The 113118-nt window shown below is 70.3% G+C and carries 110 protein-coding genes and 1 tRNA gene (2 of these 111 cut by a window edge); 28 read left to right on the plus strand and 83 right to left on the minus strand.

Going from position 1 to position 113118, the window contains the following annotated elements:
- A protein-coding gene (locus RWH44_RS06010) for a glycosyltransferase (RefSeq protein ID WP_316003862.1) crosses the window boundary here: on the minus strand, window positions 1-493 show its start. Its footprint begins 920 nt before the window's first position; the window shows 493 of its 1413 coding nt (coding positions 1-493); it begins with the start codon at window positions 491-493; its stop codon lies off the left edge, out of view.
- A 4-nt stretch (window positions 494-497) separates the two neighbouring features.
- Window positions 498-1739 (minus strand): glycosyltransferase, encoded by a 1242-nt coding sequence (locus RWH44_RS06015; protein ID WP_437127268.1) that lies wholly within the window; start codon window positions 1737-1739, stop codon window positions 498-500.
- Window positions 1740-2050: 311 nt separating this feature from the next.
- Between RWH44_RS06015 and RWH44_RS06020 the strand changes: the two genes are divergently transcribed.
- Both RWH44_RS06020 and RWH44_RS06025 read left to right on the plus strand, forming a co-directional pair.
- On the plus strand, window positions 2051-3211 hold the full coding sequence (locus tag RWH44_RS06020; RefSeq protein WP_316003863.1) for an AAA family ATPase: 1161 nt from the start codon (window positions 2051-2053) through the stop codon (window positions 3209-3211).
- Window positions 3211-3795, plus strand: coding sequence for a hypothetical protein (locus RWH44_RS06025; protein ID WP_316003864.1), 585 nt, complete (start codon window positions 3211-3213; stop codon window positions 3793-3795). The genes RWH44_RS06020 and RWH44_RS06025 overlap by 1 nt, the downstream gene beginning before the upstream one ends.
- 125 nt (window positions 3796-3920) lie before the next feature.
- Here the strand turns inward: RWH44_RS06025 and RWH44_RS06030 are convergent, their stop codons facing one another.
- Both RWH44_RS06030 and RWH44_RS06035 read right to left on the minus strand, forming a co-directional pair.
- Complete coding sequence (locus tag RWH44_RS06030; RefSeq protein WP_316003865.1) at window positions 3921-6065, minus strand: ABC transporter ATP-binding protein; 2145 nt, start codon at window positions 6063-6065, stop codon at window positions 3921-3923.
- Window positions 6062-7789: an ABC transporter ATP-binding protein gene (locus tag RWH44_RS06035; RefSeq protein ID WP_316004267.1), complete on the minus strand. Its 1728-nt coding sequence runs from the start codon at window positions 7787-7789 to the stop codon at window positions 6062-6064. The genes RWH44_RS06030 and RWH44_RS06035 overlap by 4 nt, the downstream gene beginning before the upstream one ends.
- A 161-nt stretch (window positions 7790-7950) precedes the next feature.
- Between RWH44_RS06035 and RWH44_RS06040 the strand changes: the two genes are divergently transcribed.
- The gene (locus RWH44_RS06040; protein WP_316003866.1) at window positions 7951-8544 is read left to right on the plus strand and encodes a hypothetical protein; all 594 of its coding nucleotides are present in this window, start codon (window positions 7951-7953) and stop codon (window positions 8542-8544) included.
- 6 nt (window positions 8545-8550) lie between these two features.
- On the opposite strand, the gene RWH44_RS06045 is transcribed toward RWH44_RS06040, so the two are convergent.
- From RWH44_RS06045 to RWH44_RS06065, 5 genes are all read right to left on the minus strand, one after another.
- On the minus strand, window positions 8551-8988 hold the full coding sequence (locus RWH44_RS06045; RefSeq protein ID WP_298876592.1) for a heat shock protein transcriptional repressor HspR: 438 nt from the start codon (window positions 8986-8988) through the stop codon (window positions 8551-8553).
- A 91-nt stretch (window positions 8989-9079) separates the two neighbouring features.
- On the minus strand, window positions 9080-10069 hold the full coding sequence (locus RWH44_RS06050; RefSeq protein WP_316003867.1) for a DnaJ C-terminal domain-containing protein: 990 nt from the start codon (window positions 10067-10069) through the stop codon (window positions 9080-9082).
- An 11-nt stretch (window positions 10070-10080) separates the two neighbouring features.
- A complete protein-coding gene (locus RWH44_RS06055; protein ID WP_298876596.1) occupies window positions 10081-10695 on the minus strand; it encodes a nucleotide exchange factor GrpE in 615 nt (204 codons plus the stop codon).
- 11 nt (window positions 10696-10706) lie between these two features.
- A complete protein-coding gene (gene dnaK, locus RWH44_RS06060; RefSeq protein WP_316003868.1) occupies window positions 10707-12581 on the minus strand; it encodes a molecular chaperone DnaK in 1875 nt (624 codons plus the stop codon).
- A 521-nt stretch (window positions 12582-13102) separates the two neighbouring features.
- Window positions 13103-14857: a DEAD/DEAH box helicase gene (locus RWH44_RS06065; protein ID WP_316003869.1), complete on the minus strand. Its 1755-nt coding sequence runs from the start codon at window positions 14855-14857 to the stop codon at window positions 13103-13105.
- Between the two features lie 126 nt (window positions 14858-14983).
- On the opposite strand from RWH44_RS06065, the gene RWH44_RS06070 reads away from it, so the two are divergent.
- Complete coding sequence (locus RWH44_RS06070; RefSeq protein WP_316004268.1) at window positions 14984-16354, plus strand: MFS transporter; 1371 nt, start codon at window positions 14984-14986, stop codon at window positions 16352-16354.
- Between the two features lie 350 nt (window positions 16355-16704).
- On the opposite strand, the gene RWH44_RS06075 is transcribed toward RWH44_RS06070, so the two are convergent.
- Entirely contained in the window at window positions 16705-17220 is a 516-nt protein-coding gene (locus RWH44_RS06075; protein WP_316003870.1) for a MarR family winged helix-turn-helix transcriptional regulator, read from the minus strand.
- 107 nt (window positions 17221-17327) lie between these two features.
- Between RWH44_RS06075 and RWH44_RS06080 the strand changes: the two genes are divergently transcribed.
- Window positions 17328-18221, plus strand: coding sequence for a MarR family winged helix-turn-helix transcriptional regulator (locus RWH44_RS06080; protein ID WP_316003871.1), 894 nt, complete (start codon window positions 17328-17330; stop codon window positions 18219-18221).
- A gap of 166 nt (window positions 18222-18387) precedes the next feature.
- Here RWH44_RS06080 and dcd read toward each other — a convergent pair whose 3' ends face one another.
- The gene (dcd, locus tag RWH44_RS06085; RefSeq protein WP_316003872.1) at window positions 18388-18993 is read right to left on the minus strand and encodes a dCTP deaminase; all 606 of its coding nucleotides are present in this window, start codon (window positions 18991-18993) and stop codon (window positions 18388-18390) included.
- 200 nt (window positions 18994-19193) lie between these two features.
- Between dcd and RWH44_RS06090 the strand changes: the two genes are divergently transcribed.
- A tRNA-Gly gene (locus RWH44_RS06090) sits at window positions 19194-19264 on the plus strand.
- Window positions 19265-19549: 285 nt separating this feature from the next.
- The gene (locus tag RWH44_RS06095; RefSeq protein ID WP_316003873.1) at window positions 19550-20293 is read left to right on the plus strand and encodes a hypothetical protein; all 744 of its coding nucleotides are present in this window, start codon (window positions 19550-19552) and stop codon (window positions 20291-20293) included.
- A 19-nt stretch (window positions 20294-20312) separates the two neighbouring features.
- Here the strand turns inward: RWH44_RS06095 and RWH44_RS06100 are convergent, their stop codons facing one another.
- From RWH44_RS06100 to RWH44_RS06110, 3 genes are all read right to left on the minus strand, one after another.
- On the minus strand, window positions 20313-20849 hold the full coding sequence (locus tag RWH44_RS06100; protein WP_316003874.1) for a cysteine hydrolase family protein: 537 nt from the start codon (window positions 20847-20849) through the stop codon (window positions 20313-20315).
- A gap of 86 nt (window positions 20850-20935) precedes the next feature.
- Window positions 20936-21697 (minus strand): SDR family NAD(P)-dependent oxidoreductase, encoded by a 762-nt coding sequence (locus RWH44_RS06105; RefSeq protein ID WP_316003875.1) that lies wholly within the window; start codon window positions 21695-21697, stop codon window positions 20936-20938.
- A 237-nt stretch (window positions 21698-21934) separates the two neighbouring features.
- On the minus strand, window positions 21935-22267 hold the full coding sequence (locus RWH44_RS06110; RefSeq protein WP_298876622.1) for a hypothetical protein: 333 nt from the start codon (window positions 22265-22267) through the stop codon (window positions 21935-21937).
- Window positions 22268-22420: 153 nt separating this feature from the next.
- Here RWH44_RS06110 and RWH44_RS06115 point away from each other — a divergent pair, with 153 nt between their 5' ends.
- Together RWH44_RS06115 and RWH44_RS06120 are read left to right on the plus strand one after the other, a co-directional pair.
- A complete protein-coding gene (locus tag RWH44_RS06115) occupies window positions 22421-22990 on the plus strand; it encodes a YdeI/OmpD-associated family protein (protein ID WP_316003876.1) in 570 nt (189 codons plus the stop codon).
- Between the two features lie 38 nt (window positions 22991-23028).
- A complete protein-coding gene (locus RWH44_RS06120; protein WP_316003877.1) occupies window positions 23029-23733 on the plus strand; it encodes an SGNH/GDSL hydrolase family protein in 705 nt (234 codons plus the stop codon).
- A 105-nt stretch (window positions 23734-23838) separates the two neighbouring features.
- On the opposite strand, the gene RWH44_RS06125 is transcribed toward RWH44_RS06120, so the two are convergent.
- Together RWH44_RS06125 and RWH44_RS06130 are read right to left on the minus strand one after the other, a co-directional pair.
- Complete coding sequence (locus RWH44_RS06125) at window positions 23839-24276, minus strand: BLUF domain-containing protein (RefSeq protein ID WP_316003878.1); 438 nt, start codon at window positions 24274-24276, stop codon at window positions 23839-23841.
- Window positions 24273-24554 (minus strand): hypothetical protein, encoded by a 282-nt coding sequence (locus RWH44_RS06130; protein ID WP_298876634.1) that lies wholly within the window; start codon window positions 24552-24554, stop codon window positions 24273-24275. Before RWH44_RS06130 ends, RWH44_RS06125 begins: the two co-directional genes overlap by 4 nt.
- Window positions 24555-24846: 292 nt before the next feature.
- Between RWH44_RS06130 and RWH44_RS06135 the strand changes: the two genes are divergently transcribed.
- Window positions 24847-25560 carry a TetR family transcriptional regulator gene (locus RWH44_RS06135; protein ID WP_298876635.1) on the plus strand — a complete coding sequence of 238 codons (714 nt, stop codon included), beginning with the start codon at window positions 24847-24849 and terminating at the stop codon, window positions 25558-25560.
- 21 nt (window positions 25561-25581) lie between these two features.
- Here RWH44_RS06135 and RWH44_RS06140 read toward each other — a convergent pair whose 3' ends face one another.
- The 12 genes from RWH44_RS06140 to RWH44_RS06195 all read right to left on the minus strand — a co-directional run bounded on the left by RWH44_RS06140 (window position 25582) and on the right by RWH44_RS06195 (window position 38293).
- Entirely contained in the window at window positions 25582-25971 is a 390-nt protein-coding gene (locus RWH44_RS06140; RefSeq protein WP_316003879.1) for an ester cyclase, read from the minus strand.
- Window positions 25972-26067: 96 nt separating this feature from the next.
- Window positions 26068-27651, minus strand: a complete 1584-nt coding sequence (locus tag RWH44_RS06145) for a GMC oxidoreductase (RefSeq protein ID WP_316003880.1) — start codon at window positions 27649-27651, stop codon at window positions 26068-26070.
- 20 nt (window positions 27652-27671) lie between these two features.
- A complete protein-coding gene (locus RWH44_RS06150; RefSeq protein ID WP_316003881.1) occupies window positions 27672-29165 on the minus strand; it encodes an MFS transporter in 1494 nt (497 codons plus the stop codon).
- Window positions 29166-29294: 129 nt separating this feature from the next.
- Window positions 29295-30047, minus strand: coding sequence for an SDR family NAD(P)-dependent oxidoreductase (locus tag RWH44_RS06155; RefSeq protein WP_316003882.1), 753 nt, complete (start codon window positions 30045-30047; stop codon window positions 29295-29297).
- Entirely contained in the window at window positions 30044-31015 is a 972-nt protein-coding gene (locus tag RWH44_RS06160) for a fumarylacetoacetate hydrolase family protein (protein WP_316003883.1), read from the minus strand. The genes RWH44_RS06155 and RWH44_RS06160 overlap by 4 nt, the downstream gene beginning before the upstream one ends.
- Entirely contained in the window at window positions 31012-32037 is a 1026-nt protein-coding gene (locus tag RWH44_RS06165; RefSeq protein ID WP_316003884.1) for an amidohydrolase family protein, read from the minus strand. Before RWH44_RS06165 ends, RWH44_RS06160 begins: the two co-directional genes overlap by 4 nt.
- Window positions 32034-33167, minus strand: a complete 1134-nt coding sequence (locus tag RWH44_RS06170; RefSeq protein ID WP_316003885.1) for an FAD-dependent monooxygenase — start codon at window positions 33165-33167, stop codon at window positions 32034-32036. Before RWH44_RS06170 ends, RWH44_RS06165 begins: the two co-directional genes overlap by 4 nt.
- 31 nt (window positions 33168-33198) lie before the next feature.
- Window positions 33199-34134: a cyclase family protein gene (locus RWH44_RS06175; protein WP_316004269.1), complete on the minus strand. Its 936-nt coding sequence runs from the start codon at window positions 34132-34134 to the stop codon at window positions 33199-33201.
- A gap of 131 nt (window positions 34135-34265) precedes the next feature.
- Entirely contained in the window at window positions 34266-35225 is a 960-nt protein-coding gene (locus RWH44_RS06180) for a fumarylacetoacetate hydrolase family protein (protein ID WP_316003886.1), read from the minus strand.
- Between the two features lie 34 nt (window positions 35226-35259).
- Window positions 35260-36276, minus strand: a complete 1017-nt coding sequence (locus RWH44_RS06185) for a VOC family protein (protein WP_316003887.1) — start codon at window positions 36274-36276, stop codon at window positions 35260-35262.
- A 245-nt stretch (window positions 36277-36521) separates the two neighbouring features.
- Complete coding sequence (locus RWH44_RS06190) at window positions 36522-37208, minus strand: hypothetical protein (RefSeq protein WP_316003888.1); 687 nt, start codon at window positions 37206-37208, stop codon at window positions 36522-36524.
- Window positions 37209-37246: 38 nt separating this feature from the next.
- On the minus strand, window positions 37247-38293 hold the full coding sequence (locus RWH44_RS06195) for a Gfo/Idh/MocA family protein (RefSeq protein WP_316003889.1): 1047 nt from the start codon (window positions 38291-38293) through the stop codon (window positions 37247-37249).
- A 110-nt stretch (window positions 38294-38403) separates the two neighbouring features.
- On the opposite strand from RWH44_RS06195, the gene RWH44_RS06200 reads away from it, so the two are divergent.
- From RWH44_RS06200 to RWH44_RS06220, 5 genes are all read left to right on the plus strand, one after another.
- A complete protein-coding gene (locus tag RWH44_RS06200; protein ID WP_316003890.1) occupies window positions 38404-39672 on the plus strand; it encodes an ROK family protein in 1269 nt (422 codons plus the stop codon).
- 84 nt (window positions 39673-39756) lie between these two features.
- Window positions 39757-40170, plus strand: a complete 414-nt coding sequence (locus RWH44_RS06205; protein ID WP_316003891.1) for a hypothetical protein — start codon at window positions 39757-39759, stop codon at window positions 40168-40170.
- Window positions 40167-41177: a restriction endonuclease subunit R gene (locus tag RWH44_RS06210; protein WP_316003892.1), complete on the plus strand. Its 1011-nt coding sequence runs from the start codon at window positions 40167-40169 to the stop codon at window positions 41175-41177. Before RWH44_RS06205 ends, RWH44_RS06210 begins: the two co-directional genes overlap by 4 nt.
- Complete coding sequence (locus RWH44_RS06215) at window positions 41174-42136, plus strand: sugar phosphate isomerase/epimerase family protein (RefSeq protein WP_316003893.1); 963 nt, start codon at window positions 41174-41176, stop codon at window positions 42134-42136. Before RWH44_RS06210 ends, RWH44_RS06215 begins: the two co-directional genes overlap by 4 nt.
- Window positions 42133-43122 (plus strand): sugar phosphate isomerase/epimerase family protein, encoded by a 990-nt coding sequence (locus tag RWH44_RS06220; protein WP_316003894.1) that lies wholly within the window; start codon window positions 42133-42135, stop codon window positions 43120-43122. Before RWH44_RS06215 ends, RWH44_RS06220 begins: the two co-directional genes overlap by 4 nt.
- 167 nt (window positions 43123-43289) lie before the next feature.
- Here RWH44_RS06220 and RWH44_RS06225 read toward each other — a convergent pair whose 3' ends face one another.
- From RWH44_RS06225 to RWH44_RS06290, 14 genes are all read right to left on the minus strand, one after another.
- Entirely contained in the window at window positions 43290-44276 is a 987-nt protein-coding gene (locus RWH44_RS06225; protein WP_316003895.1) for a Gfo/Idh/MocA family protein, read from the minus strand.
- 218 nt (window positions 44277-44494) lie between these two features.
- Window positions 44495-45367, minus strand: coding sequence for a ThuA domain-containing protein (locus tag RWH44_RS06230; RefSeq protein WP_316003896.1), 873 nt, complete (start codon window positions 45365-45367; stop codon window positions 44495-44497).
- 3 nt (window positions 45368-45370) lie between these two features.
- Window positions 45371-46375, minus strand: coding sequence for a sugar phosphate isomerase/epimerase family protein (locus tag RWH44_RS06235; protein ID WP_316003897.1), 1005 nt, complete (start codon window positions 46373-46375; stop codon window positions 45371-45373).
- Between the two features lie 14 nt (window positions 46376-46389).
- Window positions 46390-47574, minus strand: coding sequence for a Gfo/Idh/MocA family protein (locus tag RWH44_RS06240; protein WP_316003898.1), 1185 nt, complete (start codon window positions 47572-47574; stop codon window positions 46390-46392).
- Window positions 47571-47987, minus strand: coding sequence for a C-glycoside deglycosidase beta subunit domain-containing protein (locus RWH44_RS06245; RefSeq protein ID WP_316003899.1), 417 nt, complete (start codon window positions 47985-47987; stop codon window positions 47571-47573). Before RWH44_RS06245 ends, RWH44_RS06240 begins: the two co-directional genes overlap by 4 nt.
- Before the next feature lie 8 nt (window positions 47988-47995).
- Window positions 47996-48778 (minus strand): nuclear transport factor 2 family protein, encoded by a 783-nt coding sequence (locus tag RWH44_RS06250; RefSeq protein WP_316003900.1) that lies wholly within the window; start codon window positions 48776-48778, stop codon window positions 47996-47998.
- Window positions 48779-48804: 26 nt separating this feature from the next.
- Complete coding sequence (locus RWH44_RS06255) at window positions 48805-49845, minus strand: sugar phosphate isomerase/epimerase family protein (RefSeq protein WP_316003901.1); 1041 nt, start codon at window positions 49843-49845, stop codon at window positions 48805-48807.
- A gap of 128 nt (window positions 49846-49973) precedes the next feature.
- Window positions 49974-51077 carry a sugar phosphate isomerase/epimerase family protein gene (locus RWH44_RS06260; RefSeq protein ID WP_316003902.1) on the minus strand — a complete coding sequence of 368 codons (1104 nt, stop codon included), beginning with the start codon at window positions 51075-51077 and terminating at the stop codon, window positions 49974-49976.
- The gene (locus RWH44_RS06265; protein WP_316003903.1) at window positions 51074-51481 is read right to left on the minus strand and encodes a C-glycoside deglycosidase beta subunit domain-containing protein; all 408 of its coding nucleotides are present in this window, start codon (window positions 51479-51481) and stop codon (window positions 51074-51076) included. Before RWH44_RS06265 ends, RWH44_RS06260 begins: the two co-directional genes overlap by 4 nt.
- A gap of 88 nt (window positions 51482-51569) precedes the next feature.
- A complete protein-coding gene (carA, locus tag RWH44_RS06270) occupies window positions 51570-53117 on the minus strand; it encodes a c-glycoside 3-oxidase CarA (RefSeq protein WP_316003904.1) in 1548 nt (515 codons plus the stop codon).
- Window positions 53114-53908 carry a TIM barrel protein gene (locus RWH44_RS06275; protein WP_316003905.1) on the minus strand — a complete coding sequence of 265 codons (795 nt, stop codon included), beginning with the start codon at window positions 53906-53908 and terminating at the stop codon, window positions 53114-53116. Before RWH44_RS06275 ends, carA begins: the two co-directional genes overlap by 4 nt.
- Window positions 53909-54023: 115 nt before the next feature.
- A complete protein-coding gene (locus RWH44_RS06280) occupies window positions 54024-54860 on the minus strand; it encodes a carbohydrate ABC transporter permease (protein ID WP_316003906.1) in 837 nt (278 codons plus the stop codon).
- A 1-nt stretch (window position 54861) separates the two neighbouring features.
- On the minus strand, window positions 54862-55836 hold the full coding sequence (locus RWH44_RS06285) for a carbohydrate ABC transporter permease (protein WP_316003907.1): 975 nt from the start codon (window positions 55834-55836) through the stop codon (window positions 54862-54864).
- Window positions 55837-55906: 70 nt separating this feature from the next.
- Window positions 55907-57196 (minus strand): ABC transporter substrate-binding protein, encoded by a 1290-nt coding sequence (locus tag RWH44_RS06290; protein WP_316003908.1) that lies wholly within the window; start codon window positions 57194-57196, stop codon window positions 55907-55909.
- A 224-nt stretch (window positions 57197-57420) separates the two neighbouring features.
- On the opposite strand from RWH44_RS06290, the gene RWH44_RS06295 reads away from it, so the two are divergent.
- From RWH44_RS06295 to RWH44_RS06310, 4 genes are all read left to right on the plus strand, one after another.
- Entirely contained in the window at window positions 57421-58359 is a 939-nt protein-coding gene (locus RWH44_RS06295; RefSeq protein WP_316004270.1) for a LysR family transcriptional regulator, read from the plus strand.
- A 203-nt stretch (window positions 58360-58562) separates the two neighbouring features.
- Complete coding sequence (locus tag RWH44_RS06300) at window positions 58563-59726, plus strand: FAD-dependent monooxygenase (protein WP_316003909.1); 1164 nt, start codon at window positions 58563-58565, stop codon at window positions 59724-59726.
- A 17-nt stretch (window positions 59727-59743) separates the two neighbouring features.
- On the plus strand, window positions 59744-61183 hold the full coding sequence (locus tag RWH44_RS06305) for a GH39 family glycosyl hydrolase (protein ID WP_316003910.1): 1440 nt from the start codon (window positions 59744-59746) through the stop codon (window positions 61181-61183).
- A gap of 49 nt (window positions 61184-61232) precedes the next feature.
- A complete protein-coding gene (locus RWH44_RS06310; protein WP_316003911.1) occupies window positions 61233-61865 on the plus strand; it encodes a TetR/AcrR family transcriptional regulator in 633 nt (210 codons plus the stop codon).
- Here the strand turns inward: RWH44_RS06310 and RWH44_RS06315 are convergent.
- From RWH44_RS06315 to pcaH, 9 genes are all read right to left on the minus strand, one after another.
- Window positions 61841-62782: an alpha/beta hydrolase gene (locus tag RWH44_RS06315; protein WP_316003912.1), complete on the minus strand. Its 942-nt coding sequence runs from the start codon at window positions 62780-62782 to the stop codon at window positions 61841-61843. The genes RWH44_RS06310 and RWH44_RS06315 overlap by 25 nt on opposite strands.
- Window positions 62779-64257, minus strand: coding sequence for a C-glycoside deglycosidase beta subunit domain-containing protein (locus tag RWH44_RS06320; RefSeq protein ID WP_316003913.1), 1479 nt, complete (start codon window positions 64255-64257; stop codon window positions 62779-62781). Before RWH44_RS06320 ends, RWH44_RS06315 begins: the two co-directional genes overlap by 4 nt.
- Window positions 64258-64267: 10 nt before the next feature.
- The gene (locus tag RWH44_RS06325; RefSeq protein WP_316003914.1) at window positions 64268-65470 is read right to left on the minus strand and encodes a GDSL-type esterase/lipase family protein; all 1203 of its coding nucleotides are present in this window, start codon (window positions 65468-65470) and stop codon (window positions 64268-64270) included.
- A complete protein-coding gene (locus RWH44_RS06330) occupies window positions 65467-66768 on the minus strand; it encodes a C-glycoside deglycosidase beta subunit domain-containing protein (protein ID WP_316003915.1) in 1302 nt (433 codons plus the stop codon). Before RWH44_RS06330 ends, RWH44_RS06325 begins: the two co-directional genes overlap by 4 nt.
- Window positions 66769-66914: 146 nt before the next feature.
- Window positions 66915-67295 carry a 4-carboxymuconolactone decarboxylase gene (gene pcaC / locus RWH44_RS06335; RefSeq protein ID WP_316003916.1) on the minus strand — a complete coding sequence of 127 codons (381 nt, stop codon included), beginning with the start codon at window positions 67293-67295 and terminating at the stop codon, window positions 66915-66917.
- Window positions 67295-68068: an alpha/beta fold hydrolase gene (locus tag RWH44_RS06340; RefSeq protein WP_316003917.1), complete on the minus strand. Its 774-nt coding sequence runs from the start codon at window positions 68066-68068 to the stop codon at window positions 67295-67297. The genes pcaC and RWH44_RS06340 overlap by 1 nt, the downstream gene beginning before the upstream one ends.
- Window positions 68065-69435 carry a lyase family protein gene (locus RWH44_RS06345; RefSeq protein WP_316003918.1) on the minus strand — a complete coding sequence of 457 codons (1371 nt, stop codon included), beginning with the start codon at window positions 69433-69435 and terminating at the stop codon, window positions 68065-68067. Before RWH44_RS06345 ends, RWH44_RS06340 begins: the two co-directional genes overlap by 4 nt.
- Window positions 69425-69982: a protocatechuate 3,4-dioxygenase subunit alpha gene (pcaG, locus tag RWH44_RS06350; protein WP_316003919.1), complete on the minus strand. Its 558-nt coding sequence runs from the start codon at window positions 69980-69982 to the stop codon at window positions 69425-69427. Before pcaG ends, RWH44_RS06345 begins: the two co-directional genes overlap by 11 nt.
- Window positions 69979-70791 (minus strand): protocatechuate 3,4-dioxygenase subunit beta, encoded by an 813-nt coding sequence (pcaH, locus tag RWH44_RS06355; RefSeq protein ID WP_316003920.1) that lies wholly within the window; start codon window positions 70789-70791, stop codon window positions 69979-69981. Before pcaH ends, pcaG begins: the two co-directional genes overlap by 4 nt.
- Window positions 70792-70865: 74 nt before the next feature.
- Here pcaH and RWH44_RS06360 point away from each other — a divergent pair, with 74 nt between their 5' ends.
- The gene (locus tag RWH44_RS06360; protein ID WP_316003921.1) at window positions 70866-71633 is read left to right on the plus strand and encodes an IclR family transcriptional regulator; all 768 of its coding nucleotides are present in this window, start codon (window positions 70866-70868) and stop codon (window positions 71631-71633) included.
- A gap of 170 nt (window positions 71634-71803) precedes the next feature.
- Window positions 71804-72985, plus strand: coding sequence for a 4-hydroxybenzoate 3-monooxygenase (locus RWH44_RS06365; protein ID WP_316003922.1), 1182 nt, complete (start codon window positions 71804-71806; stop codon window positions 72983-72985).
- A gap of 71 nt (window positions 72986-73056) precedes the next feature.
- Here RWH44_RS06365 and RWH44_RS06370 read toward each other — a convergent pair whose 3' ends face one another.
- The 5 genes from RWH44_RS06370 to RWH44_RS06390 all read right to left on the minus strand — a co-directional run bounded on the left by RWH44_RS06370 (window position 73057) and on the right by RWH44_RS06390 (window position 78356).
- Window positions 73057-74565, minus strand: a complete 1509-nt coding sequence (locus tag RWH44_RS06370) for an amino acid permease (RefSeq protein WP_316003923.1) — start codon at window positions 74563-74565, stop codon at window positions 73057-73059.
- Window positions 74566-74648: 83 nt separating this feature from the next.
- A complete protein-coding gene (corA, locus tag RWH44_RS06375; protein ID WP_298876749.1) occupies window positions 74649-75647 on the minus strand; it encodes a magnesium/cobalt transporter CorA in 999 nt (332 codons plus the stop codon).
- Between the two features lie 113 nt (window positions 75648-75760).
- On the minus strand, window positions 75761-76090 hold the full coding sequence (locus RWH44_RS06380; RefSeq protein WP_316003924.1) for a DUF3140 domain-containing protein: 330 nt from the start codon (window positions 76088-76090) through the stop codon (window positions 75761-75763).
- Window positions 76091-76168: 78 nt separating this feature from the next.
- Complete coding sequence (locus RWH44_RS06385; RefSeq protein WP_316003925.1) at window positions 76169-77077, minus strand: EamA family transporter; 909 nt, start codon at window positions 77075-77077, stop codon at window positions 76169-76171.
- Between the two features lie 7 nt (window positions 77078-77084).
- Complete coding sequence (locus RWH44_RS06390; protein ID WP_316003926.1) at window positions 77085-78356, minus strand: serine hydrolase domain-containing protein; 1272 nt, start codon at window positions 78354-78356, stop codon at window positions 77085-77087.
- A gap of 188 nt (window positions 78357-78544) precedes the next feature.
- Between RWH44_RS06390 and RWH44_RS06395 the strand changes: the two genes are divergently transcribed.
- A complete protein-coding gene (locus RWH44_RS06395) occupies window positions 78545-79198 on the plus strand; it encodes a biliverdin-producing heme oxygenase (protein WP_316003927.1) in 654 nt (217 codons plus the stop codon).
- Window positions 79199-79234: 36 nt separating this feature from the next.
- On the opposite strand, the gene RWH44_RS06400 is transcribed toward RWH44_RS06395, so the two are convergent.
- Window positions 79235-80614, minus strand: coding sequence for an ATP-dependent DNA helicase (locus RWH44_RS06400; protein WP_298876807.1), 1380 nt, complete (start codon window positions 80612-80614; stop codon window positions 79235-79237).
- Window positions 80615-80623: 9 nt separating this feature from the next.
- A complete protein-coding gene (locus tag RWH44_RS06405; protein WP_316003928.1) occupies window positions 80624-81163 on the minus strand; it encodes a MerR family transcriptional regulator in 540 nt (179 codons plus the stop codon).
- Between the two features lie 6 nt (window positions 81164-81169).
- On the opposite strand from RWH44_RS06405, the gene RWH44_RS06410 reads away from it, so the two are divergent.
- Entirely contained in the window at window positions 81170-82048 is an 879-nt protein-coding gene (locus RWH44_RS06410) for an NAD(P)/FAD-dependent oxidoreductase (RefSeq protein ID WP_316003929.1), read from the plus strand.
- A gap of 42 nt (window positions 82049-82090) precedes the next feature.
- Window positions 82091-83170: a hypothetical protein gene (locus RWH44_RS06415; RefSeq protein WP_316003930.1), complete on the plus strand. Its 1080-nt coding sequence runs from the start codon at window positions 82091-82093 to the stop codon at window positions 83168-83170.
- 6 nt (window positions 83171-83176) lie between these two features.
- Here RWH44_RS06415 and RWH44_RS06420 read toward each other — a convergent pair whose 3' ends face one another.
- Together RWH44_RS06420 and RWH44_RS06425 are read right to left on the minus strand one after the other, a co-directional pair.
- Window positions 83177-85162: a bifunctional copper resistance protein CopD/cytochrome c oxidase assembly protein gene (locus RWH44_RS06420; RefSeq protein ID WP_316003931.1), complete on the minus strand. Its 1986-nt coding sequence runs from the start codon at window positions 85160-85162 to the stop codon at window positions 83177-83179.
- Between the two features lie 77 nt (window positions 85163-85239).
- Entirely contained in the window at window positions 85240-85527 is a 288-nt protein-coding gene (locus RWH44_RS06425) for an HU family DNA-binding protein (RefSeq protein WP_013584778.1), read from the minus strand.
- A gap of 414 nt (window positions 85528-85941) precedes the next feature.
- Between RWH44_RS06425 and RWH44_RS06430 the strand changes: the two genes are divergently transcribed.
- Window positions 85942-87279: a hypothetical protein gene (locus tag RWH44_RS06430; protein ID WP_316003932.1), complete on the plus strand. Its 1338-nt coding sequence runs from the start codon at window positions 85942-85944 to the stop codon at window positions 87277-87279.
- Window positions 87276-88754: a helix-turn-helix transcriptional regulator gene (locus tag RWH44_RS06435; protein WP_316003933.1), complete on the plus strand. Its 1479-nt coding sequence runs from the start codon at window positions 87276-87278 to the stop codon at window positions 88752-88754. The genes RWH44_RS06430 and RWH44_RS06435 overlap by 4 nt, the downstream gene beginning before the upstream one ends.
- Window positions 88755-88826: 72 nt before the next feature.
- Here the strand turns inward: RWH44_RS06435 and rpsN are convergent, their stop codons facing one another.
- From rpsN to RWH44_RS06535, 20 genes are all read right to left on the minus strand, one after another.
- Window positions 88827-89132, minus strand: a complete 306-nt coding sequence (rpsN, locus tag RWH44_RS06440; RefSeq protein WP_022878196.1) for a 30S ribosomal protein S14 — start codon at window positions 89130-89132, stop codon at window positions 88827-88829.
- A 4-nt stretch (window positions 89133-89136) separates the two neighbouring features.
- A complete protein-coding gene (gene rpmG, locus RWH44_RS06445; RefSeq protein WP_013584775.1) occupies window positions 89137-89307 on the minus strand; it encodes a 50S ribosomal protein L33 in 171 nt (56 codons plus the stop codon).
- Window positions 89307-89543, minus strand: coding sequence for a 50S ribosomal protein L28 (gene rpmB / locus RWH44_RS06450; RefSeq protein ID WP_055832508.1), 237 nt, complete (start codon window positions 89541-89543; stop codon window positions 89307-89309). The genes rpmG and rpmB overlap by 1 nt, the downstream gene beginning before the upstream one ends.
- A 259-nt stretch (window positions 89544-89802) precedes the next feature.
- Window positions 89803-90483 (minus strand): DNA-3-methyladenine glycosylase, encoded by a 681-nt coding sequence (locus RWH44_RS06455; protein WP_316003934.1) that lies wholly within the window; start codon window positions 90481-90483, stop codon window positions 89803-89805.
- The gene (locus RWH44_RS06460; protein ID WP_316003935.1) at window positions 90480-91904 is read right to left on the minus strand and encodes a hypothetical protein; all 1425 of its coding nucleotides are present in this window, start codon (window positions 91902-91904) and stop codon (window positions 90480-90482) included. Before RWH44_RS06460 ends, RWH44_RS06455 begins: the two co-directional genes overlap by 4 nt.
- Window positions 91894-92751 (minus strand): TIGR03943 family putative permease subunit, encoded by an 858-nt coding sequence (locus RWH44_RS06465; protein WP_298876834.1) that lies wholly within the window; start codon window positions 92749-92751, stop codon window positions 91894-91896. The genes RWH44_RS06460 and RWH44_RS06465 overlap by 11 nt, the downstream gene beginning before the upstream one ends.
- A complete protein-coding gene (locus RWH44_RS06470; protein WP_298876836.1) occupies window positions 92744-93793 on the minus strand; it encodes a permease in 1050 nt (349 codons plus the stop codon). The genes RWH44_RS06465 and RWH44_RS06470 overlap by 8 nt, the downstream gene beginning before the upstream one ends.
- Window positions 93774-94187, minus strand: coding sequence for a Fur family transcriptional regulator (locus tag RWH44_RS06475; RefSeq protein WP_298876838.1), 414 nt, complete (start codon window positions 94185-94187; stop codon window positions 93774-93776). The genes RWH44_RS06470 and RWH44_RS06475 overlap by 20 nt, the downstream gene beginning before the upstream one ends.
- A 41-nt stretch (window positions 94188-94228) precedes the next feature.
- The gene (locus RWH44_RS06480; RefSeq protein WP_316003936.1) at window positions 94229-95089 is read right to left on the minus strand and encodes a metal ABC transporter permease; all 861 of its coding nucleotides are present in this window, start codon (window positions 95087-95089) and stop codon (window positions 94229-94231) included.
- Complete coding sequence (locus tag RWH44_RS06485; RefSeq protein ID WP_298876844.1) at window positions 95086-95901, minus strand: metal ABC transporter ATP-binding protein; 816 nt, start codon at window positions 95899-95901, stop codon at window positions 95086-95088. The genes RWH44_RS06480 and RWH44_RS06485 overlap by 4 nt, the downstream gene beginning before the upstream one ends.
- Window positions 95898-96899, minus strand: coding sequence for a metal ABC transporter solute-binding protein, Zn/Mn family (locus RWH44_RS06490; protein ID WP_316003937.1), 1002 nt, complete (start codon window positions 96897-96899; stop codon window positions 95898-95900). Before RWH44_RS06490 ends, RWH44_RS06485 begins: the two co-directional genes overlap by 4 nt.
- A 165-nt stretch (window positions 96900-97064) precedes the next feature.
- Window positions 97065-97484, minus strand: a complete 420-nt coding sequence (locus RWH44_RS06495) for a DoxX family protein (RefSeq protein ID WP_298876851.1) — start codon at window positions 97482-97484, stop codon at window positions 97065-97067.
- A 113-nt stretch (window positions 97485-97597) separates the two neighbouring features.
- Entirely contained in the window at window positions 97598-98257 is a 660-nt protein-coding gene (locus RWH44_RS06500; RefSeq protein ID WP_298876854.1) for a methionine ABC transporter permease, read from the minus strand.
- On the minus strand, window positions 98254-99279 hold the full coding sequence (locus RWH44_RS06505) for a methionine ABC transporter ATP-binding protein (RefSeq protein WP_316003938.1): 1026 nt from the start codon (window positions 99277-99279) through the stop codon (window positions 98254-98256). Before RWH44_RS06505 ends, RWH44_RS06500 begins: the two co-directional genes overlap by 4 nt.
- The gene (locus RWH44_RS06510) at window positions 99276-100178 is read right to left on the minus strand and encodes a MetQ/NlpA family ABC transporter substrate-binding protein (protein ID WP_316003939.1); all 903 of its coding nucleotides are present in this window, start codon (window positions 100176-100178) and stop codon (window positions 99276-99278) included. The genes RWH44_RS06505 and RWH44_RS06510 overlap by 4 nt, the downstream gene beginning before the upstream one ends.
- A gap of 178 nt (window positions 100179-100356) precedes the next feature.
- Entirely contained in the window at window positions 100357-102732 is a 2376-nt protein-coding gene (locus RWH44_RS06515) for a GH39 family glycosyl hydrolase (RefSeq protein ID WP_316003940.1), read from the minus strand.
- Between the two features lie 91 nt (window positions 102733-102823).
- On the minus strand, window positions 102824-105076 hold the full coding sequence (locus RWH44_RS06520; RefSeq protein WP_316003941.1) for an alpha-L-rhamnosidase: 2253 nt from the start codon (window positions 105074-105076) through the stop codon (window positions 102824-102826).
- 2 nt (window positions 105077-105078) lie between these two features.
- Window positions 105079-105918, minus strand: a complete 840-nt coding sequence (locus RWH44_RS06525) for a carbohydrate ABC transporter permease (RefSeq protein WP_298876872.1) — start codon at window positions 105916-105918, stop codon at window positions 105079-105081.
- Window positions 105915-106856 carry a carbohydrate ABC transporter permease gene (locus RWH44_RS06530; protein ID WP_316003942.1) on the minus strand — a complete coding sequence of 314 codons (942 nt, stop codon included), beginning with the start codon at window positions 106854-106856 and terminating at the stop codon, window positions 105915-105917. The genes RWH44_RS06525 and RWH44_RS06530 overlap by 4 nt, the downstream gene beginning before the upstream one ends.
- A 111-nt stretch (window positions 106857-106967) precedes the next feature.
- Entirely contained in the window at window positions 106968-108290 is a 1323-nt protein-coding gene (locus tag RWH44_RS06535) for an ABC transporter substrate-binding protein (protein WP_316003943.1), read from the minus strand.
- A gap of 175 nt (window positions 108291-108465) precedes the next feature.
- On the opposite strand from RWH44_RS06535, the gene RWH44_RS06540 reads away from it, so the two are divergent.
- The gene (locus tag RWH44_RS06540; RefSeq protein ID WP_298876880.1) at window positions 108466-109521 is read left to right on the plus strand and encodes a LacI family DNA-binding transcriptional regulator; all 1056 of its coding nucleotides are present in this window, start codon (window positions 108466-108468) and stop codon (window positions 109519-109521) included.
- A gap of 60 nt (window positions 109522-109581) precedes the next feature.
- Window positions 109582-111024: an MFS transporter gene (locus RWH44_RS06545; RefSeq protein WP_298876884.1), complete on the plus strand. Its 1443-nt coding sequence runs from the start codon at window positions 109582-109584 to the stop codon at window positions 111022-111024.
- A gap of 3 nt (window positions 111025-111027) precedes the next feature.
- On the opposite strand, the gene RWH44_RS06550 is transcribed toward RWH44_RS06545, so the two are convergent.
- The 3 genes from RWH44_RS06550 to RWH44_RS06560 form a co-directional block, all read right to left on the minus strand.
- Window positions 111028-111225, minus strand: a complete 198-nt coding sequence (locus RWH44_RS06550; protein WP_316003944.1) for a hypothetical protein — start codon at window positions 111223-111225, stop codon at window positions 111028-111030.
- 24 nt (window positions 111226-111249) lie between these two features.
- Window positions 111250-112596 carry a dihydrolipoamide acetyltransferase family protein gene (locus RWH44_RS06555; RefSeq protein WP_316003945.1) on the minus strand — a complete coding sequence of 449 codons (1347 nt, stop codon included), beginning with the start codon at window positions 112594-112596 and terminating at the stop codon, window positions 111250-111252.
- Window positions 112597-112663: 67 nt separating this feature from the next.
- Window positions 112664-113118 carry the 3' portion of an alpha-ketoacid dehydrogenase subunit beta gene (locus RWH44_RS06560; RefSeq protein ID WP_316003946.1) on the minus strand. 523 nt of this gene lie beyond the right edge of the window, so 455 of the gene's 978 nt are visible here — the last part of the coding sequence; the start codon falls outside the window, past its right edge; it ends in the stop codon at window positions 112664-112666.

Here is a 113118-nt window from a genome sequence, read left to right on the forward strand (position 1 = left end):
ACGGACCCCCGCCATGACGGGCGGCGCGCCGCGCCGCCGGGGAGGGCAGCGCACGGCGAGCCCACGCGTTCAGCACGCGCAGCACGAGCGACGGGAACGGCGCCGTCGCCTCGATCCCGACGTCGACGCGGTTGTGCATTGTGTGCACCACCGGCAGCCCGTGCCGCGCGGCGAAACGGTGACCGATGAACGCGCCCCAGAAATCGGCCTGCACGTGCACGACGTCGGCCGGCAGTCGCGCGCCCATCTCGGCATCCAGGAATCGGTCGGTCCGCGCACCGGGCCACGTGAGCGCGTACTCACGGTCGGGCGTGATCGCGATCGACGGCAGGTCGAGGTAGGCCGGATCGTCGGATGCCGGACGGTGCAGGCGCGGAGCGACGACCGTGACGACGTGGCCGGCGCGCTCGAGGAACCGCTTCTGCAGCCGCATCGACACCTGCGCGCCGCCGAGCGACTCGAGGTGCTGATCGGCGAACATCACCACGTGCACGCGGTCACTCCGGCAGCGGGCGACCGCGATACAGCGCTTCGAAGGTGTCGAGGGTGCGGGTGATGTCGTGCACGGCGACGGCGTCGAGCGATGCCTGCTGCATGCGCCGACGATCCTCGGGCGACGCGGTGAGCACGACGGTCAGGCGCGCCGCGAGCTCGTCGGCGTCGCCGGGGGTGAAGAGGTACCCGTTCTCGCCCTCGTGCACGAGGTGCGGCAGGGCGACCGCGTTCGCCGCCACGATCGGCAGACCGGATGCCATGGCCTCCATCGTCGCGATCGACTGGAGCTCGGCGATCGAGGCGATCGCGAAGACGCTCGCACGCGAGTACAGATCGCGGAGCTCGTCGTCGGACGTGTGACCGTGGAACGTGACGCGCTTCGCCACGCCGAGCTGCTGCGCGAGCGCCTCGAGCTTGGCGCGCTGGTCGCCGCCGCCGACGATGTCGAAGGTGGCGTCGAGCGCGGGGTCGAGCTGGGAGAGGGCCTTCAGCACGACGTCGATGTGCTTCTCGGTGGTCAGCCGGCCGACGAACAGGATGCGGTTCGCGTCGCGCGGGGTGAGGTCGGGGCGATAGTTCGAGCGGTCGATCCCGCACGAGATCGGGATGACACCGTCGATGTCGATCGTCGACTCGAGGAAGTCGGCCGCCTTGCGCGTGGGCGTGGTCACCGCGCGCGTCATCTTGAACGTGCGCTCCGCGTCGGCCCACGCGAGCTTGACGAAGACGCGGTCGAGCCAGTCGGGGAGCGTGGTGAAGTCGAGGATGTTCTCGGCCATCACGTGGTTGGTCGCCACGACCGGGATGCCGCGCTTGCGCGCCTCGCGGGCGAGACCGCGGCCGATCACGATGTGCGACTGGATGTGCACGACATCGGGCTTGACCTCGTCGAGCACGATGCGGGCGTAGTGCTTCGAGCGCCACGGCAGCACGTAGGTGATCCAGTCGTGCGGGAGGAAGCGGTAGGCCGGGAGCCGGTGCATCATCATCGGCTGACCCTCGATCGTCTCGATCGCGGTGCCCGCGTTGCTGTGGCCGACGCTGGGGGCGGCGACGTGGACGTCGTGACCGCGAGCGACCAGGCCCGCCGCGAGGCGTTCGGCGAAGCGGGCGGCGCCGTTCACGTGGGGCAGGAAGGTGTCGGCGCCGATGAGGATCTTCAGCGGGCGGTCGGCGGACGCGGACGGGTCGGGAGACACGGCGGCGGGCGCGGGATCGTCGGCGGGCGTCGCAGGAGTGGTCACGTGTGGTGAGGCCTATCTGTGCGGCGGGCGGTGCGCGGGGTCGGTGCAGTGCGGTGCATGCGTCCGTCCACTGTACCCGGGAGGGTTTTCCCCGCCCGGGCGCCGCTCACAGGCGGGCGGCGGGCGAGCCTAAGCCATGCGCACGAGCGTTCACGCCGTCTCCAACGACGGCCGGCTCGCGAAGGTGATCGGCGCGAATTGAGAACGCGGTGCCCACCCGCACCAAGGAGACCAGACGTACGTAGGATGACCGGCACTCATCGAAGCAAACTTGGGCCCTACGCTGAAGTCGGACGCAGATCGGAGTTGCCATGCGAATCACACACGTCACTGCCGCGAACTGGCGAAATTTCAAGACGCTAGATTTTCCCATCGGTGGGAGGTTATTCATCGTTGGGCCAAACGCGGCGGGCAAGTCAAACCTCCTCGACCTTTTCCGGTTCCTCGGCGATATCGCCTCCGCTGGCGGCGGTCTCGACGCTGCAATCAAACGCCGTGGCGGCCTCAGTAAGGTTCGCAGTCTGTTCGCCCGCTACCATCAACGCGGTCGCCTCGTCATTGATCTCCGACTCGAAGACGGCGACGACGAATGGCGTTATCGATTAGCAGTCCGCGGCGAGAAGGGCGGTCTGAACAGGCCGGTTGTCGACGAAGAACGCGTCGAGTTGAACGGCGAGGTGCTACTGACCCGGCCAGACGCAAACGATGAGACAGACCCAGTGCTTCTGACTCAGACACACCTCGAGCAGATCTCTGCGAATCAGAGATTTCGCTCTCTTGCGGACTATTTCTCGAGGGTGCAGTACTTCCACCTCGTTCCGCAAATAATCAGGGACCCCAGCCGCTTCGGCAGTGGGGAAGATCCCTACGGATCCAATTTCATCGCGCAGATGAACGCCGTCTCACCGAAGACCCGCGAGGCGTGGCTTCGGCGAATGGAGCAAGCTCTGCGGTCTGCGGTTCCTGAGTTTCAATCGTTACAGCTAGAGGTAGATTCGGCCGGTCGGCCCCACTTGATCGCTGGCTACAGAAACTGGCGCGAGACTCCTGCCCGACAGAGCGAAGCCGAATTCTCAGATGGCACTCTTCGCCTGATCGGCCTCCTGTGGACACTCATCAGCGCGCCTGCAAATGGCGGGGTGTTGCTGCTTGAGGAGCCAGAACTCTCGCTCAACTCCGCGATAGTCCGCACGCTCCCCACCGTGCTCGCAACAGCTCAACGAGATCGCTCGCTCCAAGTCATACTTTCGACTCACGCCCCCGAGCTGCTGGACGATGAAGGCGTGCGCCCAGATGAAATCCTCGTCCTGCGGGTGACGGGTGATGGAACGGTGGCCCAGCCGCTCTCCGGGATTGACGACGCTGCCGCGGAAGTGGAAGCTGAGTTGCCCCTCTCTCAAATTATTCAGGACCTCATCTCGCCGCCCGATCTGAGCGGGTTGGTATCGGCAAGCGCGACGAGGAAACGCTAGTGATCAACATCGCGGTGGAGGGCGAATCTGATCGCGAGGCTGCGAAAGCCGTCGTGCGCGCAGCGGGTCAGGTCGTGGGCAAGATTCGAGTCGCGGGAGGGAAGACGCGGCTTGACCCGCTCATCCCGAAGTACAACGCGGCCTCATCTCGAGAGCCATGGGTTGTCTTCCGCGACTCGGACTCGGCTTGCCCTGTTGCCTTGCGGTCTAAGCTCCTCGCGGAAGAGATCGACTGGCGGTCAACCTTCTCGTTGCGCATCGCACATTCCATGACGGAAGCTTGGCTCCTCGCCGACCGGGAGATGTTTGCATCGTACTTCGCCGTGCCGATTGCAAAGATCCCCACCGATCCGGAACTCGTTCCGCACGCGAAAAGAACGCTATTGTCCCTCGTGGCGACCAGCTCGAAATCGCGTGATGTGCGCAGGGATATGGTCGTTGGTTCCGATGAGACAGGGCCTCTCTTTGTATCTAGAATCAACGAATTCGCCGCCACGATGTGGCGCCCAGCCGTAGCAGGAGAGTCGAGCGAGAGTCTCAGCCGAGCGATTGCGAGAATCGCGGCCTTAGAGTCCTCAATCTAGACTGCACAATCGTTTCCTCCGAGGAAGGATGAAATCGTTGTCCGTTCCAGTCACACCAGGGTGAAAACCGATCAGTCATCATTTCGTCGTGATTCGGTTCCATCGCCCGCCTCGGCGTAGCTCGATCACGGGGAACCATTCGCCGGCCGCGGAGGCCCGTCGACGCCCGCCGGAACGACGACGTCGGATGCCGCGGCCGCCATGGCAGAGACCACCTCACTGTCGCCGGTGACCGGCGCCTGCTGCTCACCGGACCGCTCCGGTGCCGCCTCGGACGCGTCGAGGTCGGCCGCGGCCTGTTCGAACTGCGACCGGTAGAGCCGGTAGTACGCACCCTGCGCGGCGATGAGTTCGTCGTGCGTGCCCTTCTCGACGATGTCGCCGTGCTCCATCACGAGGATGAGGTCGGCGTCGCGGATCGTGGAGAGACGGTGAGCGATGACGAACGAGGTGCGGCCCTCGCGCAGCGCCGCCATCGCCTGCTGCAGCAGCAGCTCGGTGCGCGTGTCGACGGAGGAGGTCGCCTCGTCGAGGATGAGCACCGACGGGCGGGCGACGAATGCCCGGGCGATCGTGATCAGCTGTTTCTCGCCCGCCGAGACGTTGGCGGCATCCTCATCGAGGACGGTGTCGTACCCCTCGGGCAGGGAGTGCACGAACTGGTCGACGCGCGTGGCCACCGCCGCCTCGACGATCTCGTCGTCGGTCGCGCTCTCGCGGCCGTAGCGGATGTTGTCGCGGATGGACCCCGCGAACAACCACGGGTCCTGCAGCACCATGCCGGTGCGTGAGCGGACGTCGTCGCGACGCAGCTCGGCGATGTCCTGACCGTCGAGCAGGATGCGCCCTCCGTCGAGCTCGTAGAAGCGCATGATGAGGTTGACCAGGGTGGTCTTGCCCGCTCCGGTGGGCCCGACGATGGCGACGGTCTGCCCGGGCTCGACACGGAACGACAGGTCGGTGATGAGGGGCCGCTCGGGCGTGTACGAGAAGCGGACGTTCTGGAACTCGATGACGCCTCGCCCCTCGGGAGCGGCCGGCGCGTCGACGGCGTCGGCCTCCTGCTCGTCGGCGTCGAGGAGGGCGAAGACGCGTTCCGCCGAGGCGGTCCCGGACTGCACGACGGCCGCCATTCCGCCCAGCTGCGACAGCGGCTGCGTGAACTGCTGCGAGTACTGGATGAAGGCCTGCACATCGCCGAGGCGGATCTGCCCGGCCGCGACCATGAGCCCGCCGAGCACGGCGATGCCGACGTAGGTGAGGTTCCCGACGAACATCATGCCGGGCATGATCATGCCGGACAGGAACTGCGCTCGGAAGCTGGCCTGGTAGAGCTCCTCGTTCTCGATCTCGAACTTCTCGCGGGCGTCCTTCTCGCGCCCGTAGACCTTGACCAGCGCATGACCGGAGAACGACTCCTCGACGCGGGCGTTGAGGCGGCCGACCTTCTTCCACTGCTCGCCGAACGCCTTCTGCGACTTCGGGCCGATGACGCCGAAGATGACCGCCATGAGCGGCAGCGAGACCAGGGCGACGAGCGCGAGCTGCCACGAGATCGTGAACATCATGATGAGCACGCCGACGACGGTCAGCACCGAGGTCAACGCGCTCGAGAGCGACTGCTGCATGGTCTGCGTGATGTTGTCGATGTCGTTCGTCACGCGCGAGATCAGCTCGCCGCGCTGCACCTTGTCGAAGTACGAAAGAGGCAGCCGGTTGATCTTGGCCTCGACGTCTTCACGCAGGCGCCACATCGTGCGCACCATGATGATGTTGATGACGTAGCCCTGGATCCACGACAGCAGCGACGAGCCGACGTAGATAGCGAGCACCGTGACGATCACGACGCGCAGAGCGTCGAAATCGACGCCCGCGCCGACCTGGAAGCTGTTCATCGCGGAGACGATGTTGGCGATGTCGGTCTGACCCGATGCGCGCAGCGCCTCGACGACGACCTCCTTCGAGGTGCCCGCGGGGAAGGCCTCGCCCAACCCGCGCGACACCACGCCCTCGAAGATGATGTTGGTCGCATCCCCCAGGACGCGCGGAGCGAGCACCGCCAGCACCACTCCGAGGGCGCCGAGGGCGGAGACGAGGGCGAACGCCCACGCGTAGGGACGAAGCAGCCCGATCAGGCGTCGGAAGCTGGGGCCGAAGGCAGCGGCCTTGCCGGGGGCGACGCTGTTCCAGTCTCCCGAGTTCTGTCGCGCCTGCTCGGCGAGCTCGAGCTCGGCGCGATCTTCGTCGGTGAGGGCGTCGGGCGCGCTCATGCTTCCACCCCCAGCTGCGATTCGACGATCTCTCGATACGTGGGACTCGTGCGCAACAGCTCGTCATGCGTTCCGAGTCCGGCCATGCGTCCGTCTTCGAGGACCACGATGCGGTCGGCCCCGGTGATGGTCGACACGCGCTGCGCGACCACGATCTTCGTCACCTCGGGCAGCTCCGCCCAGAGCGCCGCCCGCAGACGCGCGTCGGTGGTGAGGTCGAGCGCGGAGAACGAGTCGTCGAAGACCAGCACGCGGGGCCGGTGCACGATCGCCCGCGCGATCGCGAGGCGCTGCCGCTGACCGCCCGAGACATTGGTGCCGCCCTGAGCGATGCGCCCCTCGAGCTTGCCGTCCATGGCCTCGACGAAGTCGCGTCCCTGCGCGATCTCGAGGGCGTGCCACAACTCGTCGTCGGTGGCGTCTTCGCGTCCGAACCGCAGATTGGATGCCACGGTGCCGCTGAAGAGGAAGGGGCGCTGCGGAACGAGACCGATGCCCTTCCACAGCTCGTCGAGGTCGGCCTCGCGCACGTCGACCCCGCCGACGCGCACCGCGCCGCCCGTGACGTCGAAGAGGCGCGGGATGAGGGAGACGAGAGTGGTCTTCCCCGCCCCCGTCGATCCGACGATGGCGACGGTCTCGCCCGGGGCGGCGCGGAAGGTGACGCCCGCCACCACCGGCGCTTCCGCGCCCGGGTACGCGAACGACACGTCGTCGAACTCGACAGCGCCGGCCTCGGGGAACGAGCGCACGGGATGGTCGGGACGGTGCAGCGTCGACGTGCTGTCGAGCACCTCGCCGATGCGCTCGGCCGACACGGCGGCGCGCGGGATCATCACGGTCATGAAGCTGGCCATGAGCACGCCGCCGAGGATCTGCGCGACGTACTGGATGAAGGCGAAGAGGGTACCGATCTCGACCCCGCCGGCGTCGACCTGGATGCCGCCGAACCAGATCACCCCGACGACGGTGACGTTGAGCACGAGCATCGCCAGCGGGAACAGCAGCACGAAGAGGGAGCCCACCTTGCGGCCCACCACGAGGATGTCGGTGTTCGCCCGGCGGAAACGCTCTTCTTCGATGCGCTCGCGCACGAAGGCCCGCACGACGCGCACCCCGGTCAACTGCTCGCGCATGACCCGGTTCACGCCGTCGAGCTTGGACTGGTAGCTGCGGAACAGAGGCACCATGCGCGCGATGATCAGCCCCGCCGCGACGAGCAGGACGGGCACCGCGACGGCGATCAGCCAGCTGAGACCGACGTCTTGCTGCAGCGCCATGATGACGCCGCCGACCGCGAGGAGCGGGGCGCTGACGAGCATGGTGGCGCCCATCATCGCCAGCATCTGCACCTGCTGCACGTCGTTGGTGTTGCGGGTGATCAAGGAGCCCGCGCCGAACTGCGACAGCTCGCGCTCGGAGAATCCGCTCACGCGCTCGAACACATCGCGCCGGATGTCGCGGCCGGCGGCCATGGCGGCGCGCGCGGCGAAGTAGGTGGCGATGACGGATGCCACGATCTGGCCGAGCGAGATGACGAGCATGAGGGCGCCGCGCGACCAGATGAATCCCGTGTCGCCCTGCGCGACGCCGAGGTTGATGATGTCGGCGTTCAAACGCGGCAGGTAGAGCGTGGCCAGGGCGGACGCGGCCTGGAAGACCAGGATGGCGGCCAGGAGCCAGCGATACCGCGACAGGTAGCGCATGAGGAGTTTGCCGAGCACGGGACCCTCCGGGTGTGTGAGGGCGGTCGCGATGACCGCGGATATCAGCCTGTCACTGACCTCCGACATCGGCGACACTTTCGCGCGTGGGAGCGTTCTCTGCTCGCGAACGTCGGCCCTCGGCATCCGTCTCCCAGGACGCGACTCGTAGGCTGTGGGGCATGTCCCGACTGCAGGCCGACGCCCCCGCCGACCTCTGGGTGCCGGTGACCGGCTCCCTCGGATTCCGTGGCCGCCGCCACCGCAAGGCGGCGATCGGCATGCTGCTGAGCCAGGCGAACCAGGCCACCGGCGCCACACCGCGCGCGGGCGGCGGCGCGTTCGCGTGGATCCTCAGCCAGGCGGCCCCGCTGCTCATGCGCCGCGCCGCCGGGCGCGTGCTCGTGTGGGTCTGGAAGAGCGATCCCGAGCTGCTGGTCGTGATGGCGCAGCTGCACGAGGCAACGCCGCAGCTGCGCACCGCGCGCGCCATGATGCCCATGGAGTACGACGACACGGAGTCGTTCCGCAACCCTCACCTCGGCGTCGGCGAGAAGCTGGCGATGCCCTTGCCGAGCGATCCGAAGACACCGCCGTTCGCCACCTACACGTGGGACACCGGCTCGCACTTCGTGACGGTCACCGCTGTCTGCTCGGACCGGCAGCGCTTCGGCACGATCATCGACCAGGTGGATGCCGTCGCGCGCACGATCCGCGTCGTCGACGACCTGCAGGTGGGCGAGTCCCGGAACGTGCTGCGCCTGGATCCCGCCTGACGCGTCTCAGTCGTCGTGGAGACCGTGCGGGCGCCAGAGCACCACGTCGGTCGCGCGTCGCACGCGCGCACCGTGGCGAAGCGTCACGACCGAACCCGTCGCGCCGGCCGCGAAGACGCGTGCACCGGGACGCGACTGCCGCTCGGCGTTGAGCTGTCGCTCGAGATCGTTCACGCGACGGGCGAGCTCGTGCACGCGCTCCTCGAGCGCGAGCAGACGGGCGATGGCGGGAAGACTCATGCCCTCGCCCGAGAGCCGGGCCACCTCGCGCAGCTGCTGCACGTGACGGCTGGAGTACCGCCGCGACCCGCCCTGCGTGCGCGCGGGCACGACGAGGCCGAGGCGGTCGTACTGGCGCAGAGTCTGCGGGTGCATGTTCGACAGTTCCGCCGCGGCGGCGATGGCGAAGATCGGGGCGTCTTCGTCGATCTCTCTCTCGGCCACGTCTCACCTTCTTCCGTCGTGGCGGTTGCGACACCGGGTTCTCGGCATCCTGTCTCATCGGATGCCGAGAACCGCGGCGACGCGCGTATGTTTACCGCGCCTTGGCCATGAGGTCGGCGCGGGGGTTCTCTTTCGGTTCGAGCGCCTGGAACCGCTCGAGGGCTTCGCGCGCGGCGTCGTCCAGGTGCGTGGGGACGGCGACCTGCACCTCGGCGAGGAGGTCGCCGGTGCCCTTGGTCGTCGCGATCCCGCGCCCCTTGACGCGCAGAACGCGACCCGACGGCGTGCCCGGAGCGACGCGCAGCCGTACCGGATCGCCGCCCAGGGTCGGCACCTCGATGGTCGCACCGAGCGCCGCCTCGGTGAAGGTGACGGGGACCGTCACCCGCAGGTTGAGGCCGTCGCGCGAGAAGACGGGGTGCGGACGCACGGCCACGGTCACCACGATGTCGCCCTTCTCGCCGCCGTCGGGCGAGGGCCGGCCGCGACCGCGCAGGCGGATCTTCTGACCGTCGGAGACGCCGGCCGGGATCTTCACCTTGAACGGGACGTTGTCCTCGCCCTGGAGGGTGATGGTCTCGCCCTTGGCCGCGGTGACGAAGTCGATCGTCGTGCGCGCCGTGACGTCGGCTCCCCGCTGGGGACCTCCGAAGCCGCGGAATCCGCCCGTCGTCTGACCGAAGCGACCGGAGCCGAAGCCCCCACCGCCCTGCTGGTCGAACATCGAGAAGAAGTCGTCGAAGCCGCCCGGAGCCTGCGCGCCACCGCGCCCCTGACCGAAGCGGCTGAAGACGTCGTCGAAGCCGCCGCCGCCGCTCGCCCCCGGAGCCGAGAAGCGCGCCCCCGAGCCCATGGCCCGGATCTGGTCGTACTCCTCGCGCTGCTCCGGATCGTTGAGCACCGAGTAGGCCTCGCTGATCTCCTTGAACTTCGCCTCCGCTTTCGCGTCTCCCGGGTTCGAGTCGGGGTGGTACTGGCGCGCGAGCTTGCGGTACGTCTTCTTCAGATCGGCAGCGCTGACGCTCTTGTCGACACCGAGGACCTTGTAGAAGTCCTTGTCGAACCAGTCCTGACTCGCCATGCGTCCTCCTCCTAGGCCGGTACGGCGACGACGACCTTGGCCGGTCGCAGTTCGACCGAGCCGAGGCGGTAGCCGACCTCGACGACCTCGAGGATCGTCGTCTCGGTCACGCCCGGAGTCGGGGCCTGGAAGATCGCCTCGTGCTGCTGCGGGTCGAACACGTCGCCGACGGCGCCGTACGACACCACGCCGAGGCGCTCGGCCACGGCGCGCACCTTGTCGCCGATCGCGGCGAGGGGGCTGCCCTCGACGAGGTCGCCGTGCTTGGCCGCGCGGTCGAGGTCGTCCATGACGGGCAGCAGGCCCTTCACGGCCTCGCCCTTGGCCCGCTCGATCTCGCGCTCGCGCTGCTCCTCGGTGCGCCTGCGGTAGTTGGCGTACTCCGCCTGCAGGCGCTTGAGGTCGATCAGCAGGGAGGCCTCCTTGTCGGAGCCCGCCCCCTCGGCCGCGGCCTCGGGGGTCTGCTCGGCGCCGAGGATGTCGTCGATGGTCAGGCCCTCGGCATCCGCGTCGGCCGTCTCGGCCCGCTCGCCCGACGGCGCGGGGCCGGAGGTGTTCTCCTCCGGCCCCGTCTCGTCAGGACCGGCGCCCGAGCCCGTGGGCTGTTCGTCGTCCTTGTGTGCCATGTGTCTGTCGCTTACTTCTTGTTCTCGTCGGTCGGCTCGTCGTCGACGACCTCGGCGTCGATGACGTCTTCCTCGGGGTTCGGCGTCTCACCGTTGCCCGGCTGACCTACGTTGGGGTCGGCGGGCTCACCGGCGGCCTGCGACGAGGCGTAGATGGCCTCGCCGAGCTTGCCCTGGCTGGTGTTCAGCTTGTCGAACGCGGTCTTGACCGCGTCGTCGTCGTCACCGGCGAGAGCCGTCTTGAGCGCGTCGACGTCGCCCTGGACCTCGGTCTTGACCTCGGCGGGGAGCTTGTCCTCGTTCTCCTTGATCAGCTTCTCGATCGAGTACGACAGCGTCTCGGCCTGATTGCGGGTCTCGGCGGACTCGCGACGCTTCTTGTCCTCCGCCGCGTTCTCCTCGGCCTCGCGCACCATGCGCTCGATGTCCTCCTTGGGCAGCGACGAGCCGCCCGTGATGGTCATCGACTGCTCCTTGCCGGTGCCCTTGTCCTTCGCGGACACGTGCACGATGCCGTTGGCGTCGATGTCGAAGGTGACCTCGACCTGCGGGATGCCGCGGGGAGCCGGAGCGATGCCCGTGAGCTCGAAGGTGCCGAGCGGCTTGTTGTCGCGGGTGAACTCGCGCTCGCCCTGGAAGACCTGGATCGCGACCGACGGCTGGTTGTCGTCGGCGGTGGTGAAGGTCTCGCTGCGCTTGGTCGGGATGGCCGTGTTGCGCTCGATGAGCTTGGTCATGATGCCGCCCTTGGTCTCGATGCCGAGGCTCAGGGGGGTGACGTCGATGAGAAGGACGTCCTTGCGCTCGCCCTTGAGGACACCGGCCTGGAGGGCTGCGCCCACGGCCACGACTTCGTCGGGGTTCACGCCCTTGTTGGCGTCCTTGCCCGTCTCCTTCTTGACGAGCTCGGCGACCGCGGGCATGCGGGTCGAGCCGCCGACGAGCACCACGTGGGCGATGTCGTCGACCTTGACGCCGGCCTCGCGGATGACGTCGGAGAAGGGCTTGCGGGTGCGGTCGAGGAGGTCCTTGGTGAGGTCCTCGAACTTGGCGCGCGTCAGGGTCTCGCTGAGCGAGACGGGGCCCGAGTCGGTGAGCGACAGGTAGGGCAGGTTGATGGAGGTCGAGGTCGAGCTCGACAGCTCCTTCTTGGCCTGCTCGGCGGCTTCCTTCAGACGCTGGAGGGCGATCTTGTCGCCCGAGACGTCGACGCCGGTGGTGTCCTTGAACTGCTTGATGAGGTAGTCGACGACGCGCTGGTCCCAGTCGTCTCCACCGAGACGGTTGTCACCGGAGGTGGCGCGCACCTGGATGGTCGAGAAGTCGTCATCCTTGCCCACCTCGAGCAGCGACACGTCGAACGTTCCACCACCGAGGTCGAAGACGAGGATGAGCTCGTCTTCCTTGCCCTTGTCGAGGCCGTACGCGAGGGCCGCGGCGGTGGGCTCGTTGATGATGCGGAGCACGTTGAGGCCCGCGATCTCACCGGCCTCCTTGGTGGCCTGACGCTCGGCGTCGTTGAAGTACGCGGGCACCGTGATGACGGCATCCGTCACGCTGTCGCCCAGGTACTCCTCGGCGTCGCGCTTGAGCTTCTGGAGGATGCGGGCCGAGATCTCCTGCGGCGTCCACTTCTTGCCGTCGACGTCGAACGACCAGGTCGTGCCCATGTGGCGCTTGACGCTCGAGATGGTGCGGTCGACGTTGGTGACGGCCTGGCGCTTGGCCGTCTCGCCGACGAGCACCTCGCCGTCCTTGGTGTACGCGACGACCGAGGGGGTCGTGCGGAAACCCTCGGCGTTGGCGATGACCTTGGGCTCGCCACCCTCGAGCACGCTCACGACGGAGTTGGTCGTACCGAGGTCGATTCCCACTGCACGGGGCATATGTGTCTCCTTGCTTGTGAGCACGGCCCTTGCCGCGCTCGGGGTTCTGGTGAAAGTCTCTGCGCGGGTTGAGCCGCGATGACTCAAGGTTATCGAACCCCCGTCGGGAGGTCAAGGCGACTTGATATGAATTGGCTCAACTTCCGGATGCCGGGATTCCCGCCGTCCGCAGGCCGAACCCCGGGCCACGCCCCGGCGTTTGGGGCGCACCTCGACGTCCGGGGCGGAAGATCAGCGCCCCAAACGCAGGAACACGCCCCAAACCCCGCCCGCCTGCCCCCAACGACGACACCCCGCCCCCGTCCGGCCAGGACTGCCCGCCACACCGACCCAGACGGTTTGGGGCGCAGCCCGCCGCTCGGGGCGGAAGATCAGCGCCCCAAACGCAGGAACACGCCCCAAACCCCGCCCGCCCGCTTCGTCCCCCGCCCCGCTGGAAACGACGACGCCCCCGCACCCTCAACGGGGCACGGGGGGCGTCGAAAGGATGCCGTGAACCCGGCGCGGCGGCCGGGCGGCGCTCAGTCGCGGTCGCGGTCGCGGCGCTGGGGCCGGTCGCTGCGCTTGGCGGAGCGTCCGCCCTGGTCGAGGCGCAGGTCGATGAGCTGCCCCGAGATGCGCGTGTCGGCGAGGCGGTCGATCGTGTCGCGCGAGAGGTCGGCGGGGAGCTCGACGAGCGAGAAGTCCTGACGGATCTGGATCGCACCGAAGTCATTGCGACGCAGACCGCCCTCGTTCGCCAGGGCGCCGACGATCTGGCGGGGTTCGACGCGCTGACGACGACCGACGGCGATGCGATACGTCGCGAAGCGCCCGGAGCTGTCGCGGCGCGGACCACCGTCGCGCGAACCGGCGTCTCGGGATCCGCCGTCGCGCGACGGACGGTCGTTGTCGAAGCGCTGCTGGCGAAGGGTCTCCTCCTCGAGCAGCAGCGGGGTGTCGCCCTGGGCGACCACGGCGAGGGCCGCGGCGACGTCGGCCTCGGGCACGTCGTGGTGCTCGACGTAGTGGGCCACGACGTCGCGGAAGGTCGCGATCGCGGCGGTGTCCTCGAGGGCCGCGGTGATCGCGTCGTCGAAGCGGGTCAGACGCGTGGCGTTGACGTCGTCGACGCTCGGCAGCGACATCTCGGTCAGCGGCTGGCGCGTGGCCTTCTCGATCGCGGTGAGCATGCGGCGCTCGCGCGGGGTGACGAAGCTGATCGCGTCTCCCGTGCGGCCGGCGCGGCCGGTGCGGCCGATGCGGTGCACGTACGACTCGGTGTCGATCGGCAGGTCGTAGTTGACGACGTGGCTGATGCGCTCGACGTCGAGGCCGCGCGCGGCGACGTCGGTCGCCACGAGGATGTCGAGCTTGCCCGACTTCAGCTGGTTGACCGTGCGCTCGCGCTGCACCTGGGCGATGTCGCCGTTGATCGCCGCCGCGGTGTAGCCGCGGGCGCGCAGCTTCTCGGCGACGGTCTCGGTCTCGTTCTTCGTGCGGGTGAAGACGATCATGCCCTCGAAGTTCTCGACCTCGAGGATGCGCGTGAGGGCGTCGATCTTCTGCTGGTACGACACGATCAGATAGCGCTGGGTGATGTTCGCCGAGGTCGTGGTCTTGGTCTTGACCGTGATCTCTTCGGGGTCGTTGAGGTACTGCGCCGAGATGCGGCGGATCTGCGCCGGCATGGTCGCCGAGAACAGCGCGACCTGCTTCGTCGACGGCGTGTCGGCGAGGATCGTCTCGACGTCTTCCGCGAAGCCCATCTTGAGCATCTCGTCGGCCTCGTCGAGCACGAGGAACTTCAGCTCGCTCAGGTCGAGGGTGCCCTTGTCGAGGTGGTCCATGATGCGGCCGGGGGTGCCGACGATCACGTCGACGCCGCGGCGGAGGGCCGACAGCTGCTGGCCGTAGCCCTGCCCGCCGTACACGGGCAGCACCGAGACGCCCTTGATGTGGGCGGCGTACTTCTCGAACGCCTCGCACACCTGCAGCGCGAGCTCGCGGGTGGGAGCGAGCACGAGTGCCTGCGGGTTCTTGTGGCCGGTCTCCATCTGCGACAGCACCGGCAGCGCGAACGCCGCGGTCTTGCCGGTTCCGGTCTGGGCCAGGCCCACGACGTCGCGGCCCTGCAGCAGCACGGGGATGGTGGCCGCCTGGATGGCGGAGGGGGTCTCGTAGCCGACGTCCTTGAGGGCCTTGAGCACAGCGGCATCCAGTCCCAGGTCGGCGAAGGTGAGCTTCTCGGGGGTGGTCTCAGCCTCAGCGGAGTCGACGGGGGTTTCGGATGCCATGACTCCACGGTAGTCTCCTGCGCGCCCGATCGCGGGCTCGGGTCTAGCCTGAACCCGCGCGCCGATGCCGGCGCCGCGTCGCGCCGGGGCACCCGGCGTTCACCGAAGGGCCCTACCGTGACCGACATGTCCGCGCCCGGCACCGCTCCCGCTCCCGCCGTCGGCCGACGTCCCGTACTGGCGTGGGCCCTGTGGGACTGGGGTTCGGCGGCGTTCAACGCCGTCGTCACGACGTTCGTGTTCAGCACGTATCTCGCCAGTTCGCTCTTCGTCGATCCGGCCGTGGTCGCGGCCGCCGGGGGCGACGACAAAGACCCGGCGCTCGTGCGCGCCCTCGCCGACAACGCGAGCCTCGTCGGGGTCGCCCTCATGATCGCGGGCGTCGTCGTGGCCCTCGTGGCCCCCGTGCTCGGTCAGCGCTCCGACGGCACCGGCCGGCGGAAGCTCTGGCTCGGCATCAACACGGGGGTCGTCGTGCTCGCCATGGCGGCGATGTTCTTCGTCGAGGGGACCCCGGCGTACCTGATCCTCGGCGCGACGCTCCTGGCCGTGGGCAACGTGTTCTTCGAGTTCGCGAGCGTCAACTACTACGCGATGCTCACGCAGGTCTCCACCCGCGAGAACATCGGCCGCGTCTCGGGCTTCGGCTGGGGCATGGGCTACGTCGGCGGCATCGTGCTGCTGCTGCTCCTGCTCGTGCTCTTCATCCAGAGCTTCTCGAACCCGGATGCCGGGGGCCTGCTCGCCGTGAGCAAGGAGGGCGGTCTGAACATCCGGATCGCGATCCTGGCATCCGCTCTCTGGTACGCGGTGTTCGCGATCCCGGTCCTGGTGCGCGTGCCCGAGATCCCGGCGCAGAGGCGGCAAGTGCGGGTCGGCTTCTTCCGCTCGTACGTCGTGCTGTGGGGCACGCTGCGCTCGCTCTGGCGCGACAGTCGACAGGTGCTGCTGTTCCTCGTCGCGAGCGCCGTCTTCCGCGACGGTCTCACGGGGGTGTTCACGTTCGGGGCGATCATCGCGGCCCAGGTGTTCGGGTTCAGCTCGACCGAAGTGCTCTACTTCGCCGTCGCGGCGAACGTCGTCGCGGGCATCAGCACGTTCGTCGCCGGGCGCTTCGACGACCGGTTCGGCCCGAAGCGCGTGATCCTGGCCTCCCTGATCTGCCTGATCGTGCTCGGCACGACGATGCTCTTCATCGGCACGTCGCAGGCGGGCTTCTGGATCGTGGGCCTGGGCCTGTGCGCGTTCGTGGGGCCGGTGCAGTCGGCGAGCCGGTCGTTCCTCGCGCGCGTGGCGCCCGAGGGACGCGAGGGCGAGATCTTCGGGCTGTACGCCACCACCGGTCGCGCGGTGTCGTTCCTGGCCCCGGGCCTGTTCGCGCTGTTCGTCGGGATCACGGGCGACACGCGCCTGGGCATCCTCGGCATCGTGCTGATCCTCGGGGCCGGCCTGCTGCTGATGCTGCCGGTGAAGACGAAGGCGGCCGCCATCGCCTGAGCCCGCGCCACCCGCCCGCTGGGCCCTGGCCGCATCGTCGGCGTGCACAACTCCTGAAGATTCGTCGGACCGACCAGTGGCGACCCCGGAACCACGCGGATGCCGCCCCGGCGCAGTCCGAATCTCCGGAGTTGTGCACGAGCGACCACGCCGCCCGATGCACGGATGCGGCGAGATCCCGAGCCGTCGGCCGCGGCCCCTCCCGCACCTCCGACGCGCACAACTCAGGAAAATCCGACGGCGGCACGAGCCGCAGCCGCGGAATCCCGCGGGTGTGCAGACCCACGCGAAACGAATCTCCGGAGTTGTGCACGAGCGACCGCGCTACGCGGCAGCGTCGGCGCCGGCGATCAGTCGCGCGGCCAGGCGTCGGCGAACTTCGCCAGCAGACGGGCGAACTCGGCGCGCTCGGCGTCGGTGAATCCCTCGAGGGCGGAGCGCACGGCATCCCGCCGCCGACCGCGGAAGCCGGAGACGAGCCCCTCCCCCTCGGGAGTGAGTCGCACGCGCGTGCGGCGCGCGTCGTCGGGGTCGGGCTCGCGCGCGACCAATCCCATCTGCTCGGCCTGCTGCACGAGGCGCGACGCACGCGGCTGATCCACGCCGATCGCCTCGGCGATCTCGCTCACCGACAGCGGGCCGGATGCCGCGATCAGCGCGTCGAGCAGGCGCAGGCGCGCGGGACCCCCGAAGCGTCCGCGCGCCGGATCGGCCCACGGCGGCGCGCCGCGGCCCCACGGGCCGCCATGTCCTCCGTGGGCTCCGTGCGGGTGGTGGTGCGCGTCGGGGGGAAACGGCGGACGGGGGCGCCGACCGCGCAGGCGAGCCAGGGCCGCAGCGATCTCGTCGGCGGGGTCGAAGGCCATGCCCCGACTTTACATGTCTCTTGACAAGCATCGGGAATACATGTCACAGTACATCCGTTGTCACATGACATGTAATGGCGGAACCTCCGCCGACGAAAGGACTTCTCATGACCACCTCCACACCTCTCGACCCCCGCAGCTTCGCCCACCGCCTCACGACGGTCGGTCATGCGCTGCACCACCGCCTCTTCGCGCAGCTGCGCGACAGCGGCATCCCTCCCAAGACCGTGCTCCTGCTCAGCGCCGTCGACGGTCGCGTCGACGCACCGTGGATCACCGCGCGCCTCGCACGCGGCGGGAAGCGCCTCGACGCCCTCGTGGAACAGGGCTGGATCGCCCGCGGAGACGCGGGCTGGGCGCTCACCGACGAGGGCCGCGCGGTCCTCGATCGCGTGGATGCCACCCGCACGGCGCTGCTCTCCGAGGTTCCGGCCGAGGAGCTCGTGCGCCTGACGACCGCCCTCGACGCGGTGTCGACCGCCCTGGGCCTCGACGGGGGCGACAGCGACGGCGAGAACCGTCGCGGCTTCGGGCCCGCGTCCGGCGCCGGTCGCGGCTTCGGACCCTTCGGGCGCGGCTTCGGACCGGGGACGCGCGGCTTCGGCCCCCGCTTCGGTCCGGACGCGCACGCCTTCGGGCCCCGCGGGCACGGCGGCGAGCGCGGCTTCGCGGACGGCGGGCGCAGCTACGAGCACGGCGGGCACGGCTTCGCGCACGACTCCGCGCACGGCGAGCGGAGCTTCGCGCACGGCGAGGAGGGCTACGGCGAGGCGGATCACGGGCGCCCCGGTGCCCACGACAGCGCAGAGCACCACCGCGCCGGCCACGGCCGCGGGTGCGATCCGCGCCGTGGCGACTCCGGACACGGGCGCGGTCACCACCGCGGTCACCGTCACGACGACCGCCGATCGTCGCAGCGCGCCTACGAGCGTGGATTCGACGCCGGTTTCAGCCGCGGCCGCGAGGCCTCGGCATCCGGTGACGCGCCGGCATCCGCGTGATCATCGATAAACGCTCTCCGTGGCGAGAATCACACGCGCACCGTGTTTCTCGGCAGGAATCGCGTTTATCGGTGGACCCGCGCCGCTCCCGAGCGCATGAACGGACAGCCCCGTCGAGGTCGACTCGACGGGGCTGTCCTCGTTCGCGGGCGGGTCCGCGGGGGCGTCAGCGGCCGGCCGACCCCGCATCGGTCGTGCCGACGTCGGTGCGGTGGAAGTTGAGCGCCGAGCGCGAAGCCGTCGGGCCCCGCTGACCCTGGTAGCGGTTGCCGTAGGGGCCGGAGCCGTAGGGGTTCTCGGCGGGCGAGGTCAGGCGGAAGTAGCAGACCTGGCCGATCTTCATACCCGGCCACAGCTTGATCGGCAACGTCGCGACGTTCGACAGCTCGAGGGTGACGTGCCCCGAGAAGCCGGGGTCGATGAAGCCGGCCGTGGAGTGCGTGAGCAAACCCAGGCGTCCGAGCGAGGACTTGCCCTCGAGGCGCGCGGCGACGTCGTCGGGGAGGGTGACGCGCTCGAAGGTCGACCCGAGGGCGAATTCGCCCGGGTGAAGAATGAACGGCTCGTCGGGCTCGACCTCGATGAGACGCGTGAGCTCGGGCTGGTCCTCGGCGGGATCGATGAAGGGGTACTTGTGGTTGTCGAACAGCCGGAAGTACCGATCGAGACGCACGTCGACACTGGACGGCTGCACCATGGCGGGATCGTAGGGATCGAGGCCGAGACGGCCGTCGTCGAGGTGGGCCCGGATGTCGCGATCGGAGAGCAGCACGGGTTCAGCCTAGAGGCGCCGCTCCCGACGCCCGCCGAGATGACACGCGACGACCGAGAAGACGCGACTCGACCGTCTCGGGCGGGTCATCTGGGCACGCGACGGTCATCGCGGCGACACCTCGGACGCGCGGAGGCCCTCGACGGCGGACGGATGCCGGGCGGACGCTGTTATGCTGGCCGGGTCGCCGCGAGGCGCACGGGGCTGTAGTTCAATGGCAGAACTTCTGCTTCCCAAGCAGACAGCGCGGGTTCGATTCCCGTCAGCCCCTCCGATGCCCTCACGGGCGGCCACCGGCCGCGCGGGAGGGCATTCGTGTTGCCATGATGCGAACCCTCGGGTGGCTCACGCCGCCGGAGGCTCCGCGCGCTGTGCAGCGGCGCGTGGGGACGATTCCGGTCAGCCCCTCCCCTGCCCTCATGGGCGGTACCGGGAGGGCATCCGTGTCGTCGCGAACCGCATCCCCGGCCGGGCCTCTGCCACCGGAGGCGGCGCCACATAAGCGACGATCTTCCTCGCGCGAACCGGTCCACGGCCCATGGGGCAGGGTGGGAGCATGTTGAGCGACGCCGAGCAGGAGGAACGGGCGCGACTCTACGCGCGCGTGTACGCCAGGGGCGCGACCGTGGACCAGGCCCTCGTGACCCGCCTGCACGAGCTGGATGAGCGGGCGCGGATGGCTCCGGCGGAGCCCGAGGCCGACCCCGCGGTGTGGGACGGGACCGCGGGAACGCCCGAGGAGGCCGGCGGCCCGGCGCCGGACCGCCGAGCCGAGGCGCAGCCCGGCGACACGTCCGGGCCGATCTCGTCGCCCTGTCGTCGCTTCGCCGTCGAGGTGAAACGCCGCGAAGCCCTCATCCCGCTCCTCGCCGCAGTCGCCGGCCTCGTCGCCGGCGTGGTCGTCGGCGCGACCTTCAGCCCGCCGCGCGCCGGCGGCGACATCCCGGAACTGACCTACGCCGCGACCGCCGAGGACAGGCTGCCGTTCCCCGAGATGGCGGGAATCCTCGACCCCGCGTCCGTGCGTTTCGTCGCCAGCACGGAGAACGGTCTCGTCTACGTCGGGCGCCAGCCCGACGTGCCCGGCGAGGTGTGCATCGTGGTCGTGTTCTCGAGCGTTGCCGACGGCGCCGACGCCCAATGCGGTTCCACCGATGTCACCGCCCAGGTCGACCCGGACACCTGGGTCGTCATCGGCGAACCGTCCACGGCGAAGATGAACAATCTCCTCCTCAGCCGGTTCGAGGTGGATCAGCTGTCCGAGAGCATCAGCCTCTACGCGCTGCGCGACCGGACCTGACGGTCGCGCGGGGACCGCGTCAGCCCAGCTCCGCGCTCGTCACCACCCGCGCCCCCGCGCCCCCGAGTGCCGCGAGGAAGGCCGCGTGCACCGCCTCGCCGGGCACCTCGACCCCGCCGTAAGCGAGACCGGGAGCGGCGCAGGCGTCGCCGACGACCGTCACGGCGTAGCCGAGATCGACGGCGGCGCGGACGGTGGCATCCACGCACATGCTCGTCATCATGCCGACCACGAGCAGCTCGCTCGCGCCCAACGCGCGCAGACGCTCGTTCAGGTCGGTGCCGATGAAGGAGTTCGGTGCGTGCTTGACGATCACCGTCTCGTCTGAGGCTGGTGCGACGCGCGGGTCGATCTCCGCCCCGTCCGTGCCGATCTCGAGGAAACCCCCGCCGGCCGGGCTCTCGTGTCGCACGTGGATGACGGGAGCGGACAGGCCCCGCTGACGCGCGAGAACGCGTGCGGCGGCGTCGGCCGCGGCATCCGGGTCGACCAGGGGATGACGGCCGCCGGGGAAGTAGTCGCGCTGGATGTCGATGATCACGAGAACGGGGTGCATGCCTCGAGTCTGACCCGCGCGGGCCCCGGCGGCGAGGGGTTGCCCGATCCCCGCACGCGACGCACCGCGCCGCGTCGCCGGGCGGCTCAGCTGCGCAGGTGCGACGCCCCGTTCAGGTCGAGGATGGCTCCCGACGCCCACTGCGAACCCGGCGAGCTGAGGTAGACCACGGCATCCGCCACCTCTTCCGGGGTCGCGACGCGGCCGAACGGACTCTGGTCCCGGATGCCGTCTCCGGCGGGCCCGTCGAGCTTCTGCTGCTGCCGGTCGGTGCCCACGAACCCGGGGGCGACGCTGGTCACGGCGATGCCGTGCGGGGCGAGGGCGACCGCGAGCGACTGGCCCATCGCGTGAAGGCCCGCCTTCGCGGCGCCGTAGGCGGGGAACTCGGGCTCGCCGCGGAAGGCTCCGCGCGAGCCGACGTTCACGATCGCGCCGGGCAGGCCTCGATCGATCATCGATCGGGCGACGAGGAAGGTCGTGTTGGCGGGCGCGCGCACGTCGATGTCGAGCATGCGCTCCCACGTGCGGTTCCAGTCGGCGTAGTCGACGGTGTCGATCGGGTGCGAGGTCTCGGGACTCGGCGCGATCGCCGCGTTGTTGACGAGCACATCGATACGTCCGAACGCGGCGAGAACGTCGTCGACGGTGCGCTGAGCGACCGCGGGGTCGGAGAGATCGCCGCCGACGACGAGGTGCCCGTCACCGTGCAGGAGGGTGAGCGTGTGCTCCGCGGCATCCCGATCGGAGCCGTAGTGCACGGCGACGCGATCGCCCCTCGCGCTCAGGGCCACGGCGATGGCCCGGCCGATTCCGCGCGACGCGCCGGTGACGAGGGAGTGCTGCATGCATCCATCCTGCGGGATGCCGGGTGTCCGGGCGCCACGCGCGAAACGGCGGTGCCGCCCGGACGGTCCGGGGCTCGCACACCGGGACGATGACCGGTCGCATCCGGTGTGGAGGGCCCACGCTACGTCGGTCGTGGGGGGCGGAGGTGGGGTTGACGAGCTCCCCCCGGGGGTGCGGGGGCCCCGGCGCCGCCGGAGGACGACGAGCAACCGCCCGCGGTGCGGCGGGTGGGCTGGTCAGGCGCGGGTGAAACCGTCGAGGTCGGGATCCCAGAACGCGTCGGGGTTGTCGGTGTCGATGGTCTGCTCGTGCGCGACGGCCGGGGCCTTCGGGAAGCGCTTGTGCTGACGCAGCTCCTCGGCGGCCCAGGAGAAGTCGGGCTCCTCGCCGGCGAAGTCGTCGGCGGGGGCGCTCAGGACGTCGTTGCCGACGCCGATGACGAGCTCGGCCTCTTCGGTGTCGCCCGCCTCGGTCACGATCGGGATGCTGACCGCCTCCGCCTGTCCGTCGGCGGCGATCGACGCGGTGAGCTGCACGAGCGCCTCCGCCACGTCATCTGTCGTGGTCACGGTCTCACCGGCGTAGGTCACACATCGCATGTCCTCATCGTGGGGGGCGCCTCGACCGCCCGGGGGCAGGTTGCCCTCGGGCTGCGGTATCCGATAGGGCGCCGTGTCGGAGGCCCGCGCTAGTGTCCGAAGCATCGCGGAAGGAGCCGACCCATGGCCGACGCACCCGAGCTGACCGTCGACGACGTCACCGCCTGGCGCGACTGGCTCGACGCCCACGAGAGCGAGAGCGACGGGGTGTGGCTCGTGCTCGCGAAAAAGGGCACGACCTCGCCCACGACTCTCACCTATGCCCAGGCCCTCGACGAGGCGCTGTGCAGCGGGTGGATCGACGGGCGTAAGCAATCTCGCGATGCCGCGACCTTCCGCCAGCACTTCACCCCCCGCCGCGCGCGGTCCATGTGGTCGGCGCGCAACGTCGACATCGTCGCGCGCCTGATCGAGGAGGGGCGCATGCGTCCCCGCGGCGCCGACGAGATCGCTCGCGCAAAGGCGGACGGACGCTGGGAACGCGCCTACGCCGGATCGGCGACCATCGAGGTGCCCGGCGACCTGCAGGCGGCCCTGGATGCCGCGCCGACGGCCGCACGCCGGTTCGCCGCCCTGACCCAGGCGGAGCGCTACTCCGTGCTGCATCCGATCGTCACGGCCGCCACCGACGCCGGGCGCGCGGCGCGGATCGCTCGTCATGTCGCGGCCCTGGGGGCCGAGCGGACGACCTGAACCGCCCTGGCCCGCCGAGGCCGGGAGACAATGACCTCATGCGCGCGCGACGGTCCCTCGGTGTGGTGGTCGCGGCATCCCTCGCTCTCGGCCTCGCCGCCTGCGCGGATCCGGGCCCGGCCCCGACCGCGCCATCCACCGCCGTTCCGGCCGATGGACCGGTGGTGTCGTTCTACGGCGACTCCTACACGCGCGGCACCGGTGCGAGCTCGCCGGAGAACCGGTGGTCGACGATCGTCTCAGCCGAGCGCGGGTGGCAGGAGATCAACCGCAGCGAGAACGGCCTCGGCTTCGTGAACCGTCGCGCCTCGATGCGCGACGGACTCGACGACATCCCCGCCCTCGTGATCGCCGACCACCCCGACATCGTGTTCGTGACGATGGGCCTCAACGACAACTTCAGCTACGACACCCGCGCCGACGACATCCACGCGACGATCGACAGCGATCTCACGCGCCTGCGCGAGGGGCTGCCCGACGCGCGCATCGTCGTCGTCGAACCGTTCTGGTACACCGACGACAGGCCCGCCTCGGTCGACATCATCGCCGGGTGGGTCGAAGACGCCGCGGACCGCATCGGTGCCGACCACATCAGCGGCGCCAGCCACTGGCTCGACGGGCACTACGCGACGGCGCAGGTGAGCTGGATGGCGGGCGACGGGCTGCACCCGAACGACATCGGCTACGCCGTCATGGCGGAGCGGATGGATGCCGCGCTCCGCGCCCTCGATCCGCCGCTCTGACCCTCGAGGTCGGGGCGCGGGATCCCCGCCCCGAACGCCGGAATGCACCCCGGGAGGTCGTCGGCGCACCGGAACTCGCGGAACGCCCTCCCCCTCGCCGAGGCTTCAGGCGGGGGCGGCCGTGCGGGCGCGGAACCACACGGTCAGCTCGCGGACTGCGCGGATGCTCGCCTCGTCGTCGTCGGACTCGAGGTCGTCGAAGGTGTCGCGGAACCCCTCGGGCGCCGGTGTCGCGGGCGCGATGATCGGTTCGTAGCCCATCGTCCACTCGTCGAAACGCCGCTGATCGAGCTGCTCGGTCAGCAGCACGCGGACGTCGGTGTGGCGTGGATCGCGGCGGATCTTCGCCATGAGCTCGTCCACGGCATCCTCGGGCCCCTCGAGCACCTGGAAGAACCGACCGCGGCGGTACAGCAGCATGCCGGAGAGGCCGTGCTCGTGGTTGGAACGTCGACTCTGCGCGAGGAGCTCGGCGAGACGCTCGTCGTCGAAGGTCTCGACGGCGCGACTGACGTACGACACGGCGGTCAGCGGAGCGCTCATGCGCTGCCCTCCCCGATGGCGCGCGGCGCCGGCACGCGCACCTGCTCGAGGGTGATGACCTCGTCGTGCGGCGGCTGGCCGTTCGTGACGGCCGCCATCGCGGCGGTGAGGGTGCGGAAACTGCCGACGACCCGCGACGAGCCGTCGAACGCGAGGTAGCCCCCGTCGGCCTGTCGGTCGATGTAGCCGAGGAACATGCCCTTGCGGCTGCCGACGTGGAACCCCTCTTCGACACGGGCCCAGATGACGCCGGCGCCGGGGCGGTCGGGAGACACCATGCTCACCGCTCCTTCCGCCCGGGATGAAGCGCCGGGCACGAGAGACCGTACCGGGGGCCTCCGACACGCATCCGCCCTTGACAGAATGCGGATCGCGCCTCCCCGCGGCCGAGACCGGGCCCTCTTCCGCCGACGGCGATCACCACTCCGGGCCTGGCTGGACGGAGAAAACGCCGCCGATCGGGGGAAAATTCTTACACCGTAAGCCGACGGCATCCGTCAGCCACCGCCGCGCGCGAGGCCGTCGAGGCCGTCATGGGGTGTCAGACTGAAGCCCCCGGAGGTGGATGCGATGTCCCAGGAAACGCAGAATGCGCCGCGTTCGAGCGCGCGCAGACTGAGTCGCGACCTCATCGTCAGCACCGCCCTCGCGCAGATCGACAGCCGGGGCGCGTCGGGCTTGTCGATGCGCACCCTGGCGCAGGAGCTCGACGTCGAGGCGATGTCGCTCTACCGCTACGTCAACGGCAAGGAAGACCTGCTCGAGGCGATCGTCCGGCTGCTGATGCATGACCTGCTGGCCGCCCTCCAGGACGCGTCGACGCAGCAGTGGCAGAGCTTCCTGCAGATCACCGCCCACGAGGTGCGGCGCATCGCCGTGGAGCACCCTCGGGCCTTCCCGCTCGTCGCGACGCGGCACCCGGCCGCTCCGTGGCTGCGGCCGCCGCTGCGCAGCGTCGAGGTCGTGGAGATCTTCCTGTCGACGCTCCTCGAGCAGGGCTTCAGCGACGCTCAGGCCGCGAGCGCCTACCGTGCCTTCAGCAGCTTCCTGCTCGGACAGCTGCTGCTCGAGTCCGCAGTCCGCGGCGCACAGACCGGACCCGTGGAGGAGCCGCTCGACGAGGGCGACGCCGACATCCCCGCGGACGACGGCACCGCGTCGCTCGACGACGCCCCCACCGTGCGCCACCTGCGGGCGCTGCTCAGCGAGGATCACGCCGAGGAGGAGTTCGAGGTCTCGCTCGAATCGCTCCTCGACCGCCTCGACCGCGAGCTGTCGCAGTAAGCGGCACCCCGGGGGCCGCGCTCAGGCGATCGCGGAGCGGATCTGCGCGGCGTCGTCGGTGCCGGTGGCCTCGACGATGAGCCCGCACTCGACCCGGTACATCGCGAAGGACGCGATGCTCACGCGCGTGCGCGTCGGAGCGACGAAGGCGTACGGGCCGGTGTGACCGCCCCCGCCCCGCAGGTGCACGGCAAGGCGGTCGTCTTCGACGAGGAGCTGGATGCGCTTCCACTGCCAGTCGGGGAAGCCGTGCAGCAGGTTCGCGTAGTCGGCGATCCAGGCGTCGGCGCCCGCGGGCAGGTGCGCGCGACGTACCGACGGGTGCAGGAACTCACGGACCCGCTCGACGTCGTGCCGGTTCAGCGCCTCGAGGAAGTCGGCGAACCACTCCCGCATCTCCCACGGCTCCATCGGTCCATTATCGCCAGCGCGTGACACCCCCGTGCCGCGCGCGAGTCGCCGGATCTCGTCGCTTCGGCGGGCTGTGCGGCGACGGATGCCGGCGAGTCACGCGCCTGGGGCGGGGGCACGAAGCGCGTCGGCCAGACGGCGGGCGCCGCGCACCGCGATGGCGACGCTCGTGAGCGTCGGGTTCATCGTGTTCGCCGTGGGGATGAGGGCGTTGCCGCCGACGACGAGGTTGTCGAAGCCCCACACGCGCGAGAACGGGTCGGCGACGGAGGTCGCGGGGTCGGTTCCCGCCCGCATCGTGCCCATGAAGTGCAGGCTCGAGCCGTTCGGCAGCAGCCGCGGCTCGGCGATGAACGTGCCGAGGGCCTGCCCGGCCCGGCGCAGACGCGCGGTGGCCTCGGCGATCTCGGCGTTCTCGCGCTCGGTGAGGGCGTACTCGATCGTGAAGTTCGGCATGCCGCGGTAGTCGAGCTCGTCGTCGCTGAAGGTCGCGCCGTCCTCGACACGGGGGAATTTGCGCGTCCCGAAGCCCATGTTGACGTACCCCCACCGGTTGCGGGCCGCGGGGTGGTCGACGGGGAGCGGGAACGGCGGGGTCTCGGCGTACATGATCTGCGCCGAGTACGGGTGGTCGGGCTCCGAGAACGGGATGCGGTTGACCGCGGCCACGGGGTCGGCGGGGTTCGTCGCCCGCCGGGCGAGCTCCGTCTCGAGCTCCGCGTCGGAGACCAGCGCGCTCATGCGCTCCGCGTCGAGGGCGACGGTGCTGATCACGACGTGGTGCTCGGTCAGGTAGCGGCCGAGGGGCGCGGGACGGATGCCCGAGGCCCAGAGCAGCTGCGGGGAGCGGAAGGCGTCGGCGGCCACCACCACGGCATCCGCCTCGACGAACGACTCCTCGCGCGTGCGGAGGTCTTCGACGACCACGCCACGGACGTGGGCGCCGTCGTGCTCGATGCGCCGCACGAGCGTGAGATCGCGCAGCTCGAAACGCGCCGCCGTGTCGGTGCCCGGCTCGATGAGCGGGCCGAGCACGGTGTCGGCTCCCGCCCAGCGCATCGTGCCGTCGGGCTGCGGGTCGCCCGCGACCGGCAGGGTACTCACGCCATACCCCTCGGGTAGCTCGGCGGCGAACTCGCGGTCGAGGAGGGTGCGGATGGCGGCGCCCACGGGTGAGTCCGAGAACGCCGCGCTCTGCTTGTGCAGCAGGTCTTCCGCGGTGGAGATGAGATCCTCCCACTCGTCGTCGGCGATGAAATCGAGCTTCTCGCTGAAGGCCGGGCGCGGGATGGCGCAGGTCCAATGCGCGCCCTGCCCGCCGACGTTGGTCGCGGCGGCCGCGGCGGGGAACGCCGGAGCGTGCGCGGACCCCTCGCCGCCGAAATCGAGAAGGTGCGTCCCTTGACGCGCGGTGAACATCCCCTCCACGACCGCCCCCGCGAGGATGCCGAGCGCGTCCCGGTACTGTCCCGCCTGCGGGCCCTGCGACATCTCGCGGGCGCGCGCCTTCTCGTCGGGGTCGGTGAGGTTGCGCACGCTCTCGCCCGGGCGCGGAGTCACCTGGGGACCCGCCTCGAACATGATCACGCGCGCGTCGGGGAGCGCCTCCAGGAGCAGGCGGGCATAGGTCGATCCGATGGGCCCGCTGCCGACGACGGCGATGGTGGGGGTGACGGTCATGATCTCTCCTTCGAGGTCGTTCAGGCGGGCTGACGGTCGGGAACGGGGGGCGAAGACGCCGGCATCTCGTCCGACAACCGCGCCGACGGCAGGAGCAGCGCGATCCCGACTCCGCACGCGTAGACGAGGGCGAGCCCGAGGAAGACGGGCGCGAAGACGTCGTGATAGACCTGCCCGATCCCCTCCTGCACCGTCTCGGGCAGCGAGCGGGCTGCCGCGGGCGTGAGGGTCGCGGCATCCAGCCCCGCGGGAAGACCCGCCGCCACCGCGAAGCCGACGACGCCGCCCACCACCGCGGTGCCGACGGCCGCGCCGATCTGCCGCACGAGGTTCGTCGTCGCGGTGACCGCACCGAGGTCGTCGCGCGACGCGGCACTCTGCACCACGGCGAAGATGAGGTTGGTGAAGGCCCCGGTCCCGATCCCGACCGCCGCCATCACGACCATCGGCACCCACAACGGCATCCCCGCGGGTAGAAGCGCCATCGCGGTGAGTCCGAGCGCGGCGAGCGCGGTGCCCGCCACCGGGTAGAGCCGGTAGCGCCCCGATCGGCTGACGAGCCATCCGGTGAGCAAGCTGCTCACGAGCATGCCGAGCACGGTCGCGATGGGCACGAGCCCCGAGACGGTCGCGGTCGTGCGGTACGCCATCTGCACGTAGGTCGGGACGTAGGCGACGACCGAGAACAGGCCCGCTCCGACGACGAGCGAGAGGCCGAGGCAGACGAGGATCGTGCGGTCGCGCAGGATCCGCGGAGGCAGGATGGGCGCCGCGGCGCGACGCTCGATGGCGACCAGAGCGAGGATGCCGATGACGGCGACGACTGCGCACACGATCGCCGCGGGACGCAGGGCGTCGTCGCCGATCCACGTCACCGCGAGGATGAGGCCGACGAGCGAGACGGTGAACACGATCGAGCCCGGCACGTCGAAGCGCGGGTGCGCGCCACCCGGTAGCCGGGGGACGGCCGCGAGCACCAGCACGAGGGCGACGAGCCCGACCGGGAGGTTGATCCAGAACACCCACGGCCAACTCCAGTAGTCGGTGATGAGCCCGCCGACCACGGGACCCACCACGATGGCGATCGGGAACGCCGCCCCGATCACGGCCATGTAGCGCGGACGCTGGCGGGGGCTGGTGACCCGGGCCACGATCGTCTGCGACATCAGCTGCAGGCCGGCCGAGCCGAGGCCCTGAACGACGCGCGCGGCGATGAGCCAGCCGAGGTCGGGCGCGAACCCGCACGCGAGCGACGCCACGAGGAACAGCACGAGCGAGACGACGAAGACCAGGCGCGGTCCGATGACGTCGCCGAGCTTGCCGAGCACGGGCAGCATCACGGTCGCGGCGAGGGTGTAGCCGACCATGATCCAGCTCATGTGCTCGAGGGCGCCGAGGTCGCCGGCGATCGTGGCGAGGGAGGTCGAGACCACGGTGTGGTCGAGGGCGCCGAGGAACGACACCGCGAGGAGGGCGGCGACGAGGATGCGTACGCGCGCGGGAGAGAGAGTCATGCGTGGGGCGCCCGTAAGACCGGGCGATCGACGCGACCGTGTGTGCCGCTCCGGCTCCCTCACCGGGCGAACGGACCCGAGGGCCCCGACGTCCCCCTCATCATACCCCACTTATGTCGGAATTCAACATTACTGGAGGGCTCGCGAGAGCAGCGTCGCCGCCCCCGAGAGCGCCTGGCCCCCGTCGACGCCGATCTCGGCGCCCGTGAGGAACGCCGCGGCATCCGAGAGCAGGAAGGCGACGATCCCCGCGACCTCGGCCGATTCCCCGACGCGGCCCAACGGGATGATCGCCGTGTTCGCCTCCGCGAACGCCGTCGGCGCCGACGCCGTCATCGGCGTGCGGATGAAGCCCGGGTGCACGAGATTCACCCGGATGCCGCGGGGCCCGAGTTCGGTCACGCACGCGTGCGTGAGGCCGCGCAGCGCCCACTTGCTCGCGGTGTACGCGGCCGTGTAATGCCCGGTGAGCGCGGCGACCGACCCGATGTTGACGATCGAGGATCCGGCATCCATCAGGGGCAGGAGGGCCTGGATGCCGAGCATCGCGCCCGTGACGTTGACGGCGAACACGCGATCCCAGTCCGCGCGCCCGAGCTCGCCGATGCGCGCCCGGTGGGTGATGCCGGCGTTGTTCACGAGACCGCGCACGCGCCGCCCCGCGAGCGACGCGGCGAGCGCCGCCCAGTCCGCCTCGCGGGAGACGTCGAGGCGACGGTAGGCGATCGCGGCCGTGTCGGAGAGCGCGGGGGCGTCGTCGGCGAGGTCGAGGGCGATCACCTCGGCGCCCGCCCGGGCGAGGGTGAGCGCCTCCTCAGCCCCCTGTCCGGCGGCGGCGCCGGTGACGACGAAGAGGTTCCCGGTGAGACCGGGGGTGCTCATCTGGTCCGAGCCCTCGACCGCTGCCGCGCCCGCTGCACGGGCGGTACCGCCACCCGCTCACCCACGACGTTCACGATCTCGCCGACGCCCTCGATCACCATGCGCACCTCGTCGCCCGGCTCGAGCGGGCGCGGGTCGAGACCACCGCGACGGCCCCACAGTTCGCCGAGGCAGCCGCCGTTGCCGACCGTCCCCGACCCGAGCACATCGCCCGGGACGACGACGGAGTTGCGCGCCGCATAGACCACGAGCTCGGGGAAGGGCCAGCCCATGTTCGACACCAGGTCGTGACCGATCAGTTCGCCGTTGACGTACAGCTCCGCCCGCACGGCGAGGAATCCGTCAGCGTCGAGGAACGGTTCGAGCTCGTCGGCCGTGATAATCCACGGCCCGAGGGTCATCGCGAAGTCCTTGCCCTTCGCGGGACCGAGGCGCACCTTCATCTCGCGCGACTGCAGGTCGCGGGCGGACCAGTCGTTCATCACGGTGTAGCCGAAGATGTGGGATGCCGCGGCCGCGGCATCCAGATTCTCGCCGTCGGAGCCGGGCACCGCGCCGATCACGACGGCCAGCTCCAGCTCGACGTCGAGGCGCTGCGTCTCGGGGACGGTGACGACGTCGCCGGTCGCGCGGACCGTGTGCGGGTTGGTGAAGTAGAAAGTCGGGGCTTCGTACCACTCGGGCACGACCTCGCTCTTGCCGTCGACCGAGGCGCTGACGCCCTCGACGTGCTCCTCGAAGGCGACGAAGTCGCGGATCGACGCGGGCACGAGCGGGGCGAGCAGGCGCACCTCGGCCAGCGGCCTCCCCGCGTCAGCGTCGCGGCGCGCGAAGAGCGCGTGCGCGGCATCCAGCCCCTGCGCGAGCACCTCGGCGACCCGCAGACCGTCGGGGAAGGGCACCACGACGTCGCCCTCGACGAACCCTTCGCCCACGTCGGCACCGTCGGCCCACCGCGCGATCCTCATGCGTGCACCCGTGTGCGCATCAGCTCGTCGGCGTTGCGGCCCAGGATGCCGTCGACCTCCGCCGCGGCCAATCCCGCGCCCCGCACGAAGCCGACGGGATCGTCGAGCCCCATGTCGAACGGGAAGTCGCTGCCCAGCAGCACCCGGTCGGCCCCGGCCGCCTCGACGAGCCAGCGCAGCGCCCGCTCGTCGTGCACGACGGTGTCGAACCACAACTTCGACAGGTACGTCGAGGGGGCGTGCGCGCAGCCGTGCGCCTCGGGGCGCACCTTCCACGCGCGGTCGGAGCGGCCGATTGCGGTGGGGAGGTATCCCCCGCCGTGCGCCGCGACGAGACGGAGCCCCGGATGCCGATCCAGCACGCCCGAGAAGATGAGGTGCGACAGCGCGACGGCGTTCTCGGTGGGCTGGCCCACCGTGTTCGAGAGGTAGAAGCGGTCGAGCCGCTCGTCGAGCGAGCAGCCGAAGGGGTGCAGGAACACCACGGCGCGCAGCTCCGCCGCCCGCGCCCAGAACGCCTCGAGCCGCTCGTCGCTGAGTTCGACGTCGCCGGCGAAGGAGGAGATCTCCACGCCCGCGAGCCCGCGCCCGAGCACGGCGTCGTCGAGCGCGTCGACGACGAGGTGCGGGTGCTGCAGCGGTACGGTGCCCAGGCCCACGAGCCGGTCGGGCGCCTGCGCGACGTGCTCGGCGACGAGACGGTTGGCCTCCCCTGTCGTCCAGGTCGCCAGGCCCTCGCCCGCCCACGGGTAGAAGTGGTTCGGAGAGGGGCTGACCCACTGCGTGTCGACGCCCTGGGCGTCCATCGCGGCCAGGCGGGCCTCGACCGAGGTCAGGCGCGGGAAGCGCTCACCGATCATGCGACCCGAGGCCTGCAGGCTCGCCAGGCCGTTGCGGCGCAGTTCGAGGTCGGCCGCGGCCTGCACCTCTTCGGGCACCCGGCGCTCGACCTCGGCGTGCAGCCCCGGCATGAGCAGGTGGGCGTGGACGTCGGTGACGCCGTGCCCCGCGACGGCGCTCACGCGCGGGCCGCCGTGAGCTGTGCGACGCCGAACATGAGGCCGCCCATGTCGGCGTCGCGGACGCCGTCGAGCTGCCACTGGCCGAGCTGCACGGAGGCGTCGACGATCGCCTTCGCGCGCGCCACCCGGCGCTCGTGGAAGGAGTCCCACAGCGCCTGGTCGACGGCATCCCTCTCGGTCAACAGCTCGCTGAGCACCGCCGCGTCTTCGAGGCCCTGGGCGGCGCCCTGGGCGATCGTCGGGGGGCAGCTGTGCGCGGCGTCGCCGATGACCACAGCCCGGCCGCGGTTCCAGGGAGCCTCGACGAGGTGGCGCGTGAACCACGTGTAGTTCGCGTCGGCCCCGGCCTCGATGTCGGCGCGGATGTGGTTCCACGGACCGTCGTAGGCGCGGGACTGCTCGACCATGATCCGTCGCGCCTCCTCAGCAGAGACGTGCGAGCGGTCCTGGGCCGCTTCGACGAGGAAGGCGTACATCGTGTCGTCGCCCGTGGGCGTGTAGCCGGCGATGTACATCGGGCCGCCGTAGTAGAGCTCGCTGCGGTCGACGTCGGGCGGCAGCGACACGAAGGTGCGCCAGATGCCCATGCCCGTCTGCTCGGGGGAGACGTGGATGCCGATCAGCTCGCGCACCGCGGAGTGCAGGCCGTCGGCGCCGACGAGCAGGTCGAACGTTCCCGCGGGTTCGCCGTCGACCTCCACGGCGACTGTGTCGTCGGTCTGCGAGATGCCGGTGACGCGCGTGCCGAAGTGCACGCGCGCCCCGTGGCGCTCGGCGGCGCCGAGGAGGATGCGGGCCAGGTCGGGGCGCGACATCCCCATCGTGGAGGGGTAGTCGGGGCCGCCGGTCTTCAGGTCGGGAAGGGCCGCGACCACGGGCGCGCCGGGTCCGGGCGCGCGGAGGTTGAGTCCCTCGAAGGCGTTGCCCGCGGCCGAGACCTCGTCCCAGACGCCGAGCTCGTCGAAGACGCGCAGGGCGTTGCCCTGCAGGGTGATGCCCGAGCCGCGCGTCGACAGCGCAGGTTGGGCGTCGTACAGGTCGACCTCGACACCGGCCTTCGCGAGGAAGATGGCGGTGGCCAGGCCCGCGACACCGGCTCCGGCGATCGCGACTTTCTGAACGGCGGTCATGTCAGAACCTCTCTGTTCTGGGACGGGGGTGTTAGAGGAGGGCCAGCGGGTTCACCGGCGACCCGACGGCCCCGGTGATCGGCAGCGGGGGAGCCGCCAGCAGGAACTCCCAGCGTGACGCCTCGGCGCACGCCGACGCGAGCTCGTCGAGGTTCCACATCTCGCCGATCGTCAGTCCCAGGTTCGGGATGACGACCTGGTGCAGGGGCTGGAACGCCGGCACGTCGAACTCGTTCGGCCGCACCTCGAACCCCCACGTGTCGGTGGCGATCGCCGCGATCTCGGTGCGGTGCAACCACCCGGCGGTGGTGAGCGAGAGGCCGGGCGCGGGGCCTCCGGCGTAGTCGCCCCAGCCCTCGCGACGGGCACGGGTGTAGTGGCCGGTGCGCACGAGCACGATGTCGCCGCGGCGCACCTCGACGCCCTCGGCGGCAGCGCACGCCTCGAGGTCGGCGACGGTGATCGCGTGGCCGTCGGCGAGCTCCCCCGTCTCGGGCGAGAGGTGCCGGCCCACGTCGAGGAGCACCCCCCGCGAGACGATGACGGATGCCGCGTGCTCGATGCCCGTGACCAGGTCGCCGTCGCTGGTGACGACGTCACCCGCCCGGCGGCCGTTCCACGCGAAGCCGTGGTCGAAGATGTGACCGAGGCCGTCCCACTGCGTCGAGCACTGCAGGGGCATCGCGATGACGTCGTCGGCACCGCCGATGCCGTGCGGGAAGCCCTGGTTGCCGCGCTCGGCGTCGGTGCCCGTGTCGGTCATCGTGTGCACGGGGTTGGTGCGGCGGCGCCAGCCCTTCTGCGGGCCGTCGGTGTCGAACGGCTGCGAGAGCGAGATCGAGCGCCCCTCCCGCACGAGGGCCGCGGCCGCCCGGCGGATGTCGTCGTCGATGAAGTTGAGCGTGCCGAGCACGTCGTCGTCGCCCCACCGCCCCCAATTGCGGTAGGCCTCGGCGCGCAGCGCGATCTCGGCCTCGGGGTTCTGCCGGTCGAGGTCGGCCGGATTCTCCGACGGGAGCTGCGCCGGAGCGTCGAGCCCCTGAACCGCAGCGTCGGGACCCTGAACCGCAGCGTCGGGACCCTGAGCCTGTCGAAGGGTCACGACCCCGCCTCCCCCACGCACCGCACGACCTGCGTGCCGAGCGCGCCGATGGTCCCGGTCATGACGTCGCCGTCGCGCAGGAACCTCTTCCAGTGCTGCCCGTTGCCGGCGGGGCTGCCGGTCAGCAGCAGGTCGCCGGGCAGCAGGGGGTGGGTCTGCGACGCCGCCGAGACGAGGGCGGGAACGTCGAAGAGGAGGTCGGAGGTGTTGGCATCCTGCATCACCTGCCCGTTCAGCTCGAGACGCACCGCGGTGTCGGCGGGGTCGACGAAGCGCGCGGGGACGAGGAGGGGTCCGGTCGGCAGGAACCCGGGGGCGTTCTTGGCCCGGTACCAGTCGGTGCCGATCTCCTTCATGTCCTTGCGGAAGACGAGGTCGCGCGTCGTGATGTCGTTGACGATCGTGTATCCGGCGACGTGGTCGAGGGCGTCTTCGCGCGAGACCCGGAAGGCCTCCTTGCCGATCACGACGGCGAGCTCGAGCTCCCAGTCGTGCACCTCGCTGGAGGCGGGGAGCACGAGCGGCACGTCGTCGCCGACGACGCACGCGGGGAGCCCGATGAAGAAGTACGGCTCACCGCTGCGCGCGCGCTCGTCCATCATCTCGGCGGCGAAGGCGTGCGCCTCCTCGGGCGTGCGATCGGTGTTCTGCGTCAGTCCCGCCGCCACGAGCTGGACGACGTGCTCGCGGTAGTTGGCGCCGGTCTGCAGCACCTGGCGGGGCTCGACGGGCGCCGTGAGGGTGACATCCGAGAGCGGATGCCACTCCCCCGGCGCCTCGTCCCGAGCCGAGGCCAGGGCGTCGAGGCGATCCCAGTCGGGGTCGGCGAGGAAGGCGTTCAGACCCCCACCCAGTTCGTCGGCGGTGAGCGCGCGGATGCGGTCTCCGGCGACGAGACCGATGCGCACGGCATCCGCCTCACGGAAGCGCGCGAGCGCGAAGGGTGCAGTCGTCATGGTGGTGCTCACTTTCCCCGACCGGGATCTTCGCTCAGCCCCGGCCCTCGACGGCGTAGGGGTTCAGCAAAGCGTCCTTGATCTCGTCGGGCACGCCCTCTTCGGTGGCGCTGGGGCCGTCGGCGGGCGGGAACGACTCGGTCATCGACATCGGCATGCGGCCGTTGCGGTAGAAGTTGTTCGATCCCTGCGAGGGCTTCCAGGTGTTGGCCTCCCAGTCGGGCACGTAGTTGCGGTACCCGCCGGTGTTGAGCTCGATGCGCAGCGTCGAGGGCTCGCGGTAATAGAGGAACGTCTGCTCGCCGATGCCGTGGATGTTGGGGCCGTACTCGATCGGCACGCCGTTCTCCATGAGGGTGTCGGCGGCGATGAGGAGCTCTTCGCGGGTGTCGACCCAGAAGGCGTAGTGGTTGATGCGGCCGGCGCGGCTCGAGCCGTCGAGCACGACGCCGAGGTCGTGCGACTTCTCGTTCGTCGTGAGCACGGAGAACACCGAGATCGGCGCCTCGTCGAGCACGGTGCGCGCCATGAAGCGGAAGCCGAGCGTGTCGACGTACCACTGCACGAACGCGTCGACGTCCTGCGTGGCGACCGTGACGTGGTCGAGCTGACGCGGGGCGCCGGCGACGCCGCTGCGCTTCTCGGGGCGGTCGGGGTAGATCGACGCGGTGTGCGGCTCGGCGCGGTGACGCTCGACGTCCCAGTGCAGGGTCATGTTGTGCCCCTGCGGACCGGTGAAGCGGAAGGCCCGGCCGATGCCGCGACCCTCGACCCACTCGCCCTCGATGCCGGCGGCCTGCACCCGCTTCGCGGCCTCTTCCAGCGCCTCGGCCGACGAGGTGCGCCACGCCATGGTCTCGAGCGCCGGCTCGTCGCCGTGCGCCACGACGACGGAGTACGCGTAGTAGTCGCCCCAGCAGCGGAGGTACACGCGGCCGTCTTCGCGAGCGACCTCGGTCAGCCCCACCTGGTTGACGTAGAAGTCCACCGACGCCTCGACATCCGGGGTCGTGATCGCGACGAACGACAGATGAGAGAGAAGCTTGATCATCTTCGATCCTTTCGGTGAATCGGCTCGTTCCGACTCTTCCTCCACTATCCGACCGAAGTCGGTATCAGGGAAGCCGATCCTGTGGATGCCGCGTATCGGCCCGGCTTATCTCGTGACCGTCCGCGCGGCGTCGGAGGCGCCGGCTCGACCACCGCGTCCCCCTGAGGGCGGTGCATGTCCCGGAAGTGGGTGTCGGGGAGGCCGGCAACCGACCACAAGTGGGACATGCTGCGCTGAGGATGGCATCAGGAAGGGTGCGCGATGACGGCGTCGTCCGCGGCCAGCTGCGCCAGGTCGATGAGCGCGGCGCCCGATTCGACGGCGTCCACGATCCGGCGCAGTGCGAGACGCTCCGGCGACTCCCGGCGGACGGGCGCCCAGCGCCGACCGCCCTCGTCGTCGAAGGCCACCTCGCACCGCGGAGACGCCGAGTCCACCCGCGCCTCGACGCGCGTCGCGCCGAGGGCGGTGGCGGCGACAGCGCCTCCCACCCCGCCGCCGATCACGCGCGTCACGCTCACGCCGACGCCGTCGTCGGCCCGCAGCGCCAGGACCGCGGCCACGGGGGTGTCGACGCGCGCGACGACCGACAGCGCGCCACCGGCCAGCACGCGCGCCCACCCGACCGCATCGCGGAGGAGAGAGGCGGCATCCGTCCGCCCACCCCACGCGTCGACGACGACGTGCCGCGGAGCGACGAAGCCGGCCGAGGCATCGGCGATGACGTCGGGGCGCAGTCGACGACGCATCACCGCGACGGGCGACGTGATCGCTCGGAGCCCCTCGTGCACCTCCGGGGCGGCCGGCTCGGGCTCGTCGATCACGAATCCCGCCGCGCCCGTCAGGCGCTCCCACCACGCGCCGCGACCATCGACCACGCGGATCGCGCCGCCCCCGCCGCCGAGCCGCACGCGCGGAGCGAGTTCGGCCACCGCCACACGGTAGGCGGCGAGGTCGGTCCGTACGTCTCTCACAGCTCCACTCCCGTTCGCACGGCCGCGGCCGCCGCGTCGGCGATCGCCATCACGAACGCCGCATCCGCGCGGAGTTCGTCGTACTCCATCGCCGTCTCCCCGCGCAGCAGGGCCGCGAGAGCCCGCCACTCGGCCTCATAGCCATCGCGGCGGTCGATCGGGTAGACGGTCTGCACGCCCTGGGCATCGCGGACCGTCGTGCGGGCCCCTCCGACGTGCACGAAGGGCGGGGGGAAGTCGACCTCGACCCACGCGCCCGCGGTGACGACATTGACGCGCCACAGCGAGTCGGCGCCCTCGGGGAGCATCACGGTCGTGAACCGCACCAGCGCGCCGTTCGCGCGCAGGGCCAGGTCGAAACCGACCGGGGCCACCGGCCGCGCCCACACCAGGTCGGCCGGGGCCGACACGAGGTCGCGCACGAGGGGCAGGTCGTGCACCCCGAGGCCCGCGACCAGCTGGCGCACGATCGCCGCGCTCGACTCCGGGTCGTCGAGGTCGAGGGGTGGGCGTCGCGCCGACGGACCCGCCGGGAGGGCCTCGCCCATCGTCAGCGCGTGGTACCGATCGTTCGGCGACAGGCACAGCGTCACCGTCACGGCCGAGATCCGCCCGTCGAGGGCGCTGAGGTGATGCGTCGCCCGCGCCCACGCCGGGTCGAAGAGGTGGTTGGTGCCGACCACCAGCAGCGCTCCGACGGCCGCGCACTCGGCGACGAGGCGATCGGCCTCCTCCGCGGTGTCGGCGAGCGGTTTCTCACAGAAGATCGCGCGCCGTCCCGCGGCCAGGCTCGCCCGCACGTGCTCGGCATGGAGAGCCGGCGGGCTGCAGATCGCCACGACATCGACCTCGGGGTCGGCGAGCAGCGCGTCTATCCCCGTGGACGCGCGCGCGTCGAATCTCTCGGCGATCCGCGCGGCCCGTCCGCTTCCGGCGTCGCTGACGTGCACGAGCCGGAAGTCGTCGCCCGTCCGCGCCAGGGTCGGCGCGTGCAAGGCCGCGACGCCCGGCCCCGACCCGATGATGCCCACGCCCCACGTCATCCCGGCCCCTTCGCCCACTTCAGCGCGAAAAATGCCGAAGTCAGGGACTAATGAACCATAGATGCCCGGATTTCGGCAGAGGGCGACCCCGCCTGTGTGAAGATCAACGCATGGCGAACGTGTCCACCCTCCGCTTCGGCGCGCAGACCGACGAGGTCACGAGCCTGCTGCGCATCGTCAACATGGTCCGCATCGGCGAGGCCGTCACCCGCCCCGAGATCGGTCGCGTCACCGGCCTCGGCCGAGGAGTCGTCGCCCAGCGCGTGGATCGTGCGGTCGAGATGGGGTTCCTCGAGGACGCCGAGTTCGCCCCCTCGTCCGGGGGACGCGCCCCCCGCACCCTGCGCTTCCGCGCCGAGCGGGGGCGCCTCGTCGTCTGCGCCCTCGGCGGCCAGCACATCCACGTCGGTGTCACCGATCTGAACGGCGAGATCCTCCACGAGGCCCATCGCTCCTGGGACATCTCGAGCGGCCCCGAAGAGACCCTCGCGACGGCGACCTCGATGGTCGACGACCTGCTCGGCGCCGGCGACGGAACGCCCGTGTGGGCGGTCGTGGTGGGCCTCCCCGGCCCCGTCGACTTCGAGACGGGCCGCCCCGTGGCCCCGCCGATCATGCCCGGCTGGAACGGCTACGACGTGCGCACGGCGTTCGAACAGCGCTACGACGCCCCGGTCTGGGTCGACAACGACGTCAACCTGCTCGCCGCCGGCGAGCGCGCGCGACGCCGCGACGAGGGCGTCGATCTCATCTACTGCAAGGTGGGCACGGGCATCGGGGCGGGGCTCGTCTCGCACGGCCGACTGCACCGCGGCGCCAACGGCGCGGCGGGCGACATGGGACACGTGCGCGTGCCCGGAGCCGAGCACGTGTGCCGCTGCGGCAAGATCGGCTGCCTCGAGGCCGTCGCCGGAGGCTGGGCGCTCGTGCGCGACGCACGGGCGGCGATCGACGGCGGCGCCACGGGTGCCCTCGCCGACGCCGTGGCCGCGGGGAGCGAGCTGACCCTGGAGGGCATCACCCTCGCCGCCGCGCGAGGGGACGCGCTCGCCATCTCTCTCGTGCAGGCGTCTGCGCGACAGGTCGGCGAAGCCGTGGCCGCCCTGGTGAACATGTTCAACCCGAGCGTGATCGTGGTCGGCGGAGCCGTGGCATCCACGGGGGAACTGTTCCTCGCCGAGGTGCGCCATCGCGTGTACGAGCTCTCGCTCCCGCTCGCGACGCGCGATCTGGTGATCAAGACCAGCGAGAACGACACGCGCGAACCGGTACGCGGCGGGGTGGATCTCGCGCAGGAGCAGTTGTTCGAGGTGAGCCTTCCGCGCTGGTTCGCGGAGGGGCGCCCGACGGTGGCCGCGGTGCACGGGCTGAGCGGCTAACTTCTTCCCTTTTTCAGCATTAATAAGTAGGTTGTGAGCGGAAGCGCACCGTCCGGTGCGCCGTGACACGAGGACGTGCCCGCCATGACCCTTTCGGCTCTGCGCGACGATGCGCTGCGGGCGCGTGACGCGTCCACCGAGGTGCGTCTCTCCCTGCCGTGGATCCGCTCCCTGCCGCTGGCGAGCCTGCTCGATCCCGTCGTCGCCCTCGACGGCCGCAGTCACGAGCCCACGATCTCCCTCTCCGGACGCCGAGTGAAAGCCGTCGATCTCGCGGGTGAGAACGGCTGGTGGTACCTGCAGGACCGCGTGGTCCTGGAGATCCCGGATGCCGTGACTCCCGGCATCCACGAGGTCTCCGTCTCGTTTTCCCTCGAGATCCCGTACCTGCCCGGCGGGCCCGATGCGCCCCTGCGGCTGCCGTTCGCGTTCGCCCGCTCGCTGCGGACGACGACGCCCGCGGGGGGCGTCTCGCTCGACGTGGGGGAGGCGGCATGAGTCTCCCCGTGGGATGGATCCTGTCCGCGAGCGCCTTCAACCTCACTCCGGAGGTCATCCGCGCTGAGCACGCGGCCGACGACCTGGCCCTCTCCCTCGTCGAGCGCGGCATCGCGTCGGCGATCGAGATCGAACTCGGGCAGATGTGGCGCGGATTCCCCTCCCCCGCTCCGGCGGACGCTGCACGATTCCGCGACCGACTCGCCGCGGCGGGCGGGCGCGTGAGCATCGTCGGGGTGAGCATCGACGAGTTCGACCGCGGCCGTCGCCGGACGGACGCCGAGCGTCGGGCCTTCCTCGAGCCGCAGCTGCGCGCCGCGGCCGCCGCCGGCGCCACGGGCGTGCGTCTGCCGATCGGCCAGGCCGGGGCGCTGCTCGACAGCCTCATCCCTCTGCTCGAAGAACTCGACCTGGTGCTGTTCGAAGAGGCGCAGGGGCACGAGACCCCCGCCGCGCGCCCGGAGGCCTACGCCCGCATCGCCGAGCTCGACACCCCGCACGTGCGGCTGCTGCTCGACATCAGCATGCTCATGCCCGCCCTGCCGGTGACCTACCTCGATCGGCTCGAGCGGGGTGGCATCCCGGCCGATCTCCTGCGGCGCCTGCGCGACGAGTGGCGCGACCCGGCGACCCACGAGGCGGTGGTCGGCCTGCTGCGCTCGGGCGACGTGCCGGGGCCGGTGCACACGCTCTACATGAACCTGCTCGTGCGCTTCGGTCGCGCGCAGGTCTCCGACCTGGCATCCGTCCTTCCGCTGGTCGGGGCGACGCACCTGAAGTTCTGGGATCTCGACGATTCCGACGACCGACTTTCCGACCCCCTTCGCGACGTGGGCACCGCCCTCGGCGCGACGGGCTTCACCGGCACGCTCTGCAGCGAGTGGGGCGGCCAGGAGTGGCTCGACGACGACCCGTGGGAGATGACCTCGCGTCATCTCGCTCTGGCCGGCGCTCTCCTCTCCGACCGTCACCCATCCGCACCTCTTCAGAGAGCGAGCACGCAATGACCGATCGACCTCCCATCAAGTGGAGCTACATGGACCACTGGCGCGCCCAGGGTCCCGCCGGCCCCTACGACCAGTGGCAGTCGCGCCTGGCGATGAAGCGGTTCCTGCAGCAGGTCGCCGCCGTCGGCTTCGACGCGATCGACACCTTCGACTTCCGCATCTGGCAGATCTTCGAGCAGTACGGATCCGTCGCGAACTACCAGGAGTTCGTGCAGGAGCAGGGCCTCGAGCGCATCGTGAACACCTTCCACGGCGTCTACTACTCCCCCGACCGCTACGCCCCCGAGGTTCCGGCCACGCACGCCACGATCCTCGAGGACTTCCAGCGGACGATGGACATGTGGTCGGGCATCCAGCTCGACAACATCATCGTCATGCCGGGATCCCGTTACTTCGACGAAGCCGGTGTCCCCGACGACGGGCTCAAGCACGCCGCCGACATCTGGGGGAAGGTCGGCGAGCTCACGCAGCAGTACGGCGTGAACCTCACCTGCCACCACGAGTTCTACGCCGGCATCCGCACGCGAGATCAGATCGACCGGTTCTACTCCTACGCCGACCCGCGGTACGTGAAGTTCTTCGTCGACACCGCGCAGCACTGCATCGCCGACGTCGACCCCGTCGACGTGTACGCCGCGCACCACGAGCGGGTGACCGGCTTCCACTTCAAGGACACCCGGCACAAGGACGTGAACGACGACTACCGGATGTTCCCGGATGCCGAGGTCTCGGCGACGACGACGGAGAAGTGGTTCTACGAGATGGGCACCGATGAGGGGCTCGTCGACTTCGAGGCGATGATGCGCGCGGTCCGCGACAACGGGTACACCGGCTGGATCAGCGTCGAGCACGACAAGGCCGACAAGCTCGGCGGCGACTACGCCGAGAGCACCGCGATCTCGCGGTGGTACGCCAAGAACGTGCTGGACGGCATCTACAACGAGGAGGTCGCGCGATGAGCGACGTGCGCTGGGCCTACGCCATCAACCAGTGGGACACCAACATCGACTCGTTCGTGCGCAAGCGCGAGCACGAGCGGGCGTTCAAGACCGTCTCGATCAGCGGGTTCTCCGGGATCGAGCTCACCGCCGTGAGCTTCGGCGCGTGGGAGCCGCTGGGTACCCCGCAGCAGCTCGCCGACCTGTACGGCTCGGTCGAGGAGTTCGGGCGATTCCTGGCCTCGTGCGCGATCGACGCCGTGAGCAGCTACGTCTACGACCCCTCGGTCGGCTTCGAGGTCGAGATGGGCCGGGGGCCCGATCCCCTCGACCCCGCCTCCGTCGAGCAGATCGTGCGCACCGCCCGCTGGTTCGCCGATGCCCTTCGCCGCCTCGGCGGCAGCGTCCTGGTCGTGCGCGCGGCGCCGTCGGCGTGGCAGACGGGGGCCCTGTCCGACGAGCAGATCGGCGTCCTCGCCGACCTGTGGAACACCGTCGGCGCGGCGATCGCGGCCGACGGCATCGCCCTGGGCCTGCACGTCGACTTCCTCTCCGCGCTGCGCCTGGGCGATGGCATCCATCGTCTGCTCGCGGCCACCGACGCGGCGACGGTGGGGCTCGCGATCGACACCGCCGAGTATGCGATCGCCGGCATCGACCCCATCGCGCTCTACCGGCAGTATGCGGACCGGGTGGTCCACGTGCAGCTCAAGGACGCGCGCGAGACGGTGGACGACGCCGAGGCCTCGACCCCGCACGCCGAGCAGTTCATCCGCACCGAGGGCGGCGCGCGCAAGATCCTGCGCTGGTTCTACGAGCCGAGCGACGAGCGGGCGCTCGTCGACTTCGAGGGCTTCGTCGGCGCCCTGGCCGAGCACGGCTACCGCGGCTGGATCGTCGTCGAGTCCGACCAGAGCCCGCACCCGGCCGAGAGCACGATGGTGGCGGGCTGGTACGTGCAGAGGGTGTTGCAGCCGATCCTCGAAGGGGCGCGGGTCTCGGCCTGACCCGATGCGGGGGGTCGGATGCCGTCGCTGCAGACGTCTGCCGGCGACGGGATCCGACCCCGACCGCGTTCCCCGACAGGGGATTCCGCGAGAACAGGACGACCCCGCGCCGAGGCGGCCTGGCTCGGCGTGATCCCCTGTCCTCGTGGGGTGGGCACGCCGCCGGCTCAGCGCGGCAGCAACCCTGCCGCGCGGTAGATCGCGTCGACCACCCTCATCGTGCCGACGCCGCGGCGGGCGTCGAGGACGCTCTCCGATCCGTCGGCGAGCACGTCGCGCAGGTGCTCGAGCTGGCGGACGTAGCTGTTCTCGGCCGGGTCGGCCGCGACCTCGCGCAGCACCTCACCGTCGGGAGACGTCACCGTCAGCGTCGCGCCCCACTGCGGCACGATCACGCTCGTCGCGAGCAGCGACGCCTCGCTGCCGTCGACCCGCACCCACATGGCGCCCGTGTCGTCACCGAGGAACGAGGCCCGCAGAAGGGCGGGGATGCCGCCGGGCAGGCGCAGCTCCGCGTCGGTCTGCAGGTCGATGCGGGGGTCGGCGTCGTACGTCTGAGCCGTCGCCGACACGACCTCGGGCTCGCCGAAGGCGGTACGGAGCAGGTCGACGGCATAGCAGCCGACGTCCATCACCGCGCCGCCCGCGAGGTCACCGTCGAGGCGGATGTTGCCCGGCTGCACGACGAAGTGCGGGATGCTGAAGTCGACCTCGACCAGCTTCACCTCGCCCAGCACCCCCGACGCGATCGTGTCGAGCAGGTCGCGGATGAAGCCGTGCAGGCGGAAGTGGAATCCGACGAAGGCCCGCCGCCCCGCGGCATCCGCGGCATCGGCGATCTGCTGCGCGGTCGCTCCGTTCGCCGAGAGGGGCTTCTCGCACAGCACGTTCTTGCCCGCGGCGAGCGCCCGGGTCGCCCACTCGGCGTGGATGATCGGCGGCAGCGCGAGGTACACGAGATCGACCCGCGGGTCGGCGAGCACCTCGTCGTAATCACCCCACGCCGGCAGGTCGAGGCGGTCGGCGAACGCCCGAGCCCGCTCGGGGTCACGCGCACCGATGGCGACGACCGCGACGCCGTCGACCGTCCGCGCGGGCTCCACCATCGCGCGCTCCGCGATGCCGCCCGCCCCGAGGATCCCGATCCCGATCATGCCCGTCCCACCCCCACTGATAAACGCTGTTCGTACCCGTAAACGCCGCGACACCGCGTTTCTCGCACCGGACAGCGTTTATCGCGGGGTTACGCACCGGCGCGCGCCTGGGCACGCCACCCGCACTCCCCGGCGCGCACCTGGGCACGCCACCCGCACTCCCCGGCGCACGGTCGGCATGCTCGCCCGGTTACGCCGCCCGATTGCCGGCTCTGCCGTCACCCCTCGCCGTTGTAGTACGGCCAGGGGTTGATGCGGCGGTCGCCGCGGCGATCCGGACCCGTCAGCGTGACCTCGCCGGTCGCCGCCCACTCCACCCCGCGCGGGAACATGCGGATGAACTCGATGCGCCGGAACGTGTCGATGTCGTGGCCGATCGTGATCGTGAACGAGCGCCCCGCGCCGTATTCGTTGATCCAGGCCAGCGGCTGCTCGGTGTTGATGCCCGGCAGCGCCGCGATACCCTCCGGAGGGATGTCGACCGGGTAGTGCGACATCGGCCACACCGGTGCCTTCTCGTACGCCTCGAGGTCGTCGAAGGTCGTCAGCAGCACCTGGGCGCCCTCGTACATCTGCACGCCGACGAGGATGTCGTCGCCGGTCACCGTCCAGGTGGCGTTGATGCCCTCGGTGATCGGATGCCGGGGCTCGGCCGTGTGCAGCTGCGCCTCGCCCCACGGACGCGGGCGCAGCCCCGTCTCCCACGCGCTGAGCTTGGCTCCGCGCATGACGTTGTACTCCTCGGGGTACCCCCACCGATCCTCTTGCGCCGCGGAGCCGTGGAACCAGACGATCCCCTTGCCCTCGTCGTGAACGAAGCGCAGGATCGCGGCATCCGTCTCCGCGCCGAAGCCGGTGGCCATGTCGTGGTAGCCGTCGCGTCCCTCGAAGATGACGATGAGCACGTCGTACTTGTCGATGACGCTCGCGGGGAGACCCCGCGGGTCTTCGACCACACGGACCTTGAAGCGACCGGTGTCCTCCAGCAGCGTCGTGATCCACTGGTTGTGCAGGCGGAAGCTGCGGTGGGCGTTGTCGTGCTCGATGGTCATGTGACCCGAGAGGATGAGAACGTTCAGCACGTCGGTCATGCGTCAGCCCTTCTGCGAGAACGCCGCGTCGAAGAGCTGGTGGGGCGGAGTGATCTCGCCGAGCTTGCGCACGAAGGCCAGGGCCTCGGGGCCGCCGACGAGGCGGTCCATGCCGGCGTCCTCCCACTCCACGCTCGTGGGTCCGTCGTAGCCGATCGCGTTGAGCGCGCGGAAGAGCGGCTCCCACGGCACGTCGCCGTGTCCTGTGGAGACGAAGGTCCACCCGCGGCGCGGGTTGTCCCACGACAGGTGCGAACCGAGTACGCCGTTGCGGCCGTCGAGGTTGGTCGTCGACTCCTTGCAGTGCACGTGGAAGATGTGGTCGGCGAAATCGAGCACGAAGGCCACCGAGTCCAGCTGCTGCCACACGAAGTGCGAGGGGTCGAAGTTGAAGCCGAAGCTCTTGCGGTGCCCGATGGCCTCGAGCGTCTTCTTCGCGGTCCAGTAGTCGTAGGCGATCTCGGAGGGGTGCACCTCGAGCGCGAAGCGCACGCCGACCTCCTCGAACACGTCGAGGATCGGATGCCAGCGCTCGGCGAAGTCCGCGTAGCCGCGCTCGATCATGGCGTCGGAGGCCGGCGGGAACATCGCCACGTACTTCCAGATGCTCGACCCGGTGAAGCCCGTCACGGTCTTCACCCCGAGTTTCGCGGCGAAGCGCGCCGTGTTCTTGAGGTCTTCCGCCGCGCGCCGCCGGACGCCCTCGGCATCCCCGTCTCCCCACACCCGCGGCGGGACGATGTCGTGGTGACGCTCGTCGATCGGGTCGTCGCACACGGCCTGGCCCACGAGGTGGTTGGAGATCGTCCAGACCTTCAGGCCGTTGCGTTCGAGGATGTCGAGGCGCGACTGCACGTAATCGGCGTCGTCCCAGCGCGAGACGTCGATGTGGTCGCCCCAGCAGGCGATCTCGAGACCGTCGTAGCCCCACTCCCCGGCGAGGCGCGCGACCTCTTCGAAGGGCAGGTCGGCCCACTGGCCGGTGAACAGGGTGATCGGGCGGGCCATGATGCTCCTTCGCGTCAGGCGACCGGGACGCCGGCGGCCACGCCGGTCCAGGCCGAATCATTGTCGTTGCTGCGCTCGACGGCGTCGAGCACGCGCTGCACGCTGAGCCCCTCGTCGAACGTGGGGTGCGGGTCGGTGCCGGAGTCGATCGCGCCGACCAGGTCGACCACCTGGTGGCTGAACCCGTGCTCGTAGCCGAGCATGTGACCCGCGGGCCACCACGCCGAGACGTAGGGATGCTGCGGCTCGGTCACCAGCACCTGCGTGAAGCCCTGACGCCCCTCGGGCGCGGTGCGATCGTAGAAGCGCAGGCTGTTCAGGTCTTCGAGGTCGAAGGCCAGGGCCCCGCGATCCCCCGACACCTCGATCGTGAGGGCGTTCTTGCGCCCCGTCGCGAAGCGCGTCGCCTCGAACGAGGCGAGAGCGCCGTTGGCCAGGCGTCCGGTGAAGATCGCGGCGTCGTCGACCGTGACGTCGCCGACGCCCTGGCCCGCCGAACCCGACAACCCCGAACCGGCGGCCTGAAGCGGGCGCTGCTTCACGATCGTCTCCAGCGTCCCCGTGACGCTCTCGACGCCGAGCCCGGTGACGAACTGGGTCATGTCGATGATGTGCGCCCCGATGTCGCCGAGCGCACCGGAGCCCGCGTGCTCCTTCTGCAGTCGCCAGGCGAGCGGCATCCCGGGGTCGACGAGCCAGTCCTGCCGGTAGGCCGCGCGCACCTGCTGAACGGTGCCGACGGCGCCCTCGGCGATCATGTCGCGCAGCAGCGTGACGGCCGGCACGCGGCGGTACGTGAAGCCGACCATCGACCGGATGCCGCGGGCTCGCGCCCGCTCGGCCGCCTCGGCCATGGCCTCGGCCTCGGCCACCGTGTTGGCCAGGGGCTTCTCGCACAGCACGTGCTTGCCCGCCTCGAGCGCCGCGATCGCGATCTCGGCGTGCGAATCGCCGGGGGTGACGATGTCGACGATGTCGATGTCGTCGCGCGCGACGACCTCGCGCCAGTCGGTGGCCGACTCGCTCCACCCCCACTTCTCGGCGGCGGATGCCACGGCATCCGCGTTCCGACCGACGACGACGGTCATCTCGACAGCTCGTGGCAGCTCGAACATCCGCGGTGCCTGGCGCCAGCCCACGGAGTGCGCCGCGCCCATGAAGCCGTAGCCGATCATGGCGACGCGCAGCGGAGCCGTCATGACAGCACCAGCTCGCGCTCGACCGGAACCCGGTTGGTGACGTAGCGCCCGGGGCCGCCGTCGGCGCCCGGCATGATCTGCATGTAGAGCAGACGCATGGTCAGCACGACCTCGACCGTGACCTTCTCGCCCGCGGCGGGCGGGGCGTCGAGGTGGATGAGCACGTCGGGGCGGTCGGCCACGAACCACAGCGTCTCGGACTGCTCGGGCAGTTCTTCCACGCGGTAGGCGCGACCGTCGAGCGAGAAGCGCAGGTCGCCCTTCGGCACGGTGACGCCGTTCACCGTCACGGCGACGTCGTCGACGGCCGACAGCCAGAGGCTGCGGTACCAGGGCAGCTGCACCGAGACGGCGAGACCGTCGTCGGTGCGGCGGACGTCCTTCTCGGCGAACAGCGAGTTGTGGGTGGCCATCGGGACTCCTAGGCGAACGTGTCGGTGAAGCGGTCGTGCGCCACCGGCGGCACGGGCTCGAGCTTCTGCGTGGTCTCGGGGCTGTACGGGTGGTTCTTCGACGGCACCGGTTCGTCGGCCGGGGGCATGAAGACCGGCTTGCCGTCGTCGCCGAAGTACATGAGGTCGAGATCGAACGCGCCCTGGTTCTTCAGGCCGAACGCCACCCAGTTCTCCTCGAAGGGCGCGCGGGCGAGCTCGTAGCAGCGGAACTTCCAGAACTTCCACTCGCCGTCCTGCTTGAGGAAGTCGATGGCGTACTTGCACCACACCCAGTGCGCCCAGACCTTCTTGCCGAGCACCTCCTCGGGCGAGTACATGTCGGGGAACGCCTCGGCGACCTTCCGGTCGGTCAGGCCCGATTCGGTGCCCGCCATCATCCACACGCCCTTGGCGGTCTCACCGTCGGCGGCGACCTCGATGACGGGGGTGTTCGTGGCGTGGAGGATGAGTTTGCCCTCGGGGTGGGGGCGGCCGCGGTGGTAGTCGGTCACGCTCTGCCAGGTCGTGTATTGACCGGCGTTGGTATAGCGCGCGCGGATGCCCTCGGTGCCCTCCTTCACCCACATCGGGATGATCTGCTCGTCCTCGAAGGCGTTGTGCAGGTACATGTAGCGGTTGAACAGGTTCTCGACCTGCCCGCGGTCCTCGGCGCGCTGCGCGAGGGCGTGGGCGGCCTCGACCTGCTCGCGCAGACGCGCGACCTCGGCGACGAGCTCGGAGACGGATGCTTCGGCGGTGGTGTTCGACATGCTCACTCCTTCGTGATGGTGCGGATTCACGCGGGCTGACGCGCCGCGACGGTGTCTTCGATGGCCGTGCGCATGAGCGCGTGCTGCTTCTTGACGAGGTTGATGGGGTCGCTCTCGCCGAGGTCGCTGAAGGCGTGCCCCTCCCACTCGCTGGAGAGGTAGCCCCGGTAGCCGCCCTCGACGAACTGCTTCACGATGCGCGGGATGTCCATCGCGGGTTCCTGCCCGTCCGGACCGATGTCGTAGAACTTCGCGTGCACGTGGAAGATCTGCGGCATGATGTCGCGCCACTCCTCCGGCGCGACGAGGCCGTGCATGTTGAACGCGAGACGGGTGAACGGCCCGAAGCGGAGCGGATCCACGCCCTCGCCCGAGAGGTAGTCCTCGAATTTCTGGTTGCGCACGTGCATCGGCGTGGGCTCGTGCCAGATCTCCTCCATGACGGGGAAGTGCTTCTCGTCCATGCCCATCTGCCCGAGCGTGCGCAGCAGCGTCGGCGAGAGCGAGTGCATCGTGGAGGAGAAGTCGGCGGTGAAGCCGAGGCGGTCGCTGCCGAGCTCCTCGTACACCTCCCGGATCTCGAGCACCTTGGGATCGTTGGGACCCGAGGGGGCGTGGATCTCGTAGCCGAGCTTCTGGTCGTATTTCTCGGCGAGGGGCAACAGGCTCCGCAGCAGCTCCTTCCCGGCGGAGCGGATGACGACCCTTTTGAAGCCGAGCGTGTGCGCCGATTTCAGCTGACGGGCGAAGAAGTCATGCTCCTCGTCGGGCGTCATGTCTCGGTCTTTGCGGCGGCCCATGTCGAGGTTCGTGCCCACGGCGCTGGCCTCGAGCCCGTACTTCTCGAGCGAGTCGAACCACAGTTTCACGAAGTCGGCGTCGACGTCGGGGTACGAGCGCAGCAACTGCGCGAAGTTGAACTCGACCCCCGGGCCGATGCCCTGGTCGTGCACCTCTTTGATGAGAGTCTCGGGGGTGTACAAGCCGGCGGCGAACTCGCTCGTCATCGAGTAGAGCGTCGTGCCGAGCTGGATGCCGGTTCCGGCGATGCCGGTGTCGTTCGTCATTACGGTCCTCGGGTGTCGTGTCGGAGGGTGATGCCGGTGGGCGTGGTCCCGGTGGCTTCGACAGGCTCAGCCACCTCGGTCAGCCCCTGTGCGTCGTCGAAAGGCGGTCCCTGAGCTTTGTCGAAGGGTCAGGCGCGGACGGCGTGCGCGAGGTGGGCGTCGAGGACGCGGCGGGCCTCGGCGGCATCCGTGATCATGCGGGAACCTGCGGCCTCGGCGGCGGTGCGCTGGATCGCCTGCTCGCCGCGGATGATCTCGAACGGGCTCTGCCAGTGGTTCCAGTGCCAGCCCTCGTACTCGCTGGACACGGCCCCGCTGTAGCCGTTGTCGACGAGGAGGGTGATGAGGTCGGTGACGGGCACCGAGGGCTCGTTCCCGTTCTCGTCGATGCCGAAGAACTTCCCGTGCACGTGGCGTACCCAGGGCATGATCTCGAGCCAGTCGTCCACGCGCGCCGGGCCGAACAAGCCCGTGCCGTTGATGCCGAAGTCGATGCCCAGGTCGGGCCGACCGTGCTGGTGCGCGAGGCCGATGAACCGGCCGAAGCGCTGACCGTGGTCGGCCTGGTCGGCGGGCGGACCCTGCTCGTAGTACTCGTCCCACAGGGCGACGACCGCGGCGAGCAGCTCCTCCGACGCCCCGCGACGGCGGTACGCCTCGATGAGCGAGGGCGCGAAGCCGGTGACGGTGGCGCCCCAGTCCATCGTGAAGCCGAGGAAAGGCGAGCCGACCTTCTCGTAGCGATCGCGGAGCGCCAGGATGCGCGGGTGCGAGGCGTACTGGTCGGCGTGCACCTCGAGCGCGAGGGTGACGCCGTACTCCTCGGCGATGGGAGCCAAGGCCTCCATCGAGTCGGGGGTGATCGAGATCTGCACGCGGGCGATGGGGAAGCCGAGCTTCGCCGCCGCCGCGATCTGCTTGCGCATGTAGGCGAGCAGCTCGTCCTGATTCATGAGCGCGTCGGGGCGCAGGCCGATGTCGGCGTTCACCGCGAGCGAGGTGCGGACGAGCCCCACCTCGTCGATGAGGTCGGAGAACCGGCCGGCGAAGTGGTCGTCGATCTCGGGGAAGCCGCGGAAGCTCGAGAAGCCGATGATCTCCAGCCCCGGACCGAAGCCCTCGGCCGCGGTCTTGCGGATGAGCTGGTCGAGGTCGTACTCACGGCCGTGGAACGCGCGGGTGAAGCTGTAGAGCGTGACGCCCTGGATCGGCGTCCCCTTCTGAGCGGTCATGCGTCGACCTCCTCGGTCTGGCGGACGGTCATCGTCTTGGTGTCGTGCTCCTCGATGTGCAGCACCTGGTCGTCGGCGATGATGATGTACGGGATGTAGAGCTCGAGGTCCACGCGCACCTCGTGCTCCCCGGCATCCACCGCGAGGTCCCCCGAGAGCACGGCGGAGTCGGTCGGGAACCACCACGACTGCGTGTCGGCCTTCATCTCCTCGAAGGTGGACTCGACGCCGTTCATCTCCCACCGCAGCGATGCGGCGGGCACCTGGGCGCCGTCGACGGTCAGCGCGGCGCCGGAGATGCAGGAGGCCGGAAGCGCCCGGTACCAGGGCAGGCGGACCTCCACGGCGACCCGCCCGTCGTGGGCACGCAGCGTGCCCTGTTCGATGATGCGATCCGGGATCACGATGACCTCCTCGTCGGCGCGACCGGGGCCGCAGACCACTTTGTCTGGATTCCTACACTTTAATGTCTGATTTCTGCATAAGCAAGCATCAGGCGGATGCCGAGACGGCGGCGGAGCGGTCCCGCGCGAGCACGGACGCGATCTTGCGCGCCCCGCGCACGGCCAGGGCGACGGAGGTCACCGTCGGGTTGCACGCGGTCGCGGTCGGGATGACGCCGTTACCGGCGACGAACAGGTCGGGAACGCCCCAGACCTCGCTGTCGACGTCGCACACGCTCGTGCCGTCGTCCACGAGTCCCATCCGGGTCGAGCCCTGATAGTGCAGCGACGAACCGAGCGGCAGGGTGAAGGGCTGGTCGCCGACCGGGTCGCCGATCACCTCGGCGAGCCGCGTGATCTCGCGGCGGGCGCGCTCCACGACCTCCTGGTCGCGGTCGGTGAGGCGGTAGTGGATGCGAGGAGCCGGCATCCCGTACCCGTCGACGTGGTCGTCGTCGAAGGCGACGCGGTCCTCGGCCCGCAGATCCTTCGCGCAGAACAGACCGAGCCCCACGATCGACCCCGGAACGACCGGGTCGTCCTCGGCGAGCGGGATCGGAGAGGCATCCAGCTGCATGATCTGGCCGTGGAAGGGCATGTCGTCGGTGAACGGCACCCAGCTCACGCCGCTGTACTCGGCGAGCCCGGCCGTCGGGGCATCCTCGGCGAGCGGCGGCATGTCGCGCAGACGCGAGGCGTAGACCACCTGCGCCTGGTCGTTGAGGTAGCGCCCGAGGGCCTCCGGTCGCACGCCCGACGCCCACAGCAGCTGCGGAGTGCGCAGGGCGTCGGCGGCGACCACGACGTACCGCGCACGGACCACGTGCTCCGCGCCCGAGCGAAGGTCGCGCACGACGACCCCGGCCGCGCGCCCGCCCTCGACGAGCACCCGCACGGCGAGCGACTCGTCGAACAGCGAGAATGCCGGATTGCTCCGCGTGACCTCGCCCAGCACGATGTCCGAGCCCGACCACACCAGGCGTCCGTCTTCGCGGCGGTGCACCGCGAGCGGCATCCGCTGCACCTTGGTCCGGTCGACACGGCCCGCGTCGACCGCGGCCGAGAGCCGCTCGCGCACGATCGCACCGAACGGCGCCGAATCGAACGCATCGGTGGTGACCCCCAGCAGTCGGTCGGCCTCGTCGAGGAGCTCGTCGAGATCGTCGAGGAACCCGATGCGTTCGCTGTCGTTCGGGCGCGGGCAGGCGCCCGTCCAGTGCGCCGCCATCCCGCCCACATTGCTCGACATCGCGGCCACGGGCATGCCGTCCTCGCCGTCGAAGGCGTATCCCTCCTCGAGCAGGAAGGTTCCCGGTCGCGCTCCGCGCACGCCGGCCTTCGCGGCGCCGGGGCTGGCGACCTTCTCGCCGCGCTCCCCCGGCCCCTCCGACGCCACCTGGGCGCGGGCGCGTTCGGCCGGGTCGGCGATGTTCTTCACGTGCGCGCCGGGCGGGTCCGACACGGTCGGGCCCACCTCGAACATCGCGATCGTGGTGCCCGGCGCCCGCTCGGAGAGGATGCGCGCGTAGGCCGATCCGGTCGGGCCGCTGCCGACGATGACGACGTCGACCGTTGCGGGATAACGCCGGGCGTTCATGCCGCGCGCGCGATCTCGACGACGTGGGCGACGGATGCCGCCGACGCGGTGGTCGGGTAGTACTCCAGGCCCACGGGCCCGTCGTAGCCGCCGTCGCGCAGCAGCCGGAAACGCTCGGCCCAGTCGAGGGAGCCCGTCCCGGGCTCGCCGCGGCCGGGGGCGTCGGCGAGCTGAACGTAGTGGATGAGGTCGCCGGCGTTCGCGAGCTCGGCCTGCATGTCCTCGCCCTCGACGGCCGAGTGGTAGATGTCGTAGAGCACCCCGAACTGCGCCGATGCGACCCCGCGAGCGACGTACACGGCCTCGGCGGTGCGGTCCAGGAGCGAGCCCGGGTGGTCGACGCGGACGTTGACCGGCTCGAGCACCAGCCCGACGCCCGATCCGTCGATCTGCGCGATCGCCTTCCGGTAGATCTCGACGAGCTTGTCGAGCTGCACCTGCCGCTTCCACCCGCCGAAGCCCGTGCCGCTGCCGACGACGATGCGGGGGCAGCCGAGCTCGCGGGCGATCTCGACGCCCTCGTCGAGCTTGCGGAAGAACTCCGAGTGGTCCCACGGCGGGATCATGAACTGCGTGCGCGGCTCGGCGAGCTGCGCCGTGAGCTGCACGCCGGTCTCCTCCAGCGCCGCCTTCAGCGCGGGCAGGTTCTTCGGGGTCGCCGGGGCGTCGACACCGGTCGGGCCCCACATCTCGACGGCGTCGAAGCCCGCCGCCGCGGCCGCGCGCACGCGGTCGTGGTAGTCGCCGGCCTCGGTGAAGAGGAGTTCGATGTTGGGGGCGAGCTGGTACATGAGGGGTCCTTTCGAGGGACGGGGCGCGACGGTCGACGGATGCCGCGCTCTGCGGCATCCATCTGGGCAGGCTCAGCCCGTGAGGCCGGTGTTCCGGCGTCGTGGAGGAAGGGCCTCAGCCCTTCAGACCGCCGGCGAAGCCCTGGATGAAGCGCTTCTGGGCGAAGAGGTAGAAGGCGAGGATCGGGATCATCGAGACGATGACGATCGCGAAGATCTGGTTCCAGGCCGAGACCAGGGAGCCGATGTAGTAGTACATGGCGACCGGCAGGGTCTGGTTGGCCGAGCCGCCGAGGAAGATCAGCGAGGTGAAGAAGTCGTTCCAGACGATCAGGCCCGCCAGGATCGCCACCGTTCCCGTGGCGGGCGACATGAGCGGCAGCACGATGCGGAAGAAGATCTGCGTGCGGGTTGCCCCATCGATCGTGGCCGCCTCCTCGTACTCGGTGCCCAGGCCCCGGAAGAACCCGGCGTAGAGGAAGATCGCGAGCGGCAGCAGCATCCCGGTGTAGAGGATGATCATGCCCCAGGCCGAGCCGGTGAGCCCCAGCGAGCGCGCACCGATGTACAGCGGCACGGTGCCGAGCTGAGTCGGCAGCACGATCGCGACGAGGAACAAGTAGTAGACCACGCGACTCCACCGCCGCGTGCTGCGGGCGATGACGTATCCCGTGAGCGAGCCCAGCAACACCATCAGCACGATGCTCCCGGCGGTGATGATGATGCTGTTGACGAGGCCCATCACCACGTTGGAGTTACCGGTCGCAGTGAGCACCTTCAGGAAATTGCCGAAGTCCGGCACCGCCGGAGGCGCCAGGGTCGACGACGTGATGACCTCGCGGTCCGACTTCAGCGACGTGGTGATCAGGAAGTAGAAGGGCAGCAGGAAGACCAGCGCGGCGACCCAGAACAGGAATTCGCGGAGTCCCGTGAGCTTCGTGTAGCGGAACATGTCAGTTCTCCTCCGAACGATCCGCGGTGACGCGCTGCTGGATGACCGCGAAGATCAGGATGATGAGGGTCAGCAGCAGCGCCAGGGCGGCGCCGTAGCCGAAGTTGCCGAGGGCGAAGGACTGCTTGTACACCTGCGTCGCGAGCGTTTCCGTCGCCGCGGCAGGTCCCCCACCGGTCAGCGCCATGATCTGGTCGAAGACGCGCAGCCCGTTCACGAGGCCGAGGGTGGTGGCGATCGCGACGGCGGGACGAATGGACGGAAGCGTCACGTGCCAGAAGCGCTGCCACAGGTTGGCGCCGTCGATGGCCGCGGCCTCTTCGATCTCCACCGGAACGGCGGCGAGACCGGCCATGTAGATGACCATCGCGAAGCCGATGTTCTGCCACACGAGGACGATGAGGATGGTCCAGATCGCCCAGGTCGGGTCGGCGATCCATGCCCGGGCAATCGAGTCCAGGCCCATTCCGCGCAGGACGAGGTTGAGAGGGCCGTTGTAGTCGAAGATGAACTTCCAGATGTACGACGTGGCCAGGGGGCTCAGCACCACGGGCATGAAGAAGAGCGTGCGCAGGATGTAGCGGGTCTTCAGGCCGCGGTTGAGGCCGAGGGCGATGCCGAGACCCAGCACGTTGCTGAGGATGACCGATCCGAAAGCCAGGAACAGGGTGTTCCAGAGCGCCCCGAGCTTGGTCGGGTCTTGGAAGATCCGCACGAAGTTGTCGAGCCCGATCAGCTCGAAGGCCCCGATTCCGGTCCAGTTGGTGAAGGCGAAGAAGCCTCCGACGCTCGTGGCGACGTAGTGGATGCCGATGACGAAGAGGATGCCGGGCAGAGCCCACCACCAGTACCCGAACTTCAGCAGGCCCTTGCGGCGCGGGGCGGGAGCCGTGCGGCGGCGTCCGCCGCGACGCGGCAGGACCACACGCTCGGTTTCGGTGGCGGCGACCTCGCCGGCTCGGAAGGTGGTGCTCATCGCGTCCTCGTCATCCTCGGTGGGGTGCGGCTCCGCCGCCCGGGCCCAGGGGACCGGGCGGCGGATTCACTCAGTTGCCCCAGGCCGCGTCCATGCTCTGCAGCACCTGGTCGATGGTGGTCTGACCCGTGAGCAGACCCTGGCCGCCCGTCTGCAGCGCCTCGTAGACCGAGGGGTTGGGCCAGACGTTGTTCGGCAGCGGCGTGTACTTCTTCTCCTTGAGCAGCTCGGCGACCGGCTCGTAGATGGTGCCCGACAAATCGAGCGAGTCGAAGGCCGACACGGGGAGCTCGCCGGAGAGTTCGTAGTAGCGCTGCTGCTGGGCGGGCTCGGCCATCCAGGCGAGGAAGTCTTCGGCGCCCTGCTTGTTCTTGGCCTTCGCGTTGATCGAGAGCGTGTAGTTCGAGCTGCCCAGGATCATCTCCTGGCCGCTCTTGGCGGCCGGGAACGGCTCGACGGCGAACTCCGCCTCAGCCGGAGCGGCTTTGGCGATCTCGACGGCGGCGCCGGAGGGGATGAAGCTGCCGACCGAGGTGCCCTGCGCGAGCCCGTTGGTGATGGCATCGAAGCCACCGCCTTCGGCGCCGGGCTGGAAGCAGCCCGCGTCCTTGAGATCGACGAAGGTCTGCAGAGCGTCCTTCCATCCTTGGCTGTCGGCGAAGGTGACCTTGCCCTCGGAACGCTGCTCGTTCCAGTCGGGCGTCTGGGCATAGACGCGCGTAGCGGAGATGCCCTGGATCGTCAGGCCGACGTTCGGACCGGCGGCTCCGGCGAGTGCCAGGAGCGACGCACCCTGGCCCTGGAGCGACGAGCAGGCCGTGTTCAGCTCGCTCATGGTCGTGGGGAACTCGGTGAGCCCCTTCATCTTGAGGGTGCCGAGGCTGGCGACGACCGAGCCGATTGTGAAGTCGAGCGGCTGGCCGTAGACCTTGTCGTCGATCGTGTACACCGACTCGCTGCCGGGGATGATGAGCTTCGTCGCGGTGTCGCCGAGCGGCTCGAGGAAGCCGGCCTCGGCGAGCGGGATGATGCCGCGCGCGTCGCCGGAGCCAGGGGTTGTCTGGATGACGTCCGAGGCGTTGCCGGCCTGGAGCTGCGTGCGGATGGTCTCGCCGTACTTGTCGTTCGGCGTGGGGTTCGTCGTGATCGTGACGCCGGAGTGCTGCGCCATGTAGTCCTTCGCGAGCGTCTCGTACGGGCTCTCGAGGTTGTTGGAGGTGGCGAACGTGAAGGTGAACGCGTTGGAGTCACCGCCCGCGTCGCCCGCTCCGGAGCCGGAGCACCCGGCGAGGACGAGAGCGGCGGTTACGGGAAGAGCGAGAAGACCTGCGATCCGCGTGACACGGCGTTGCTGAGTCATGGCCAGCCTTTCTGACGACGTTGTCGGCGAGCCCTTCGGTGGGAGCGCCAGTGCTGTGTGATTCAGTATCTGCGCGATGCGCCGAAAAAGCACATAAGTCTTCGCGATGTTGCACATAAGGGGCTCGGCGTTCTGGGCATCGCCTCAGCCGATGCGCCCTAGCCGACGAATAGACGACGTTGATACAGTGCGAAAAAGCTATCCGAGCGAAGGATCACGCCGTGGTGACCGACCATGCGACGCTGTCGCGCCTCGACCTCAATCTCCTCGTCGCGCTCGACGCCCTTCTGACCGAGCGCAGCGTCACGCGCGCGGCCGAGAGCCTGCATCTGAGTCAGCCCGCCCTCAGCGCCTCGCTCGCGCGGCTGCGCACGCACTTCAACGACCAGATCCTCGCTCGCCGCGGCAACACCTACGAGCTCACCCCGTTCGCCGTGCGCTTGACCGATCACACGAGCACCGCTCTCGAGGCCGCTCGCCGCGTCTTCGAGAGCCAGGCGTCGTGGTCGCCGGCCGAATCGACCCGGGAATTCTCGATCTATGGTTCCGACTACGGCTTCGTCACGGTCGGCACGGTCGTCTCGCAGCTCGCCGCCGAACAGGCGCCGGGTGTGCGGTTCCGCTACATGCTGCACAACCCGGGGATCGTCGAAGATGCCGCGAACCGCCTGCGCTCCGCCGACGGCATGGTCATCCCGCACGGACCGGTGTCGGAGCTTCCCTACCTCGACCTCTGGCAGGACGACTGGCTGGCCGTCGTCGCCGACGACAACGACGAGGTGGGCGAGGCGCTCACGATGCAGAACCTCGCCGACATGCCCTGGGTGCTCACGTTCCAGTCTCGTTCGGCCTTCACCTCGGCCGCTCGCCAGATCCAGCAGCTCGGTGTCGAGCCGCACATCGAGGTGGTGCTCGAGAGCTTCCTCTCGGTGGGGCACTTCGTCAGCGGCACGCGGCGCGTCGGGCTCGTGCAGTCGGCGCTCGCTCCCCACCTGCTGCGCATCGGCGGCATCCGGGTGGTGCCCCTTCCCTTCGCCGCGACGCCGATCGTGAGCGCCCTCTGGTGGCATCCCTCGCACAACCGCGATCCCGAACACGAGTGGATGCGCGGCCTGTTCGCCGAGGCCGGGCGCAGGATCGCCGCGGGGCACGCGCCGCACTGACCTGGCGCCCCGCCGGTTCCCGCGGCCGCGCCCGCGGCCCGTCGGGCATCAGCGATCGTGATGGACGGCATCCGGATGCCACCACGCCCCTCGGTGGCCGGCAGCGACGCCCGCGGGTTAGATTCCAAATCAGAACCAACGTACTGATTCTGTAATCGTGCGTTCGTCGACCGTCTCGTCGTCCGCTCAGTGAGGAGCACACCATGACCGAACCCTTGCGCATCCTGATCGTCGGCGCCGGGATCGGAGGCCTGAGCACGGCCTCGGCACTGGCACGAATCGGGGCGACCGTCGACGTCATCGACGACAAGCCCGAGATCAGCGTCGCGGGCGTCGGCTTCGGGCTGCGCATCAACGGCCTCCGGGCCGTGCGCGATATCGGCATGCTGGAGGACGTCCTCGAGATCGGCCACCCCGCGCCGGGGATCGACAACTACGACGCCGACGGCACCCTCCTCAGCACCATGAGCTACGGCACGCGCGACGAGGGGCTTCCGGGCTGCGTGACGATGTCGCGCATCGCCTTCCTCGAGCTCGCTGCACGCCACGCGCGCGACAACGGCTGTACCTTCCGGATGAGTACGACCGTCACCGACATCTCGCAGCACGACGACGTCGCAACGGTCACCTTCAGCGGCGGAGACCGGGCCGAGTACGACCTCGTGCTCGGCTTCGACGGCCTGCACTCCCAGATCCGACGCGACTACTTCGGGGAGAGGTTCGCTCCCCGCCCGGTGGGCGGGGTGGCGTGGCGCGCGGGGCTGCCCAACCGCCGCAAGATCATGCAGCCCATCATCTGCCAGGGCTATGGCGGCAAGATCATGCTCACGCCCCTGTCGGAAGACCTCATGTACATGGTGCTCACCGTGGCCGAGGAGGGGCGCCCCCGCTACGACGCGACCAAGATGGCGGAGATCATGCACGACCGCGCGGTCGCCCTCACCCGCGGGTCGTCGTTCCTCTCCGACGCGCTCGACGACGTCCGTCACGCCGAGAACGTCGCCTACACGCCGTACTCGACCGTCTGGGTGCCCTACCCCTGGTTCCGCGGACGCGTGATGATCCTGGGCGACGCGGCGCATACCATGACCCCGTACCTCGGATCGGGTGCGGCGATGAGCATCGAGGACGGTGTCGTGCTGGCCCAGGAGCTCGCGAAGGACCAGTCCCTGCTCGACGCCCAGCTCGAGTTCATGAAGCGTCGCCTCCCGCGGGTGCGCGCCGTGCACGAGCGCTCGATCGAGTCGATGCTCGAAGAGTTCGACTCCGTCACCGACGAGACCTATCGCGCGCGCATCGCTCACCTCCGCCACGACGAGCCGATCGCGAACGAGTACGCGAACCGCCTCCTGCAGATGCCCTACTGAGACCCGAGGAGCCGACCGTGTCGCACCCTTCCCGCACCCGAACCCTCATCGTCGACGCCGCGGCGGAGAGCGCCTTCCGTCCCCTGAACGGCGTCGGCGGCGTCCCCGGACCGGTGGACGGCCACCCGGACTTCCCCGACATGACGCCGCTCTGGCGCGAGGCGGGGGTGACGGTCGTCCGCTCGTTCGACTGGGTCTCGCGCCTCGACACGCGCGACAACCCCACGAGCCTGTTCCCCGACTGGAGCGCCGACGTCGACGACCCGGCGAGCTACAACTTCGCTCCCACCGACCAGTGGATCGAGGCGGTGCACGCCATCGGCGCCGAGGTCATGTTCACGATTGCCAGTTCGATCCCGAAGAACAAGCTCCCCGCCGAAGACGTCGAGCTCTACGGCCGGGTGGTCGAACACATCGTGCGCCACTACTCGCAGGGGTGGGCGGGCGGGCCCGCGAAGCCCGTCCGCATCTACGAGTTCGGCGACCAGCCCGACTTCGGGCCCCTGCACTTCGCGGGTCGCCCCGAGGAGTTCTTCGCGATGTACCGCGCCTTCTGCACGGCCGTGCAGCGTGTGGATCCGTCGCTGACGGTCGGGGGGCCCGCGATCGCCTTCCCCCTGGAGGCCGACGCTCCCTACCGCGAGGGCTTCCTCGCTTTCGTGCGCGAGAACGACCTTCCCCTCGACTTCTTCTCATTCCTCTGGTTCACCGACGGCAGCCGCGATCCCCTCGACTACCGCTACGTGGCTCGTGAGCTGCGTACGCTGCTCGACGACCGCGGGTTCACCGAGACCGCCCTGACCCTGAGTTACTGGAACTACCTCGCGGTCCCGAGCTCCACCGCCCCCGCGGCGGAGAAGGGCGCGTTCCAGGCCGCCACGTCCATCGCCCTGCAGGACACCGTGATCGACCACGCCTTCTTCTTCCGCGCCGACAGCGGCCGCGATCCGCACTACGGCTTCGTCGACCCGGGCGGTGTCGGCGACGTCGACGGGCGACCCGATGAGCGCTCCCGTGCGCTCGCTCTGGCCGGACGCGCGCTCACGGGGCGGCGTCTGGCCGTGTCGGGCGGCGACGAATCGGGCCTCGCCTGCGCCGCCGGCCGGGATGGCGACACCCTGCGCGTCCTGGTGGCGAACTACGTCGCCCCCGACAGCGCCCTCGCCCCGCGTGACGAGGACCGTTTCACCTTCCGCATCCCGATCGGCGAGCAGCGCATCGAGCTGGGGCTGACCCTGCCGCCGCAGCGCACCGAGCTGGCATCCGCGGGGGTCGAGTCGGCGCGCATCGAGCTGCAGAACCTCCCCTGGACGGATGCCACGGTGCACGCCACGATCACGTCGCTGAGCGGCGAGGTCGAGGGGCCGCGCCCGGTCGCCGTATCGGCGGAGGGTACCCTCCAGATGGACCTCGCCCTGGCGCCGCAGTCCGTCTTCCTCGTGGAGCTGACGGCGTGAGGGGCGACGGGGATCGACGGGTGGGAGAGCGATGGGTGCGCGACCGGGCGTGAGCGGCCTCTCCGAGCCCAAGCAGCAGCGCAGTCGCGACTCGTTCGCGAAGGTGTGCGCCGCGGTGCTCGAGCTCCTGCACGAGCGCGGAACCGGCCAGTTCTCGCTCGCGGAGGTGAGCTCGAGGGCCGAGGTGTCGATCGGGTCGATCTACGGCCGGGTGGGGAGCAAGGCCGAACTGCTGCGCGCCGTCCAGAGCCAGGAATTCGACCGCCTCGACCTCGAGACCGCGCAGCGCGTCGATGCCGCCGGTACGGGCGCCGCGAGCTTCGAGCGCGCGACGACGCAGATCGTGACCGCGTACGCCGAAATCCTGCGCTCCAACCGCGACCTCCTGTCGCCGTTCTTCCTTCTCGGCGTGGAGGATGCCGAGATCCTCGAGCGCGGGCGCCGCTCCGGCGACGCCGGGCAGGCGGTCTTCATCCGCGCCCTCTCGGCCGCCGCACGGCAGCACCGTGTCGAGCTGTCGGCGGAGCAGGCGCGGTGGGCATTCGAGATCTTCTACAGCCTGTGCGTGCGATATCTCAGCCTTGGTGTTGCGGCGACGGCGAGTCCGCACGATGCATACCGCTGGAGCGACCTCCTCGATCGTCTCGCGCGTACGGTCTATCTCACGATCTCACCGGGATGACCGATCGCGGCTCCCTCGGCCTGAGCTGCGCCCAGCCAGCGCGCGATCTCCTCGATCGTGGTCCGGGCCGTCGGGTCGGCGGGCTCGTTGATGTGGCCGTGGCCTGCGCCGGGCTCTAGATATAGGTCGAGCGACCCGCCCGCCTCCCGCACGAGGGTGGCGAACGCCTCACCCGAGGGCCGGAGATCGTCGAGTTCGCACACGACCACGAGCGTGGGCGGAAGTGCGCTCGCTGACCCGAGACCCGGGAAGGCGTACGGATGGTCGAGACCACCGGGCCCCGCGAAGTTCGCCGAGATCCGCCCCATCGGCGCCTCGGGGTCCAGGGGCTCACCCGGAGACGAGCTGTTCGGGTGCAGGACGGGATAGACGAGCACCAGGCCCGCCGGGGCCGGCCCCGCACCGTCTCGCAGCCGCGCGGCGACACCGGCGACCAGGTTGCCGCCGGCACTCGCACCGCCGAGGGCCACGGCATCCGGGGCCGCACCGAAGAACTCCTCGGCGTTGTCGAGGGCGAAGCGCCAGCCCGCCAAGACGTCGTCCGAGGGCACCGGGTAGTGCACGTCACCGAGGCACTTCGTGTAGTCGAGGGTCAGGACCGGGATGCCGCGGGCGGCGAGCTCGAGAGCGACCCAGTGCGACTCCGGCATGTCGAGGTGTCCCCCGATGAACGCGCCGCCGTGCACCCAGACGAACGCCCTTCCCGTCGCCGTCGCCGACGGATCCCGGTACAGCCGCGCCGGTTGCGACCGGCGTGCGCCCGCGAACGTCAGCTCCCGCGTCTCGACGGCCGACAGGTGGGCGAAGCGACGATGGAGGGATGCCGTGTCGATGTCGCCGCGCGGGTCGGCGGGCTCTCCATGCTCGCGCAGGTGCGCGAGCATGTCGCTGAACGGCAGGGCGCGAAGGTCGGTCATCCCCCCGCGGTCACCGCCCGCATAGACGCACGGATGAGGTCGTGCTGACGCCGTACGAGCAGCAGCGGGTCGACCTCGCCGAGCTCGGCGAAGGCGTGACCCTCCCACTCGCTCGACCAGAAGCCGCGGTAGCCGCCCTCGACGAACACGCGAACGAGCTCGGGATAGTTGATCGCAGGCTCCTGCCCGGCGTCGTCGATGTCGTAGAACTTCGCGTGCACGTGCAGGATCTGCGGCATGATGTCGGCCCACCCGCGCGGGTCGACGTGGCCGTGCATGTTGAAGGCGAGGTGCGCGAACGAGCCCAGCCGACCGGGGTCGAAGTCCCGTCCGCGGAGGTAGCCGAGGAACTCCTGCTGGCGCGCCTGCATCGTGGCATCCGTCGCCCAGATCTCCTGCAGCCTCTCCACCGCCTCGTCGTCGAGACCGGCACGGCGCACGGCCCGCAGCAGCGTCGGCGACATCGCGTGCATCGTCGAGGAGAAGTCGGCGACGAAGCCCAGCAGCGGTGAGTCGAGCTCGGCGTAGGTCTCGCGCACGCGCAGGATCGCGTCGGAGTTCGGGCCCATGGGTGCGTGGATCTCGTACGCGAGCTTGAGCTCGAGGTCTTCGGCGACCGGCAGCAGCCGACGCAGCAGCTCGGGCTTGGCGCTCTGGATACGCACGAGCGGGAAGCCGAGCTTCTTCGCCCCCTCGAACATGAGCGTCGAGAAGGCGAACTCCTCGTCGGGGGTCATATCGCGGTCGCGGCGGCGCCCCATGTCGAGGTTCGCGCCGAACGAGCTCTCCACGAACCCGTGCCGGTCGAACGCCGCGCGCCACGTGCGCACGAAGTCGTCGCCGACGACCGGGTAGGTCGGCACCATCTGGGATGCCACGATCTCGATGCCCGGACCGATCCCCAGCTCAGCGACGCGGTCGAGCAGGCCGTCGAAGTCGAAGTGTCCGGCCCGGAATTCGGCGCTCGCGGAGTACAGCGTCAGCCCCAGCTGGAACGGGTCGTCCTCGGCCGCCGGCGGCGGGGGCGTCACGTCCGATACGAGCGCCGGGATGCCGGCATCCGCGTCGACGACCGTGAGGGTCTTCACGTCGTGCACCACGTTCGGCACGTACAGGCCGGGTCCGCCGTCCTGGCCGGGCGCGATCTGCATGTAGGGCAGGCGCAGCTCGCCATGCAGCACGACGTCGTGGGTCTCCCCGAGGGCGACCGGTTCGTCGCGGCGGGCGACCAGGAGCGGGTGCTCCTGCAGGAACCAGAGCCGTTCGCTCTGTTCCGGCAGTTCGTCGAGCCGGTACGAGGCGTCGCCGAACGCGACACGGAGGTCGTCGGCATCCACCTGTCCGCCGTCGACGGTGAGCGAGAGCGAGGTCACCGACGAGAGCCACAGGCTGCGGTACCAGGGGATGGTCAACCGGAGCGCGAGACCGTCGGGGTGCGCGCGGAGGCTGTCGTCGTGGATGAGTCCGTTGGGCATGTCGTGGTCCTTAGGGGTGGCCGATGATCGGCGCCGGGGAAGAGGGGGTCCGGGATACCTGCGACACCCACCGGGCGACCGTGTCCGAGGCGGCGAAGCGCGCCGCCATCCGCCGGTATCCGGCGGGACTCGGGTGCAGCCCGTCGGGCAGCTCCGCGAGGTCGGCCTCGCCGAACAGCTCGAGACCGTCGAGGTAGTGGAGTGCGGGGTCGTCGGCGGCGCGCATGGTGACGATGTCGCGCAGGATCTCACGCACCGCCCGCAGCGTGAGCGGCGGATCGAAGACGTCCGGCGTCGTGACCGGAGTTCCGCGGCGCAGCCCCGTGGCGGGATCGGTGACCGTCGGCCCCGGGGTGTCTTCGTGCATCGGGCAGATGATCGGGGAGACGACGAGGATCGGCGTGTCTGCCGCCCCCTCGCGCAGGGTGTCGAGGAACCCGTGCACGGCGGGGATGAACGTGCGCCGCTTCATCGTGTCGCCACCGACGATGTTGATGCCGATCTTGAGGCTCCACAGGTCGGCGCCCGAGTCGCGCATCGCACGGGCGGTGAACGGGTCGAGGTGGGCGTTCGCGGCGAAGCCGAGATTGGTCACGTCGAGGCCGAGCTCCCCCGCGGCCAGCACCGGCCACACGCCCAGGGGCCTGTCCGCCTCGATGCAGTGGCTGATGGAGCTGCCGTGGTGCCACCAACGGGGCTGTCCGAGCGAGCCTGCGGGCCGCAGCGGGGCATCCGATCGCACATCGCGCACGCGCACGGCGTCGGTCTGCGGCAACCACACCGCGACGCGACGCTCGGTCACACCGTCACCGCCCAGCTCGCCGCGCACCAGCGCGGACTCGCCCCGCTCGAAGCGCGGGCCGCCGGGCTCGGCGAGGTGGAGCTTCGACCCGCCGGTGACGCGCACCTCGCCGACCGGCTGGCCGTCGATCGTCCACGAGAACACCGACCAGCGTTCGCCGTCGGGGATCCAGGGAAGGAAGAGACCGGTGGTCTCGACGGTCATCTCGACCCACGTCGCCGCGGTCTCGAACTCCATACGGACGCCGGATGCCTGTTCCGACGCGATCCTCATCCAGTCGGAGTCCAGCTGCGGTCTCACGCTCAGCGGGAGGCGCAGCGGCATGAGCCCCTCGGCATCCTCCTCGATGTCGATTGTCCCGCGCACGCTCGCCCGCAGAAGCTCCCGCGTGACTTCGTCCTGGGTCTTCACAGCCCGTCGGCGATCTGGCGCATGAGCGAGTGCTGACGGCGCACCTGCTCGATCGAGCGCCAGGGTTCGCGCTCGCCCTCGTACTCGCTCGAGAGGTAGCCGGTGTAGCCCGCGTCCTTCAGGGCCTTCAGCACCGGCTCCCACGGGATCTGCTGGTCGTGCAGGTTCTCGTCGATGTCGTGGAACTTCGCCTGGATGAACACGACGTTCTCGATCACGTCGAACACGTCCTTCGGGTCGACATGGATGCCGTCGAGGAACGCCGGGCGCTGACCGGGCAGCTCGCCGGGCTTCAGCGGGATGGGACGGTCCTGGAAGATGCCGGTGTCGAGCAGCAGACCGAAGTGCTTCGTGCCGGTGCGGTGGATGAGGGCGATGTAGTCGTCGACGACCTCGTGCTTGATGGGGGTCGGCGAGTGGATCTCGGGACAGATGACGACGTCGAGCTCCTCAGCCAGCGGCAGGGAGGCCTCGACGACCTCGGTCCAGATGGGGTGGGGGATGAGGTCGCCGGAGACGACGCCGATCTTCGGCCGGACGAAGCGGAAACCGAGGCGCTTCGCGAGGCGCAGGTCGCGCTGGAGAGCCGCGACACCCTCCGCGACCGTCATGTCGCGGCCGTTCGGGCCGCTGGAGTGCAGGCGCGTGTCGATCCACGAGCCCATGTTCGTCGGCTCGAGACCGTACGTCTGCAGCAGCGCGAACCACTGCTCCACCCACTCGTCGGACGGGTTCGGGTAGTTCGGCACGTGCGCTTCGCCGAGGATCTCGAGGCCCGTCGCGCCGAGGTCGGCGATCGAGGCCATGGCGGTCTCGAGGTCCATGACCGTGCCGAAGTCGGTCATGTAGCTGTACAGCGAGACGCCGTAGCGGAAGGGGGCCCCGGATGCCTCGGGCGCGAGCGTGACGCTCTTGGTGACGCGGTAGGTGCTCGGCTGATGCTCCTGCGGGATGTACGACATGCGCAGGCGGAGCTCGATGGACAGCTCGTGCACGCCGTCGGGGAGACCCCCCGGGAGGGGCACGGTCACGATCGCGGCATCCTCGAGCGGCCAACGCACCCCGTCGCCGTCCCACAGCTCGGCCAGCGTGTACTGCGTCCCCTGCAGCGTCCACAGCGGCACGTCGGGGGCGACGTCGACCAGGCCCGGGATGCTCACGGCGATGCCGTCGATGAGGGAGGCGGCCATGCCGCGGTACGACGGCATCCGGACGCGGAACTGGAAGCCGGTGATCTCGTCGCCCTCGCGGACGTTGCGGAATCCGACGGACTGGATGAGGTCTCTCTCGAGAAGCATCGTCGCTCACTCTCTATGGGGTTCACTTCGACGCTACCCCGCTTATGCCTCATTCAGACATAAGCGTTCGTGATCCTCCGCATCCATGCGCGTGAGTTGCCGAATTCTGTCGCTTTCCGGGGCCCGAAGCGACGATCTCTGGCGACTCACGCGTCGGAGCGGAACACCTCGGACGCGATGCGGAACGCCGTGTTCGCGGCCGGCACCCCCGAATAGATCGCCGACTGCAGGATCACCTCGCGGATCTCGACGATCGTCAGTCCGTTGCGGATCGCCGCGCGCAGGTGCATCGCGAGCTCCTCGTGATGACCGTGGGCGATGAGCGAGCTCAGCACCGCGATCGAGCGCGAACGACGGTCCAGGCCCGGGCGCGACCACACGTCCCCCCACGCGACCCGGGTGATGAAGTCCTGCCAATCGGAGGTGAGCTCGGTCGCGCCGGCGGTGGCGCGTTCGACGTGGGCGTCGGAGAGCACCTCCCGCCGCACGGTCATGCCCTGGTCGTGTCGCTCCTGGTCGGTGGCCATCAGACGTCCCCTCTCGAGACGGATGCGAAGAACGACCGCAGCACCGCGGCCACGGCCTCCGGCTGCTCGGCGGGCGGCAGATGACCGGCGTCGTCGATACGCTGCACCCGCCCGTCGCGCACGCGCTCGGCGATCTCGACCGCCTTGGCCTCGGGAGCCACGGCATCGAACGCGCCCCACACCGCGAGCACGGGCACCTCGATACCTCCGAGCGACGAGCGCACGTCGTAGGCGGCGAGCGCCTCGCAGCAGCGGGCGTAGCTGTCGTCGTCGGCATCCTGGAGCGCGTGCAGCAGGCGCCCGCTCAGCTCGGGCCGACGTGCCATCGACTCGGGGGCGAACCAGCGCTGCGCCGAGCCGACGATGAGGCTCGACGTGCTCTGCGCGCGCGCCTGCGCGGCGCGGTCGGTCCACGATGCGGGGTCGCCCAGGACGGCCCCGGATGCCACGATGGCGGCGCCCCGCAACCGGGAGCCGTGCCGCAGGGCGAGCTCGAGTCCGGTGGCCCCGCCGAGCGACACCCCCGCGTACAGGAACGTCTCGTCGGGCACGGCCGCGGCCACGGCGTCCGCCAGGTCGGCGACAGTGAACGGCTCGCGCGCGACGGGACCGGCACCGTGGCCGGGAAGATCCCAGGCCGCGACGCGGTAGTCGTCGACGAGTAGAGGCACGACGTCGTCCCAGAGGATGGTCGAGGTGCCCAGCGACGGTCCGAGCACGACGAGCGGGGCGCCGGCCCGGCCGATCGGCGCGGTGAGCGAGATGAGGCTCATTCCTCGCCCCCTCTGTCGTGTGCCGTGCCGCCGCCCGCGTGAACCGCGCCCCGCGCGAGACGGGGGGCGAGGCCGAGGTATCCAGCCGGGTCGAGCAACGCGTCGAGGTCGACGCCCCGCAGCTCCGGCATCGCCCGCAGGCGCGGCGCGAGGTCGTCGTCTCCCGCCAGCAGTGCGGCGAACGCCTCCGCGCCCAGGAGCGGCACGAGCACTCCGCGCAGACGCTCGCTCACGATCCGCCCGCCGGTGCGGCCGAGGTTGCCCGCCGCGGCGTCGACGTCCACGCGCAGGTGCGCCAGCAGCGACGCCCCGTGGGCCGAGGCTCCGACCGCCAGGCGAAGCAGCTCGCGCAGGGTCGGCCACTCGGCGTGCCACGCGCCGTCGGGGCGCTCGTCGACGGCGAGGGCGGATGCCAGGTGCAAGGTCGCCGCGAGGTGGGGCGCGCGCAGCGCGGCGGAACGGATGAGCACCGCCTCGGCCGGGTTCTGCTTCTGCGGCATCGCCGACGACCCGCCGCCGACGCCCTCGGAGACCTCGCCGATCTCGGTGCGGCCGAGGGTCGCGATGTCGGCGGCGACCTTGCCGAGCGCGTCGATCGCCTGCACGAGGGCGTCGCCGATCTCGGTGACGGGCCAGCGGGAGGTGTGCCACGGGGCCTCGGGGGCATCGAGCTCCAGAGCGCGGGCGAGGGCCGCGGGCAGGGCGTTCGCGGCATCCTGGGATCCGGTGATCTCGACGAACGAGGCGAGCGTTCCGCCCGCCCCGGCGAGCTGGGCGGGGAAGGTCAGCTCCCCCAGGCGCTGCGCGGCGCGCTCCAGCCCACGGGCCCAGGTCGCGGCGCGGGCGCCGATCGTGGTGGGCACGGCGTGCTGGGTCAGGGTGCGCGCGGCGGCGACGTCGTCGGCGTGCCGCACGGCAAGCTGCCGGGCCCAGACGGCGGCGTTCGCGGTCGAGCGACGCGTCTGCTCGACGGCCCGGCGCGCGACGACCATGAGGGCGGTGTCGAGGATGTCCTGGCTCGTCGCGCCCCGGTGGATCCACGCACGGTGCTCCTCGGGAACCTGCGCCTTCAGCATCCCCACGAGCGGGATCACGGGGTTGCCCCCCGCCACGCCCTCGCGCACGAGTCGGTCGACGTCGATCCCCCGCTCGGGGGAGCCATACTTCTCGTCGATCCCGAAGACGTGGTCGATCTCGACCCGCGCCTCGCGCGGGGCCGCCCCCACCTCGACGTACGCCGCGACCAGGGCGCGCTCGACGCGGATCATCGTCGACAGCACGACCCCGTCCGACAGCAGCGCGTCGTGCCCGACGCTCACCGGCGCGAGCAGACCGACGTCGAACGGGGGGAGGGCGTCAGAAGGCAAGGAACACCGTCTCGTTCTCGCCCTGCAACCGGATGTCGTGCGACAGGTACCCGTCGGGCGTCCGGGTCGCGACGAGGCTAGCGCGCTCCGCCTCGTCGAGCGACGACAGCAGCGGATCCGCGGCGAGCGCGTCAGCGTCCCCCGGCACGTAGATGCGCGTGTGCAGCTTGTCGGGGAGGCCGCGCGCGAACACGATCGCGGCGAAGAAGCCGGGGCGACCGTGGATGCCGCCGGGCTCGCGCGTCCAGAACTCGTAATGCCCCTCGTCGTCGGTGAAGGCGCGGCCGAAGCCGGTGAAGGTGTGCCCGTCGCGACGGAACGCCCCGCGCGCGCGGGGCACCGAGCCGTCGGCATCCGCCCCGAAGATCTCCACCAGCGCGTCGGGGATGGGCGCACCGGCGCCGTCGAAGACGGTGCCCGAGAGCACGATCGCCCCGGGCGAGTGGGGGAAGGCCACCTCGTGCTGGCGAAAGTACGCCAGGCCGTAGGCGAAGAACGGCCCGACCGTCTGCCCGGGGGTGGCGCGGTGGGTCTTGGCGGGGGTCATGCCTCGTCCTCCTGCTCGAAGTAGGTCGCATCCGGCCCGTCGACCACGATGTCGAAGCGGTACCCCGTGGCCCACTCGGGCGAGGTGAGGTCGTGGTCGTAGACGCCGACGAGGGCGTCGCGGTCTCTCTGCCGGGGGATGCTGTTGTAGATCGGGTCGAGCGCGAACAGCGGGTCGCCGGGGAAGTACATCTGCGTCACCAGGCGCTGCGTGAACGAGGACCCGAACACCGAGAAGTGGATGTGGGCGGGGCGCCAGGCGTTGCGGTGGTTCTTCCACGGGTACGGGCCGGGCTTGATGGTGGTGAAGCGGTACTCGCCGTTCTCGTTCGTGATCGCCCGGCCGGCGCCGGTGAAGTTCGGGTCGAGCGGGGCGGGGTGCTGGTCGCGCTGATGGATGTAGCGGCCCGCGGCGTTCGCCTGCCAGATCTCGATGAGCTGGTTCGCCACCGGGCGCCCCCACGAGTCCAGCAGCCGCCCCTGCACGCTCATGCGCTCGCCCAGCGGCTCCCCGGCGTGCTGCAGCGTGAGGTCGGACTCGATCGCGGCGACATCGCGCTGCCCGAACGCCGGCGAGAACAGCTCGATCGTCTCGGGGTCGACGAGCTTCGGGTTCTTGGTGGGGTGGCGCAGCACGCTCGAGCGGTAGGCGGGGAAGTCGTGCGCCGTGGCCGGCACCCGCTCTCCCGCGGCCTCGGCGCGGTCGAGTTCGGCGTGGCGGGCGCGGATCTCGCGGACGATCTCGTCCTGCGTGGCCTGGTCGGGGGCCGCCAGCAAGGTCTCGGGTGCGGCCGCGGGGGCGTTCGTCATGGGGTCTCCTTCGACCTCCCCATCGTCGGGCACCGGCCCGGCGCGCGCCAGAACGTTCCCGGTGAATGGGAATCGTGGCATCCTGGAGTGTGGCCAACTCCCCCTCGGGCGACTCGGTGACCGACCGCCTGGTGCGCATCCTCGAGACCTTTACCCCCACGCGCACCGCGCAGACCACGGCCGACATCGGCCGCCGGGCCGGGCTGCCGAGCTCATCCGCGCATCGGATCGTCAACGAACTGGTGGATGCCGGACTCCTCGAGCGCGACGAGGAGCGGCGCGTGCGGGTGGGCATGCGGTTGTGGGAGCTGGCGACGCGGTCGTCGCATGCCCTGCGCCTGCGCCAGGCAGCCCTGCCGTACATGGAGCGCGTGCAACAGCGCGTGCGCGAGCACACGCAGCTGGCGATCCTGGAGCACGACGAGGCGCTCTTCCTGGAGAGGCTCAGCGCCCCCGACTCGGGCGCGAACATCACGCGGGTCGCAGGACGCCTCCCTCTGCATGCCTCCTCGTCGGGGCTCGTGCTGCTCGCCTTCGCGCCGCACGACCTGCAGGAGCGCGTGCTCGCCGGCCCCCTCCGCGCCGTGACGCCCTCGACGATCGTGGATCCCGTCGCTCTGCGTCGCACCCTCGCCGAGATCCGCACCCTGGGCCGGGTGATCGCCCCCGGATACGTCGACGAGGTGTCCACCGGCGTCGCCGTACCCGTGCGCGACGAGACCGGCACGGTCATCGCGGCGCTGTCGGCGGTGCTCCCGCGCGACGCCGAGACGCAGTTCGCGCTCGTCGAGCTCCACCGCGCCGCCCGCGACACCGAACGCGCCCTCGGCTTCCGCCGCTGACTCCCCGTCGAGTGTCCACGACACGCCGCAACGGGGCTGCCCGGAGCGGCGTTTCCTGGACACTCGACTCCTCGAGAACACCCGGCTTTGCGTCCCGATGAATGGGAGCGGCGGCGTGCGGTCCCCCTGCAGCGCGCACCATCGACGCAGGCACCGTCGAAGGAGACGCCATGACCCCCACCGTCCGCACCCGCGTCGCCATCGTCGGCGCCGGCCCCGCGGGGCTGCTGCTGTCGCACCTGCTCGACCAGGCGGGCATCGCCTCGATCGTCATCGACCAGCGCTCGCGCGACGAGATCGAGAGCACCATCCGCGCCGGCATCCTCGAACAGGGCACCGTCGAGCTGCTCGACGGGCTCGGCGCCCACTCCCGAGCCCGCACCGTCGGTCACCGCCACGACGGCATCGAGCTGCGCTTCGAGGGCGAGGGGCACCGCATCGACTTCGCCGAGAGCGTGGGCCGCGCGGTATGGCTCTACCCCCAGCACGAGGTGCTCAGAGACCTCGTCGCGGCGCGCCTCGCCGCGGGGCAGGACCTGCGCTTCGGCGTCACCGCCGAGGGCATCGCGGATGCCGAGACCGACCGCCCCCGCGTCCTCGCGCGCGACGCCGAGGGCCGTGCGCTCGAGATCGAGGCCGAGTTCGTCGTGGGCTCCGACGGCTCGCGCAGCGTGGCGCGCGCCACCGTGACCGGATCGAGCCAGGGCGGGTACTTCCGCGAATACCCCTTCGCGTGGTTCGGCATCCTGTGCGAAGCGCCGCCGAGCGCCGACGAGCTCATCTACAGCAATTCCCCCGACGGCTTCGCGCTGGTGAGCCAGCGCTCCGACACCGTGCAGCGCATGTACTTCCAGTGCGACCCCGACACCGACACCGCGGCCTTCACCGAGGAGCAGCTGTGGCACGAGCTGCAGAAGCGCGTGCCCGGCACGACGCTGAGGCAGGGCCCGATCTTCCAACGCGACGTCCTGCGCTTCCGCAGCTTCGTCGCCCACGAGCTGCGTCGCGGCCGCGTCGCGCTCGTCGGCGATGCGGCCCACACCGTCCCGCCGACCGGGGCGAAGGGCATGAACCTCGCGATCGCCGACGTGCGCCTTCTCGCCGAGGCCCTGCGCAGGTCGCTGCTCGACGGCGACGAGCGCGGCCTCGACGCGTATCCCGAGACGGCGCTGCGCCGCATCTGGAAGGCCCAGCACTTCTCGTGGTGGATGACGAGCCTGCTGCACGTGGCCCCGGATGCCACCGCCTTCGACCGCCGCCGACAGGTCGGCGAGCTGCGCTCCGTGGTGGAGTCGGCGCACGGCCGCGCTTACCTCGCCGAGGCCTACACGGGCTGGCCCTTCGACGCCTGACCCGGACAGCACCGCCGCACACGACAGCGGCGCCCGAGCCGGAGCCCGAGCGCCGCCGAGAGCCCGCGGGCTCAGTCTTTCGTGTCGCGCGACTGCGGGAACGGGCTCGGCACCACCGGCACCGTTCCGGTGTAGCCCTCGCGCTCGGCGGCGAGCTCGGCGATCCGCTTGCGGCAGGCGAACCAGCCCGCCGTGATCAGCAGGCTCGCGACCACCGCGACGACGAGCGTCGCGGGCGAGTCGATGAACACCAGCACGAGCACCACGGCCAGGAACGCCAGCGTCAGATACCCGGTGTACGGCGCCCAGAACAGGCGGAACGACGGGCGCACCAGTTCTCCGCGATCGGCGAGCTGCTTCAGCCGCATCTGGCACACGATGATGGTCGCCCAGGTCACCAGGATGCCGACGGCTGCCACGTTCAGCACCGTCTCGAACGCGTCGCTGGGATTGACGTAGTTGATCACGACGCCGAACAGGGCGACGAAAGCCGTGATCGCGATCCCGCCGTAGGGCACGCCCGCCTTGTTCATGCGCGCGGCGAACTTCGGCGCCGATCCGGCGACCGCCATCGAGCGCAGGATGCGACCGGTGGAGTAAAGGCCCGCGTTCAACGACGACAGCGCCGCGGTCAGCACGACGAGGTTCATGATGACGTCGACCCCCGGCACGCCGATGGAGGCGAAGAACGTCACGAACGGGCTCTCGTCCTTCGAGTACGCGGTGAACGGCAGCAGGAGCGACAGCAGCAGCACCGAGCCGACGTAGAACACCGCCACGCGGAAGATGACCGAGTTGATCGCGCGCGGCATGACCTTCTCGGGGTTCTTGGTCTCGCCGGCGGCGGTGCCGATGAGCTCGATCGAGGCGTACGCGAACACGACGCCCTGCATGAGGATGATCGCGGGGAGGATGCCGTTGGGGAAGAATCCGCCGTTGTCGGCGATGAGCGAGAACCCGGTGGGGGCGCCCGTGGGAGTGCCGAACACCACGAAGTAGATGCCGACGAGCAGGAACGCCACGAGGGCGGCGACCTTGATGAGGGCGAACCAGAACTCCAGCTCGCCGAAGACCTTCACCGACACGAGATTGACGGCCAGCACCGTGACCAGCGCGGCGAGCGCCCACACCCACTGCGGGACCGCGGCGATCCACGGCACGTACTTGCCGAAGAAGTTCATGTACAGCGCGGCCGCGGTGATGTCGACCATCGTGGTCGTGGCCCAGTTGATCCAGTAGAACCAGCCCGACACGAAGGCGGCCTTCTCGCCGAAGAACTCGCGCGCGTACGACACGAACGAGCCCGAGGTCGGCCGGTGGAGCACGAGCTCGCCGAGCGCGCGGAGGATGAAGAACGCGAACAGGCCGCAGACCGCGTACGACAGCACGATCGCGGGACCCGCCTGGGCGAGACGCCCGCCGGCGCCGAGGAAGAGTCCGGTGCCGATGGCGCCGCCGATGGCGATCATCTGCACCTGACGTGAGGTCAGTCGCTTGTGGTAGCCGCTGTCCTCGAGCTGAACGGTCGAGGTGTGGGTCGGTTCGGCGGCGCCGCCGGAGCCCGGGGTGGTGTCGTTCACCTACCCATCGTGCGATTCGCGCAGCGACTGTCCAGGAAGCGCGCCGCGAAGCGCGGCATCCGTCGCGGGCCGCGCCCCCGGGATCAGAGCCAGTGCTTGCGCTTGAACGTCAGCCAGAGTCCGAGCGAGGTCGCGGCCATGAGACCCAGCGCCATGGGGTAGCCCAATGTCCAGTCCAGCTCGGGCATGTTGCGGAAGTTCATGCCGTAGATCGCCCCGATCAGCGAGGGCCCGAAGAGGATCGCGGCCCACCCCGAGATCTTCTTGACCTGTTCGTTCTGTTCGAGCGAGGTCTCGGTCTGGCGGCGCGTGACGAGCGTGGCGTTGACGGTGAGGGCGTTGTCGAGGATCGCCCGCAGCGCCGTGAGCTTCTCGCTCTGGCGCAAGGCGTGGTCGAGCACGTCGCGCAACGACCGCTGCAGCTCGATGTCGACGCCGTACTTGTCGGCTCCGCGCAGCAAAGCCTCCAGCATGTCGCGCAGGGGCTCCACCGCGCGCTGGAAATGGATGACCTCGCGGGCCAACTGGTAGATGCGCTGCGACAGTTCGGCCCCGTCGGCGCCGAAGAGCTGGTCCTCGATCTCGTCGACGTCGTTCTGCAGGCCTCGCGCGACCGGGTCGTACTGGTCGACCACCTCGTCGAGGATCGCGTACAGCACGGCCTCGGGTCCCCGTGCGAGAAGCTCGGGGTTCTCCTCGAGGCGGTGCCGCACGCGCGCGAGATCGGGGACCTCCGCGTGCCGCACCGTGACGACGTAGTCGGCGCCGATGAACACGTGCAGCTCGCCGAACTCCACCGTCTCGGTCTCGTCGATGTAGCGCGCCGGTCGCAGCACCGCGAAGAGGTTGTCGCCGTAGCGCTCGAGCTTGGCGCGCTGATGACCCGCGAGGGCATCCTCGACCGCGAGGGGGTGGAGCGAGAACTCCGCGGCCACGCGCTCCACTTCGTCGGTCGAGGGGCGCAACAGGCCGATCCACGCCATCCCGCCGTGGGCCTCCATGTACTCGAAGGTCTGGTCGAGGCTCGAGGGGTTCTCGATGCGGCGACCGTCGACGTAGACCGCGCTGTCGATGATGGGCATGCTTACCGTTGTACCCCTCCCAGGTGGACGACGGATGCCACTGCCCTCGACACCGACGGTGCGCTAGCGTCGCGCGCGCCCTCCGGTGGCCGGCTGCGGGACGCCGCCGCCGGTCACTTCTTCGGGTCGTGGCCCCAGTTCATCAGGGAGTACCGCCAGTCGGTGTCGGTCACGTCGCCCTTCGGCTTCTGTGCGCTGTGCCGCTTGACGTAGCCGACGACCTTGCGCATGTGGGCGAGGTCGTCGTCGGTGAGATCGGCCTTCTTCTTCTCGAGGATCCGCACGATGTGCCGGCCGCTCTCATGGCCGGTCGATTCGCCGCCGCCCTTCTTCTGCCCGACGGACTTCGAATCGTCGGTGTCGAGCCACTTCTTCAGCTCGCTCGCGGTCATGTTGACCGCGTCGTCGAACTCCTTGCGGGTCTGGTCGTCGTCGTCGCTCATGCCGTCATCCTGGCCAGCACGCGAGAGCGGAGCGGCCCCCTTGCGCCGACGGCGGGGCCATGGCATCCGGTCCGCTGATCAGCCGACGGGTTCGCTGAGCGGCTCCTCGGCGTCCGGTCCCGGATGCCGCGCGCCCGCGCTGCGGCGGGCGGCGGCCAGGACGGCGCCGATGCTGGCGGCGATCACCAGGGCGATGCCCGCGACTTCGAGCCACGACAAGCGCTGACCGAGCAGCAGGAAGCCGGCGATCGACGCCGTCGCGGGGCCGAGACTCATCATGATCGCGAACGCCGAGGCCGGCAGGCGCCGCAGGGCGACGAGTTCGAGCGCGTAGGGGATGGTCGACGACAGCAGCGCGACCGCGGCCCCGAGCGCGAGGATGTCCACGCGCAGCAGCACGGGCCCCGCCTGCCAGAGGCCGAAGGGCAGGGCGAGGCACGCGCCGACCGCCATCGCCAGCGCGAGGCCGTCCAGGCGCGGGAACTGCCGCCCCACGCGCGCCGACGACAGGATGTACAGCGCCCAGCTGACCGCCGCCCCCAGGGCGAAGAGCACTCCGAGGGCGTCGAGGCGGTCCCACCCGCCGGCGCCGAGCGCGATGACCCCCGTCAGGGCGAGCCCCGCCCACAGCCACCGCGCGGCCCCCGTCGCGGTCAGGATCGAGAGGGTGAGCGGCCCGAGCACCTCGATCGTCACGGTGACGCCCAGCGGAAGCCTCTCCAACGCCAGGTAGAAGAGCCCGTTCATGGATGCCAGGACCACACCGAACACGACCACCGACCGCCAGGCGGAGCCGGTGTGCCCCCGCAGGCGCGGCCGCGCAATCGCGAGGAGCAGCAGCGCCGAGAACACCAGACGCAGCATGACGATGCCGAGCGGTCCGGTCTGGGGGAAGAGCATCACCGCGAACGACGCGCCCACCTCCTGGCAGGCCAGGCCGACGAACACGAGAGCGGCGGCCGAGCCCTGCCCGCCGCGCGCGCTCACGACCGGATCACGAGGCGGGGGCGGCGCAGATCGCGTTCGCCGAGACGAGGTCGCGCATCTGCTCGGCCGTCCACGGCAGGCCCGCCTCGGGCAGCGTCTGCCCCTCGGCGGCGGGCGCCTTCGAGGCGATCGCCGCGAGCTCCCACGCCAGCCAGGCGCTCGTGAGCTTGTTGCCGCCCGAGTTGTTCAGCACCACCGCGACCGACATGCCGGTCTGGGGGTCGGCGAAGGCCGCGGTCATGTAGCCCGGCGTCCATCCGAACTGCCCGATGAGCGAGCCCGCCTGGAACGTGCCGCCCGCGGCGGTGAACCACGTCGGCTGGTCAGGGCCCACCGGCACGGGGTTGGCGAAGCGGTCGTTGTCGGCGGGGAGGAGTGCGTCCGTCGCCAGCGCCTGGGCGTACCGACCGAGGTCGGTGATCGAGGTGACGGCACCCGAGGCCGCGCCGCCGTAGCTCGACGACATCTCGGTGAACTCGGCCGGATCGGTGCAGTTCCACGCGCCCTCGGCGTTCGGCTGCGACCAGTATCCCGGCAGCGACGACGGCCCGGGGGTCGCCGGGGCGGGTGCCGGCAGAGACGTCGACGAGAGTCCGAGCGGCTGCGCGACGCGTTCGGCGATGAGGGTGGAGAGCGTCTCGTTCGTCGCCCGCTCCGCGGCGAGACCGGCGATGAGGTAGTTCGTCGCCGACGTTCCGTACGCACCCCCGGGCGCATTCAGGCGCGGGCGCGCGATCCCGTAGGCCAGGAGCTCGCGTGCGTTCCAGACGCGGTCGGGGTTGGCGAGCACCGTCGCCTCGAGAGTCGAGGTGTACGAGGCGATGCCCGAGGTCCCGTCGCACGCCTGACGCAGCGTGATGTCGTCGTAGCCGGGGAGGTTGCTGACCCACGTGTTGATGGGATCGCTCATCGCGAGCGTCCCGTCCGCCGCGAGACCGTAGAGGATGTCGCACGTCATCGCACCCGTCACCTCAGCGGCGCGGAACGCGAGGTCGCTGGTGACCTCCGCCCCACCGGGGCCCTGCGTTCCCAGACCCGAGACCCAGGTGCCGCTCCACGGCGCCCACACTCCGACGATCGCCCCGCTCGAACCGGTCGCGGTCATCGCGGAGGTGACGGCATCCTGCAGTTCTGCGACCGTGGCCTCGGGCAGCGGCGCGTCGACCTGAGCCGGGACGTCGATCGACACCGTCTGCTGCGCCGTGCAGCCGCTCAGCGCGAGCACCAGTGCTCCCGCGCCCGCGATCGCGATGGCCGCGGAACGACGCCATCTCGCCATGTGGTTACCCCCAGCAGTTCCGCGCGCGGACACGCGCGCGCAGCTTCGATTCAAACACACGGCACCTGAGCGCAATCGCCCCTTGCACCGCCCGCTCGTCACGTCTGCATCACGACCGCGGACGTTTCGTGGCGACTCGGGGCGCCTTGGGGGTTAGGCCAACCTAAGTCAGTGCGTATGATGGCCGCATGAACGCCGTCGTCCCGTTCTCCCTCGCCTTGCGCGAACGCTCCAGCAGCGCGCACTCGTCGAGCGAGTGCGACGGATTCATGACCGACCTGCTGACCGGCGCCGGCACCCGAGACGACTACATCGCCCTCATCGCGCAGCACTGGTTCATCTACGCGGCCCTCGAAGACGCCGCCGTCCGCATGCGCGTCGACCCCGTGGCATCCGTCTTCCTCCGCGACCGCACGTCGCGTCTGCCCGCGCTCGAAGCGGACCTGGCGTTCCTCATCGGTCCGCAGTGGCGCGAGAGCATCCGCCCCCTGCCGACGACGCAGGCTTACGTGTCGCGCATCCGCCGCGTCGCCGCGACCTGGCCGGGCGGTTTCGTGGCGCACCACTACACGCGCCTGCTGGGCGACCTCTCGGGCGGGCCGTCGATCGGCCGCCTCATGCAGCGCCGCTTCGGCTTCGAGACCAACGGCATCGGGTTCCTGCTGTTCGGCGACATCGCCGACCCGAAGGCGTTCAAGACCGTCTACCGCGAGCAGCTCGACGCCGCCCCGTGGGACGACGACGAGAAGGAGCGCGTGATCGCCGAGGTGCTCGTCGCCTACCGCTTCACGACGGAGTTGTTCGCCGACCTCACCCGCGCGAAGGCCCACCGGGTCGCCTGACGCGCACCGGGGGCGCCGGCACGGCGCGCGCAGCGGCTACGCCTTCTGCGCGGCCGCGTCCTGGCGGGCGAGCCACGCCTGCTTCATGAACCGACGCACGTCTTCGTCGACCCGGATGTCGCTCGGGCGCAGCGGCCGCGACAGGTAGAGCCCGTCGAGGGAGGTGAGCCGGCTGAGCGCGACGTAGGTCTGGCCGGGGGCGAAGGCACCGGCACCCAGATCGACCACGGCGCGGTCGTAGGTCTTGCCCTGCGACTTGTGGATCGTGACGGCCCAGGCCAGCCGCAGCGGGAACTGGGTGAACTCGGCGACGATCTCGCGCGAGAGGTTCTTGGTGCCCGGGTCATAGGCGTAGCGGTACCTCTCCCACACGGCGGGCTCGACGTCGTGCTCGACGCCGTCGACCTCGACCCGCACGCTGTCGCCGGCGATGCGGGTGACGGTTCCGATCGTGCCGTTGACCCACCGGGGCGCCTCGCCGAACTGCGCGCCGTCGTTGCGCAGGAACATCACCTGGGCGCCGACTTTGAGCGTGAGCTCCATCTCGGCGGGGTAATTGGCCTCACCGCGGCCGAAGTCGCCCGAGATCTCGGCGTTCGCGGTCTGCGTGCGCCCGATGAGCTCGTCGAGGTGCTTGCGGTTGATGGTGTTGACGCGGTCGTTGCGGGTGGCGAGGGTGATGATCGGGTGCTCGCCGTCGGCCGGGTGCGGGGGCGTGCGGGCTCCGGCGGTGTTCAGGATGCCGGCCATCTCGGCCGTGACGCGACCGTAGCGCACCGCATTCAGCAGCTGCTTGAACCCGGGATCGGACTGCCGGTGGATCTCGACCAGCTCGTTGACGTGCAGATCCGCCCCGTGCCGCCCGATGTCGATCAGCCCGTCGCTCGCGGCCTCGCCCGACCACACCTTGGCGTCGAAGAACCAGAACGAGCGGTAGTGGTCGCTGATGTAGCGCGCCTCGTCCCCCCGCGGCGGCACCGGGGCCAGTTGGTACGGATCGCCGAACATCACGATCTGCGTGCCGCCGAACGGCTCGGAGCGCCGACCGCGAGCCTGGCGGAGCGAGCGGTCGATGGCATCCATGAGGTCGGCGTTGACCATCGAGATCTCGTCGATCACGAGCGTGTCGATGGCGTTGAGGATCTTGCGGGTCGCGTCGTTCTGGTCGATGTCGCCGTTCGCGATGAGACCGATCGGCAGACGGAAGAGGGAGTGGATCGTCTGACCCTCGACGTTGAGCGCCGCGACCCCCGTCGGCGCGCACACCGCGATCTGCTTCTTGGTGTTCCAAGCGAGGTGCTGCAGCAGCGTCGATTTGCCCGTGCCCGCACGGCCGGTGACGAACACGTGCTCGCGCGTGTCCTCGATCAGCCGGAACAGCGCCTGCTGCTCGGCGGAGAGAGGGGGCGTGGTCACCGGTTCATGCTAGTTCGCGCCGCGCGCGGCGGCAGGCGCGGTGTGGATCGCGGCTTCCACCGCGGCAGGCGTCCTCCGCGATCGGGACGGTGCGGATCCGGATGGCGCCACGACCGGGCCGCCCCTCGGCTCGGTGCGGTCGAGCAGCCAGCGCGCCTCGCCCGACAGCACGTCTCCCACGTGACGGCGGAAGCGCGGGCACTGCGTGATGTCGTGCGAGCGGCACCGCAGGGCGTGCTCGGTCATCGCCCGCGCTTCGGCGATGTCGGCTGCGCGCCGATCGAGCTCGGCGATGTGTTCCTCGAGCACGCGGTGCCGGTCGGGCGCCTCTTCGTCGAGCAGCACCCGGATCTGCTCGAGCGACATCCCCGCGGCCTTGTTCCGCAGGATCACCGCGATGCGCACGATGTCGTCCTCGCCGAAACGGCGGCGCCCCGCCGCGTCCCTCGCCGGGTGGAGCAGGCCCTCGTCCTCCCAGTGGCGGAGCACGTGGGTGTCGAGCCCGAAACGCGCCGCCGCATCACCGATGGGCTCACCGCTTGACTTCATGTCGACATGAAGTCACACGATGGACCCGAACGCAAGCGGAAGGAGCTCATCGTGTACGACGCGATCATCATCGGAGGCGGCCCCGCCGGCCTGCAGGCGGCCCTGACCCTCGGACGCATGCACCGGCGGACGCTGCTGCTGGACTCGGGCGAGTACCGCAACGCCACCGTGCGCCACGCGCACAACCTGCTCACCAACGACGGCCGCGATCCCGCCGAGCTGCGACGCATCGCCCGCGCCGAGATCGCCGCGTACGACACGGTCGAGTCGAGGGATGCCGTGGCCACCGACATCGCACCGGAAGACGGAGGCCTGCGGGTCGTCGTCGACGGCGAAGAGCACTCTGCGCACGCGGTGATCATCGCCACGGGCGTGTCCGACGAGCTCCCCCCGATCCCCGGCCTCGCCGAGCACTGGGGCGACACCGTCGCCAACTGTCCGTTCTGCCACGGCCACGAGTTCGCCGGCCGCCCGGTCGCCGTCGTGAACGGGTCCGACCACGCGACGGCTCTCGCGCGCATGCTCGAGCCCGTGGCATCCGAGGTCCACGTCGTCGACCCCGCCACCGTGCGCGAGGTCGCCGGTGCGGCGGGAGGCCTGCGCCTGCTGCTCGACGACGGCTCGGCGCTCGAGGTCGCGGGAGCGTTCGTCGCCCCGACCTGGCGACCGCGGGGCGACCTGCTCGAGCGGATCGGCGTGCAACGGCAGGACTCCGGTGCCGTGCGCACCGACCCGTTCGGGCGCACGAGCGTCGAGGGCGTCTACGCCGTGGGCGACATCGCGCAGCCCGACCATCTGCCGGGACCCCTGTTCTCGCTCGCCGCCGCGATCGCCGGGGGACAGCTCGCGGCGGTCGCCGTGGTGCAATCGCTCGTCGCGCGGTGACGCGCGCGGCACCTGTCCAGGCGCGCTTCCTACACTGGGGGTGTGGACAACGCCGGCGGGGGCCCCGCGACGCCCAGGGGCGTCACCGGTGCGCGCTCGCGCCTGCGCCGCGAGATCCCCGCGATGATCCTCATCGCCGTGCTCCTGGTCGCCGCCCTCGGCGCCGGGGCCGCCTCGCTGTACCGCGAGTTCTACAGCCCGCGCGCCTTCGTGCTGCACTACCTCGAGCTGCTGGAAGAGCATCGTACGGCTGAGGCGCTGGCGGTGCCGGGAGTGGCCGTGGACTCCGCCGAGCTCGAGGCGCGGGGACTCCCCGCCACCGCGTCCGAGGCGCTGCTGCGCCCCGAGGCCCTGGCGACCGTCACGGATGCCACCGTGACCGACGAGACGGTCGACGGCGACCAGACGCGGGTCACGGTGAGCTACACGGCCGGCGGGTACTCCGGCACGACCACGTTCGCGATCGAGCACGACCCGGGCGAGGGCGTGCTCCCCCGCTGGCGGTTCGCCCGCAGTCCGCTGTCGGTCATGGAACTGAACGTCAGGGGGTCGATGCGCTTCTCGGTGAACGGCTTCGAGCTCGACAAGCGGCAGGTGTCGATCGACGGGGCGGATGCCGATCCCTCGGCCGACGTACCCCTGCTGGTGTTCTCGCCCGGTCTCTACTCCGTGGCGGTCGACACCGCGATCTCGGCGACCCCCGGAGTCGCCGTGCTCGCCGACGCGCCGCTCGTCGGCATCCCGGTGGACGTGCAAGCCGAGCCGACCGAGGAGTTCATCGGCGTCGTCCAGGACCGCGTGGAGGGATTCCTCACCGCCTGCGCCGAGCAGAAGGTGCTCCAGCCCACCGGGTGCCCCTTCGGCTTCACCGTGCGCAATCGCATCGACGGCGCTCCGACCTGGTCGATCGTCGAGCAGCCCGTCGTGACCGTGGTCCCCGATGGCGCCGGATGGCGGATCCCCTCGGCCAAGGCCGTCGCGCACATCGACGTCGAGATCCGCTCGATCTTCGACGGCAGCGTCCGCACGGTGGAGGAGGATGTGCCGTTCCGCGTCGACGGGCAGATCACGGTGCTCCCCGACGGAACCGCGTCGATCCTCGTGGGCGGCTCCGCCGACTGAGGCGGCTCAGGTGCCGCCGCGCGCGGCCACCCGCGCGTCGCGATCGGCGAGGCGGGCGAGTTCTTCGTTGTAGGCGTCGAGCTCCAGATCGCCCACGCGATCGACGTGACGATCGCGGCGCCGCTGCTGACGCTCGTCGCTACGGCTCCACTGGATCGCCACCGCGATGGCGAGGATGAGCGTCGGGATCTCGCCCACCGACCAGGCGACGCCTCCGCCGACGTACTGATCCTGCAGCGGGGTCGCCCCCCACGTGCGCCCCATCGCGCCGAACCACTCGGCGACCATGAGGCCGGAGTTCATCATGATCGCGATGCCGAAGAAGGCGTGCATGGCCATGACGGCGATGAGCACGAGCAGGCGCATCGGGTAGGGCAGTCGATACGGGACGGGATCGATGCCGATGAGGCTGAGGACGAACAGGTAGCCCACGACGAGGAAGTGCGCGACCATCCAGATGTGCCCGACGTGGTCGTACAGCGACCATCGGAAGAGGTCGGTGTAGTAGAACGCCCACAGCGACCCGATGAACAGGCCCGCTGCGACGTAGGGGTTGGTCAGCACCGTCGCGACCGGGTTGTGCACGGCCCACAGGATCCACTCGCGGCCACCGCGGGTGCCGTCGTCGCGCTTGCGGATGGCGCGCGCCGCGAGCGACACCGGCGCCCCGGCGACCAGCATGAGCGGGATCGCCATCGACAGCAGCATGTGCCCGATCATGTGCATGCTGAACAGGTAGTCCTGGTAGACGTTCACGGGTCCGGACGTCACCCAGAACACCCCGAGCATGCCGAGGCACCACAGCACCGTGCGGGAGACGGGCCACGAGTCGCCGCGACGCAGCAGCCGCCACACGCCCGCGAGGTAGAAGAACAGCCCGCCCACCACGACGAGCGTCCACAGCAGATCGACGTTGTACGCGGTGAACCAGCGCTCGAGGGTCAGGTCGGGCGGCAGAGGGCTCCCGGTCAGCACCTCGGCGGGCGAGGTGCCCACCAGCGACGCCTCACCGGGAGGAGGGGTTCGGGCGAGGGCGGCGGCGACACCGCTCGCGACCCCCATGAAAACCAGTTCGAGCGAGATGACCCCCCAGAATCGCCGCGAGCCGGGCTCGTCGCCCATGCGCGAGATGAGGCGCCGGCGGTACCACGCGCCCAGCACGCCCATCGCGATCAGGGCGCCGACCTTCACCAGCACCAGGACGCCGTAGGCCGACCACAGGTTCTGCAGGCCCTGCAGGCCGATCGAGGCGCGCACGGTTCCCGAGATCGCGACCACGATGAACGCGACGAGGGCGAGCGACGAATAGCGCAGGAGCGTCGTCTGCAGCTGCGAGCGCGTCATCGCGGGGCGCAGGACCACGAGGAGCACGAGACCGCCGAGCCAGACGGCCGCGGCGATGATGTGCAGAACGAGGGAGGTGACCGCGGCGTCGTGGCTCGTCTCGGCGCCGGTGTGACCCTGCGTGCCCATCGGGACGAGCGAGGCGAGCGCGGCGATCGCCACGAGCATCGTCGGGATCCAGGAGCGGACGGCGAAGGTCAGCACCGTCAGCACCGCACCGGCGATGGTGGTGATGAGCCACGCCTGCCCCACGGGGCTCTCGACGAGGAATCGTCCGAGCTGTTGGCCGAACACGGCGTCGAGCGTGGGCTTGGCGTTCAGGACATTGAGGAACGTCAGATACCCGGTCGCGGCCGCGGCGACCGTGAACACTGCGGCGCCGATCGAGGCGGTGTCGAGGGCAATCTCGAACGGACGCTCGCCCGCCTTCAGGGCGAACAGCGCCAGCACGAGGGAGCCGACCATGGTCGCCGCCGCGAGGTTGACCGCGACCGTGGCGATCGGGAGCCCCCACCGCACCACCGGTCCGGGGTCGGCCAGCTGCGGCGCAGCCGCTCCCCCGCCGTACGCGAGGCCCACGACGACGGCGACCAGCGAGACCACGATCAGGATGACGGGTCCCGCCACGCGCAGCAGTCGGGGATTCACCCTGCCAGCCTACGTCGCGCGGGGACGACGAAGGGGGGATGCCGCTGGGCATCCCCCCTCGATGGTTCGGTGTCGTCTTACTTGACGGCGGCCTTGAGCTTCGAGCCCGCGGTGACCTTGACGCGCTTGCCGGCGGGGATGGAGATCTCCTCGCCCGTCTGCGGGTTGCGGCCCGTGCGAGCCGACGTGGCGACCTGCTCGAAGGCGATCCAGCCGGGGATCGAGACCTTGCTGCCCTTGGCGACCGCCTCGGAGACGGTGGAGAAGAGGGAGTCGAGCACGCCCGACACGGCGGACTGGCTCTGCCCGGTCGCGCTGGCGATGCTCGCGACGAGCTCGGTCTTGGTGATGGACTTGTCGGCCATGTGGTTTGTCCTCCAGGCGACGACGGATGTCGCCTCTCGTTACGCGGACGAGGAGGAATCCTCCTCGGTGGTCGGGAGACCGCCTCGACAGTATCAACCGAACCGCGGAATTACGCGGATTCTGATGGATTTCGCCTCTTTCTGCGCGGCGTGTCGCCACGAGGGGCCCCTCGGTGGGTCGCGCCCGAGCGGGGCGACCGGGGTTCACGTGCGGCGCCGGACTCCCCCCGCCGAGGAGCGCCGATGGACATCGGGTGAATCCGTTGACCTTCAAGGATGATTGTCGCGCGCGCACCGTCGCTCTCACCCCGTGCCGGAGGTGCCGCAACCGGACTGGATCGTTCTATCGGCTAACATCCCTTCATCGTTTGCGGGTCGCGGGGGCACGTCTCGCGTCGCCTCCGGGGGAGTCTCATGCCGGGCAGTCCGTCGTCCATCGCCGCGCGCGGCGCCCTACGCGCTGCCGCCGCGGTGACCGTCCGACGCCTCGTTCCCGGACACGGGGTTCCGCAGGCCCACCACCTCGCGCTCCTCGCGGAGTCCGAGCTGATACCGGCCCCCGCGCAGTGGACCGACGCGTCCATCGGGGTCTTGGCGGCGCAGATCGCCGCGCGTAGTCGACAGAACGTCCCGGCCGGGCGGGGAGGGCTCGAGTCGTACTTCGATGGCACCCGGCTGCGTCGGCCGGCCTCGCTCTCCCCCGGAATGCGCTCGACGCTGTACGCCGTCGCCGCCGAGTACTCGTGCGCGCGGGGGGACGTCGCCTCCGCCGCCGACTTCGCGGAGGAGGCGGCACTGTTCGCCCAGACCCCCGCGCAGACCTATCACGCGCTGTCGACGAGCGCAGCCGCGGCAGCGATGAACGGAGAGATCCGTGCCGCCGCGGACGACGTGCGCGCGGCGTCCGCCATCTTCCGCGCCGAGCACTGGCCGCTGAGCGAGTATGCGTTCGCGCACTTCCTCGCCGAGTTCATCGTCCTCTGCGCGCAGCTCGAGACCGCCGCGATGCGGGACCTGATCTCGCAGATGAGGGCGTGCGAAGCCCGAGACGCCTCCTGGACCTTCGCCCTCGGGGTCTGCGACGTGACCGCGCGGATGCTGGAGCACGATCACGCCGGCGCCCTGGCGGAGAGCTCCGCACTGCTCCACGGGGCGCAGAGCCAGGCCGGCCATCGCCTCAACCGCCTTAGCCTCCTCTGCCGTCGCTCCGACGTGCTCGTGGCGCGCGCCGAGGCCGAGGAGGCCCTTTCCCTCCTCGACATCTCGGCGAGCCCCGAGGGACACGCGGTCTGCGTCCCCGGCCACAGGGCGACAGCCCTGCTGAGTCTGGGACGGGAGAACGAGGTCCTCTCCGCGACCGACGCGTGCGTCGCGGACGAAGCCGGGCACGGTCTGCGCACGCTCGTCTTCGTGCTCGTCCGACGTGCCCTCGCCTTCGCGCGCCTCGGAAACGCGCGGGAGGCGTTTCGCGGGATGGAGGCGGCGCTGCTCGTCATCGACCGCACCGGGGACTTCGCCATGCCCTTCCTCCTGCTCCCCTGCGATGAGGTGCGTTCTCTCGTGCAGGCGGTCGCGGCGCGACGCCCGGAGCTCGAGGCGGCGGTCACACGGGTCCTCGCGGCCCTCTTCGTGGTCGCCGTCGACTCCGGCGCGGGGGCGAGACCCGTCGACGATGGTTCGGCTCGTCGCGGACCCTCCGCGAGCCTCGGGGAGGAAGCCCCCCTGAGCGCCCTCGGACGGGCACAGTCATGACGCGGGACGCGCCGACGGGCGAGGCCCCCGCGACCTCGCCTCTGCCTCCGGTTCCGGAGGAGGATGTCGATCGCCGCGCCGCCGAGATCGTCCTGCGGCTCGCGCCGGGTCGGGGCGTGCCGGATCCGCGGATCCTCAGCCTCGTCGCCGAGGCGCCGCCTCCCGCGCCGCCCGCGGTCTGGACCGACAGCGACGCCGCCGTCTTGACCGCCGTCTACGCCGCGCGCGTGCGGCGCGATGCCCTCCTGGAGGAGAGCAGTCTCCTCACCCGCTACTTCGACGGTGTCCACCTCGGCCGTCCCGGAACGCTGAGCTCCGGCGTCCGCTCGCAGTTGTACGCCGCGGCGGGCGAATACGGTATCGCCGTCGGACAGCCGCGGATCGCGGCGAGCTTCGGCCAGCAGGCCCTGCTCTTCGCCGACTCGGACCGGCTGCGCTATCGCGCCCTCTCCGTCGCGGCGCTCGGGCACGCGCTCAACGGCGAGTATCTCTCCGCGGAGGCCGATCTGATCGAGGCGGAGGAGATCTTCGACCGCCTCGGCTGGCCCGAGGCCGAGACGGCGCAGCTCGTGCTGTTGGCGCACGTTCTCGTCGCGTCCGCGTGGCTCGACGAGGAGCGCCTTCTCCGCGCGGCGCATCGGATGCGATGCGCTCAGCCCGACGACGCGTACTGGCAGTTCTCCGCCCGAGCCGCCGAGGTGATGGCGCAGATGTTCCGCCGCGACTACGCCGCCGCCCTCGCGGACTGCCGGCTCCTGCTCAATGGTCGTCGACGCCACCGCAGCAACCGGGTGACCCACGATCTGCTGGTGTGCATGAGCTCCGACATCCTGGTCGCGCAGGGCGAGCATCAGGCGGCGCTGGCCGCGCTGCATCCGCACGGAAGCCCCCCGGGGCACGGCGTGTGCTTCTCGATGCAGAGGTCCGCGGCCCTCCTGGCCCTCGGACGCGAGGAGGAGCTGCTGTCCGAGACCGCGGCGTGCGTGGCGGAGCCGGACCACTGCCTTCGCACCCTGACCCCCGTGCTGGTCCGTCGCTCCCTCGCGTGGAGTCGGCTGGGCTCCCCCCGGCGCGCCCGCAACGCGATGGAATCCGCGCTCCTGCTCATCGCACGGACGGGCTTCTCGGCCACGCCCTTCCTCATGCTCCCGCACGACGAGTCGAGAGGGATCGTCGACGCCGTGATCGCGCAGAACGCCGATCTCGCGAGCGCGGCGCCGCGATTCCGCGAGATGCTCGCACGCGTCACGACGCCCGATGCCCCCTCCAGCCGGCGCTCGCGCGCCGCGTCGTTCACCCCCTCGGAGCGAGCCCTCGCGGCGCTGCTGGCGACCCCGCTGCGTCACGCTGACATCGCTCGGGAGCGCGGGGTGTCGGTCAACACCGTGAAGAGCCAGTTGCGCTCGATCTACCGCAAGCTCGGCGTCGGCAATCGCGCCGAGGCGGTCGAGCGCCTGCGCGACGTCGGTCTGTGACGGGGAGTTCCGAGGAACGCCGAAGGGCGGGACCCCTTTCGGGATCCCGCCCTTCGTCTGTCTGTCTGGTGCTTACCAGGACGACTTGGTCACACCGGGCAGCTCGCCACGGTGGGCCATGTCACGGAAGCGGACGCGCGAGACGCCGAACTTCGTGAGGACACCACGGGGGCGGCCGTCGATGACGTCGCGGCTGCGCACGCGCGCGGGCGACGCGTTGCGGGGCAGCTTCTGCAGGCCCACGCGGGCGGCCTCGCGGGCCTCGTCGGTCGCGTTGGGGTCGACCAGGGTCTTCTTCAGCTCGGCGCGCTTCGCGGCGTAGCGCTCGACGACGACCTTGCGCTGCTCGTTGCGCGCGATCTTGCTCTTCTTAGCCATGTGCTTAGCGCTCCTCTCGGAAGTCGACGTGCTTGCGGACCACGGGGTCGTACTTCTTCAGCACGATGCGGTCGGGGTTGTTGCGGCGGTTCTTGCGCGTCACGTAGGTGTACCCCGTGCCGGCGGTCGAACGCAGCTTGATGATCGGACGAACGTCCTGAGCCTTCTTCGCCATTACAGCTTCACGCCCTTCGCCTGCAGGTCACGGACGACGGACTCGATGCCGCGAGCGTCGATGACCTTGATGCCCTTCGCCGAAACGTTGAGCTTGATGTTGCGACCCAGCGACGGAACGAAGTAGGTCTTCTTCTGCACGTTCGGGTCGAAGCGGCGCTTCGTCCGGCGGTGCGAGTGCGAGATGTTGTGACCGAAGCCGGGAACCGCTCCAGTCACCTGGCACACTGCTGCCATGGTGATGTCTCCTTCTGTACCGTGACACCGGACGGTGCCACCCAAGATCCCTTGTCTGCACCCCGTCTGAACACGGCGGAAGGCCGGGATCAGGAGGAGGGATGCGAACTGCGTGCTGGAGTGCGCGCAGACAAGGGGTCAGTCTAGCACGGCGTGTCGGCTTGACCCTTCCGCCCGCGAGCCGACCGAGGCCCCGGACCCAGGTCCCTGAGCCTGTCGAAGGGACCGGACCCCACGACAACCGCTGGCTTCGACAGGCTCAGCCACCTCGCGCGGCCGCGTCGGCCGCGCCGCGTCCCCACCGGAACGGCGAGACCGTGGCATCCCCCTCGATCCAGAAGCGCCAGGGGAAGGCGGCGGTGCCGGCGATGCCGGCCACGCCCACACGTGGCCCCGTCGCCACGACCGCCGGCGGACTCTCCGGCAGGTACAGCCGCGCCCTCGCCCCCGCGCGCTCCTCACCCGTGACCGCGTCGATGCCGTCGTGGACGGGATGCCGCAGGCCCACGGCGTCGCCGAGGCGCCCGGGGCCGCGCGCGAGATCGCGGGCCGCCCGCACCGCACCGCGGCGTTCGAGGCGGCGCCGCTCGGCGATGTCGGCGCCCTCGACGATCTCGCCGCCGCGCAGCAGCACTCCACCGGCGACGCCGTCGGGCCCGCACACCACGTTGACGCACGAATGGATGCCGTGACTCAGGTAGACGTACAGGCGACCGGGCTCGCCCCACATCGTGGCATTGCGCGCGGTGGGCCCCATCCGCGCGTGAGAGCCCGGGTCGGGTCGGTCGCCCGTCCCGAGCCCGTGGTAGGCCTCCACCTCGGTGAGACGCACGACGACCCGCTCGCCCGCGACGACGGTCTCCAGTCGGGCGCCGAGCAGTCGGGGCGCGACCTCGGCCGGGAGACCGGCGAGGTCGGCGCGGGTCGCAGCCCGCGTCACTGCGGCGGGACCTGGCACCACGAGAGGTCGAAGCCCTGCAGCGCCACGACCTCCTGGCCGGTGTCGACCTCGACCAGGTGCGTGAGAAGGCGCTGCGGGAGCGGCAGCTGGTAGCGGTCGAAGGGGTTGTCGACCGCCCGAGGCGCGATGAGGACTGCGGCGTAACGCCCGCTCGGCGAGACGCACGTCTGCAGCACCGTGTCGGTCCCCGGCACGTCCAGCAGCTGCCGGACCGCTCCGTCTGTGTCGACGTGCGCGACGATCGTCGAGCGCGAGACCCCGTCGGAACTGATGTCGGCGAAGGAGCGGATGGTCCCGGCACCCGTCCCCGGAACGGGCGTGGCCCGGCCCGCGAGACCCGGCGGATCAACCGGCTCGACCAGGCCCTGTTCCGACCCGTCGGTGAGGTTGATCTCGCGAATGCCCTCGAGGCGTTCGACGACCGCGACCGACGACCCTCGCGCGATGCCGTCGATCGACACGGCGCTGCCCAGGGGGGCCGCGTTGCCACCCTGCGCATCGGTGAGCAGGAGCCGCGAGTCGAAGGTGAGCACGAGCATGCTGTCTGTGTCGGGTACGAACCGGTAGTCGGCGATGCGCACGTCGCCGCCGTTCAGGCCCACCTCGGTGGGCGGGGAGTCGTCGGCGGCCGACGCCGTGAACAGACGGCTCTCGCGTCCTCCGGCGGCCCCCAGGTCGGCATCCGAGAAGGTGAAGCCGATGCGCTCCCCCCGGTCGGCCGACTGCAGATTCGTCACGAACCCCGGCCCCGGAAGGGCGATGTCGCGCTCGTTCTTCCCGTCCGGATCGGTCACGATCACGCGAGCGGTGTCGCCGTCTCGCACCGAGATCACGAGGTGGTTCGCGGTGGCGCGGAAATCCTCGATGTGCGGGTGGACGAAGACGGGCAGCCCGGCCTCGCCCTGGAGGTCGGTGCGGAAGATCGTGTCGCCCTCGGGCGTGCCGCGCTGCATGAGGTAGGCCTGCAACGGCGGCGTGCGGAAGGTCTCGGTGAGGGTCGACGAGGGCCCCGCGCCCAGGCCGTTCACCCCGCTGACGGTGATGCGGTAGTCGGTGTCGTCGCGCAGCGGAAGCGTGAAGCGCACGCCGACGCTGCGACCCGCGGTGTCGACGGTGAAAGGTGTAGCCGGCTCGACCTCGACCTGCGAGGGGTCGACCGTCTCGAGCGACTGGGTCGTGGTGAGGATGACGCGCGAGCCCGAGGCGGCGACCGCGGCCGCCGGGTCCACCTGCACGTCGGTGACGCGCGGACCCTGCGCGACGGCGACGATCCCGCCCACGCCACCGATGACGACGAGGCCCACGAGCACCGCCGCGAAGGCGACGGCGAAACCACGGCCACGGCGCTTGCGGGCGCGCGAGCGGCGGGACTCCCCCGCGCGTCGGGAGTCAGTACTCATACGGGTCCGCCGGCTCGTCGATCGCCGATACCTCGTCGGCGTGCACCTCGAGCTTGCCGTCTCCGCTGGAGCGCACCGTGCCGGACACGGTGACCCACTGACCCGTCGACGGCGCGTCGGCGGAGGCCGCGATGGGCAGGCGGGCCGTCTGCGCGTCGATGACGCAGTGCGTGATCACGAGACGCGTGAGGTCGAAGCTCGCGCCGTCGCTGCCCGGGGTGATGAAGCCGGTGAGGGTCACCGGCTTGCCGTCGAAGGTCTCGGGGTTCGTCGCGTGCGCGAACACGGCCGACCAGTCGCCGATGCCGAATTTCGAGGTGTCGCCCGAGGCGGCGAGGGTCACCACGTCGGAACCGGCGAACAGCGGCGGGGCTCCCACGTCCCGCGAGACGGCGAGCTCGGTCGACAGCGACGCCGCCGGCGTCAGCAGCACCGCGATGACGGCGCCCGAGGCGAGCACCCCGCCGGTGAAGGCGGCGATGCCGCCCGGGGTCAGCCGGGGACGCGCGGCGAGGTGGTCGTGGGCCGCGTGATCGTGCTCGTCGAGCGGGTCGCTGTGCTCGTGGTCGGCGTGGGCGAAGGCCTCCCGCCGCGCGGTCGCGGCGGCCGGGGCGTGCCCGTGCTCGTGGTCGTGGCCGTGATCGGCCTCGGCGCCCAGCGGCAGAGCGAACGAGGCGATCGCGCCCACGAGAGCCACGATCGACATCCCGACGGCGAACCACGCCGAATCGGGGTTGATGTACAGCGACATCCGCCCGGTCGCCCACAGCGTGATCGTGGTGATCGAGAGGCAGACCGTCAGCCCGACGCCGAGCCAGCGGGTCGCGAGCGCACCGGTTCTAGACAAGGAGGTTCACCACCGTTCCCAGCGCGAAGGCGAAGAGCACGACCACCACCGTCATCCCCGCGAGCACGCGGGTGGTGAAGGTCGTGCGCAGCAGGGCCATCATCTTCAGGTCGATGATCGGGCCGACCACCAGGAAGGCCACGATCGATCCGGGAGTGAAGGTGGAGGCGAAGGAGAGCGCGAAGAACGCGTCGACGTTCGAGCACAGCGACACCACGATCGCGAGCACCATCATCGCCGCGATCGACAGGGCCGGGTCGGAGCCGATCGCCAGCAAGGCGCTGCGCGGGACGAGCACCTGCACCGCGCCCGCGAGGAGCGAGCCGATGATGAGCGCCGGCATGACCGAGCGCAACTCCACGACGAACTGCGCGAGCGTGCGGCGACCGCGGTTGCCGCGCTCCTGCACGACGATCTCGCACGTCTCGAGGAACCGCTCCGTGAGCAGCTTGTCCTGATCCGGATGCCGGCTGTAGAGCCACCCGATGAGGTTGGCGACGAGGTAGCCGCCGATGAGACGGGCCACGAGGATGCCGTCGCTGAACCCGAACGCGGCGTGCGTGGAGATGATCACGATCGGGTTCACGATCGGCGCCGCGACGAGGAAGGTGAGGGTGTCGCTCACGCCGAACCCGCGCATGAGCAGTCCGCGCGCGAAGGGCACGTTGCCGCACTCGCAGACCGGGATGAACATGCCCAGCAGCGACAGCACCGCCCGGCGCGCCCAGGGAGCCCGCGGCATCCATCTCTCGATCGCACCCGGCGGCACCCACACCTGCACGATGATCGAGAGCACCACGCCGAGGATGACGAACGGCAGCGACTCGATCAGCACGCTGAGCGCGAGGGTCAGGCCGTCCTGTGCACGGGTGGGCAGGGGCTGCGAGAAGAAGGTGGGCGCGAGCGCGTCGACGAGGAACAGCGCGGTGACCACGACGACACCCAGGCCGAGCGCGACGAGGGTGCGGGAGGCGCCCGAGCGAGGGGTGTCGGAACGCCGGCGCGTGGGCGGCGCGGTGCGGCTACTCGTCGCCACGCTCACGAGCCCGGGCGCGGGCGCAGTCGGTGCAGATGCCGAAGATGTCGACGACGTGCTCGGCCTCGCTGAAGCCGTGCTGGGCGGCGGTGCGCTGCGCCCAGTCCTCGACGTCGGTCGCCGCGATCTCGACGGCCTTCCCGCAGGAACGGCAGATGAGGTGATGGTGGTGACCGCGGGTCTCGCACGCGCGGAAGAGGTTCTCGCCGTCGGGGCTCTGCAGCGAGTCGGCGTCACCGCGGGCGGCCAGGCCCGCGAGCGTGCGGTAGACCGTGGCCAGGCCGATGCCGGTGTTCTCGTCGCGCAGCGTCGCGTGCAACGACTGCGCACTGACGAAGCCGCCGGCGCCGGAGAGGGCTTCGCGCACGCGTTCGCGCTGCCACGTGTTGCGCTGGACCATGCCGGCGAGTCTAGCGAGGGGTCCGGTGAATCGGCTGGGCGTTACAGCGCGCGGGTGGTGCGGTCGCGGCGGGCGCCGATCACGCGGCACACCAGGTAGATCGCGAACGAGATGGTGGTGATGTACGGGCTCACCGGCAGCGTGCCCGCGACGGCGAGCAGCACGCCGCCGACCGCGGAAACGAATCCGAACAGCGCCGCGAGCAGCGGCACCGACAGGGGCCCGGATGCCACCCGCATGGCCGCCGCGGCAGGAGTGACCAGCAGCGCCATCACGAGCAGGGCGCCGATGATGTGCACCGCGACCGCCACGATCAGCCCGAGCAGCAGCATGAACGCGAGCGAGACCGCCGTGGTGGGCACGCCGCGCGCGGCGGCCGACTGCGGGTCGAGCGAGTCGAAGCGCAGCGGGCGCCAGATCAGCAGCAGGGCCACGAGCACCGCGACGCCGATGACGACCAGCCACCCGAGCTGCCCGCTCTGCACCGACACGATCTGGCCGGTCAGCAGGCTGAAACGGGTGGCGCTGCGCCCGTTGTAGAGCGACAGGCACAGGATGCCGACACCCAGGCCGAACGGCATGAGCACGCCGATGATCGAGTTGCGGTCGCGCGCGCGGGCGCCGAGAAGGCCGATGAGGGCCGCCGCGATGAGCGACCCGACGATCGAGCCCGAGACGACGTCGACACCGATGAGGAGCGCCACCGCCGCACCCGCGAACGACAGCTCGCTGATGCCGTGCACGGCGAAGGCCATGTCGCGCTGCATGACGAACACGCCGATCAGCCCGCCCACGAGGCCCAGGACGGCACCGGCGTAGACGGAGTTCTGCACGAGCTCGAGGATCGCGCCGTACTGGCTCACCCCGCCGAAGAGGGCGTCACCGACGTCGGACCAGGTCATGCGTCGTCCTCGTCGTGGTGATGGTGGTGGGCCTCGTCGGCATCCGGGGCTCCGACGACGATGAGCTGGTCGCCCGCCCGCACCACGTAGACCGGGGCGCCGTAGAGCGCACTCAGCGTCTCGGTCGTGAGCACCTCGTCGGGGGTTCCAAGGGTGAAGCGCCCGTGGGCGATGTACAGGATGCGATCGACGCGCGAGAGCACCGGGTTGATGTCATGGGTGACCAGCAGCACCGCGGCGTCGCGCTCGCGGCGGTGGCGGTCGATCAGGCGCACGACGGCCTGCTGGTTGGCGAGGTCGAGACTCGTCAGCGGTTCGTCGCACAGCAGCAGGGCGGGGTCGTCGGCGAGGGCCTGGCCTACGCGCAGCCGCTGCTGCTCGCCGCCCGAGAGGAGTCCCACGGGGCGGTCGGCGAACGCCGTCGCGCCGACGGCCTCGAGCAGCTCGTCGATGCGTGCCCGGTCCTTCTTGCGCGAGAGCGGGAGGCCGAGGCGGTGCCCGTCGACACCGAGGCCGACGATGTCGCGCCCGCGCAGCGGCGTCTCGCGCGGGAGGGGGCGCTGCTGGGGGATGTAGCCGATGCGACGGTTGCCGGCCCGGCGCACGGGTGCGCCGAGCGCCTCGATCGAGCCGGCGCTGAGGCGCTCGAGCCCGAGGATGGCCCGCAGCAGCGTCGTCTTGCCCGAGCCGCTGGGCCCGAGGACCGCGACGAGTTCGCCGGGCTCGACCTCGAGGTCGAGCCCGGCCCACAGCTCACGGCCGCCGCGTTCGAGGGCGGCTCCGTGGATGCGCAGGGGCGCGGCCGCGCTCACGCCGCCAGCGCGTCGGACAGCGCCGAGATGTTGCTCTGCATCCACGAGATGTAAGTCTGACCCTCCGGAAGCGTTTCCGTGAACTCGATCACGGGGATGTTCTTCGCCTCGGCCTCGTCCTCGACCTGGGTGGTCTCGGCTCCGCCGGTCTGCGGGTTGACGATCATGACCGAGATCTGGCCGGATTCCACGAGCTGGAGGGACTCGAGCAGGGTCGCGGGCGGGACGTCCTGACCTTCCTCGACGGCCTCGCTGAACTCGTTCGGGGTCGCGTTGTCCAGACCCGCGGCCTCGATGAGGTACACGGGCACCGGCTCGGTCACGAACACCTTCGCCCCGGCATCCTTCGCCTCGATCTGGGCGAGGGAGTCCTCGAGGCCGGCGATCTGCTGCGTGAACGCGTCGGCGTTGGCCGTGAAGTCCGCGGCGTGGTCGGGGGCGAGCTGACCGAGCTCCTCCGCGATCGCCGCGGTGAGGTCTTCGATCGTGTGCGGGTCGTACCAGACGTGCTCGTTGAAGCCCTCGATGTGGTCGTGTCCGTCGCCCTCGTCGTGCGCGTGGTCGTCGGCGCTCTCGCTCGGCTCGGGGGTCGCGCCGTCGTCGTGCCCCTCGGCGCCGGGGTAGTCGTGGTTGTACTCGACCGCGGTGAGCACGGGGGCGGTCGTGCCGCTGGCCTCGATGAGCGACTCCATGAAGGCGTCGTAGCCCGCGCCGTTCTCGATCACGAGCCCCGCGTTCTTGAGGGTCAGCTGATCCTGGGCGCTGGCCTCGTACTCGTGGGGGTCCTGCGAGGGCGAGGTGATGATCGACTGCACGTCGACGAAGTCGCCGCCGACGGCCTCGGCGATCGAGCCGTAGACATCGGTGGATGCCACGACGGTGACCTTGCCGCCGGAGTCGCCGGTCGAGCCGGTCGAGGTCGTGGTGCCGGCGCAACCGGCGAGGGCGAGGACGGAGGCGGCCCCGAGGACGACGGGGGCGAGAAGGCGACGGGTCATGCGGACATCGTATCGCTGCTGATAATCGTTCTCAAAATCAGAACACGCCACGCGGGCCCTCCCGCGAGCCGACGCTCGAGCCGGGCGCTACGGGGCGCGTCCAGGCACCGAAGAGCCGAACACCCCGGCATCCGCTCATCGAACGGTCGCCGGACGAGGTCGGGGTCAGCCCCCGACCGCTGCCCGTCGTCGGCCGCGCCAGGCCTTCCACGCACCGGTCGACCAGAGCGCCCAAAGCACGAGCAGGGGCTGGAAGAGCAGACGGATGCCGCGGGCGAGGTCGGTGTCGAGGCCGAACGCGTCGGTGCCCCGGACGAACTGCTCGATGTTGCCCGGGAAGATCGCGACGAAGAAGGCCGCGACGATCCAGCCGACGGCGACGCGCCAGCGACCGAGGACGAGCAGCGCGAGTCCCAGCAGGATCTCCACGACCCCGGATGCCACGACCGTGACGTCGACCGGGAGCGGCAGCCACGACGGCACCTGAGCGACGAAGTCGTCGCGCGCGAACGTGAGGTGCGCGGTACCGGTGAACACGAGCGCGGCCCCGAGCAGCCAGCGGGCGAGGGTGCGCGGGAGGCTCATCCTCCGAGGATAGGCGGGTCGCCCCCTCCGGCGAGTGTCCAAGAAACGCCGCGTGCACACCGGCGGCGACGGCGCGTCTCGGACACTCAACAGGGGGGCGACCGGGGAACGGGTCAGCGTCGCAGGATGCGCTGGGCGAGGGTGTTGCCGAGCAGCTGGCCGGCCTGCACGATCACGACGATGATCGCGACGGTCACCCAGGTCGCCTGCTGGTTGAACTGCTGGTAGCCGTAGATGATCGCGAAGTTGCCGAGGCCGCCGCCGCCGATGTACCCCGCCATCGCCGACATGTCGACGACCGCGATGAACATGAACGTGTAGCCGAGGATGAGCGGCGCGAGCGCCTCGGGGATGACGACCCCGAACAGCACGCCGATACGGCGCGCCCCCACCGCGCGAGCCGCCTCGACGGTGCCGGGGTCGACGGCCACGAGGTTCTGCTCGACGACGCGGGCGATCACGACGGTGGCCATGATCGTGATCGGCACGATCGCGGCATCCGTCCCCAGGGTCGTCCCCGTCACCGCGCGGGTGACCGGGGCCACGGCGGTGAGGAAGATGATGAACGGGATCGGCCGGATGACATTGATCACGAGGTTCGCGACGAAGAAGACGACGCGGTTCTCGAAGAGGTTGCCGGGCCGGGTGGCGTACAGCAGCGCGCCGATGGCGAGTCCCGCGACGCCCGCGATGAGCAGCGACACCGCCACCATGTAGACGGTCTCGCCGATGGACTGCAGCAGCACCGGGGTGAGGGTGTCCCACTTGTTCACGAGCGCACCTCCGCTGTGGGAACGACGACGTCGGTGTGCGCGCGCAGCTCGGCGACGATCGGGGCAAGATCCTCGGCGTGCACACGATAGGTGAGGGTGCCGAGCTGCTTGCCGAGCACGTCGGTCACCCCGCCGTAGACCACGGAGTGCCGCGCCCCGTGACGGTGGAACATCGCCGAGACGTCTTCGCTCGAGAACTCGTTGACCTCGACGCTGACGAGGTCGCCACCGCCCGCGGCGAGCGCCGACAGCGCCTCGCCCGAGGGCACGCCCTGCGTCACCGCGGCGACGAAGCGCTTGGTGAGCTCGGCGCGCGGGTGCGCGAACACGCGGTACGTGTCGCCGCTGTCGACCACGCGGCCGCCGTCCATCACGATGACCTGGTCGCACAGCTCGTGCACGATCGAGATCTGGTGCGTGATGACGACGATCGTGATGCCCAGGCGCCGGTTGATCTCGCGCAGCAGGTCGAGCACTTCGGCCGTCGTCTGCGGATCGAGGGCGCTCGTGGCCTCGTCGGCGAGCAGGATGCGGGGGTCGGTCGCGATTGCGCGCGCGATCCCGACGCGCTGCTTCTGGCCTCCCGAGAGGCGCCGGGGGTATTGCTTCGCCTTGTCGCCGATGCCGACGAAGTCGAGCAGCTCCGCGACGCGCTTGTCGCGGTCGGCCTTCTTCCATCCCGCCACCTTGAGCGGGTAGGCGACGTTGGCGGCGACCGTTCGCGAGGTGAAGAGGTTGAACTGCTGGAAGATCATGCCCACGCGGCGGCGGAGATCGCGCAGCGCCGACTCGCTGGCATCCCCCACGTTCACGCCGAGCACCTCGACGGTGCCCGAGGTCGGCTTCTCGAGGCCGTTCAGCAGGCGCACCAGCGTCGACTTGCCGGCGCCCGAGTACCCGATGACCCCCACGATCGAGCCCTCCTCCACGCTCACCGTGACGTCGTCGACGGCGGTCGTGGAGGAGCGACGATCGGTGCGGAAGTCCTTGGTGACGCCCCGCAGCTCGATGACCGCGGTCATCCGTTCTGGGCCTTGAGGGCGTCTTCGAGGCTCGTCAGCTCGTCCTGCAGCTGCGCGCCGGTCCACTCGGTCTTGAACTGCAGGTTGCCCTGGTTCAGCTCGGTGACCGCGGCTTCGACCTCGGGCGAGTGGTAGGCGGCCACGAGCTTCTCCCAGCGCGGGTCGTCCTTCTTGTCGTCGCGAGTGACGAAGGCGTTGATGTAGGGCGCGAGCTGCGGGTTGTTCAGGTCTTCCTTGAAGATGATGAGCTCGTCGCCGAGCCCGCCCTTCTGCGCCTGCGTGTTGTTGACGATCGCGGCCTGGGCGCTGCCGTCCTTGAGCGCGGTGACCGTCTGGTTGGTGTCGACCGGGAGCAGCTCGACCTTCGAGGTCTCGATGTCGGCGGGGGTCGACAGGGCGGTACCGCCGTCCTTGAGCGTGAGCAGACCCGCCTTCTGGAGGTTGAGCAGGCCGCGAGCGAGGTTGGTCGGGTTGTTGGGGATCGCGATCTTCGCGCCCTCGGGCAGGTCCTTCACGTCGGTGTACTGCTCGGAGTAGAGAGCGAGCGGGTAGACCGCGGTCGCGCCGACCGGCACGAGCGAGCCGTTGTTCTCGACGTTGAACTGCGAGAGGTAGATGAGGTGCTGGAAGAGGTTCACGTCGAGCTCGCCGTCCTGCACGCCCTGGTTGAGCTGGACGCCGTCGTTGATCGTGCGCACCTCGAGATCGATGCCTTCGTCTGCCAGCTTCTGCTTCAGCACCGCCCAGTGCGCCTCGTTGCCGTCGTCGGCGCCGAGGACGATGCGCGAGGAGTCGTCGGAGGATGCCGCTCCCCCGGCGCACCCGGTGAGGGCGAGGAGGAGGGCTGCAGTGGAGGCGCCGAGGATCGTGGCCAGGCGGGCGGTGCGGTGCGAAGTCATGACACCACGTCAACATGCGCGCGCGCGAGGCTCAAACCGGGCCGTTACGGCCGGTAACCGGTCGTCATACGGCGTCATCGATTCGACGGATCGCCCGCTCGATGGCATCCCGGGGTGGGCGCGTATGCGCGTCAGCCCCTCCGCCCCGTGTGGGAAGCGGAGGGGCTGACGCGACCGATCACGGGCCGGTGAGGACCGCCCCGTCCACCCACGCCTGAGCCGCGCCGCTGTTCTTGTAGAAGTACAGCAGCGCAGACGTCGACGACGCCCCCGTGGTGAAGGTGACCGAGGCCTGCTTCCAGCGACTCGTGGTCACCGGCGACGAGACCTCGGCGCCTCCGAAGTTCTTCGCCCCGAGGTACACCGGCTCACCGGCCGCCGACTTCGCGAAGCCGCTGAAGGTGTAGGTCGTGTTCGGCGTCAGCCCCGAGACGACCTGGTACACGCCCTTGCCCGCACCGGTGAAGGTCGCGGCGTAGCGGCCGTCGTAGACGTTCGTCGAGGTCACGGATGCCGCACCCTCGACCGACCAGGAGCTCAGGTCGCCGCTCTCGAAACCCGGGTTCAGGACGCCGGCGTTCGTGAGCTCCAGCTCCGCGAGCTGCAGGCGGTACACCTGCGACGAGCCCTCCGTCACGGGCTGGCCCTGCTTCGTGGCGGTCAGGCGCACGTAGCGGTACGACGCCTTGCCGGTGGAGAACACCTGAGGTCCCGCCACCTTCTGGCCCGCCTTGTACCCGGTCTTGCTCACCAGCGACGTCCACGTCGTGCCGTCGTTGGAGCCCGCGAGCGTGAAGTCCACCGGGAAGCTCGAGCCGTCGGCATCCTGATCGTCTCGTGGCCAGAGGGTCGCGGTGTCGAACGCCTTGGCGCTTCCGAGGTCCAGCTGCACCCACTGCGTCGCCTGCGCCGTCGAGGTGGCGTCCGAGGTGAAGCCCTGCGAGATCCCGCCGGTGTCGGAGGCGTTGTAGGTGTGACGACGCCCGTCGACGAGCTTCGCCCCGCCCCAGCCGCCGCCGGTGTAGCTGGTCGAGCTGGTCACGGTGCTCGCCCGCGCCACGTTGGTCGACGACGACGGCGTGCTCAGCGAGACCGCACCCGCGGCCTGCGTCGAGGGAGCGAGCACGAACAGCGACACGGACTTCGCGGGCATGCTCACCTGCGACGACCAGGTGGATGCCGGTGCCGAGACGTTCACGCTCGAGGGGCGCAGCAGCTCGTTGGGGCCCGTCGTGCGGTTGCGCGTTCCCGCGGACCAGTCGGCGTAGTAGTTGCCCGACGTGGCGGTGACGTCGTAGCGGGTGACCGAGAAGGTCGACGACCCGAAGGGCAGCGAGCTCGCCGAGAGCGACACGGTGGAGGCGTCGGAGCCGTCGTTCCACGCGAGGAACGCGGTCGTCTTGCTCGTGGTGTCACCGGTGGCGATCGCGCCCACGGAACGGTCGGTGGGCGCTCCCGAGGTGGTCGAAGTCAGCACCGTCGAGGGCATGAGGTCGACCATCTCGAACACGTTGCCGACGGCCTTGCGGTGCCCTTCCACGGTGAGCAGGCCGAGGTCGGTGGAGAAGTCCGCCGTGGGGTTCCACCCCTCGACCGGACTGAAGAAGAACACCCCGTTCAGCGTCGGCTGCAGCAGCGCCGACGTGAGGCGGCGCGCCGTGTAGGAGGCGAGGACGTTCGTGTCCGCGTCGCCACCGGGCGTCGAGCCGAAGGCGGCCGTGGTGTGCCACTCGGTGATGTACTGCTTCTTCGCGGGGATCTTGCGCGAGGAGAGCATCGAGGCCACCGTCGCCGACTCCGAGAAGTCGGTGCCGCCGTAGTCGTGCCAGCTGACGAAGTCGAAGGGCACGCTGGGGTTGGCCGCGATGTAGTCCAGGAACGACCCCATGATCGACGCGTTGATGTCGTACACCGCGGGACCGCCGATCTGCGCGGTGGGATCGGTGTCCTTCACCGCCTTCGCCGAGGCCGCGTACAGGTCGTTGAAGGCCGACGCCCCCGACTTCCAGAACGAGAAGTCCGGCTCGTTCCACACCTCCCAGTTGAGCCCGGTGTGGCCCAGGTCGGCGTAGTGCTTCACGGTCGTCGAGACGACCGTCGACCAGTCGGTGAGGCTGGAGGGAGCGGTGAACTTGTCCTTCGCCAGCGCCCCGGGCATGTAGCTGAGGGTGAACCAGGGCACCATGCCCTGATCTAACAGCGGCAGGACCACGGAGTCCAGCTTGGTGAAGTCGAAGGTCAACGCTCCCGCCGCGTTTCGAGAGACGAGCCCGTAGAAATCGTCGTCGAAGATGTGGTCGATGCGAACCGACCGCAGGCCCGTGGAGTTGACCTGCCCGAGCGTCTCGGGCAGCAGATGGAGGTTCTTCGTGACGGCGTAGCCGCCCTGAGAACCGTTGAGCAGTCGTGCATCGTCGAGCTGCTGACCCGCATCGGTGCCGTACGTCGCGCTGAACGTGACGGAGCTGGCCGCCACCGCCGGCGGCGCGGACGCCCCGGCCAGCACCAGGGCACCGATCACGGCCCCGACGGCCGCGTTTCTTCTGATGGACACGGATTTCTCCTCTTCATCGACAGACCGGCGGCGTCGTCGCCGCCGGGGTCGTGGCAGGTCGACCGCCGTCACGGTCGACCTGCCACGGTGATCACACCGCGACGGTCGGTGCGAACTCTGCGGAGAGCCGGTGCACACCGGCTCCGATTTCGGCGTCGACCTCGCCCAGCCGCACCTCGGCCACCACGCCCGGGGGCACCGTCACCTCGAGATGCACGGTGGCACCCTCGCGACGCCAGGCGACGGCGATGCGGCCATGAACGCTGTCGTACGACGTCGATGCGTCGTCGATGCCGTCGATGGGCCGCGGCGCGACGCGCACGCGGGAGTACCCCGGCTCCAGCGGAGCCAGCCCCGCCAGCTCCCGGTGCATCCAGTCGGCCACCGCCCCCAGGGCGTAGTGATTGAACGAGGTCATCTCGCCGGGGTTGATCGTTCCGTCCGGCAGCATCGAGTCCCAGCGTTCCCAGATGGTGGTCGCGCCCATGGTCACCGGATACAGCCACGACGGGCATTCGCGCTGGAGCAGCAGTCGTCCGGCGGTGTCGAGGTGGCCGGTGCCGCTCAGCGCGTCGAGGACGTAGGGCGTGCCGGCGAAACCGGTGGAGATGCGGTGCCCCGACGCCTCGACGAGCTCCGCGAGACGGTCTCCGGCCCACGAGCGCTCCTCGTCGTCGAGCAGCCCGAAGGCGATGGCGAGCGCGTACGAGGTCTCGCAGTGGTTGCGCAGCCGCTGCTGGCCGGAATCGACGTAGGCCTCGCGGAAGGCGCGTCGCGTGGCGTCGCGGAGGTGCTCGAGCTCGCTGCGGACGTCCCACCGACCCAGCACCTCCACGACGCGCACGGCGAGGTCGGCGGAGCGGTACAGGCACGCGGTGGCCACCAGTCCCCGGTCGGCCTTGGCCGCGGCGGGGTCCTCGGGCGGCGCATCGGGGTCGAGCCAGTCTCCGAACTGGAACCCGCGGTCCCACAGACCGCTCTCCGACACCAGCGTCGAGACGTGGCGGAGGTGCGACAGCATCCCCTCGACGTTCTCGGAGAGCACGCGGACGTCACCGGATGCCATCCACACGGCCCACGGGACCCAGACGATCGCGTCGCTCCACACCGCCGTCGAGTCGACCGGGGTGATGTCCTGCGGCACCCCCACGTACTTCAGCACGTCGGGCACGACGTACGGCACCACTCCCCCCTGGTGCTGCTGCTCGACGGACACGTCGCGCAGCCAGTCGCGCAGGAAGTCGCCGACATCGAACAGGTAGGCGCTCGTGGGCGCGAAGACCGCGATGTCACCGGTCCATCCGAGACGTTCGTCGCGCTGCGGGCAGTCGGTGGGGAGGTCGACGAAGTTGCCCAGCGTGCTGTTGACGACGTTCTCGTGCAGCTGGTTCAGCAGCGGGTCGGAACTCGAGAACGTGCCGGTGCGCCGCAGGCGCGAACTGATCCGCACCGCTTCGAGTCCGCCCCGGCGCACGGCATCCAGCCCCCCGGGCCACCCGTCGACCTCGACGTAGCGGAAGCCGTGGAAGGTGAAGCGGGGTTCGAAGACGTCCGCGCTCCCGGAGAGGACGAACCGATCGGTCGCACGCGCCGAGCGCAGCGGGCGGATGCCGATCTCGCCCCGTTCGAGAACCTCGGCGTGACGCAGGGTCACCGTGCTCCCCGCCGGACCGGCGACCTCGGCGCGGACCCACCCGACGAGGTTCTCGCCGAAGTCGACGATCACCCGGCCCGCGGGCGAGAGCCACGCGTCTCGGACCGGGAGTGTCTCGACGGGCGCGACAGGGGGCCCGATGTACGGCTCGAAGTGGACGGAAGGGGCGTCGATCACCTCGACCTCCGCCGCGACGGGCGCAGCGCCGCGCCGACGAGCGTCGATGGTCTGGCCGTGATAAAGATCGTCCTCCACGGTGTCGGCGGCGTGCACCGACCACGATGCGTCGCTCGCCCAGACCTGCGTGTGGCCGTCGGCGAAGACGAGGTCGACCTCGGCGATCCCCGCGAGGCGGTCGCCGTAGACGCCGGTCGCCCCCATCCAGGTCAGGCTCCCGCGGTACCACCCGTTGCCGAGCGTGAGTTCGAGCGTCGATTCGGCCTCGACGAGCGCGGTGACGTCGGTCTCGGCGACCCGCACGCGCCATTCATAGCTCGACCAGCCGGGGGTCAGCAGGTCGTCGGAGACGCGGGCGCCATTGAGGGCGGCCTCCACGACGCCGAGTGCGGAGTACCGCAGGGTGGCGCGGACGAGCTCGCCGTGACCCGGGTCGAGGGTGAAACGGCCCACCAGGGTGGGGGCGCCGTCCACGGGGGTGGCAGGCGAGATGAGTCGAGCGGTGGTGAACATGATCAGCCCTTGATCGCCCCGCTGGTCATGCCCGCCACGATCTGGCGGTTGAAGAAGACGTACATGACGAGCGGCGGGATGGTGATGAGGAGGATGTCGGCGAACAGCAGGTTGAACTGCCCCGCGCTGGTCGAGCTCGACGCGTAGGCGTAGAGCGTCAGCTGCACGGTCGCGTTGGCGTCACCGGGGAGGAAGTACAGCGGGTTGGCGAAGTCGTTGAACACCGCCACCGACTGCACGACGATGACCGTGACGATGACCGGCTTCAGCAGCGGCAGGACCACCTGGAAGAACAACCGGATCGGTCCCGCACCGTCGATGAGGGCGGCCTCGTCGAGCTCCCGGGGGATCGTGGAGACGAAGGCCCGGAACAGCAGGATGCAGAACGACAGGCCGAAGGTCGCCTCGATGAGGACGAGCCCGCCGAGGGTCTTGAACAGCCCGAGGCCCTGGAGAACCCAGATGGTCGGCACGACCGCCGGCGGCACGATGAGCCCGGCGAGCACGAAGAAGTTGACGACCCCGTTCCACCGCGACCTCTTGCGCTGCAGCACGTAGCCCACCATCGCCGCGAGCACGACCATGACGATCACGCTCGCGACCGTCAGCACGATGCTGTTGACGAAGGCGCGGATCAGGATGCCGTTGCGATCGGCGAGGACCGCGGCGATGTTGTCCCACAGCTTCCACTCGCTGGGCCAGCTGAAGGCGAGCATCGAGGCCTCGGGCGCGGTCTTGGCCGCGGTGACGAGGATGAAGGCGAACGGCACGAGGAAGACGACGACCGACACGGCGATGGCGATCGTGCCGACGGTCCACCGTCGAACGGCGAGGCGGCTCACGCGTCCACGCTCCTTTTGTTGATGAGGATCGAGATGGGGATCATGACCGCCGTCACGACGACGAAGAGCACGACGTTGCCCGCGGTCGACAGACCGTAGAAGCCCGCCTGGTACTGCTTGTAGATCACCGAGGCGATGACGTCGGAGCTGAAACCGGGACCGCCCTTGGTCATGGCCCAGATCAGATCGAACGAGCGCAGACCGCCGATAAGCGACAGGATGACGACCGTCCCCGTCGCCGGCCACGACAGCGGGAAGGTGATGTTGCGGAACACCTTCCACGCGCTCGCCCCGTCGACGCGGGCGGCCTCGAAGTACTCCTGCGGGATCGCGACGATGCCGGCGATGTAGATGAGCGTCGCGATGCCCAGGCCCTTCCACACGTCGACCAGGGCCACGCTGACGAGGGCGAGGTTCGGATCGGTCAGCCACCCCGGGCCCTCGATGCCGAAGACCGACAGGGCGCCGTTGACCAGACCGTCGAACGGGTCGAGCAGCACCTTGAACGTCAGGCCCACCCCGATGGTGGACACGAGCACGGGGAAGAACGTGACGGCTCGCAGGTATCCGCGCCCGATGATCTCCGACGTCAGGAGCACCGCGAGCGCGAGCCCCAGCACGACCTTGAGTCCGCTCGTGACGACGGCGTAGACGACCGTGTTCACGAACGCCAGCGACAGCTGCGGGTCGGAGAAGAACTGCACGAAGTTGTCGAGTCCGATGAACTGCACATCGAAGAGCGACCAGCGCGTGAGGCTGAAGTAGAAGGAGGCGAAAGTCGGGACGGCGAAGAGCACCACGTAGAGCGCGGCCGCGGGGATGTAGAACCACGACGGGTACATGCTGCGCGTCTTGCGACCCGCACTCGTCGCGGGGGGCGCGCCTCGACGCCGGTTGCGCACCTGGGGCGGCACCACATTGGCGAACGTCTGGGCCATCGGTCACTCCTTCGTGGGGGAAGAGCGGGGCCGGAGAGGGGGTCTCCGGCCCCGCGATGCGCGGCGGCCTGGGGGCGACGACCGCACGGGGGCGCTGGACTCAGCGCGTTCTCACCAGCCGGCGAGGCCGAGCTGCTGGGCCTGCTTCTTCACGTCGTCGTCGTAGGCGGCCGCACCGTCCTGCGCGCTGGAGATGCCGGAGCCGACGCTGATGGCGATGTTCTCGAGGTTGGGGCCCTTGACAGGCGAGAGGAACTCGAGGGCGGGAGCGCTCTTGCCGTCCTCGATGTACTTCTGGATCTCCGCGACCATGGGGGCGGCGTCCGACGGCACGGAGCACGAGCTGATTGAGAACGGGCCGCCCGCCACGTAGTTGGCGTTCTGGATGTCGCAGCCCTCGGGGGAGTTGACGAAGGCGACGAACTTCTTCGCGGCATCCAGCTTCGCACCCTCGGTGGTCTTGGGGATGTAGACCGCGCTGGGCTCCCACACGGTGAGCGTGGTGTTCGCGGCCTTGTCGGCCGGCATCGCGAAGAAGCCGATGTCGGCGACCGCATCCGGGTTCGACTGCGTGATGTTGCTCAGGACGGCGCTCGAGAGCATGGGGTACATCGCCGCCTTGCCCGCGGCGAGGGCGGCGGAGCCCTCGGCGGCCGTCGCGGTGGCGAAGTCGGCGTTGAAGAGGCCCTTGTCGAAGGCGTCCTGAAGGTGCGTGAAGCCGGCGAGGGCGGGCCCCTGGGCGAACTTGGCCTTGTTGTTCGTGAAGTCGTCGGCCCAGTTCTCGTCCTGCGTCCGGACGTTGCCGAAGTCGGCGAGCAGGAACAGCTGCGAGGTCCAGGTGTCGCCGTAGGTCTGCTCGATCGGCGTGATCCCCGCCGCCTTGATCTTCTCGGCGGCCGCGACCAGCGACGACCAGTCGGTCGGCACGCTGATGCCCAGGTCGGAGAAGACCTTCGTGTTGTAGGCGATACCGCCCGCCATCGACGTGCCGAGAGGTGCGCCGTAGGTGCCGTTGTCGGTGGACGCGACGGTCTTGAAGTTGTCGGTGACCTCGGACACCCACGACTCGTCGGCGAGGTTCGCCAACGTCTGGTCGGGGTTGAGTGCCTGGAAGAGCGAGCCGGTGTTGTAGAAGAAGACGTCGTCCATCTCGCCGGTCGACAGCTGGGTCTTGACGAGGTTGTCGCCTTCGGTGCCGCCGGGACGGGTGTTGAGCGTGACCGTGATGTCGGGGTTGGCCTTCTCGAACGCCGAGATGAGCGCGTTCCCGGTGGCGATCGAGTCGTCGCCGTTGGTGGTGAGATAGGTGATCTCGACCTTGCCGTCGGCGGAGCCGCCTCCCGTTGCGCCGGAGCAACCGGCGAGGGCGAGGGCGGCGAGGCCGACGCCGGCGACGACGGTCGTCGCCCGGCGCGGGGTGATGAATGAGGACACTGCTTACCTCCTTGTAAGGGGCCGGATGCTGGGGACTCCGGCCGATGCGACGCCTCGGGACTTCGGTGCGAGATCGAGTGTAAACCGATCTACACAGGGCGACGAAGTGAGAATAAACCGACTGGCGCGATTTCGTCAACCGATCTACATTGAAGGGACCGACCGAAGGAGCTCGATGCTGGACAACGCATCACCCCCGGGCCCACCGACCCGCGCAGCGACGATCGAAGACGTCGCGCAGCACGCCGGCGTGTCCAAAGCCGCCGTCTCGAAGGTGATCCGCGACGCCTACGGCGTGAGCGATCAGATGCGCGAGCGGGTGACGGCATCCATCGCGGCGCTCGACTACCGTCCGCGGGTGGCGGCTCGGGCGATGCGCGGCTCGACGGCGACCATCGGCGTGCAGCTGCCCCAGGTCGACAACGAGTTCTTCACGCGCATCCTCACCGGCATCGTGCAGGAGCTAAACGCCTCGGCCTACCAGTTGATCATCGCCCCGATGGCCGACCCGGTCAGCGGCACGGCCGCGCTCGAGAGCCTGTACGACCGGCAGGTCGACGGCATCATCGCGGTCGCCCCGGCCGTCCCCCAGGCCTGGCTCGAGGGTCTCGCGCGGCGCGTTCCGCTGGTGCAGGTGGGCCAGCACGACCACCCGCAGCACTACGACGTCGTGGTCGGCGACGACGATGCCGGCGCGCGGCTGGTGATGGAGCACCTCTTCGACTCGGGCCACACCCGCATCGTGCACGTGACCAACGACGAGCGGATCCTCGTCGAACCCCGCACCGACCCGCATCCGCGGCGGCTGAGGGTGTACGAGAGCATGATGCGCGAACGGGGGCTCGAGCCCGACGTCATCCGCATCGATTCGTCCGATCACGACACCCGGCACACCGTCAACGACCTGCTCGATCGCGCGACGCCTCCGACGGCGCTGTTCGCGGGCCACGACTCCCTGGCGCTGTCCGCGCTCGAGGTGTCCGCCGAGCGCGGAGTGGATGCCGCGGAGTTCGCGGTCGTCGGCTACGACGACGTGCCGATCGCCAGCCATCCGCTCATCGGGCTCTCCACCGTCGACCAGCACGGGCAGGAGATGGGCGCCACCGCGGCGCAACTGCTGCTCGAGCGCATCGGCGGACGGCAGGACGCGCAGCGGCGGGTGTTCTCCCCCGCGCTCCGGGTGCGCGCGACCAGCGGGTCCGCTCCCGCGGTCCGACGCACGGAGTCCTGAGGAACCGCCTCTCCTCGGCCCGGCCCGACGCCTCCCCCGAGGCGGATAGCCTGGAAGGCGATGTCACGGGATGAGAACGCGCGAAGAAGACTCTCCCGGAACAGCCCTCAGGGGCTCGTCGTGCTGGTGCTGGCGCTGGCGGGACTGTGCTCGTCGTTCATGTTCACCCTCGTGGTGCCCATCCAGTCGCAGCTCCCGCAGCTGCTGAACGCCTCCCGCGACGACACGGCGTGGGTCGTGACCTCCACCCTGCTCGCCGCGGCTGTGATCACACCCATCGCCGGCCGGCTCGGCGACATGTACGGCAAACGGCGCATCGTGCTCGTGCTGCTGGTCGTGATGATCCTCGGGTCGGTGGTCGCCGCCCTGTCGACCGGCATCGTCGGCATGATCGTGGGCCGCACCCTGCAGGGCGCGATCGTGGGCGTCGTGCCGCTGGGCATCTCGATCATGCGCGACGTGCTGCACGAGAACCGCGTCGACAGCGCCATCGCGCTGATGAGCGCGACGCTCGGCGTCGGCGGCGCACTCGGACTGCCGATCAGTGCGCTGGTGTCCGAGAACACCGACTGGCACTGGCTGTTCTGGATCGCCGGAGCCCTCGGCGCCGTCGTCTTCGCGCTGATCCTCTGGATCGTCCCGGTCAGCGTGCTGCGGACCGCCGGACGCTTCGACTACCTCGGCGCGGTAGGCCTGGCGGTCGGCCTCATCGGCGTCCTGCTCGCCGTGTCGCGCGGCAACACGTGGGGCTGGACCTCTCCGCTCACGCTGTCGCTCGCGATCGGCGGGGTGGCCGTGCTGCTGCTGTGGGGCTGGTTCGAGTTGCGCGTCGAGAACCCGCTGCTCGACCTGCGGGTCGCCGCCCGCCGACCGGTGCTGCTGACGAACCTGGCATCCATCGCCATGGGTTTCGCGCTGTTCACCTCGAACGTCGCGTACCCGCAGATGCTCGAACTGCCGGTGGCGACGGGCGTCGGACTGGGCCTGTCGCTGCTGGCCGCGAGCCTCGTCGTCATGCCGTCGGGCCTGGTGATGATGGTGCTCTCCCCCATCTCCGGGACCCTCGCCCGAACGATCGGGCCGCGCGTGCTGCTGGTCGCCGGGTCGATCTCGCTCATCCTCGCGTACGGCTTCAGCCTGATCTTCTCGACCGAGGTCTGGCACTTCGTCGTCGCCAACATCCTGATCGGCTTCGGCATCGGGTTCGGGTACGCCGCGATGCCGATGCTCATCATGCGCGCTGTGCCGCCGAGCGAGACCGGCGCCTCGAACGGACTCAACGCCCTCGCCCGCTCCCTCGGCACGAGCACGGCGGCGGCCATCGTCGGCGTCGTGCTCGCGACGCTGTCGACGGGCGACGGCGAGACCCGTGTGCCGACCTCGCAGGCGTTCCAGGTGTCGTTCGTGCTCGGCATCGGGGCGGCGGCGATCGCCCTGGTGCTGGCGCTGCTCATTCCGACGCGGGAGAACCCGAGCGGGGCGCGCGCGTCTCTTCCCGAGTGAGGCTCAGCCCTCGTCCGACGCCCCCGTCGACCGACCGCGCGAGCCGAACGTCCGCCGCATCCACGCCGTCGCCCGCCCGGTCTGACGATCGGTGAACTCGTTCGCCAGAGCAAGGGCCTCGGCGCCGATGTCGGCGCCGCCGTCGATCGCGCGCAGCGAGCGCAGCGCCCGATCCTCCTGGCTCTCCGCGTCACGGTCCATGGCATCCACGCTACGCGTCGGCCCTCAGTCCAGCAGCAGCGCCGGCTCCTCCAGCACGGATGCCACGTCGGCGATGAACCGCGAGATCCCGTCGCCGTCGACCACGCGGTGATCGAACGAACCCGACACGGTGGTCACCCAGCGTGGGCGCACCTCGCCGTCGACGACCCACGGCTTCTGGCGGATCGCACCGAGCGCGATGATGCCGGCCTCGCCGGGGTTGATGATCGGGGTCCCGGCATCCACTCCGAACACGCCGATGTTGGTGATCGTGAAGGTGCCGCCGGTCTGATCGGCCGGGCTCGTCTTGCCCTCGCGCGCGGTCAGCGTGAGGGTCTCGAGGGCCTTGGCGAGCTCGCGCGTCTTCATCGCCTGCGCGTCCTTGATGTTCGGCACGAGCAGGCCGCGGGGCGTCGCTGCGGCGATGCCGAGGTTGACGTAGTGGCGCACCGAGATCTGCGCGCCGTCTTCGGTGTCGACCCACGCGGCGTTGATCATCGGCGTGCGGCGCAGGGCCCAGATCACGGCGCGCGCCATGATCAGCAGCGGAGAGATCTTCACGTCGGCGAAGTCGGGCGAAGCCTTCAGGCGCTTCACGAGCTCCATCGTGCGCGACGCGTCGACATCGACCCACACCGACACGTGCGGGGCCGAGTAGGCGCTCGAGGTCATCGCGTTGGCGGTGGCCTTGCGTACGCCGCGGACGGGGATCGACTCCTCGCGAGCGTCGACGGGGGCGGATGCCGACGGCGCGGTCGCAACGGGAGCGGCGACCGGGATCGTCTCCTCGCGCACCTCGCCCCACGCGGGCGTCTCGATGTTGCGGAAGACGCTCGCCTGCTCGGCGTGCTTCACGACGTCGTCGCGGGTGACCTCGCCGGCGGGGCCGCTCGGCGTCACGGCCGAGAGGTCGACGCCGAGATCGCGCGCGAGCTTGCGGATCGGGGGCTTGGCGACCACGCCGACCGAGGCCTTCACGGGGCGCTCCGCGGACGGTCCCTGAGCCTGTCGAAGGGTACGACGACGCGACGACACCGCGCCCCCCGTGCCGTAGCCGACGAGCACTGCTCCGCCGGGGTCGCTGGGCTCGGGAACCGTGGCGGGCGCCGCGGGCACCGGGGTGCCGGCATCCGCTGCTCCGATCGTGATGATCGGGGCGCCGACCTCGACGGTGGACCCCTCGGATGCCAGCAGCTCGCCGACCGTGCCGGAGTACGGCGACGGCAGCTCGACGAGCGACTTGGCCGTCTCGATCTCGACGATCACGTCGTTGACGGCGACGGTGTCACCCGGCGCGACGCGCCACTGCACGATCTCGGCCTCGGTGAGGCCTTCCCCGACGTCGGGGAGGACGAAGGTCTGCTCGGTCACGGTGTGTCCTTTGCTCGGGAGCCAGCATTGCACCGGCGTCGCCGCAACGGAATGCGGGAAGAAGGGGTCAGTACGCGAGAGACCGGTCGACGGCCTCGAGGATGCGGTCGGCGTCGGGCAAATAGGTGCCCTCGAGCTTCGCGGGAGGGAAGGGCACGTCGAAGCCCGAGACGCGCAGCACCGGCGCCTCGAGCGCGAAGAACGCCTTCTCCATGACGGTCGCGGCGATCTCGGAGCCGAGAGAGGTGAACCCCGGGGCCTCCTGCGCATAGACCATGCGGCCGGTGCGGCGAACGGAATCCAGCAGCGGGCCGTAGTCGACGGGCGAGAGGGAGCGCAGGTCGATGACCTCGCAGCTCGTGCCCTCGCTCTCGGCCAGGGCCGCGGCCTGCAGGAGCGTCGTGACCATCGCGCCGTGGCCGACGAGGGTCACGTCGGTACCGCGGCGCACGATGCGGCTCGCGTGCAGCGGCAGGGCGGGCGCGTCGAGGTCGACCTCGCCCTTCTGCCAGTACTTGGCCT

It is taken from the genome of Microbacterium phycohabitans, from assembly GCF_032464935.1.
Lineage (GTDB): Bacteria > Actinomycetota > Actinomycetes > Actinomycetales > Microbacteriaceae > Microbacterium > Microbacterium phycohabitans.

Bases quoted from the DNA above. Each gene is read 5' to 3' on its own strand.
- RWH44_RS06185 (WP_316003887.1), bottom strand. From the start codon at position 36,276: ATGATCAAGCTTCTCTCTCATCTGTCGTTCGTCGCGATCACGACCCCG.
- RWH44_RS06240 (WP_316003898.1), bottom strand. From the start codon at position 47,574: ATGACGGCTCCGCTGCGCGTCGCCATGATCGGCTACGGCTTCATGGGC.
- RWH44_RS06480 (WP_316003936.1), bottom strand. From the start codon at position 95,089: ATGACCTGGTCCGACGTCGGTGACGCCCTCTTCGGCGGGGTGAGCCAG.
- RWH44_RS06030 (WP_316003865.1), bottom strand. From the start codon at position 6,065: ATGAGCGCGCCCGACGCCCTCACCGACGAAGATCGCGCCGAGCTCGAG.
- RWH44_RS06315 (WP_316003912.1), bottom strand. From the start codon at position 62,782: ATGACCGACCTTCGCGCCCTGCCGTTCAGCGACATGCTCGCGCACCTG.
- RWH44_RS06150 (WP_316003881.1), bottom strand. From the start codon at position 29,165: ATGACTCTCTCTCCCGCGCGCGTACGCATCCTCGTCGCCGCCCTCCTC.
- RWH44_RS06210 (WP_316003892.1), top strand. From the start codon at position 40,167: ATGAGTCTCCCCGTGGGATGGATCCTGTCCGCGAGCGCCTTCAACCTC.
- dnaK (WP_316003868.1), bottom strand. From the start codon at position 12,581: ATGCCCCGTGCAGTGGGAATCGACCTCGGTACGACCAACTCCGTCGTG.
- RWH44_RS06145 (WP_316003880.1), bottom strand. From the start codon at position 27,651: ATGACCGTCACCCCCACCATCGCCGTCGTCGGCAGCGGGCCCATCGGA.
- RWH44_RS06120 (WP_316003877.1), top strand. From the start codon at position 23,029: ATGCGCGCGCGACGGTCCCTCGGTGTGGTGGTCGCGGCATCCCTCGCT.
- RWH44_RS06410 (WP_316003929.1), top strand. From the start codon at position 81,170: ATGAAGTCACACGATGGACCCGAACGCAAGCGGAAGGAGCTCATCGTG.
- RWH44_RS06530 (WP_316003942.1), bottom strand. From the start codon at position 106,856: ATGGCCCAGACGTTCGCCAATGTGGTGCCGCCCCAGGTGCGCAACCGG.
- RWH44_RS06040 (WP_316003866.1), top strand. From the start codon at position 7,951: ATGTCCCGACTGCAGGCCGACGCCCCCGCCGACCTCTGGGTGCCGGTG.
- RWH44_RS06435 (WP_316003933.1), top strand. From the start codon at position 87,276: ATGACGCGGGACGCGCCGACGGGCGAGGCCCCCGCGACCTCGCCTCTG.
- RWH44_RS06280 (WP_316003906.1), bottom strand. From the start codon at position 54,860: ATGTTCCGCTACACGAAGCTCACGGGACTCCGCGAATTCCTGTTCTGG.
- RWH44_RS06460 (WP_316003935.1), bottom strand. From the start codon at position 91,904: ATGAGTACTGACTCCCGACGCGCGGGGGAGTCCCGCCGCTCGCGCGCC.
- RWH44_RS06125 (WP_316003878.1), bottom strand. From the start codon at position 24,276: ATGAGCGCTCCGCTGACCGCCGTGTCGTACGTCAGTCGCGCCGTCGAG.
- rpsN (WP_022878196.1), bottom strand. From the start codon at position 89,132: ATGGCTAAGAAGAGCAAGATCGCGCGCAACGAGCAGCGCAAGGTCGTC.
- RWH44_RS06505 (WP_316003938.1), bottom strand. From the start codon at position 99,279: ATGACCGCGGTCATCGAGCTGCGGGGCGTCACCAAGGACTTCCGCACC.
- pcaH (WP_316003920.1), bottom strand. From the start codon at position 70,791: ATGACGAACGCCCCCGCGGCCGCACCCGAGACCTTGCTGGCGGCCCCC.
- RWH44_RS06070 (WP_316004268.1), top strand. From the start codon at position 14,984: ATGTCCGCGCCCGGCACCGCTCCCGCTCCCGCCGTCGGCCGACGTCCC.
- RWH44_RS06135 (WP_298876635.1), top strand. From the start codon at position 24,847: ATGTCCCAGGAAACGCAGAATGCGCCGCGTTCGAGCGCGCGCAGACTG.
- RWH44_RS06520 (WP_316003941.1), bottom strand. From the start codon at position 105,076: ATGTTCACCACCGCTCGACTCATCTCGCCTGCCACCCCCGTGGACGGC.
- RWH44_RS06220 (WP_316003894.1), top strand. From the start codon at position 42,133: ATGAGCGACGTGCGCTGGGCCTACGCCATCAACCAGTGGGACACCAAC.
- RWH44_RS06365 (WP_316003922.1), top strand. From the start codon at position 71,804: ATGACCCCCACCGTCCGCACCCGCGTCGCCATCGTCGGCGCCGGCCCC.
- RWH44_RS06200 (WP_316003890.1), top strand. From the start codon at position 38,404: ATGGCGAACGTGTCCACCCTCCGCTTCGGCGCGCAGACCGACGAGGTC.
- RWH44_RS06065 (WP_316003869.1), bottom strand. From the start codon at position 14,857: ATGGCATCCGAAACCCCCGTCGACTCCGCTGAGGCTGAGACCACCCCC.
- RWH44_RS06540 (WP_298876880.1), top strand. From the start codon at position 108,466: ATGCTGGACAACGCATCACCCCCGGGCCCACCGACCCGCGCAGCGACG.
- rpmG (WP_013584775.1), bottom strand. From the start codon at position 89,307: ATGGCGAAGAAGGCTCAGGACGTTCGTCCGATCATCAAGCTGCGTTCG.
- RWH44_RS06510 (WP_316003939.1), bottom strand. From the start codon at position 100,178: ATGACTTCGCACCGCACCGCCCGCCTGGCCACGATCCTCGGCGCCTCC.
- RWH44_RS06490 (WP_316003937.1), bottom strand. From the start codon at position 96,899: ATGACCCGTCGCCTTCTCGCCCCCGTCGTCCTCGGGGCCGCCTCCGTC.
- RWH44_RS06100 (WP_316003874.1), bottom strand. From the start codon at position 20,849: ATGCACCCCGTTCTCGTGATCATCGACATCCAGCGCGACTACTTCCCC.
- RWH44_RS06380 (WP_316003924.1), bottom strand. From the start codon at position 76,090: ATGAGCGACGACGACGACCAGACCCGCAAGGAGTTCGACGACGCGGTC.
- RWH44_RS06250 (WP_316003900.1), bottom strand. From the start codon at position 48,778: ATGTCGAACACCACCGCCGAAGCATCCGTCTCCGAGCTCGTCGCCGAG.
- RWH44_RS06130 (WP_298876634.1), bottom strand. From the start codon at position 24,554: ATGGTGTCTCCCGACCGCCCCGGCGCCGGCGTCATCTGGGCCCGTGTC.
- RWH44_RS06215 (WP_316003893.1), top strand. From the start codon at position 41,174: ATGACCGATCGACCTCCCATCAAGTGGAGCTACATGGACCACTGGCGC.
- RWH44_RS06105 (WP_316003875.1), bottom strand. From the start codon at position 21,697: ATGCAGCACTCCCTCGTCACCGGCGCGTCGCGCGGAATCGGCCGGGCC.
- corA (WP_298876749.1), bottom strand. From the start codon at position 75,647: ATGCCCATCATCGACAGCGCGGTCTACGTCGACGGTCGCCGCATCGAG.
- RWH44_RS06395 (WP_316003927.1), top strand. From the start codon at position 78,545: ATGAACGCCGTCGTCCCGTTCTCCCTCGCCTTGCGCGAACGCTCCAGC.
- rpmB (WP_055832508.1), bottom strand. From the start codon at position 89,543: ATGGCAGCAGTGTGCCAGGTGACTGGAGCGGTTCCCGGCTTCGGTCAC.
- RWH44_RS06225 (WP_316003895.1), bottom strand. From the start codon at position 44,276: ATGATCGGGATCGGGATCCTCGGGGCGGGCGGCATCGCGGAGCGCGCG.
- RWH44_RS06075 (WP_316003870.1), bottom strand. From the start codon at position 17,220: ATGGCCTTCGACCCCGCCGACGAGATCGCTGCGGCCCTGGCTCGCCTG.
- RWH44_RS06275 (WP_316003905.1), bottom strand. From the start codon at position 53,908: ATGTACCAGCTCGCCCCCAACATCGAACTCCTCTTCACCGAGGCCGGC.
- RWH44_RS06390 (WP_316003926.1), bottom strand. From the start codon at position 78,356: ATGGCGAGATGGCGTCGTTCCGCGGCCATCGCGATCGCGGGCGCGGGA.
- RWH44_RS06155 (WP_316003882.1), bottom strand. From the start codon at position 30,047: ATGAGCACCCCCGGTCTCACCGGGAACCTCTTCGTCGTCACCGGCGCC.
- RWH44_RS06285 (WP_316003907.1), bottom strand. From the start codon at position 55,836: ATGAGCACCACCTTCCGAGCCGGCGAGGTCGCCGCCACCGAAACCGAG.
- RWH44_RS06475 (WP_298876838.1), bottom strand. From the start codon at position 94,187: ATGGTCCAGCGCAACACGTGGCAGCGCGAACGCGTGCGCGAAGCCCTC.
- RWH44_RS06140 (WP_316003879.1), bottom strand. From the start codon at position 25,971: ATGGAGCCGTGGGAGATGCGGGAGTGGTTCGCCGACTTCCTCGAGGCG.
- RWH44_RS06235 (WP_316003897.1), bottom strand. From the start codon at position 46,375: ATGGCCCGCCCGATCACCCTGTTCACCGGCCAGTGGGCCGACCTGCCC.
- RWH44_RS06340 (WP_316003917.1), bottom strand. From the start codon at position 68,068: ATGAGCCTCATCTCGCTCACCGCGCCGATCGGCCGGGCCGGCGCCCCG.
- pcaC (WP_316003916.1), bottom strand. From the start codon at position 67,295: ATGGCCACCGACCAGGAGCGACACGACCAGGGCATGACCGTGCGGCGG.
- RWH44_RS06230 (WP_316003896.1), bottom strand. From the start codon at position 45,367: ATGACCGACGTGCTGAACGTTCTCATCCTCTCGGGTCACATGACCATC.
- RWH44_RS06050 (WP_316003867.1), bottom strand. From the start codon at position 10,069: ATGGCGAGTCAGGACTGGTTCGACAAGGACTTCTACAAGGTCCTCGGT.
- RWH44_RS06300 (WP_316003909.1), top strand. From the start codon at position 58,563: ATGACCGAACCCTTGCGCATCCTGATCGTCGGCGCCGGGATCGGAGGC.
- RWH44_RS06405 (WP_316003928.1), bottom strand. From the start codon at position 81,163: ATGAAGTCAAGCGGTGAGCCCATCGGTGATGCGGCGGCGCGTTTCGGG.
- RWH44_RS06425 (WP_013584778.1), bottom strand. From the start codon at position 85,527: ATGGCCGACAAGTCCATCACCAAGACCGAGCTCGTCGCGAGCATCGCC.
- RWH44_RS06180 (WP_316003886.1), bottom strand. From the start codon at position 35,225: ATGACGACTGCACCCTTCGCGCTCGCGCGCTTCCGTGAGGCGGATGCC.
- RWH44_RS06080 (WP_316003871.1), top strand. From the start codon at position 17,328: ATGACCACCTCCACACCTCTCGACCCCCGCAGCTTCGCCCACCGCCTC.
- RWH44_RS06205 (WP_316003891.1), top strand. From the start codon at position 39,757: ATGACCCTTTCGGCTCTGCGCGACGATGCGCTGCGGGCGCGTGACGCG.
- RWH44_RS06290 (WP_316003908.1), bottom strand. From the start codon at position 57,196: ATGACTCAGCAACGCCGTGTCACGCGGATCGCAGGTCTTCTCGCTCTT.
- RWH44_RS06115 (WP_316003876.1), top strand. From the start codon at position 22,421: ATGGCCGACGCACCCGAGCTGACCGTCGACGACGTCACCGCCTGGCGC.
- RWH44_RS06160 (WP_316003883.1), bottom strand. From the start codon at position 31,015: ATGAGGATCGCGCGGTGGGCCGACGGTGCCGACGTGGGCGAAGGGTTC.
- RWH44_RS06095 (WP_316003873.1), top strand. From the start codon at position 19,550: ATGTTGAGCGACGCCGAGCAGGAGGAACGGGCGCGACTCTACGCGCGC.
- carA (WP_316003904.1), bottom strand. From the start codon at position 53,117: ATGAACGCCCGGCGTTATCCCGCAACGGTCGACGTCGTCATCGTCGGC.
- RWH44_RS06020 (WP_316003863.1), top strand. From the start codon at position 2,051: ATGCGAATCACACACGTCACTGCCGCGAACTGGCGAAATTTCAAGACG.
- RWH44_RS06245 (WP_316003899.1), bottom strand. From the start codon at position 47,987: ATGGCCACCCACAACTCGCTGTTCGCCGAGAAGGACGTCCGCCGCACC.
- RWH44_RS06255 (WP_316003901.1), bottom strand. From the start codon at position 49,845: ATGACGAACGACACCGGCATCGCCGGAACCGGCATCCAGCTCGGCACG.
- RWH44_RS06545 (WP_298876884.1), top strand. From the start codon at position 109,582: ATGTCACGGGATGAGAACGCGCGAAGAAGACTCTCCCGGAACAGCCCT.
- RWH44_RS06550 (WP_316003944.1), bottom strand. From the start codon at position 111,225: ATGGACCGTGACGCGGAGAGCCAGGAGGATCGGGCGCTGCGCTCGCTG.
- pcaG (WP_316003919.1), bottom strand. From the start codon at position 69,982: ATGACCCCCGCCAAGACCCACCGCGCCACCCCCGGGCAGACGGTCGGG.
- RWH44_RS06260 (WP_316003902.1), bottom strand. From the start codon at position 51,077: ATGACCGCTCAGAAGGGGACGCCGATCCAGGGCGTCACGCTCTACAGC.
- RWH44_RS06195 (WP_316003889.1), bottom strand. From the start codon at position 38,293: ATGACGTGGGGCGTGGGCATCATCGGGTCGGGGCCGGGCGTCGCGGCC.
- RWH44_RS06495 (WP_298876851.1), bottom strand. From the start codon at position 97,484: ATGAGCCTCCCGCGCACCCTCGCCCGCTGGCTGCTCGGGGCCGCGCTC.
- RWH44_RS06170 (WP_316003885.1), bottom strand. From the start codon at position 33,167: ATGACCGCCGTTCAGAAAGTCGCGATCGCCGGAGCCGGTGTCGCGGGC.
- RWH44_RS06330 (WP_316003915.1), bottom strand. From the start codon at position 66,768: ATGCTTCTCGAGAGAGACCTCATCCAGTCCGTCGGATTCCGCAACGTC.
- RWH44_RS06430 (WP_316003932.1), top strand. From the start codon at position 85,942: ATGCCGGGCAGTCCGTCGTCCATCGCCGCGCGCGGCGCCCTACGCGCT.
- RWH44_RS06320 (WP_316003913.1), bottom strand. From the start codon at position 64,257: ATGCCCAACGGACTCATCCACGACGACAGCCTCCGCGCGCACCCCGAC.
- RWH44_RS06055 (WP_298876596.1), bottom strand. From the start codon at position 10,695: ATGGCACACAAGGACGACGAACAGCCCACGGGCTCGGGCGCCGGTCCT.